This is a genomic window from Streptomyces sp. NPDC005931 (genome assembly GCF_042871235.1).
GTDB lineage: Bacteria > Actinomycetota > Actinomycetes > Streptomycetales > Streptomycetaceae > Streptomyces.
Window position 1 is genome coordinate 56,539 of sequence record NZ_JBIAIG010000002.1, and the last position, 113,633, is coordinate 170,171.

Annotated in this window: 104 protein-coding genes and 1 tRNA gene (1 of these 105 running past the window's edge); 42 read left to right on the forward strand and 63 right to left on the reverse strand. The window is 71.6% G+C overall.

Annotated features, from left to right (window positions below):
- From ACFYOV_RS04150 to ACFYOV_RS04160, 3 genes are all read right to left on the reverse strand, one after another.
- Positions 1-1,388, reverse strand: the 5' portion of a protein-coding gene (locus tag ACFYOV_RS04150; protein WP_389082574.1) for an ATP-binding protein. It extends 1,222 nt beyond the left edge of the window; only the first 1,388 of its 2,610 coding nucleotides appear in the window; it begins with the start codon at positions 1,386-1,388; its stop codon lies off the left edge, out of view.
- Between the two features lie 265 nt (positions 1,389-1,653).
- The gene (locus ACFYOV_RS04155; protein WP_389082577.1) at positions 1,654-1,977 is read right to left on the reverse strand and encodes an STAS domain-containing protein; all 324 of its coding nucleotides are present in this window, start codon (positions 1,975-1,977) and stop codon (positions 1,654-1,656) included.
- A gap of 151 nt (positions 1,978-2,128) precedes the next feature.
- The gene (locus ACFYOV_RS04160; protein WP_389082579.1) at positions 2,129-2,977 is read right to left on the reverse strand and encodes a 3-hydroxyacyl-CoA dehydrogenase family protein; all 849 of its coding nucleotides are present in this window, start codon (positions 2,975-2,977) and stop codon (positions 2,129-2,131) included.
- A 220-nt stretch (positions 2,978-3,197) separates the two neighbouring features.
- Between ACFYOV_RS04160 and ACFYOV_RS04165 the strand changes: the two genes are divergently transcribed.
- Positions 3,198-3,770: a cob(I)yrinic acid a,c-diamide adenosyltransferase gene (locus tag ACFYOV_RS04165; RefSeq protein WP_389082582.1), complete on the forward strand. Its 573-nt coding sequence runs from the start codon at positions 3,198-3,200 to the stop codon at positions 3,768-3,770.
- Positions 3,771-3,783: 13 nt separating this feature from the next.
- Here the strand turns inward: ACFYOV_RS04165 and ACFYOV_RS04170 are convergent, their stop codons facing one another.
- A complete protein-coding gene (locus tag ACFYOV_RS04170; RefSeq protein WP_389082584.1) occupies positions 3,784-4,368 on the reverse strand; it encodes a hypothetical protein in 585 nt (194 codons plus the stop codon).
- A 152-nt stretch (positions 4,369-4,520) separates the two neighbouring features.
- Here ACFYOV_RS04170 and ACFYOV_RS04175 point away from each other — a divergent pair, with 152 nt between their 5' ends.
- The 3 genes from ACFYOV_RS04175 (at position 4,521) to ACFYOV_RS04185 (ending at position 8,296) form a co-directional block, all read left to right on the forward strand.
- Complete coding sequence (locus ACFYOV_RS04175) at positions 4,521-5,705, forward strand: sensor histidine kinase (protein ID WP_389082587.1); 1,185 nt, start codon at positions 4,521-4,523, stop codon at positions 5,703-5,705.
- Complete coding sequence (locus tag ACFYOV_RS04180) at positions 5,702-6,343, forward strand: response regulator (protein WP_389082589.1); 642 nt, start codon at positions 5,702-5,704, stop codon at positions 6,341-6,343. The genes ACFYOV_RS04175 and ACFYOV_RS04180 overlap by 4 nt, the downstream gene beginning before the upstream one ends.
- A 126-nt stretch (positions 6,344-6,469) precedes the next feature.
- The gene (locus tag ACFYOV_RS04185; RefSeq protein WP_389082591.1) at positions 6,470-8,296 is read left to right on the forward strand and encodes a glycosyl hydrolase family 18 protein; all 1,827 of its coding nucleotides are present in this window, start codon (positions 6,470-6,472) and stop codon (positions 8,294-8,296) included.
- A 101-nt stretch (positions 8,297-8,397) separates the two neighbouring features.
- On the opposite strand, the gene ACFYOV_RS04190 is transcribed toward ACFYOV_RS04185, so the two are convergent.
- The 26 genes from ACFYOV_RS04190 to ACFYOV_RS04315 form a co-directional block, all read right to left on the reverse strand.
- The gene (locus ACFYOV_RS04190) at positions 8,398-8,844 is read right to left on the reverse strand and encodes a DUF2550 domain-containing protein (protein WP_389082594.1); all 447 of its coding nucleotides are present in this window, start codon (positions 8,842-8,844) and stop codon (positions 8,398-8,400) included.
- A 129-nt stretch (positions 8,845-8,973) separates the two neighbouring features.
- Entirely contained in the window at positions 8,974-9,351 is a 378-nt protein-coding gene (locus ACFYOV_RS04195) for a F0F1 ATP synthase subunit epsilon (protein WP_389082596.1), read from the reverse strand.
- Between the two features lie 130 nt (positions 9,352-9,481).
- Positions 9,482-10,918 (reverse strand): F0F1 ATP synthase subunit beta, encoded by a 1,437-nt coding sequence (gene atpD, locus ACFYOV_RS04200; protein ID WP_389082599.1) that lies wholly within the window; start codon positions 10,916-10,918, stop codon positions 9,482-9,484.
- Positions 10,918-11,835: a F0F1 ATP synthase subunit gamma gene (locus ACFYOV_RS04205; RefSeq protein WP_389082601.1), complete on the reverse strand. Its 918-nt coding sequence runs from the start codon at positions 11,833-11,835 to the stop codon at positions 10,918-10,920. The genes atpD and ACFYOV_RS04205 overlap by 1 nt, the downstream gene beginning before the upstream one ends.
- A gap of 21 nt (positions 11,836-11,856) precedes the next feature.
- Entirely contained in the window at positions 11,857-13,449 is a 1,593-nt protein-coding gene (atpA, locus tag ACFYOV_RS04210; RefSeq protein WP_389082605.1) for a F0F1 ATP synthase subunit alpha, read from the reverse strand.
- A gap of 132 nt (positions 13,450-13,581) precedes the next feature.
- Complete coding sequence (locus tag ACFYOV_RS04215; RefSeq protein WP_389082608.1) at positions 13,582-14,397, reverse strand: F0F1 ATP synthase subunit delta; 816 nt, start codon at positions 14,395-14,397, stop codon at positions 13,582-13,584.
- Positions 14,394-14,942 carry a F0F1 ATP synthase subunit B gene (locus ACFYOV_RS04220; RefSeq protein ID WP_389082610.1) on the reverse strand — a complete coding sequence of 183 codons (549 nt, stop codon included), beginning with the start codon at positions 14,940-14,942 and terminating at the stop codon, positions 14,394-14,396. The genes ACFYOV_RS04215 and ACFYOV_RS04220 overlap by 4 nt, the downstream gene beginning before the upstream one ends.
- Before the next feature lie 39 nt (positions 14,943-14,981).
- Complete coding sequence (atpE, locus tag ACFYOV_RS04225) at positions 14,982-15,218, reverse strand: ATP synthase F0 subunit C (protein ID WP_171118085.1); 237 nt, start codon at positions 15,216-15,218, stop codon at positions 14,982-14,984.
- A gap of 77 nt (positions 15,219-15,295) precedes the next feature.
- Positions 15,296-16,066, reverse strand: a complete 771-nt coding sequence (atpB, locus tag ACFYOV_RS04230; RefSeq protein ID WP_389084031.1) for a F0F1 ATP synthase subunit A — start codon at positions 16,064-16,066, stop codon at positions 15,296-15,298.
- Between the two features lie 273 nt (positions 16,067-16,339).
- Complete coding sequence (locus tag ACFYOV_RS04235; protein ID WP_389082613.1) at positions 16,340-16,777, reverse strand: hypothetical protein; 438 nt, start codon at positions 16,775-16,777, stop codon at positions 16,340-16,342.
- 309 nt (positions 16,778-17,086) lie between these two features.
- Positions 17,087-18,436: an MraY family glycosyltransferase gene (locus ACFYOV_RS04240; protein WP_389082616.1), complete on the reverse strand. Its 1,350-nt coding sequence runs from the start codon at positions 18,434-18,436 to the stop codon at positions 17,087-17,089.
- Between the two features lie 150 nt (positions 18,437-18,586).
- On the reverse strand, positions 18,587-19,825 hold the full coding sequence (gene glyA / locus ACFYOV_RS04245; RefSeq protein WP_389082620.1) for a serine hydroxymethyltransferase: 1,239 nt from the start codon (positions 19,823-19,825) through the stop codon (positions 18,587-18,589).
- A gap of 128 nt (positions 19,826-19,953) precedes the next feature.
- Positions 19,954-20,631 carry a protein-tyrosine-phosphatase gene (locus ACFYOV_RS04250; protein WP_389082622.1) on the reverse strand — a complete coding sequence of 226 codons (678 nt, stop codon included), beginning with the start codon at positions 20,629-20,631 and terminating at the stop codon, positions 19,954-19,956.
- Complete coding sequence (locus ACFYOV_RS04255) at positions 20,628-21,275, reverse strand: L-threonylcarbamoyladenylate synthase (protein ID WP_389082625.1); 648 nt, start codon at positions 21,273-21,275, stop codon at positions 20,628-20,630. Before ACFYOV_RS04255 ends, ACFYOV_RS04250 begins: the two co-directional genes overlap by 4 nt.
- A gap of 52 nt (positions 21,276-21,327) precedes the next feature.
- Positions 21,328-22,173 (reverse strand): peptide chain release factor N(5)-glutamine methyltransferase, encoded by an 846-nt coding sequence (prmC, locus tag ACFYOV_RS04260; protein ID WP_389082627.1) that lies wholly within the window; start codon positions 22,171-22,173, stop codon positions 21,328-21,330.
- 53 nt (positions 22,174-22,226) lie between these two features.
- The gene (gene prfA / locus ACFYOV_RS04265) at positions 22,227-23,294 is read right to left on the reverse strand and encodes a peptide chain release factor 1 (protein ID WP_389082630.1); all 1,068 of its coding nucleotides are present in this window, start codon (positions 23,292-23,294) and stop codon (positions 22,227-22,229) included.
- Positions 23,295-23,588: 294 nt separating this feature from the next.
- Complete coding sequence (rpmE, locus tag ACFYOV_RS04270; protein WP_142193142.1) at positions 23,589-23,810, reverse strand: 50S ribosomal protein L31; 222 nt, start codon at positions 23,808-23,810, stop codon at positions 23,589-23,591.
- Positions 23,811-23,944: 134 nt separating this feature from the next.
- The gene (locus ACFYOV_RS04275) at positions 23,945-25,084 is read right to left on the reverse strand and encodes an LCP family protein (protein ID WP_389082634.1); all 1,140 of its coding nucleotides are present in this window, start codon (positions 25,082-25,084) and stop codon (positions 23,945-23,947) included.
- Positions 25,085-25,307: 223 nt separating this feature from the next.
- The gene (locus tag ACFYOV_RS04280) at positions 25,308-27,062 is read right to left on the reverse strand and encodes a trypsin-like serine protease (RefSeq protein WP_389082636.1); all 1,755 of its coding nucleotides are present in this window, start codon (positions 27,060-27,062) and stop codon (positions 25,308-25,310) included.
- Positions 27,063-27,260: 198 nt separating this feature from the next.
- Positions 27,261-29,342, reverse strand: a complete 2,082-nt coding sequence (gene rho, locus ACFYOV_RS04285; RefSeq protein ID WP_389082639.1) for a transcription termination factor Rho — start codon at positions 29,340-29,342, stop codon at positions 27,261-27,263.
- Between the two features lie 402 nt (positions 29,343-29,744).
- A complete protein-coding gene (thrB, locus tag ACFYOV_RS04290) occupies positions 29,745-30,662 on the reverse strand; it encodes a homoserine kinase (RefSeq protein ID WP_389082641.1) in 918 nt (305 codons plus the stop codon).
- 488 nt (positions 30,663-31,150) lie between these two features.
- Positions 31,151-32,209: a threonine synthase gene (gene thrC / locus ACFYOV_RS04295; RefSeq protein ID WP_389082643.1), complete on the reverse strand. Its 1,059-nt coding sequence runs from the start codon at positions 32,207-32,209 to the stop codon at positions 31,151-31,153.
- 6 nt (positions 32,210-32,215) lie between these two features.
- Positions 32,216-33,508: a homoserine dehydrogenase gene (locus tag ACFYOV_RS04300; RefSeq protein ID WP_389082645.1), complete on the reverse strand. Its 1,293-nt coding sequence runs from the start codon at positions 33,506-33,508 to the stop codon at positions 32,216-32,218.
- 275 nt (positions 33,509-33,783) lie between these two features.
- Positions 33,784-35,184 carry a diaminopimelate decarboxylase gene (gene lysA / locus ACFYOV_RS04305; protein WP_389082649.1) on the reverse strand — a complete coding sequence of 467 codons (1,401 nt, stop codon included), beginning with the start codon at positions 35,182-35,184 and terminating at the stop codon, positions 33,784-33,786.
- A 28-nt stretch (positions 35,185-35,212) separates the two neighbouring features.
- Positions 35,213-36,487, reverse strand: a complete 1,275-nt coding sequence (nrtL, locus tag ACFYOV_RS04310) for an ArgS-related anticodon-binding protein NrtL (RefSeq protein WP_389082651.1) — start codon at positions 36,485-36,487, stop codon at positions 35,213-35,215.
- Positions 36,488-36,861: 374 nt separating this feature from the next.
- On the reverse strand, positions 36,862-37,365 hold the full coding sequence (locus ACFYOV_RS04315) for a response regulator (protein ID WP_389082654.1): 504 nt from the start codon (positions 37,363-37,365) through the stop codon (positions 36,862-36,864).
- Positions 37,366-37,521: 156 nt separating this feature from the next.
- On the opposite strand from ACFYOV_RS04315, the gene ACFYOV_RS04320 reads away from it, so the two are divergent.
- A tRNA-Arg gene (locus ACFYOV_RS04320) sits at positions 37,522-37,593 on the forward strand.
- 114 nt (positions 37,594-37,707) lie between these two features.
- On the opposite strand, the gene ACFYOV_RS04325 is transcribed toward ACFYOV_RS04320, so the two are convergent.
- Entirely contained in the window at positions 37,708-38,457 is a 750-nt protein-coding gene (locus ACFYOV_RS04325) for a transposase family protein (protein WP_389082656.1), read from the reverse strand.
- 1,491 nt (positions 38,458-39,948) lie between these two features.
- Between ACFYOV_RS04325 and ACFYOV_RS04330 the strand changes: the two genes are divergently transcribed.
- Entirely contained in the window at positions 39,949-40,665 is a 717-nt protein-coding gene (locus ACFYOV_RS04330; protein WP_389082659.1) for a hypothetical protein, read from the forward strand.
- Here the strand turns inward: ACFYOV_RS04330 and ACFYOV_RS04335 are convergent.
- The gene (locus ACFYOV_RS04335; protein ID WP_389082661.1) at positions 40,656-43,358 is read right to left on the reverse strand and encodes a CHAT domain-containing protein; all 2,703 of its coding nucleotides are present in this window, start codon (positions 43,356-43,358) and stop codon (positions 40,656-40,658) included. The genes ACFYOV_RS04330 and ACFYOV_RS04335 overlap by 10 nt on opposite strands.
- 91 nt (positions 43,359-43,449) lie before the next feature.
- Between ACFYOV_RS04335 and ACFYOV_RS04340 the strand changes: the two genes are divergently transcribed.
- Positions 43,450-44,154: an NUDIX hydrolase gene (locus ACFYOV_RS04340; protein WP_389082664.1), complete on the forward strand. Its 705-nt coding sequence runs from the start codon at positions 43,450-43,452 to the stop codon at positions 44,152-44,154.
- A 352-nt stretch (positions 44,155-44,506) separates the two neighbouring features.
- Here the strand turns inward: ACFYOV_RS04340 and ACFYOV_RS04345 are convergent, their stop codons facing one another.
- Positions 44,507-44,776, reverse strand: a complete 270-nt coding sequence (locus ACFYOV_RS04345) for a DUF6223 family protein (protein WP_389082666.1) — start codon at positions 44,774-44,776, stop codon at positions 44,507-44,509.
- 413 nt (positions 44,777-45,189) lie between these two features.
- Between ACFYOV_RS04345 and ACFYOV_RS04350 the strand changes: the two genes are divergently transcribed.
- On the forward strand, positions 45,190-46,317 hold the full coding sequence (locus tag ACFYOV_RS04350) for a sensor histidine kinase (protein ID WP_389082669.1): 1,128 nt from the start codon (positions 45,190-45,192) through the stop codon (positions 46,315-46,317).
- A complete protein-coding gene (locus ACFYOV_RS04355) occupies positions 46,314-47,000 on the forward strand; it encodes a response regulator (protein ID WP_389082672.1) in 687 nt (228 codons plus the stop codon). Before ACFYOV_RS04350 ends, ACFYOV_RS04355 begins: the two co-directional genes overlap by 4 nt.
- A gap of 45 nt (positions 47,001-47,045) precedes the next feature.
- Here the strand turns inward: ACFYOV_RS04355 and ACFYOV_RS04360 are convergent, their stop codons facing one another.
- Positions 47,046-47,648 (reverse strand): hypothetical protein, encoded by a 603-nt coding sequence (locus tag ACFYOV_RS04360; protein ID WP_389084033.1) that lies wholly within the window; start codon positions 47,646-47,648, stop codon positions 47,046-47,048.
- Between the two features lie 76 nt (positions 47,649-47,724).
- A complete protein-coding gene (locus ACFYOV_RS04365; RefSeq protein ID WP_389082674.1) occupies positions 47,725-48,231 on the reverse strand; it encodes a hemerythrin domain-containing protein in 507 nt (168 codons plus the stop codon).
- An 860-nt stretch (positions 48,232-49,091) separates the two neighbouring features.
- On the opposite strand from ACFYOV_RS04365, the gene ACFYOV_RS04370 reads away from it, so the two are divergent.
- Positions 49,092-49,586 carry a hypothetical protein gene (locus tag ACFYOV_RS04370; protein WP_389082677.1) on the forward strand — a complete coding sequence of 165 codons (495 nt, stop codon included), beginning with the start codon at positions 49,092-49,094 and terminating at the stop codon, positions 49,584-49,586.
- Between the two features lie 663 nt (positions 49,587-50,249).
- On the opposite strand, the gene ACFYOV_RS04375 is transcribed toward ACFYOV_RS04370, so the two are convergent.
- Positions 50,250-50,996, reverse strand: a complete 747-nt coding sequence (locus ACFYOV_RS04375) for a hypothetical protein (RefSeq protein ID WP_389082679.1) — start codon at positions 50,994-50,996, stop codon at positions 50,250-50,252.
- The gene (locus ACFYOV_RS04380; protein WP_389082682.1) at positions 50,986-51,501 is read right to left on the reverse strand and encodes a SigE family RNA polymerase sigma factor; all 516 of its coding nucleotides are present in this window, start codon (positions 51,499-51,501) and stop codon (positions 50,986-50,988) included. Before ACFYOV_RS04380 ends, ACFYOV_RS04375 begins: the two co-directional genes overlap by 11 nt.
- Positions 51,502-51,605: 104 nt before the next feature.
- Between ACFYOV_RS04380 and ACFYOV_RS04385 the strand changes: the two genes are divergently transcribed.
- Complete coding sequence (locus tag ACFYOV_RS04385) at positions 51,606-52,778, forward strand: sigma factor-like helix-turn-helix DNA-binding protein (protein WP_389082684.1); 1,173 nt, start codon at positions 51,606-51,608, stop codon at positions 52,776-52,778.
- Between the two features lie 2 nt (positions 52,779-52,780).
- Positions 52,781-54,634 carry a transglycosylase domain-containing protein gene (locus ACFYOV_RS04390; RefSeq protein WP_389084036.1) on the forward strand — a complete coding sequence of 618 codons (1,854 nt, stop codon included), beginning with the start codon at positions 52,781-52,783 and terminating at the stop codon, positions 54,632-54,634.
- Between the two features lie 58 nt (positions 54,635-54,692).
- Here the strand turns inward: ACFYOV_RS04390 and ACFYOV_RS04395 are convergent, their stop codons facing one another.
- The gene (locus tag ACFYOV_RS04395) at positions 54,693-55,766 is read right to left on the reverse strand and encodes a Ku protein (protein WP_389082687.1); all 1,074 of its coding nucleotides are present in this window, start codon (positions 55,764-55,766) and stop codon (positions 54,693-54,695) included.
- A gap of 106 nt (positions 55,767-55,872) precedes the next feature.
- Here ACFYOV_RS04395 and ligD point away from each other — a divergent pair, with 106 nt between their 5' ends.
- Positions 55,873-56,754: a non-homologous end-joining DNA ligase gene (gene ligD / locus ACFYOV_RS04400; RefSeq protein ID WP_389082689.1), complete on the forward strand. Its 882-nt coding sequence runs from the start codon at positions 55,873-55,875 to the stop codon at positions 56,752-56,754.
- A gap of 171 nt (positions 56,755-56,925) precedes the next feature.
- Here ligD and ACFYOV_RS04405 read toward each other — a convergent pair whose 3' ends face one another.
- Positions 56,926-57,729, reverse strand: a complete 804-nt coding sequence (locus tag ACFYOV_RS04405) for a nuclease-related domain-containing protein (RefSeq protein ID WP_389082692.1) — start codon at positions 57,727-57,729, stop codon at positions 56,926-56,928.
- A 99-nt stretch (positions 57,730-57,828) separates the two neighbouring features.
- Here ACFYOV_RS04405 and ACFYOV_RS04410 point away from each other — a divergent pair, with 99 nt between their 5' ends.
- Complete coding sequence (locus tag ACFYOV_RS04410) at positions 57,829-58,332, forward strand: protein phosphatase (RefSeq protein ID WP_389082694.1); 504 nt, start codon at positions 57,829-57,831, stop codon at positions 58,330-58,332.
- 347 nt (positions 58,333-58,679) lie between these two features.
- Here the strand turns inward: ACFYOV_RS04410 and ACFYOV_RS04415 are convergent, their stop codons facing one another.
- Entirely contained in the window at positions 58,680-59,213 is a 534-nt protein-coding gene (locus ACFYOV_RS04415; protein WP_389082696.1) for a 2'-5' RNA ligase family protein, read from the reverse strand.
- A 371-nt stretch (positions 59,214-59,584) separates the two neighbouring features.
- Here ACFYOV_RS04415 and ACFYOV_RS04420 point away from each other — a divergent pair, with 371 nt between their 5' ends.
- From ACFYOV_RS04420 to ACFYOV_RS04460, 9 genes are all read left to right on the forward strand, one after another.
- Positions 59,585-60,544 (forward strand): hypothetical protein, encoded by a 960-nt coding sequence (locus ACFYOV_RS04420; RefSeq protein ID WP_389082699.1) that lies wholly within the window; start codon positions 59,585-59,587, stop codon positions 60,542-60,544.
- Positions 60,541-61,836: an ATP-binding protein gene (locus ACFYOV_RS04425; RefSeq protein WP_389082701.1), complete on the forward strand. Its 1,296-nt coding sequence runs from the start codon at positions 60,541-60,543 to the stop codon at positions 61,834-61,836. The genes ACFYOV_RS04420 and ACFYOV_RS04425 overlap by 4 nt, the downstream gene beginning before the upstream one ends.
- Positions 61,837-61,916: 80 nt before the next feature.
- A complete protein-coding gene (locus ACFYOV_RS04430; protein WP_389082704.1) occupies positions 61,917-62,447 on the forward strand; it encodes an SH3 domain-containing protein in 531 nt (176 codons plus the stop codon).
- Positions 62,448-62,490: 43 nt separating this feature from the next.
- A complete protein-coding gene (locus ACFYOV_RS04435; RefSeq protein WP_389082706.1) occupies positions 62,491-63,864 on the forward strand; it encodes an FtsW/RodA/SpoVE family cell cycle protein in 1,374 nt (457 codons plus the stop codon).
- Positions 63,861-65,324, forward strand: a complete 1,464-nt coding sequence (locus ACFYOV_RS04440; protein WP_389082709.1) for a penicillin-binding transpeptidase domain-containing protein — start codon at positions 63,861-63,863, stop codon at positions 65,322-65,324. Before ACFYOV_RS04435 ends, ACFYOV_RS04440 begins: the two co-directional genes overlap by 4 nt.
- A 208-nt stretch (positions 65,325-65,532) precedes the next feature.
- On the forward strand, positions 65,533-66,471 hold the full coding sequence (locus ACFYOV_RS04445; protein ID WP_389082712.1) for a diiron oxygenase: 939 nt from the start codon (positions 65,533-65,535) through the stop codon (positions 66,469-66,471).
- Positions 66,472-66,506: 35 nt separating this feature from the next.
- Positions 66,507-67,160, forward strand: a complete 654-nt coding sequence (locus ACFYOV_RS04450) for a TetR/AcrR family transcriptional regulator (protein ID WP_389082714.1) — start codon at positions 66,507-66,509, stop codon at positions 67,158-67,160.
- Between the two features lie 525 nt (positions 67,161-67,685).
- On the forward strand, positions 67,686-68,009 hold the full coding sequence (locus tag ACFYOV_RS04455; protein ID WP_389082717.1) for a hypothetical protein: 324 nt from the start codon (positions 67,686-67,688) through the stop codon (positions 68,007-68,009).
- 103 nt (positions 68,010-68,112) lie between these two features.
- Positions 68,113-69,345: an NlpC/P60 family protein gene (locus ACFYOV_RS04460; RefSeq protein WP_389082720.1), complete on the forward strand. Its 1,233-nt coding sequence runs from the start codon at positions 68,113-68,115 to the stop codon at positions 69,343-69,345.
- A gap of 337 nt (positions 69,346-69,682) precedes the next feature.
- On the opposite strand, the gene ACFYOV_RS04465 is transcribed toward ACFYOV_RS04460, so the two are convergent.
- The 5 genes from ACFYOV_RS04465 to ACFYOV_RS04485 are packed head-to-tail and all read right to left on the reverse strand — an operon-like array spanning position 69,683 to position 75,976.
- Entirely contained in the window at positions 69,683-70,945 is a 1,263-nt protein-coding gene (locus tag ACFYOV_RS04465; RefSeq protein WP_389082722.1) for a styrene monooxygenase/indole monooxygenase family protein, read from the reverse strand.
- A 13-nt stretch (positions 70,946-70,958) separates the two neighbouring features.
- The gene (locus tag ACFYOV_RS04470; protein WP_389082725.1) at positions 70,959-71,600 is read right to left on the reverse strand and encodes an ATP/GTP-binding protein; all 642 of its coding nucleotides are present in this window, start codon (positions 71,598-71,600) and stop codon (positions 70,959-70,961) included.
- On the reverse strand, positions 71,581-72,003 hold the full coding sequence (locus ACFYOV_RS04475) for a DUF742 domain-containing protein (protein ID WP_389082727.1): 423 nt from the start codon (positions 72,001-72,003) through the stop codon (positions 71,581-71,583). Before ACFYOV_RS04475 ends, ACFYOV_RS04470 begins: the two co-directional genes overlap by 20 nt.
- Complete coding sequence (locus ACFYOV_RS04480) at positions 72,000-72,503, reverse strand: roadblock/LC7 domain-containing protein (RefSeq protein WP_389082729.1); 504 nt, start codon at positions 72,501-72,503, stop codon at positions 72,000-72,002. Before ACFYOV_RS04480 ends, ACFYOV_RS04475 begins: the two co-directional genes overlap by 4 nt.
- On the reverse strand, positions 72,500-75,976 hold the full coding sequence (locus tag ACFYOV_RS04485; RefSeq protein ID WP_389082732.1) for a nitrate- and nitrite sensing domain-containing protein: 3,477 nt from the start codon (positions 75,974-75,976) through the stop codon (positions 72,500-72,502). The genes ACFYOV_RS04480 and ACFYOV_RS04485 overlap by 4 nt, the downstream gene beginning before the upstream one ends.
- A 392-nt stretch (positions 75,977-76,368) precedes the next feature.
- Here ACFYOV_RS04485 and ACFYOV_RS04490 point away from each other — a divergent pair, with 392 nt between their 5' ends.
- Complete coding sequence (locus tag ACFYOV_RS04490; RefSeq protein WP_389082734.1) at positions 76,369-77,154, forward strand: hypothetical protein; 786 nt, start codon at positions 76,369-76,371, stop codon at positions 77,152-77,154.
- A 268-nt stretch (positions 77,155-77,422) separates the two neighbouring features.
- Here the strand turns inward: ACFYOV_RS04490 and ACFYOV_RS04495 are convergent, their stop codons facing one another.
- The gene (locus tag ACFYOV_RS04495) at positions 77,423-77,917 is read right to left on the reverse strand and encodes a MarR family winged helix-turn-helix transcriptional regulator (RefSeq protein ID WP_389082736.1); all 495 of its coding nucleotides are present in this window, start codon (positions 77,915-77,917) and stop codon (positions 77,423-77,425) included.
- 226 nt (positions 77,918-78,143) lie between these two features.
- Between ACFYOV_RS04495 and ACFYOV_RS04500 the strand changes: the two genes are divergently transcribed.
- Entirely contained in the window at positions 78,144-78,980 is an 837-nt protein-coding gene (locus ACFYOV_RS04500; protein WP_389082738.1) for a lysozyme, read from the forward strand.
- A 104-nt stretch (positions 78,981-79,084) separates the two neighbouring features.
- On the opposite strand, the gene lon is transcribed toward ACFYOV_RS04500, so the two are convergent.
- Positions 79,085-81,520 carry an endopeptidase La gene (gene lon / locus ACFYOV_RS04505; RefSeq protein WP_389082741.1) on the reverse strand — a complete coding sequence of 812 codons (2,436 nt, stop codon included), beginning with the start codon at positions 81,518-81,520 and terminating at the stop codon, positions 79,085-79,087.
- 160 nt (positions 81,521-81,680) lie between these two features.
- Between lon and ACFYOV_RS04510 the strand changes: the two genes are divergently transcribed.
- From ACFYOV_RS04510 to ACFYOV_RS04530, 5 genes are all read left to right on the forward strand, one after another.
- Positions 81,681-82,385, forward strand: a complete 705-nt coding sequence (locus tag ACFYOV_RS04510; RefSeq protein ID WP_389082742.1) for a spermidine synthase — start codon at positions 81,681-81,683, stop codon at positions 82,383-82,385.
- Positions 82,386-82,509: 124 nt separating this feature from the next.
- Positions 82,510-83,250 (forward strand): response regulator transcription factor, encoded by a 741-nt coding sequence (locus ACFYOV_RS04515; protein ID WP_389082745.1) that lies wholly within the window; start codon positions 82,510-82,512, stop codon positions 83,248-83,250.
- Positions 83,247-84,359, forward strand: a complete 1,113-nt coding sequence (locus tag ACFYOV_RS04520) for a sensor histidine kinase (protein ID WP_389082747.1) — start codon at positions 83,247-83,249, stop codon at positions 84,357-84,359. Before ACFYOV_RS04515 ends, ACFYOV_RS04520 begins: the two co-directional genes overlap by 4 nt.
- A 291-nt stretch (positions 84,360-84,650) precedes the next feature.
- Positions 84,651-88,466: a multifunctional oxoglutarate decarboxylase/oxoglutarate dehydrogenase thiamine pyrophosphate-binding subunit/dihydrolipoyllysine-residue succinyltransferase subunit gene (locus ACFYOV_RS04525; RefSeq protein WP_389082750.1), complete on the forward strand. Its 3,816-nt coding sequence runs from the start codon at positions 84,651-84,653 to the stop codon at positions 88,464-88,466.
- A gap of 97 nt (positions 88,467-88,563) precedes the next feature.
- Positions 88,564-88,743: a DUF6104 family protein gene (locus ACFYOV_RS04530; protein ID WP_028420339.1), complete on the forward strand. Its 180-nt coding sequence runs from the start codon at positions 88,564-88,566 to the stop codon at positions 88,741-88,743.
- A gap of 104 nt (positions 88,744-88,847) precedes the next feature.
- Here the strand turns inward: ACFYOV_RS04530 and ACFYOV_RS04535 are convergent, their stop codons facing one another.
- The gene (locus ACFYOV_RS04535) at positions 88,848-89,738 is read right to left on the reverse strand and encodes a hypothetical protein (protein WP_389082753.1); all 891 of its coding nucleotides are present in this window, start codon (positions 89,736-89,738) and stop codon (positions 88,848-88,850) included.
- A 164-nt stretch (positions 89,739-89,902) separates the two neighbouring features.
- On the opposite strand from ACFYOV_RS04535, the gene ACFYOV_RS04540 reads away from it, so the two are divergent.
- Positions 89,903-90,871, forward strand: a complete 969-nt coding sequence (locus ACFYOV_RS04540) for a DUF4097 domain-containing protein (RefSeq protein WP_389082755.1) — start codon at positions 89,903-89,905, stop codon at positions 90,869-90,871.
- A gap of 1 nt (position 90,872) precedes the next feature.
- Complete coding sequence (locus ACFYOV_RS04545) at positions 90,873-91,931, forward strand: helix-turn-helix transcriptional regulator (protein WP_389082757.1); 1,059 nt, start codon at positions 90,873-90,875, stop codon at positions 91,929-91,931.
- Positions 91,932-91,935: 4 nt separating this feature from the next.
- Here the strand turns inward: ACFYOV_RS04545 and ACFYOV_RS04550 are convergent, their stop codons facing one another.
- From ACFYOV_RS04550 to ACFYOV_RS04565, 4 genes are all read right to left on the reverse strand, one after another.
- Positions 91,936-92,499, reverse strand: a complete 564-nt coding sequence (locus ACFYOV_RS04550; RefSeq protein WP_389082759.1) for a Clp protease N-terminal domain-containing protein — start codon at positions 92,497-92,499, stop codon at positions 91,936-91,938.
- Positions 92,499-92,708 (reverse strand): helix-turn-helix domain-containing protein, encoded by a 210-nt coding sequence (locus tag ACFYOV_RS04555; protein ID WP_164336527.1) that lies wholly within the window; start codon positions 92,706-92,708, stop codon positions 92,499-92,501. Before ACFYOV_RS04555 ends, ACFYOV_RS04550 begins: the two co-directional genes overlap by 1 nt.
- Positions 92,709-92,810: 102 nt before the next feature.
- Entirely contained in the window at positions 92,811-93,776 is a 966-nt protein-coding gene (locus ACFYOV_RS04560; RefSeq protein ID WP_389082762.1) for a zinc-binding dehydrogenase, read from the reverse strand.
- Between the two features lie 439 nt (positions 93,777-94,215).
- The gene (locus tag ACFYOV_RS04565; RefSeq protein WP_389082765.1) at positions 94,216-95,463 is read right to left on the reverse strand and encodes an NADP-dependent malic enzyme; all 1,248 of its coding nucleotides are present in this window, start codon (positions 95,461-95,463) and stop codon (positions 94,216-94,218) included.
- A gap of 587 nt (positions 95,464-96,050) precedes the next feature.
- On the opposite strand from ACFYOV_RS04565, the gene ACFYOV_RS04570 reads away from it, so the two are divergent.
- The 3 genes from ACFYOV_RS04570 to ACFYOV_RS04580 are packed head-to-tail and all read left to right on the forward strand — an operon-like array spanning position 96,051 to position 98,787.
- Positions 96,051-97,013, forward strand: coding sequence for an ABC transporter substrate-binding protein (locus tag ACFYOV_RS04570; protein WP_389082767.1), 963 nt, complete (start codon positions 96,051-96,053; stop codon positions 97,011-97,013).
- Between the two features lie 32 nt (positions 97,014-97,045).
- Complete coding sequence (locus ACFYOV_RS04575; protein ID WP_389082770.1) at positions 97,046-97,984, forward strand: amino acid ABC transporter permease; 939 nt, start codon at positions 97,046-97,048, stop codon at positions 97,982-97,984.
- A 50-nt stretch (positions 97,985-98,034) separates the two neighbouring features.
- Positions 98,035-98,787: an amino acid ABC transporter ATP-binding protein gene (locus tag ACFYOV_RS04580; RefSeq protein ID WP_389084038.1), complete on the forward strand. Its 753-nt coding sequence runs from the start codon at positions 98,035-98,037 to the stop codon at positions 98,785-98,787.
- 83 nt (positions 98,788-98,870) lie between these two features.
- On the opposite strand, the gene ACFYOV_RS04585 is transcribed toward ACFYOV_RS04580, so the two are convergent.
- Positions 98,871-99,641 (reverse strand): class I SAM-dependent methyltransferase, encoded by a 771-nt coding sequence (locus ACFYOV_RS04585; protein ID WP_389082773.1) that lies wholly within the window; start codon positions 99,639-99,641, stop codon positions 98,871-98,873.
- A gap of 98 nt (positions 99,642-99,739) precedes the next feature.
- On the opposite strand from ACFYOV_RS04585, the gene ACFYOV_RS04590 reads away from it, so the two are divergent.
- Positions 99,740-100,390 (forward strand): CGNR zinc finger domain-containing protein, encoded by a 651-nt coding sequence (locus tag ACFYOV_RS04590; RefSeq protein WP_389082775.1) that lies wholly within the window; start codon positions 99,740-99,742, stop codon positions 100,388-100,390.
- On the opposite strand, the gene sodX is transcribed toward ACFYOV_RS04590, so the two are convergent.
- Complete coding sequence (gene sodX / locus ACFYOV_RS04595; RefSeq protein ID WP_389082778.1) at positions 100,273-100,707, reverse strand: nickel-type superoxide dismutase maturation protease; 435 nt, start codon at positions 100,705-100,707, stop codon at positions 100,273-100,275. The two genes, ACFYOV_RS04590 and sodX, sit on opposite strands and share 118 nt — an antisense overlap.
- Positions 100,708-100,853: 146 nt before the next feature.
- Here sodX and sodN point away from each other — a divergent pair, with 146 nt between their 5' ends.
- The 4 genes from sodN to ACFYOV_RS04615 all read left to right on the forward strand — a co-directional run bounded on the left by sodN (position 100,854) and on the right by ACFYOV_RS04615 (position 103,313).
- Positions 100,854-101,249: a superoxide dismutase, Ni gene (gene sodN / locus ACFYOV_RS04600; protein WP_389082779.1), complete on the forward strand. Its 396-nt coding sequence runs from the start codon at positions 100,854-100,856 to the stop codon at positions 101,247-101,249.
- Positions 101,250-101,698: 449 nt separating this feature from the next.
- Entirely contained in the window at positions 101,699-102,088 is a 390-nt protein-coding gene (locus tag ACFYOV_RS04605) for a helix-turn-helix domain-containing protein (protein ID WP_389082782.1), read from the forward strand.
- A 20-nt stretch (positions 102,089-102,108) separates the two neighbouring features.
- Positions 102,109-102,537, forward strand: a complete 429-nt coding sequence (locus ACFYOV_RS04610; RefSeq protein WP_389082784.1) for a VOC family protein — start codon at positions 102,109-102,111, stop codon at positions 102,535-102,537.
- Positions 102,538-102,572: 35 nt separating this feature from the next.
- Complete coding sequence (locus ACFYOV_RS04615) at positions 102,573-103,313, forward strand: VOC family protein (RefSeq protein WP_389082786.1); 741 nt, start codon at positions 102,573-102,575, stop codon at positions 103,311-103,313.
- Between the two features lie 178 nt (positions 103,314-103,491).
- Here the strand turns inward: ACFYOV_RS04615 and ACFYOV_RS04620 are convergent, their stop codons facing one another.
- Both ACFYOV_RS04620 and ACFYOV_RS04625 read right to left on the reverse strand, forming a co-directional pair.
- A complete protein-coding gene (locus ACFYOV_RS04620) occupies positions 103,492-103,785 on the reverse strand; it encodes a hypothetical protein (protein WP_389082789.1) in 294 nt (97 codons plus the stop codon).
- Positions 103,786-103,811: 26 nt separating this feature from the next.
- Positions 103,812-104,396 carry a dihydrofolate reductase family protein gene (locus tag ACFYOV_RS04625; RefSeq protein WP_389082792.1) on the reverse strand — a complete coding sequence of 195 codons (585 nt, stop codon included), beginning with the start codon at positions 104,394-104,396 and terminating at the stop codon, positions 103,812-103,814.
- A 111-nt stretch (positions 104,397-104,507) separates the two neighbouring features.
- Between ACFYOV_RS04625 and ACFYOV_RS04630 the strand changes: the two genes are divergently transcribed.
- Complete coding sequence (locus ACFYOV_RS04630) at positions 104,508-105,098, forward strand: TetR/AcrR family transcriptional regulator (RefSeq protein WP_389082794.1); 591 nt, start codon at positions 104,508-104,510, stop codon at positions 105,096-105,098.
- A 143-nt stretch (positions 105,099-105,241) separates the two neighbouring features.
- Here ACFYOV_RS04630 and ACFYOV_RS04635 read toward each other — a convergent pair whose 3' ends face one another.
- The 7 genes from ACFYOV_RS04635 to ACFYOV_RS04665 form a co-directional block, all read right to left on the reverse strand.
- Positions 105,242-105,820: a hypothetical protein gene (locus ACFYOV_RS04635; RefSeq protein WP_389082797.1), complete on the reverse strand. Its 579-nt coding sequence runs from the start codon at positions 105,818-105,820 to the stop codon at positions 105,242-105,244.
- Positions 105,821-105,823: 3 nt separating this feature from the next.
- On the reverse strand, positions 105,824-107,524 hold the full coding sequence (ctaD, locus tag ACFYOV_RS04640; RefSeq protein ID WP_389082799.1) for a cytochrome c oxidase subunit I: 1,701 nt from the start codon (positions 107,522-107,524) through the stop codon (positions 105,824-105,826).
- Between the two features lie 176 nt (positions 107,525-107,700).
- Entirely contained in the window at positions 107,701-108,369 is a 669-nt protein-coding gene (locus ACFYOV_RS04645) for a vitamin K epoxide reductase family protein (protein ID WP_389082802.1), read from the reverse strand.
- Entirely contained in the window at positions 108,366-108,914 is a 549-nt protein-coding gene (locus tag ACFYOV_RS04650; RefSeq protein ID WP_389082804.1) for a hypothetical protein, read from the reverse strand. The genes ACFYOV_RS04645 and ACFYOV_RS04650 overlap by 4 nt, the downstream gene beginning before the upstream one ends.
- A 159-nt stretch (positions 108,915-109,073) precedes the next feature.
- Complete coding sequence (locus ACFYOV_RS04655) at positions 109,074-109,682, reverse strand: GNAT family N-acetyltransferase (RefSeq protein WP_389082807.1); 609 nt, start codon at positions 109,680-109,682, stop codon at positions 109,074-109,076.
- Between the two features lie 367 nt (positions 109,683-110,049).
- Positions 110,050-111,168: a family 2 encapsulin nanocompartment cargo protein polyprenyl transferase gene (locus ACFYOV_RS04660; protein WP_389082809.1), complete on the reverse strand. Its 1,119-nt coding sequence runs from the start codon at positions 111,166-111,168 to the stop codon at positions 110,050-110,052.
- A gap of 135 nt (positions 111,169-111,303) precedes the next feature.
- On the reverse strand, positions 111,304-112,710 hold the full coding sequence (locus ACFYOV_RS04665) for a family 2B encapsulin nanocompartment shell protein (RefSeq protein WP_389082811.1): 1,407 nt from the start codon (positions 112,708-112,710) through the stop codon (positions 111,304-111,306).
- Positions 112,711-113,000: 290 nt separating this feature from the next.
- Between ACFYOV_RS04665 and ACFYOV_RS04670 the strand changes: the two genes are divergently transcribed.
- Entirely contained in the window at positions 113,001-113,591 is a 591-nt protein-coding gene (locus ACFYOV_RS04670; RefSeq protein ID WP_389082813.1) for an N-acetylmuramoyl-L-alanine amidase, read from the forward strand.
- Positions 113,592-113,633 lie beyond the last annotated feature (42 nt).

Sequence of the window (113,633 nt, forward strand, 5' to 3'; positions counted from 1 at the left end):
TCGGCGCACACCCGCTCCGGGGTGACCGAGGGGTGCCCGGCCCACCAGGCGTAGTGCCGGGCGGCGGTGAGGGCCTGCGCCTCGGTCTCGTCGCCGTATCCGACGGCCTCCAGCTGGGCCGGCACACCGGCGGCGAGGCGGTAGCGGGAGCCGACCGGGGTGGCCAGGCCGCAGCCCACCAGCTCACCCAGCGCGGCGTCGGCGTGGGTGTCGCCGACCAGCGCGGGCAGATGCGCCTGGTGGGGCACCTCGCCGCCGAGCGCGACGGCGAACCGCAGGGTGGCGCGGGCGGAGGCGCTGAGCCGGGAGGCGAGCAGCGGGGCGGGCGCGGCGGCCTCACCGAGCGAGGGCAACGGGATCTCGTCGCCGTCGCCGGTGTCGTACGCCAGGTCCTCGGGCCGCGCGTCCTCGAAGACGCCGAACTCGTCGACGGCGCTGGTGCCGGCCCGCAGCCGGTCGCGCTGCCGCAGCAGGGCACCGGCCTGGACGAAGCGCAGCGGCAGGCCCTCGGACTCGAACCACAGGTCCCCGGCCCAGTTGGCCTCCTCCTCGGTGAGGCGGCGGCCGACGGCGTGCTCCAGCAGGTCGAGGCCGGCCGCGCGGTCGAGTCCCTCGAGGACGACCTCCTCGACGCCCGCGTCGGCGGACGGTACGGGCACGTCCGGGGTGGCGCCGATCAGGAAGGCGCACTCGGGAGTGGCGTCCAGCAGCTCGTCGAGGGCCGCGCCGCCGAACTCGATGTCGTCGAGCACGACGACCGCGCCTATCTCGCGGGCGAGGTCGAGCAGCTCCTCCCGTTCCGGTCGGTACAGCGAGGCGCTGTAGACGGCGTAGAAGAGGTCGTACAGCAGTTCCTCGGCAGTGCGCCGGTGGCCGCTGAGGCGGATCACGCCGTCGGGGGCGAGATCGGCGCAGTCCTCGGCGACGACGTCGAGCAGCCGGGTGCGGCCGGATCCGGCCGGGCCGGTGAGGCGCACGGAGCGGCCGCGGGCGAGCAGCCGGACCAGTTGCTCGCGCTCGTCCTGGCGGGAGAGCAGCGGCAGCGCCGGGCGGGCGGGCCCCGGGGGGACGGGCGGCTTGGCGGCGCGCTCCACCTCGGCGCGCTCGGCCTCCGTCAGCTTTCCGGGGCGGGCGGGCCGTTCGGTGGGCGGGCAGCGCTCCATCTCGCTGCCGTCGACCGGGTTGACGGTGAGCAGGAAGTCGCCGGAGACGAGCTGCACGGTGCGGGCGAGTGCGGGCGGCGCGTGCTGCCCGAAGTCGGATACGAGGGCGTCCCTGGGAGGGCGCTGGCGCGGTGCGTTGCCCGGCCCGGTCTCGAATGTGCTCGACCGGGAGGTGCCTCCGTCGTCGTGGCCGTACTCCTCGGGTCCCCGGTTGTTCGGGTCCATAGGTCCTAGCCCCCCAAAAGCGTCGTGTGCCTGAAGCCCCTCCCGGCCTTACTGCACACCGCGCTGTCGCTTCTGGTCCGGGCCCGCTCGAGGGTTGCAAGGCAGCGGGCAGCCAGACCCTAAACCTTCGCTCAGTATCTACGACAGTCCGGGGTACCGCGCCGTCCGAGACGTCACAGTCTCGTGAGGATTGTGCGTGCGCCGCATGGTTCGCCGAGGTCGGCCCGGGTCTTCCAGACCCTTCCGGTTCCCACGGTTACCGGCCTCACACCCGGGGCAGTGTGTCCACCCCGATGCCCCCCTCGATCGCCAGGATGCGGTGCAGCCGGGTGGCCACCAGCAGGCGCTGCATCTGCGGCGGGACACCGCGCAGCACCAGGCGCCGGCCGCAGCGGCCGGCCCGCCGGTGGGCCCCCATGATCACCCCGAGGCCGGTGGCGTCCCAGGAGTCCAGTTCGGACAGGTCGAGCACCAGGTCGCCGACTCCGTCGTCGACGGCCGAGTGCAGGACCGTACGGGCGTCCGCCGCGCTGCGGACGTCGAGGCGGCCCCCGACGACCAGCTCGGCGTGGTCGCCCCTGATGTGCATATGCGCTCCCCGTGCGTGCGTCTCGTGCTCCGCGTTCGTGATGACAGTGATGCAACCTCTGACTGCGTGGAGTCGACAGAGGTTGCTCCTTGTAAGCGAACCGATACCGAATTCACCCTGGCGCGTGATGCTCGCCGGGGCACCTGCGGTGTCAGTGCTTGTAGAAGCCCTGCCGGCTCTTGCGGCCGATGTCACCGGCGTCAACCATCCGGCGCATCAGCTCGGGAGCCGCGAACTTCTCGTCCTGCGACTCCGTGTAGATGTTGTCGGTGGCGTGCAGCAGGATGTCGACGCCGGTGAGGTCCGCGGTGGCCAGCGGACCCATGGCGTGCCCGAAGCCCAGTTTGCAGGCCACGTCGATGTCCTCGGCACTCGCCACGCCCGACTCGTACAGCTTCGCGGCCTCGACGACGAGGGCGCAGATGAGACGGGTGGTCACGAAGCCGGCGACGTCCCGGTTGACGACGATGCAGGTCTTGCCGACCGACTCGGCGAACTCGCGCGCCCTGGCGAGGGTTTCGTCGCTGGTCTTGTGGCCGCGGACCAGCTCGCACAGCTGCATCATCGGCACCGGCGAGAAGAAGTGCGTGCCGACGACCCGCTCCGGATGCTCCGTCACAGCCGCGATCTTGGTGATCGGGATGGCGGAGGTGTTCGAGGCGAGCACCGCGTCCTCGCGGACGATCTTGTCGAGGGCGCGGAAGATCTCGTGCTTGACCTCGAGCTTCTCGAAGACGGCCTCGACGACGACGTCCGCGTCGCCGCAGGCGTCCAGGTCGGTGGTCGCCGTGATCCGGGCGAGGGCGGCCTCGGCGTCGTCCGCCGCCAGCTTGCCCTTGCTCACGAACCTGTCGTAGGACGCCTTGATCCCGTCGGTTCCCCGCGCGAGTGCCTCGTCGGTCACGTCGCGCAGGACGACGTCCCAGCCCGCCTGGGCGGAGACCTGGGCGATGCCGGATCCCATGAGACCGGCCCCGATGACGGCGAGCTTGCGTGCCACTGTGCGACTCCCCTGATACGCGCTGTCCATGTCCTCTCGGGCGGACACTAGCGGGCGAGAGGGTCCGTGTGACCGGTAAGTAATGCGCGTCACGTCTCACATGACGGACGTCACACCGGGGAGGGTCACGCGGCGCGCCGGACGGCTCAGTTGGCCGCGAGTGCCGTGACCGTGGGCACACGAGGGTTACGGACGGCCGGAGCGTAACTAGGCTGGCCGCATGGTCAATCTGACGCGCATCTACACCCGCACCGGCGACAAGGGCACCACGAACCTCGGTGACATGAGCCGGGTCCCGAAGACGGACCTGCGGATCGCCGCCTACGCCGACGCCAACGAGGCGAACGCGGTGATCGGCACGGCGATCGCGCTGGGCGGTCTGGAGGAGGACATGGTCGCGGTCCTCACGCGGGTGCAGAACGACCTGTTCGACGTGGGCGCGGACCTGTCGACCCCCGTCGTGGAGAACCCGGAGTTCCCGCCGCTGCGGGTGGAGCAGTTCTACATCGACAAGCTGGAGGCGGACTGCGACCGCTTCAACGAGCGCCTGGAGAAGCTGCGCTCCTTCATCCTGCCGGGCGGTACGGCGGGCGCGGCCCTGCTGCACCAGGCGTGCACCGTCGTGCGCCGGGCCGAGCGCTCCACCTGGGCCGCCATGGAGGTGCACGGCGAGACGATGAACCCCCTCACCGCCACCTACCTCAACCGCCTCTCGGACCTGCTGTTCATCCTGGCCCGTGTCGCGAACGGGGAGGCCGGCGACGTGCTGTGGGTGCCGGGCGGGGAGCGCTGATCCCCCGCCGGGTTCAGCGCCGGGCGCTCTCCCTCTCCTCGGCGCCGTGCTCCCGGGACGCGCCCGCCGGGGCCTTCTTCGGCCAGATCCAGTACGCCAGGGCCACCAGGCCGTGGATGCCGGCGGCACGCCAGGCGGCGTAGCGCCAGCTCTCCAGGGTGCCGGTGCGGCTCGCGTCGTCGACGTACCAGACGGCCAGCTGGAGCAGCACGGTGGCGACGGCCGCCCCGGTGAGGGTGCCCAGCCAGACCCTCGTCTCGTGCCGGGCCCGGGCGGTGCCGTAGCGCGGCGGCCCGACCGGCCTCGGGGCGCCGCCCAGCCGGTGCGCGGCGTGTCCGTCGAGCCACTTCACCGTGCGGTGGCCGTGCCCGACCGTGTAGCCGATGTAGAGCGCGGCCAGACCGTGCGTCCAGTCCGGCTCGGCGCCGTGCTTCAGGTCCAGTGCGGTGGCGACCAGCAGAACGACCTCCAGCAGCGGTTCGCACAGCAGCAGCGCCAGCCCCAGGCGCGGCATCCGGAACACGTACCGGCAGGCGAGGCCGGCGGCCAGCAGCACCCAGAAGCCGATCTCGCAGGCGGCGATCAAGGCGACGATCACGGTTCGCTCCTCTCGGTCACCCTCTCAGGCTCCCGTGCGGACCGGCCGGATTCGTCGTCGCCACCGACGAACCCGCGGTACATCGAAAGATGCAGTACGGGACCGTTCCGCAGCATCAGGCACCGCCTGGTCGCGCCGTGTTGGATGGTGCCATGGCGTCACGACTCCCCCGCCCCCACCGGATCGACGTGTGGGCCGCGCTCGCCGGACTGCTCGGCGGGCTGCTGCTGTGGGGGCTCGGGCTGGGCACCCGGCGGGCCGACGACCCGATCGTGCTGTTCGACGGCCGCTGGCCGCTGCTCGTCCCGCTCGCCGTGATGGCGGGCTGCGAGCTGCTGCGCCGCACCGCCCCGCGCACCGCCCTGCTGCTCGGCACCCTGGCCCTGGCCGTGGACCTCTTCACCCGGGGCAGCCTCGCCACGTACGCGATGTACACCGACCTGATGTACGCCGCCGTCCTGTACGGCCCGCCCTCCGCGGCCCGTCGCATCCCCCGGATCACCGGGCTGCTGACGATCGCCGGGACGCTGGTGCCGTACGCGGTGTGGCGGGTGCCCGAGGCGCTGCTGATCGGTGTGGGCGTCGGTGTCCTGGCGTTCGGGCCCGCGACGACCGGCCTCACCGTGCGCAACCACCGCGATGCCGCGGAGGCCGCCCGGCTGCGGGCCGAACAGACCGCGCTGCTCGCCGAGATGGACCGTGCCCAGGCGGTCGTCGCGGAGCGCGCCCGCATGGCGCGGGAGCTGCACGACATGGTGGCCAACCATCTCTCCGCGATCGCCATCCACTCCACGGCCGCGCTCTCCCTGGACGACCCGGCGACCTCCCGCGACGCGCTCGGCGTGATCCGGGAGAACAGCGTGGCGGGGCTCGACGAGATGCGCCGCCTGATCGGCATTTTGCGCGACGGCGCCGCCGACCGGGAACCGGCGGCCACCCCCACCCTGGAGGGGCTCGGCGCACTGGTGGCGGGCGCCCGGGCCAACGGCCTGGACGTGACGCTCCGGGCCGAGCACGGCACGGTTCCCGCGCCGGTCGAGCTGGCCGCGTACCGGATCGTGCAGGAGTCGCTGACCAACGCCCTCAAGCACGCCGCCCCGGGGCCCGTGCGCGTCCTGCTGCGGCAGGACGACGGCACGCTCGACGTCCGCGTCACGAGTCCGCACGGGGACCGGGACGGCCCGCGCGCCCCCGGTTCCGGTGCCGGTCTGGTGGGCATGCGGGAGCGGGCCGCCCTGCTGCGCGGCTCGTTCGAGGCGGGCCCCGAGGACTCGGCCGACGGCACGGTCTGGGCCGTACGCGCCGCCCTCCCCCTCACCGAAGGAGACCCCGAATGATCCGCGTCCTGGTCGCCGAGGACCAGTCCGCCGTCCGCGCCGGACTGGTCCTCATCCTGCGCAGCGCCCCCGACATCGAGGTGGCCGGCGAGGCGGCGGACGGCGAGCAGGCGGTGGCACTCGCCCGGGAGCTGCGCCCGGACCTGGTGCTGATGGATGTGCAGATGCCGCGCCTGGACGGGGTGTCGGCGACCCGGCAGGTGGTGGCGGAGGGGCTGGCCGACGTGCTGGTGCTGACCACCTTCGACCTGGACGAGTACGTGTTCGGGGCGCTGCGGGCCGGGGCCGCCGGGTTCCTGCTGAAGAACACGGAGGCCAAGGACCTGATCGCGGCGGTGCGCACGGTGGCGCGCGGGGAGGGCATCGTCGCCCCGGCCGTCACCCGGCGGCTCATCTCCGAGTTCGCGGCGGGGTCCACCCGCCGGGCGACGGCGGATCCGGCGGTGCTGGACTCGCTCACCCGGCGCGAGCGCGAGGTGCTGTCCTGCCTCGGCGAGGGGCTGTCCAACGCCGGCATCGCGGACCGGCTCGACATGGCCGAGGCGACGGTGAAGACGCACGTCAGCCGCCTGCTGGGCAAGCTGGGACTGCGCAGCAGGGTTCAAGCGGCCGTGCTGGCCCAGGAATTGGGGATCTAAGGGGAGCGCCGGGACACTGGTCCAGACCTATTGACCTGTGGTCCAGACCTTTCTATTCTCGCGGCACTGCGGGCGTGATGGCTCAGTCATGCCCACACCCCCCGTACACACAAGAGGAGGCGCAACATGCGCTTCAGACACAGAGCCGCGGCAGGGCTCGCGACCCTGGTGCTCCCCTTCACCGGGCTCGTCGCGCTCGCGGGCCCCGCCCAGGCCGCGACGTCCGCGACCGCCACCTACGCCAAGACCCAGGACTGGGGCTCCGGCTTCGAGGGCAAGTGGACGGTGAAGAACACCGGCACCACCACCCTCAGCAACTGGACCGTCGAGTGGAACTTCCCGGCCGGCACCAAGGTCACCTCCGCCTGGGACGCCACGGTCACCAACTCCGGTGACCACTGGACCGCCAAGAACCTCAGCTGGAACGGCACCCTCGCCCCCGGGGCGTCGGTCTCCTTCGGGTTCAACGGCACCGGCTCCGGCGCGCCCGCCGACTGCAAGCTGAACGGCGGCAGTTGCGACGGCGGCACGGACGTTCCCGGCGACAGCCCGCCCAGCGCTCCCGGCGCCCCCACCGCGTCGGGCGTCACCGACACCTCGGTGAAGCTGAGCTGGTCCGCCGCGACCGACGACAAGGGCGTCAAGAACTACGACGTGCTGCGCGACGGCGCCAAGGTCGCCACCGTGACGAGCACCTCGTACACGGACACCGGCCTGACCAAGGGCACGGACTACTCGTACTCCGTCCAGGCCCGCGACACCGCTGACCAGACCGGTCCGGTCAGCGGCTCGGTGAAGGTCCGCACCACGGGCGGCACCGAGGAACCACCGCCCACCGGCGACAAGGTCAAGCTGGGCTACTTCACCAACTGGGGCGTCTACGGACGCAACTACCACGTGAAGAACCTGGTCACCTCCGGCTCCGCCGCGAAGATCACGCACATCAACTACGCCTTCGGCAACGTCCAGGGCGGCAAGTGCACGATCGGTGACGCCTACGCCGACTACGACAAGGCCTACACGGCCGACCAGTCCGTCGACGGTGTCGCCGACACCTGGGACCAGCCGCTGCGCGGCAACTTCAACCAGCTGCGCAAGCTGAAGGCCAAGTACCCGCACATCAAGGTGCTGTGGTCGTTCGGCGGCTGGACCTGGTCCGGCGGCTTCCCCGACGCCGTGAAGAACCCGGCCGCCTTCGCCAAGTCCTGCCACGACCTGGTCGAGGACCCGCGCTGGGCCGACGTCTTCGACGGCATCGACCTGGACTGGGAGTACCCGAACTCCTGCGGTCTGAGCTGTGACACCACCAGCGCGAAGAACGCCTTCAGCAGCATGATGAAGGCCATGCGCGCCGAGTTCGGCAACGATCTGGTCACCGCGGCCACCACCGCGGACGCCTCCGACGGCGGCAAGATCGACGCCGCCGACTACGGCGAGGCCGCGAAGTACGTCGACTGGTACAACGTGATGACGTACGACTTCTTCGGCGCCTGGGCGAAGAACGGCCCGACCGCCCCGCACTCGCCGCTGACCTCGTACGCCGGCATCCCGCAGGCGGGCTTCAACTCCGCCGACGCGATCGCCAGGTTCAAGGCCAAGGGAGTCCCGGCGAGCAAGCTGCTCCTTGGCATCGGCTTCTACGGCCGCGGCTGGACCGGCGTCACCCAGTCCGCCCCCGGCGGCACCGCCACGGGGCCGGCGACCGGCACCTACGAGCAGGGCATCGAGGACTACAAGGTCCTCAAGACCTCCTGCCCGGCCACGGGAACCATCGCCGGGACGGCCTACGCCCACTGCGGCACCAACTGGTGGTCCTACGACACCCCGGCCACGATCAACACCAAGATGGCCTGGGCCAAGAACCAGGGCCTGGGCGGCGCCTTCTTCTGGGAGTTCAGCGGCGACACCACCAACGGTGAGCTGGTGGGCGCCATCGACAGCGGACTGAGGTGACCGCGGGACGGGGCTCGCCACGAGCTCCGTCGATCACCCGGGCGACATGAACACTCCCCCGGACCACGTCCGGGGGTACCCCACCCAGCGGGTGAACGAGGCTACGCCACGTTCACCCGCTGACCCGGTGGGGCCGCCTCGAGCCACGCGAGGAAACCGGTCAGCGCGTCCTCGCTCATGGCGAGCTCCAGGCGCGTGCCCCGGTGCAGACAGGCGAGGACCACCGCGTCGGACAGCAGCGCCAGCTCCTCCTCGCCCTCGGGAAGACGGCGGCCGGCCACCTCGATCGCGGAACGCTCCAGGATGCGGCGCGGACGGGGAGCGTAGGAGAAGACCCGGTACCACTCGACCCGGTCGCCGTTGTAGCGGGCCACCCCGTAGGCCCAGCCCTTGCCGCCGGGATCGCCCCCCTCGGGGACCTCCCAGCGCAGACTGCAGTCGAAGGTCCCGCCGGAGCGCTGGATCAGCCGGCGGCGCAGACCGAAGACGAACAGTGCCGCCACCACGAGCGCCACGACAATTCCGCACACAGTCAGAGCGAGGACCATCGGCACCGACCTCCTCGTCTCCTAGGTAACGGAACGGAAAAATCATCCAGATCTGCCTCAGCCGCGACCGGCTCCGGATTGCTCCGGTGCCGGCCGCGGCTGAGTGACGTCATCTACACGACGCTGGGTTCAGCGCGCCGCCGTCGCCGCGCGCAGTCGGACGCCCGCACGGCGCTGGGCCGAGGCGTCCGCCTCGGCCTTCGCGCGCTCGAGCGCCCGCTCGGCGCGCTGGACGTCGATCTCGTCCGACAGCTCGGCGATCTCGGCCAGCAGCGAGAGCTTGTTGTCCGCGAACGAGATGAAACCGCCGTGCACCGCGGCGACGACCGTCCCACCATCATTCGTACGGATGGTCACCGGGCCCGACTCCAGCACACCGAGCAGCGGCTGGTGACCGGGCATGACGCCGATGTCGCCGGACGTGGTGCGCGCGACGACCAGGGTGGCCTCGCCGGACCAGACCTCTCGGTCGGCCGCGACCAGCGCGACGTGCAGCTCAGCAGCCAAGGTGGCTCCTCGGGTCACCACCCGGCGGGTCTGCCGGGTGTTGGTTACAAGTCTAGTAGGCGTGGGAGAGGGGGCGGGACGCGCCCGCCCCCTCGGGTGTGAGCCCGGGGGCTCACGGCGAGCGCGAGGCTCAGGAGACGCCCAGCTCCTTCGCGTTCTTCTTCAGGTCCTCGATGCCACCGCACATGAAGAACGCCTGCTCCGGGAAGTGGTCGTACTCGCCGTCGCAGATCGCGTTGAAGGCCGCGATCGACTCTTCCAGCGGGACGTCCGACCCGTCGACGCCGGTGAACTGCTTGGCGACGTGGGTGTTCTGGGACAGGAAGCGCTCCACGCGACGGGCACGGTGGACGACGAGCTTGTCCTCCTCGCCGAGCTCGTCGATACCGAGGATCGCGATGATGTCCTGCAGGTCCTTGTACTTCTGCAGGATGTTCTTCACCCGCATGGCCGCGTCGTAGTGGTCCTGCGCGATGTAGCGCGGGTCCAGGATGCGGGACGTGGAGTCCAGCGGGTCCACGGCCGGGTAGATGCCCTTCTCGGAGATCGGACGGGACAGAACCGTCGTCGCGTCGAGGTGGGCGAAGGTGGTGGCCGGGGCCGGGTCGGTCAGGTCGTCCGCGGGGACGTAGATCGCCTGCATGGAGGTGATCGAGTGACCACGGGTCGAGGTGATGCGCTCCTGGAGGAGGCCCATCTCGTCGGCCAGGTTCGGCTGGTAGCCCACCGCGGAGGGCATGCGGCCGAGCAGGGTCGACACCTCGGAGCCCGCCTGGGTGAAGCGGAAGATGTTGTCGATGAAGAACAGCACGTCCTGCTTCTGGACGTCACGGAAGTACTCGGCCATGGTGAGGCCGGCCAGCGCGACGCGCAGACGGGTGCCCGGGGGCTCGTCCATCTGACCGAAGACCAGCGCGGTCTTGTCGATGACGCCCGACTCGCTCATCTCGTCGATGAGGTCGTTGCCCTCACGGGTGCGCTCACCGACACCGGCGAACACCGACACACCGTCGTGGTTGTTGGCAACGCGGTAGATCATCTCCTGGATGAGCACCGTCTTGCCGACGCCGGCACCACCGAACAGACCGATCTTGCCGCCCTTGACGTACGGGGTCAGCAGGTCGATGACCTTGACGCCGGTCTCGAACATCTCGGTCTTCGACTCGAGCTCGTCGAAGTTCGGCGCCTTGCGGTGGATCGGCCAGCGCTCACCGTCGTAGGACTCGTTGACGTTCAGCACCTCACCGAGGGTGTTGAACACCTTGCCCTTGGTGAAGTCGCCGACCGGCACGGAGATCGAGGCGCCGGTGTCCGACACCGGGGCCTGGCGGACCAGGCCGTCGGTGGGCTGCATGGAGATGGTGCGGACCAGGCCGTCACCCAGGTGCTGGGCGACCTCCAGGGTCAGCGTCTTGAGCTCGCCCTCGTTCGCCGGGTCGGCGACCTGAACGTGCAGGGCGTTGTAGATGTCCGGCATCGCGTCGACGGGGAACTCCACGTCGACGACCGGGCCGATGACCCGGGCGACGCGGCCCGTAGCCGTCGCGGTCTCAACAGTGGTGGTCATTAGCTGTCACTCCCCGCGGTCGCGTCGGCCAGGGCGCTCGCGCCACCGACGATCTCGCTGATTTCCTGGGTGATTTCGGCCTGGCGGGCCGCGTTGGCAAGACGGGAGAGCGTGTTGATCAGCTCGCCCGCGTTGTCGGTGGCCGACTTCATCGCACGCCGCGTGGCGGCGTGCTTGGAAGCGGCCGACTGGAGCAGCGCGTTGTAGATCCGGCTTTCGACATAGCGCGGCAGCAGGGCGTCGAGGACGTCCTCCGCCGAGGGCTCGAAGTCGTACAGCGGAAGGAGCTCGCCCTTGGTGGCGGTCTCCTCCGTGACCTCTTCGAGGCGCAGCGGAAGCAGCCGGGCATCCACCGCGGTCTGCGTCATCATCGAGACGAACTCGGTGTAGACGATGTGGAGTTCGTCCACGCCGCCGTCCGCCGTCTCCTTCTCGATGGCCTCGATCAGCGGAGCCGCGACCTTCTTGGCGTCCGCGTACGAGGGCTCGTCGGTGAAGCCCGTGAACGACTCCGCGACCTTGCGCTCACGGAAGTTGTAGTGGGCGACACCGCGGCGGCCGACGATGTACGCGTCGACCTGCTTGCCCTCGCGCTCGAGGCGCTCGGTCAGCTGCTCCGCCGCCTTGATCGCGTTGGCGTTGAAGGCGCCGGCCAGACCGCGGTCGCTCGTGAGGAGCAGGACCGCGGCACGGGTCGGGTTCTCCGCCTCGGTGGTCAGCGGGTGCTTGGTGTTCGAACCGGTACCGACCGCCGTGACCGCACGGGTCAGTTCCCGCGCGTAGGGCGTGGAGGCCGCCACCTTGCGCTGCGCCTTGACGACGCGCGAGGCGGCGATCATCTCCATCGCCTTGGTGATCTTCTTGGTCGCGGTGACGGATCGGATGCGACGCTTGTAGACCCGGAGCTGAGCTCCCATGAGTCAGGTCCCTTCCTTACGTCACTTGGCGGCAGCGGCCGGAGCGTCCTCGCCGAGCAGCTTGCCGTCGCTCGTCTCGAACTGCTTCTTGAAGTCCGCGATCGCCTCGGCCACGGCCTGGAGGGTGTCGTCGGACATCTTGCCGCCCTCGCGGATGGAGGTCATGAGGCCCTGCTCCTTGCGGTGCAGGTACTCGAGGAGCTCCTTCTCGAAGCGGCGGATGTCCGCGACGGGGACGTCGTCCATCTTGCCGGTGGTGCCGGCCCAGACGGAGACGACCTGGTCCTCGGTGGACATCGGCTGGTACTGGTTCTGCTTCAGCAGCTCGACCATGCGCTGACCGCGCTCCAGCTGCGCCTTCGACGCGGCGTCCAGGTCGGAACCGAAGGCGGCGAACGCCTCCAGCTCGCGGAACTGGGCGAGGTCCACGCGCAGACGGCCGGAGACCTGCTTCATCGCCTTGTGCTGGGCGGAGCCACCGACGCGGGACACGGAGATACCGACGTTCAGGGCCGGGCGCTGACCGGCGTTGAACAGGTCGGACTCCAGGAAGCACTGGCCGTCGGTGATGGAAATGACGTTGGTCGGGATGAACGCCGACACGTCGTTGGCCTTGGTCTCGACGATCGGCAGACCGGTCATCGAGCCGGCGCCCATGTCGTCGGAGAGCTTGGCGCAGCGCTCCAGCAGCCGGGAGTGCAGGTAGAAGACGTCACCCGGGTAGGCCTCGCGGCCCGGCGGGCGGCGCAGCAGCAGCGACACGGCGCGGTAGGCGTCGGCCTGCTTCGACAGGTCGTCGAAGATGATCAGGACGTGCTTGCCCTCGTACATCCACTGCTGACCGATGGCCGAGCCGGTGTACGGCGCCAGGTACTTGAAGCCGGCCGGGTCGGACGCCGGGGCGGCGACGATGGTCGTGTACTCCAGCGCGCCGTTCTCCTCCAGCGCGCGGCGGACCGACGCGATGGTCGAGCCCTTCTGGCCGATGGCGACGTAGATGCAGCGGACCTGCTTGTTCGGGTCGCCGGTGCGCCAGTTGTCACGCTGGTTGATGATCGTGTCGACGGCCAGGGCGGTCTTGCCGGTCTGACGGTCACCGATGATCAGCTGACGCTGACCACGGCCGATCGGGGTCATCGCGTCGACGGCCTTGTAGCCCGTCTCCATGGGCTCGTGCACCGACTTGCGCTGCATGACCGTGGGGGCCTGCAGCTCGAGGGCGCGGCGGCCCGAGGTCTCGATCTCGCCGAGGCCGTCGATCGGGTTGCCGAGCGGGTCGACGACGCGGCCGAGGTACCCCTCGCCCACTGCCACGGAGAGCACCTCGCCGGTACGGGTGACCGGCTGCCCCTCCTCGATGCCGCTGAACTCACCGAGGACGATGGCACCGATCTCGCGCTCCTCGAGGTTGAGGGCGAGGCCGAGGGTGCCGTCCTCGAACTTCAGCAGCTCGTTGGCCATGGCCGAGGGCAGGCCCTCGACCTTCGCGATGCCGTCGCCGGCAAGGGTGACCGTACCGACTTCCTCGCGCGAGGCCGCGTCCGGCTTGTACGACTGGACGAAGTTCTCCAGCGCGTCCCGGATCTCCTCCGGCCGGATCGTGAGCTCCGCCATCTGAGTTCCCTGCTCTCCTTGTTGGGCCCGAAGTTTCACTTTGGGGGGATGGGGACTCCCCCCAACAGGAGGTGAATCCTCTGCACGGCCCAACCAGGGCCGTAATTACGTACTGCCTTATGAATATTGCTGCTAGCTCGCCAGCCGGCGGCTCGCGTCTTCCAGCCGGTCCGCGAGGGAGCCGTTGATGACCTCGTCGCCGACCTGCACCCGGATCCCGCCGAGGACCTCGGGGTCCACGTCGAGGTTGAGGTGCATCGGGCGGCCGTAGAGCTTCGCGAGGGCGGCGCCCAGGCGCTGCTTCTGCGTGTCGCTCAGCGGTACCGCGGAGGTGACCACGGCGACCATGCGGTTGCGGCGGTCGGCGGCGAGCTTGGACAGGGACTCCAGTCCCGACTCCAGGCTACGTCCCCGCGGCGCCGTCACAAGACGCGTGACCAGACGCTCGGTGGCCGCGTTGGCCCTGCCCCCGAGGAGGCTGCGCAGCAGCTCGCCCTTGGCGGAGGTGGTGGCCTTGCGGTCGGTCAGCGCGGCGCGCAGCTCGGTGTTCGAGGCGACGATCCGGCCGAAGCGGAACAGCTCGTCCTCGACGTCGTCGAGCCCGCCGGCCTTCTGGGCGGCGGTGAGGTCGGCGAGGTTCGCCAGCTCCTCCAGCGCGTCCACCAGGTCGCGGGACTGCGACCAGCGGGAGCGCACCATGCCGGAGAGCAGATCCGCGGCCGGGCCGCTGACCTGGGTGCCGAACAGGCGCCGGGCCAGCTCGGCCTTGGCCTCACCGGCCTGCGCCGGGTCGGTGAGGACCCGACGCAGCGACACCTCGCGGTCGAGCAGCGCGGTGACGGCGGCCAGCTCGTCGGCGAGCGAGCCCGCGTCCACGGACGTGGAGTCCGTCAGGGCGTCGAGACGCTCACGTGCGGCTGCCAGGGCCTCGCGGCTCGCTCCGTTCATCGCGCGGCCTCGGCCTTCTGGTCGAGCTCGTCGAGGAAGCGGTCGATGACGCGGCTCTGCCGGGCGTGGTCCTCGAGGGACTCGCCGACGAGCTTGCCGGCCAGGTCGGTGGCGAGCTTGCCGACGTCCTGCCGCAGCGCGGACGCGGCGGCCTTGCGGTCGGCCTCGATCTGGGCGTGACCGGCGGCGACGATCTCCTCGCGCTGCCGCTGGCCCTCGGCCCGCATCTCGGCGATGAGCGCGGCACCCTGCTCCTGCGCCTCCTGGCGCAGACGCGCGGCCTCGTGCCGGGCCTCGGCGAGCTGTGCCTTGTACTGCTCAAGGACGCTCTGGGCCTCGACCTTCATGGCCTCGGCCTCTTCGATACCGCCTTCGATCGCCGCTCGGCGCTCCTCCAGAACCTTGTTGATGTTCGGAAGCAGCTTCTTCCAGAAGAAGAAGAACACGATGGCGAAGGCGATGGTGCCGACGAGCAGCTCGGGACCCGGAGGAACGAGCGGGCTCTGCTCCTCCTCGGCCGCCAGCTGTACCAGGTTGGCGATCACATCAGTGCCTTTCGTCGAAAGGTGTCAGGTGGCTAAGGCTTAGCGACCGAACACGAACGGCATGACGATGCCGATGAGGGCGAGCGCCTCACAGAAGGCGAAGCCGAGGATCTGGTTGGCACGGATCAGGCCGGCGGCCTCGGGCTGACGGGCGAGGGCCTGGGTGCCGTTACCGAAGATGATGCCGACGCCGATGCCGGGGCCGATGGCGGCGAGGCCGTAGCCGATGGAGCCGAGCGAACCGGTGACAGCGGCGAGGGTCTCAGTGGCAGCCATGCTGATTCTTCCTTCTCTTTCATGGACCGGCGGGGGTTGGCCACCGGACGTCTGGGGGGCTTGGGGTGCGGTGGGGCTCAGTGGTGCTCGGCGAGAGCGCCCTGGATGTACGAGCAGGCGAGGAGCACGAAGACGTACGCCTGGACGGCCTGCACGAAAAGCTCGAAGAGGATCATGGCGACGGTCATCATGAAGGAGACGCCGGCCGCCGGGATCATCCAGCTGTTCAGCAGGTACCAGGAGGCGACGGTGAACATCACCAGCATCAGGTGACCGGCGAACATGTTCGCGAACAGTCGCACCGCGTGCGTGAAGGGCCGGACGAGCGTGTTCGAGAAGAACTCGATGATCATGACGAGCGGCAGCACGCCGCCGAGCGACTTGTCGTAGCCGGTCAGGTTCTTGAACCCGCCCACGAAGCCGTGCCGCTTGAAGGTGAGCGACATCCACAGGACGTAGACGACGACCGCCAGGACGATCGGGTACGCGATGATCGACGAGACCGGGAACTGGGCCAGCGGAATCACGGACCAGATGTTCATGATCCAGATGAAGAAGAAGAGCGAGACCATGAGGGGGACGTACTTCTCCCCCTCCTTCTTCCCGAGGGTCTCGTAGACGATGCCGCGGCGGACGAAGTCGTAACCGGCCTCGCCGACCATCTGGAGCTTGCCCGGCACCACCTTGGCCTTGCCGAAGGCCGCGTAGAAGAAGCCGATGACGAGGATGGTGGTGATGATGGCGAGCAGCATCACCTTGTTGAACTCGAACCCTCCGACCGTGGCGATCGGCTGGAAGAGGAACGAGTGCAGGCCCGGAGCCGGAAAACCACACCCGTTGTCGGACATGATCCGACAGCTCCAGTCAAAGGCGAGCTGGGTCTGGTCAGCACTCACCGCGGGCTCCTTCGGCGTGACGCATGGGTACGGCAACCTCGTTGTGTCGGCGCGGCGCACAGCCGCGGGTCGGCACCGGACAGGTGTTACGGATGTGGGGGCGGCTGGGGGGCATCAAGCCTCGCGAATATGCAGGCGTCAGCTCGGATGCCCGCGCCCGCGATGCCGCAGTTGGCACCGGACGATAGCAGGAGTTCCGACTGGTCTTTATCCCGCCCCTACCCGTCACGACGACGGCCCCGTCTTCTCGGACTTCTCGCTCTTCTGGGGCTCGGGATCGACGTAGAAGATCTTGGCCTTCATGTGCGCACGGGCCTGCGCGCCCATCCACACGACCGTCGCGACGACGAGCGCGATCGCGAACGCCTGCGGGTTGAAGAGGGACGTGTCCTTGAAGAGGGCGACGAAGATCAGGAGCAGCAGGAGCTGGGCGACGTAGAGCATCAGCCCCATGGCCTGGAACAGCTGAGGGAGCGATTTCGCGGTCCATTGCAGGACGTACAGGCCGATCCCCATGAACAGGACGGCCAGCACCACCCCGACCGCCGCTCCGAGAGCGCCCTTGCCGCCGGCCACCGCACCACTGACGGCAACGGCGACCGCACCGGCAGCGGCTGTGGGCACAGCGCACTGCAGAAGGTTCCGGGCGTCATTGGACGGCATGGCGGCAGCTCCGCTTTTCACAGGGGGCAAGGGGTGTCGTCATGGACGAGCGTAGTCCCCCGGGAGGAGTGTGAAGACCTCACACCAATGGACCGTCGCACTACGGTCCTTCGGCTCTATCCGGGGTTCTCGTGAACCGTATCACAAACTATTTGATGCAGTCTTTACCTGAGCGGTGTGCTGACTGTCACACATGAGAGTGAATCTGCGCGTCTGAGCGAAAACTCGACCGCCTTGTCTGATATTGCGGCGGTTCGCACCCCCATCAGAGCCTCACGGTTTGGCAATGCTCTCGTCAGATTCTTACCTTCACCGTGAGCTTCCGGCCTTGCGCCGGCCCTCCGGACGGGACCGGTGGCCCACGGCGGTGGCGCCGTTGGCGCCGGCCACCCCCACCGCGACGGGAGCGCGGCGGTCCGGGTTCTGCGTGCCGTCGGCGGGCACGTCGCCGGTCGCGGGCGTGGACGCGTCGGGGGCGACCGCGGGCGCGCGGCGGCGCCGGTAGCGCGGGGGCACGAAGTGCTCCGCCCAGCGCGGGGCGCGGGGAGTGAAGCGCGGCAGCAGCAGGAGCCCCAGACCGATCGCGCTGAGGAACACCACGCTCAGGACGATCCACATCGACGCCGAGTTCACGGAGTAGGCGAGCGCGCCGAAGGCGATCAGCGCCGACCAGAAGTACATGATCAGCACGGCCCGGCTGTGCGAGTGACCGATCTCCAGCAGCCGGTGGTGCAGGTGCCCCCGGTCCGCCGCGAACGGCGACTGGCCGCGCCAGGTGCGCCGCACGATGGCCAGGATCAGGTCGGCGGCCGGCACCGCGATGATGGTCAGCGGCAGGATCAGCGGAATGTAGACCGGCACCGTCTGGTGCACGGCCTCCTTCTCCGAACCGACGTACAGGTTCAGCGCGTCCGGGTCGACCTGACCGGTGACCGAGATCGCGCCGGCGGCGAGGACCAGGCCGATGAGCATCGAGCCGGAGTCGCCCATGAAGATCCGCGCCGGGTGCATGTTGTGCGGCAGGAAACCCAGGCACATGCCCATCAGGACGGCCGAGAAGAGCGTCGCGGGGGCGGCGGCCTCGATGCCGTACGAGTACCAGATGCGGTAGGCGTACAGGAAGAACGCCGCGGCGGCGATGCACACCATGCCGGCCGCGAGACCGTCCAGGCCGTCGACGAAGTTGACGGCGTTGATGGTGATGACGACGAGCGCGACCGTGAGCAGAGTGCCCTGCCACTGGGTGAGCGCGACCGAGCCGACGCCCGGGACGGGCAGCCACAGAATGGTCAGGCCCTGCATGACCATCACGCCGGCGGCGATCATCTGGCCGCCCAGCTTGATCAGGGCGTCGATCTCGAACTTGTCGTCCAGGACCCCGATCAGCCAGATGAGCGCCGCTCCGGAGAGCAGCGCCCGTGGTTCGTTGGACTTCTCGAAGAGCTGACTGAGATTGGTGAGGTGGTCGGCGACGAGCAGGCCCGCGCACAGGCCGAAGAACATCGCGATGCCACCGAGCCGCGGTGTGGGTTCGCGGTGCACGTCACGCGCCCGGATCTCCGGCATCGCCCCCGCCACGATCGCGAACTTCCGCACCGGCCCGGTCAGCAGGTACGTCACCGCGGCCGTGATGCAGAGCGTCAGGAGGTATTCACGCACGGGCTTCCCCACAGGTCTCGCTGGCCATCTCAGCCCCACACCCTAGCGATGCGCGCATATGTGTGAGGACTGCCGGGTAGCGACGATGGTTGCACGAGTGGCTGTGCACGCACGTGCGCCTACCCCGGGACGCGGCGCTCAGTACGGCCGCTACCGCGGATACGGCGGGAACGCCGCGGCCAGTTCCCGTACCTCCGCCCGGGTCCGCGCGACGTCCGTCCCTCCCCGGAGGACCCCGGCGAGGAGCGCGGCGATGCGGGCCATCTCACGCTCCCCCATGCCCTGCGTGGTGACCGCCGCCGTGCCCAGGCGCAGGCCGCGGGCGTCCGCGTGCGGCAGCGCGCAGCAGTCCAGGACGATCCCGGCGGCGGCGACCCGGCCGCGGGCGGTGCGTCCGTCGACTCCGAGCGGGGCGGGGTCGGCGGTGATCAGGTGGGTGTCGGTGCCGCCGGTGGTGACGGCCATCCCCTCGGCGGCGAGCCCGGCGGCGAGCGCCCTGGCGTTGGCGACGGCCTGGTGGGCGTACGCGGCGAACGCGGGGGTGGCGGCCTCGCCGAAGGCGACCGCCTTGGCGGCGATGGTGTGCATCTGCGCGCCGCCCTGGGTGAACGGGAAGACGGCACGGTCGACGCGTTCGGCCAGTTCGGCGCCGCACAGGAGCATGCCGCCGCGGGGGCCGCGGAGCACCTTGTGGGTCGTGGCGCAGACGATGTCGGCGTAGGGCACCGGGCTGGGGGCCGCTCCCCCGGCCACCAGCCCGATGGGATGGGCCGCGTCGGCGATCAGATACGCGCCCACCTCGTCGGCGACCTCGCGGAAGAACGCGTAGTCGAGGTGGCGGGGGTAGGCGATGGAGCCGCACACGACGGCCTTGGGGCGGTGCGTACGGGCGAGGGCGCGCACCTGGTCGTGGTCGACGAGGCCGGACTCGGCGTCGACGCCGTAGCCGACGAAGTCGAACCAGCGGCCGGAGAAGTTCGCGGGCGAACCGTGGGTGAGGTGGCCGCCGTGCGGCAGGCCGAGGGCGAGCACCGTGTCACCGGGGCGCAGCAGGGCCGCGTAGGCGGCCAGCACGGCCGAAGAGCCGGAGTGCGCCTGCACGTTGGCGTGCTCGGCGCCGAACAGGGCCTTGGCCCGCTCGACGGCCAGGCGCTCGGCGACGTCGACGATCTCGCAGCCTCCGTGGTGCCGGGCGCCCGGGTATCCCTCGGCGTACTTGTTGGCCAGGGGCGAGCCGAGGGCGGCCAGCACGGCCGGCGAGGTGAAGTTCTCCGCGGCGATCAGCTGGAGGGTGGTCGCCTGGCGCTCGCGCTCTCCCAGCAGGACGTCGGCGAGCTCGGGGTCCTGCCGCCGCAGGACATCGGCCTCGAGGGCATGGGTGACCGTCATGGTGGGCTCCCGGGCGTCGGCACTGACGTACGACCAATGTAGGCCGCGCCCCCCTGCACCGCGCGGCCGTTGCACCTCTCGGAGGGGCCGGTTCCGGCCGCTCGCCCGGGCCGGTGCCGCCGCACCCCTCACGCCCGTGCCGGGACCCCCGTCAGGGCCGTGACGACGGGGTCCAGGGCCTCGTGTATCTCGTCGCCGATGGAGCGGAAGAACGTCAGGGGGGCACCGTAGGGGTCGTACACCTCGTCCGCCTCGGCCGTGGGGGCCAGCAGCCACCCGCGTAGAGCGGCGGCCGCGCGGACCAGGGCACGTGCCCGCATGACCAGGCCGTCCTCCAGGGGCGGCAGGGTCGCCGGGTCGATGGCGTCGACCAGGCGGGTGAACTCCTTGAGCGTGAAGGTGCGCAGGCCCGCGGAGTGGCCCATCGAGATGACCTGGGCCCGGTGGTCGCGCGTCGCGGTCAGCACCAGGTCGGCCCGGATGACGTGCTCGTCGAGGAGTTCGCGGCCCACGAAGCCGGAGGCGTCCGCGCCGAACTCCGCCAGCACGGTCTCCGCGTGGGCCTCCATGGGCGCACCCTCGTGCCCCCAGGTGCCCGCGCTCTCCACGATCAGCCCGCCGCCCAGGATGCCGAGCCGCTGGTGCACGAAATGCCGGGTCAGCCGCTCGGTGATGGGCGAGCGGCACACGTTGCCGGTACTGACGTGGAGGATGCGGAAGGTGTCGCGCGGGAAACCGAAGGTCGTCGTCTCCTCCGCGCCGAGTTCCCCGTTGCCTATGCCACGCCCCGCCCCAGGGGCCGTCAATTCGCCACCTCTAGGTCGGGTACCACCTTGCGCAGCTCGTCCGGCGAGATCGCGCCCTCGCGCAGCAGCACCGGCACGCGACGGGTGACGTCGACGATGGACGACGGGACGTTGCCGGGGGTCGGGCCGCCGTCGAGGTAGACGGAGACCGAGTCGCCCAGCATCTGCTGCGCGGCGTCGCAGTTCTCCGGCGCCGGGTGTCCGGTGAGGTTGGCCGAGGAGACGGCCATGGGACCGACGTCGGTGAGCAACTCGATGGCGACGGGGTGCAGCGGCATCCGCACGGCGACCGTGCCGCGGGTGTCCCCGAGGTCCCACTGGAGCGACGGCTGGTGCCTGGCGACCAGCGTCAGCGCGCCCGGCCAGAACGCGTCCACCAGCTCCCAGGCCAGCTCGGAGAAGTCGGTGACCAGCCCGTGCAGGGTGTTCGGGGAGCCGATGAGCACGGGGGTGGGCATGTTCCGGCCCCGTCCCTTGGCCGCCAGCAGGTCGGCGACGGCCTCCGCGCTGAACGCGTCCGCGCCGATGCCGTACACCGTGTCCGTCGGCAGCACCACGAGCTCGCCCCGGCGGACGGCGGAGGCGGCCTCGCGCAGACCGGTCACGCGGTCGGTCGCGTCGTTGGTGTCGTATCGCCGAGCCATCTGGCGGGCCTCCTCGTACACGTGCTGCTGGGGAATGGGGTCTGCGGGACGCTCACGGCAGCGCCTTGCGGGCGGTGGCGAACCGCGGGCGGTTGTTCAGGTCGGGGTGGTCGGCGGCGTCGGTCCAGCCGCGGTCCTCGGCGAAGATCCACGGCACCTGGCCGCCCTGGGTGTCGGCGTGCTCGACGACGACCACGCCCCCGGGCCGCAGCAGCCGGTGCGCGGTGCGCTCCAGGCCGCGGATCAGGTCCAGGCCGTCCTCACCGGAGAACAGCGCCAGGTCGGGGTCGTAGTCGCGGGCCTCGGGGGCGACGTACTCCCACTCGGTGAGAGGGATGTACGGCGGGTTGGAGATGACCAGGTCGACCTGGCCGTCGAGGTCCGGGAAGGCGGCCAGGGCGTCGCCCTGGCGCAGTTCGACCCGGGAGCCCTCCACGTTCCTCCGGGTCCACTTCAGGGCGTCCTCGGACAGCTCCACCGCGTACACGCGCGAGCGCGGCACCTCCTGGGCGAGGGCCAGCGCGATGGCGCCGGAGCCGGTGCACAGGTCCACGATGCACGGCTCGACCACGTCCATGGCCCGTACGGCGTCTATCGCCCAGCCGACGACCGACTCGGTCTCCGGACGGGGCACGAACACCCCCGGACCGACCTGGAGTTCCAGGTAGCGGAAGTACGCGCGCCCGGTGATGTGCTGGAGCGGTTCGCGGGCCTCGCGGCGGGCGATGACCTCCCAGTACCGGGCGTCGAAGTCGGAGTCCTTCACGCTGTGCAGCTCGCCGCGCTTGACGCCGTGCACGAACGCGGCGAGCTCCTCCGCGTCGGTGCGCGGCGAGGGCACGCCGGCGTCGGCGAGCCGCTGGGTGGCCTGGGCCACCTCGGCGAGCAGCAGGTTCACGCAAGTCCTCCGAACGTACTGGTACGTGCCTCGTGTTCCTACGCCTGCCCTGCCTAGGCGGCGGCGAGCCTGGCGGCCGAGTCCGCGTCGACGCAGGCCTGGATCACCGCGTCGAGGTCGCCGTCCAGCACCTGGTCCAGGTTGTACGCCTTGAAGCCGACGCGGTGGTCCGAGATGCGGTTCTCCGGGAAGTTGTACGTGCGGATCTTCTCGGAGCGGTCGACGGTGCGGACCTGGCTGCGGCGGGCGTCGGCGGCCTCCCTCTCCGCCTCCTCCTGCGCCATGGCGAGCAGCCTCGAACGCAGGATACGCAGGGCCTGCTCCTTGTTCTGGAGCTGGCTCTTCTCGTTCTGGCAGGAGGCGACGACTCCGGTCGGGATGTGCGTGATGCGCACGGCGGAGTCGGTGGTGTTGACCGACTGCCCGCCGGGGCCGGAGGAACGGTAGACGTCGATGCGCAGGTCGTTCGGGTTGATCTCGACGTCGACCTCCTCGGCCTCCGGGGTCACCAGCACGCCGGCGGCGGAGGTGTGGATGCGGCCCTGGGACTCGGTGGCCGGCACCCGCTGCACACGGTGCACGCCGCCCTCGTACTTCAGCCGGGCCCACACGCCCTGGCCGGGTTCGATCTGCCCGCGAGCCTTCACGGCGACCTGGACGTCCTTGTAGCCGCCGAGTTCGGACTCGGTGGCGTCGATGATCTCGGTCCTCCAGCCGACGCGCTCGGCGTAGCGCAGGTACATCCGCAGCAGGTCCCCGGCGAACAGGGCCGACTCGTCGCCGCCCGCGCCCGCCTTGATCTCGAGGATGACGTCCTTGTCGTCGCTGGGGTCGCGCGGTACGAGCAGCAGGCGCAGCTTCTCGGTGAGCTCCTCGCGCTGCTTCTCCATGTCCTTGACCTCGGCGGCGAAGTCGGGGTCGTCGGCGGCCAGTTCACGCGCGGTCTCGATGTCGTCGCCCGTCTGCCTCCAGGAGCGGTACGTGGCGACGATCGGGGTGAGCTCGGCGTAGCGCTTGTTCAGCCTGCGCGCGTTGGCCTGGTCGGAGTGGACCGACGGGTCGGCGAGCTTCTTCTCCAGGTCGGCGTGCTCGGCGACGAGTTCCTCGACGGCCTCGAACATCTTGGGCTCCTGCTACTGCGTGGGAAGGGGAAGGCGGGCGACCAAAAACGCCGGTCCCGGCGCGTGCCCCTGGACGGGGCACGGCCGTGGACCGGCGCTAGGGCCTGCCCGGCGGTCAGGTCGGAGGAGGTCCGCCGTACCTGTGAGTGCCGGTGCGCGGGGGCCTGGTGCCTGCTGCGAGGCGGAGGAAAGTGCCGACGCGGAGCGTCGGCGACTGACGACAACGCCGCAGAGGTGCGTGCCAGGCCCCGCCTCTCCGACAGGATCCGCCGGGCAGAGGCCCTAGGGGGCTCGCTACTTCTTGGAGCCGGCGGCCTTGCCGAAGCGGGCCTCGAAGCGGGCCACACGGCCACCGGTGTCGAGGATCTTCTGCTTGCCCGTGTAGAACGGGTGGCACTCGGAGCAGACCTCAGCGCGGATGGTGCCGGCGGAGATCGTGCTGCGGGTGGTGAACGACGCGCCACAGGTGCAGCTGACCTGCGTCTCGACGTACTCGGGGTGGATGTCGCGCTTCAAGGTGTCTCCTAGGTTCCGGGAGGGCGCCGGGTCGCCGCCGCGGGATGCGGGAGCGTGAACCGGAGCCGACGTACCAGTCTGCCAGGACTGGGGCCATCACCCAAAACCGGGGGGTGGGGCGATCTATTCCGGCGCTACGCCGCGCTCACCACGTCCTTGGCCTCACCGGTCGCCGTTCCCTCCGTGGCCGCGGCGGGGATCGGTCGGTCGTCCGCCAGGGCGTCCCACACCAGCTGTGCCTTGTTCTTCTCGAGCAGGACGCGGTTGGGGTCGGCCGGGTCGTAGCGGACCGGCAGAGTCACCATGTGCATGTTGCCGGGGCCGATGCCCTTCAGACCGTTGGCGAAGGACATCAGGGCGTTGACCGAGCCGAGGTCGGAGTCGGTGGTGACCGTCCTGGTCGCGGTGTCGGCAAGGTCGAGCAGCTTCTTGGGGCTGGTGAAGACGCCGACCTCCTTGACCTGCTGGACCAGGGCTTTGACGAACGCCTGCTGGAGCTGGATGCGGCCGAGGTCGGAGCCGTCGCCCACGCCGTGCCGGGTGCGCACCAGGCCGAGGGCCTGCTCGCCGTCGAGCCGGTGGGTTCCGGCCTCGAGCCGGAGGTGGCTGTCGGGGTCGTCGATGTCCGCGGTGGTGGTGATCTCCACGCCGCCGAGCTCGTCGATGAGCTTGTGGAAGCCGGCGAAGTCGACCTCCAGGTAGTGGTCCATGCGCAGGTCGGTGATCGACTCGACGGTCTTGACGGCGCAGGCGGCGCCCCCGGTGGTGTACGCGGAGTTGAACATCACGCCGTTCGCGGCGGGGTGCCCCTCGCCGTCGGGGCCGGTGCACTCGGGGCGGTCGACGAGGGTGTCGCGGGGGATGGAGACGACGCTGGCCCGCTTGTGGCCCTCGTGGACGTGCACGATCATCGCGGTGTCGGCGCGGGCGCTTCCGTCGTCGGTGCCGCCGCCGATCGTCCGGTTGCTGCCGGAGCGGGTGTCGGAGCCGAGGACGAGGATGTTCTCCGAGCCGTTGTCGGCCTTCTCCGGCCGGTCGGTGCCGAGCGCCTGGTCGATGTCGACGCTCTTGATGTTGCCGTTGAGCTTGAAGTAGAGGAATCCCGCACCGGTGCCGCCCAGCACGACGATGCCCGCGGCGGTCCACGCCAGGGCTCTCATGCCCTTGTGCCGCCCCTCACGGGGCTTCCGGCGCCGGCCGTCGGCCCGGCGGCGCGGACCCGCTGGTGCGGGCTCTCCCGGTATGCCGGGGCCCGGTGTGCTCTCGGCAGACATGTGCTCCTCAGCTCTCGTCCGTCGGTTACCCCCTGCGCTCGGTGCCAGGCATCAGCGGTGCGTCACCGCGTCGGTCGGTTTCCTCACCTGCACCCATCGTCGCTCCGTTGCTCAGACGGGGAAACCCGGCGCGGGGTTGCACGGACCCCCGGGCCCGGCCTGTGACGGGCCGGGCCCGGGGCGTTCCGGGCGGACGTGGTGAGAATGATCCTCACCTGCGGTTTCAGCCGAAGATGTCGTACTGCTTGAAGTCGGTGCCGACGGACACCCGTGTGGCGAAGATCTCGCTCGTGGCCTTTCCGGTGCCCTTGTACAGGTAGAGCGTGCCGCCGGGGGTGCGGGCCAGGAGGTCGGCCCTGCCGTCACCGCTGACGTCGCCCACGGCGTCGAAGGCGTTGTACGCCGTGCTGCTCCAGGTGCGCACCTTGATCCGGCCCGAGAAGGCGCCGGTACCGGTCTTCCCGGTGCCCTTGTACAGGTACACGTAGCCGTTGCTCGCGCCACGCGCGATCAGGTCGGTCTTCCCGTCGCCGGTGAAGTCGCCGTGACCGCGCACGGAGTTGTACTGGTTCCAGCCGGAGCCGACCTTCACGCGGGTGGCGAAGGAGCCGTTGCCCCTGCCCGGGTAGATCCACAGCACGCCGGCGGAGTCGACGGACAGCAGGTCGGGCAGGTAGTCGCCGGTGACGTCGCCCGGGGTGACGATGCGGGTGCGGGTCTTCCAGTTGTCGGCGAGCTGCTTGGTGGCCCAGGTGCCGGTGGAGATGACGTAGTGGGTCCAGAAGACGTCCCCGTCGCTGCTGCGCCGGTAGACCAGGTCCTCGTAGCCGTCCCGGTCGAGGTCGGTCTGCAGGACGAGGTTGACGCCGCTCCAGTTGCCCCAGGACTCGCGGGCCCCGAAGGAGGAGCCGCCGGAGTTCTTGGAGTAGCCGGTCTTCGTGGAGGCGTTGCGCACCCAGAGGTCGGCCCGGTGGTCGCCGCTGATGTTGGTGTCGTCGACGCGCGGGTAGACGGCGCCGACATAGCTTCTGACCTTGGCGAAGACGCTGTAGGCGCCCTTTTCGACGCAGTCCCGCACGCCCCAGGAGACGACGCCCACGATGCGGTTGTTGACCACCAGCGGGCCGCCGGAGTCGCCGTTGCAGGCGGTGGTGGTCCCGGTGTCGCTGCCGCTCGCGGGCAGGCCGGCGCACACCATGTGACCCTTGACGAAGTCGGCGCCGTAGTAGCCGGCGCAGGTGGCGTCCGACTGGATCGGCAGCGTGGCCGTCTTCAGCGTCTGGGAGACGCCGTCGGTGGTGGAGCTGGTGCGGCCCCAGCCGTAGACCTTGGCGCTGGTTCCGGCGGCGTACGAGGCGGTGTCGCCGGAGGTGGTCATCCTGATCGGGGTGGCCCGGACCGGCACCGGCAGGGTCAGCACCGCGACGTCGTTGTCGAGGGTGGTGGCGCTGTACGAGGGATGGTTCCACTGCCGCCAGACACCGGTGACGGTGCCGCCGTGCAGGTCGGTGCCGCCCGCTCCGTCGTCGGTGGGCATCTGCGAGGTGCCGGTGACGACGGCGCCGTTGGCGTGCCAGTTGTAGCCCTTGACGCAGTGCGCGGCGGTGAGGATCTTGGTGGGCGCCACGACGGCGCCGCCGCAGAAGAAGCCGATGTCGTCGGTGGTGGCGCTGGTGCCCCGGTCGTCGTAGTAGTGGAGCTGGGCCATCCACGGCGCGGAGGTGATGGTGGTCGTCGTGCCGCCGATGATCTTGGCGTCGACGGTGGGACCGTCACTGCTCGCGCTGAGCGACTCCTTGACCGTCGCTCCGGCGGTGTCGTCGCCGGCGAGGGCGCCGGCGACGCGCTGCTTCAGCTCCGCGGTGGACGGCGAGGTGATCGCCGGGTCGACGGTCGGCTGCGGCAGCGCGGTGGCCGCGCCCGCCGACGAGGTCAGAAGCGCGGCGGCGACGGCCGCGGCGACACCGGCCGCGGCCACGGGCAGAGCGAATCCGAGGCGTCGTCTGTGACGTCCGCCCCCGGACGTGGATGTACCCACGCAAGTCCCCCCTCGGGATCGATGGTTCGGGCGCGGCCGTGATCGCCGGTCCGAAGCAGCGTGATCGTACACCTGACCGAGGACACGCAAAGGGCCGCTCCCCTTGGCGGGAGCGGCCCTTTCGGGAAGACGGAGCGGTCAGTCGCCGTTGCCGGGCGCCGGGGTCGTCTTCTGGATCTGCATCAGGAACTCGACGTTCGACTTGGTCTGCTTCATCTTGTCGAGCAGCAGCTCGATCGCCTGCTGCTGGTCGAGCGCGTGCAGCACCCGGCGCAGCTTCCAGACGACCGCCAGTTCCTCGTTGCCGAGGAGGATCTCCTCCTTGCGGGTACCGGACGCGTCGACGTCCACCGCGGGGAAGATGCGCTTGTCGGCGAGCTTCCGGTCGAGCTTGAGCTCCATGTTGCCGGTGCCCTTGAACTCCTCGAAGATCACCTCGTCCATGCGGGACCCGGTGTCCACCAGGGCGGTGGCGAGGATGGTCAGCGAGCCGCCGTCCTCGATGTTGCGGGCCGCACCGAAGAAGCGCTTCGGCGGGTACAGGGCGGTCGAGTCGACACCACCGGACAGGATGCGGCCGGAGGCCGGGGCGGCGAGGTTGTACGCACGGCCCAGACGCGTGATCGAGTCGAGCAGCACGACGACGTCGTGACCCAGCTCCACCAGACGCTTGGCGCGCTCGATGGCGAGCTCGGCGACCGTGGTGTGGTCCTCGGCCGGACGGTCGAAGGTCGAGGAGATGACCTCGCCCTTGACCGACCGCTGCATGTCGGTGACCTCTTCCGGACGCTCGTCGACGAGGACGACCATCAGGTGGCACTCGGGGTTGTTGTGGGTGATCGCGTTGGCGATCGCCTGCATGATCATGGTCTTGCCGGTCTTCGGCGGGGCCACGATCAGACCGCGCTGGCCCTTGCCGATGGGCGAGACGAGGTCGATGATCCGCGTGGTCAGCACGCCCGGGTCGGTCTCCAGGCGGAGCCGGTCCTGCGGGTACAGCGGCGTCAGCTTGTTGAACTCCGGGCGGCCGCGGCCGTGTTCGGGCGCCATGCCGTTGACGGAGTCGAGACGCACCAGCGCGTTGAACTTCTCGCGCCGCTCGCCTTCCTTGGGCTGACGGACCGCGCCGGTGATGTGGTCGCCCTTGCGCAGGCCGTTCTTGCGGACCTGCGCGAGGGAGACGTACACGTCGTTCGGGCCCGGGAGGTAGCCCGAGGTGCGGATGAACGCGTAGTTGTCGAGGATGTCCAGGATGCCCGCGACCGGGATCAGGACGTCGTCCTCGGCGATCTGCGGCTCCTGCACCTCGTCGCGCCCGCGACGGCCGCGACGGTCGCGGTACCGGCCGCGACGGCCCCGGCGGCCGCCCGCCTCGTCGTCGTAGCCGTCGTCCTGCTGACGGTCCTGGCGGCCGCCGCCCTGCTGGTTCTGCTGGCGACCCTGGCCCTGGTCGTCGCCCTTGCCACGACGGTCGCCGCGGTCCCCGCGGTCGCGGTCGCCACGCTCACCGCGCTCGCCACGCTCGCCGCGGTCGCCACGCTCGCCGCGCTCACCGCGGTCACGGTCGCGGCCGCGCTCACGGCGGTCGCGGCGGCGGCCCTCGCCGCCCTCGCCGTCGGACTTGGCGTCGCCCTGCGACTGCTGCTGCGCCGGGGCCTCGGTCTTCTGCTCGGTCTTCGCCTCGACAGTGATCGTCTCGGTCGCGGCGGCCGGGGAACCCGCGTCGGCGGTGGCACGACGACGGCGGCGCTCGGCGGGGGCCTCGGCGGCGGACTGCTCGGCCGGGGCGGAGGCCTTCGGGGAGGGCTGGCCCGGAATCTCGATCTGCTGCTGGGCCGCGGCCTTGTCGGCGGGGGCCTCGGCGTCCGTCTTCTTCTCGGCGGCGTCGCCCGTACGGGTCCGCGAGGTGGTGCGGCGCTTGGGCTTGGTCTCGGCGGCGACCTCGGCCTCGGCCGGGGCGGCTCCCGCGGCGGGGGCACCGCCCCCGGCGGCCTGCGCCTCCTTGATGACCTCGATCAGCTGGCTCTTGCGCATACGCGCGGTGCCCCTGATGCCGAGGCCGGATGCGACCTGCTGCAGCTCGGCCAGCACCATGCCCTCGAGGCCGGTACCGCGGCGCCGCCGGGAGCCGGCACCGGTGGCAGGCGCGGAGGCGTCCGTGGCGGGCGCGGCAGCGGTCTCCTCGACACGTGCGCCCATCAGATCGGTGGTGTCGCTCACGAAGGGTCCTTCCCTGGAGCGGACGTCGGCCTGTCTGGCTCGGCGACCGGTTGTGCTGTCCGGCTTCGGTCCTTGCTGTGTGAACCGTGCCGGGGCGGTGGTCCGCCTGAACGGCGGAGGAAATATCTGGTGATGGCGCTTCCTCGAGCCGTGGCACCCAGTGTCACGTGGCGTGGTCGCACCGGTTCCGGAGCGTGCCCGGCGGGCCGTTCAGTGTCCGCGTACGACGTACCGCTCGCGTACGAGGTGCAAAACACAGTGCGGCTTGGGGGGCTCCCGGAAGAACGTCTGTCCCGGACGGGGACACGAGGCACCTCGCCATGGTGGGGTCGGGTGCAGACTTGAGATTAACACTACCGGATCCAACAAACATTCCCCCTCTCGAAATCCGGCAACCGTGTGTCAGGGAGCGAGCGGAAGCACGCTCGCTCCCTGCTTGTCGAGGCTGAGCCGGTTGGCGGCCCAGTCGGTGCCGGCGAGTGCTTCGACCTTGTCGGCGGTGTCCGCGTCGGCCAGCGCCATGACCGTGGGCCCGGCGCCGGAGATGACCGCGGGGATGCCGTCCGCCCGCAGCCGCTCCACCAGCGCCGCGCTCTCCGGCATGGCGGGGGCGCGGTACTCCTGGTGCAGCCGGTCCTCGGTGGCGGGCAGCAGCAGCTCGGGGCGCCTGGTCAGGGCCTCGACGAGCAGGGCGGCGCGGCCCGCGTTGGTGGCGGCGTCGACGTGCGGCACGGTGCGCGGGAGCAGGCCGCGCGCGGTCTCGGTGAGGACCGGCTTCCCGGGTACGAAAACCACCGGAACGATGGAATCGGCGGGTTCCATCCTGATGGCCCGGGCGGCGCCGGCCTCCATCCAGGACAGGGTGAATCCGCCCAGCAGACAGGCCGCGACGTTGTCGGGGTGGCCTTCGATCTCGGTGGCGAGCTCGAGCAGCGCGGTGTCGTCGAGCTTGGCCTCGGCGCCTATGGTCACGGCGCGGGCGGCGACGATACCGGCGCAGATGGCGGCCGAGGAGGAGCCCAGGCCCCGGCCGTGCGGGATGCGGTTGGCGCAGACGATCTCCAGCCCGCGCGGCTGCCCGCCCAGCAGGTCGAAGGCGGTGCGCAGGGAGCGTACGAGGAGATGGCTCTCGTCGCGCGGGAGGGTCTCACTGCCCTCACCGGCGATGTCGATGTGCAGCCCGGAGTCGGCCACCCGGACGACCACGTCGTCGTACAAGCCCAGCGCGAGGCCGAGGGCGTCGAAGCCCGGGCCGAGGTTGGCGCTGGTGGCGGGGACGCGCACCCGGACGGCGGCGGCGCGGAACGCGGGACCGGCCATCGCTCGATGACTCTCCTTGAGCTGCGGGACTGTCGAATGACATTCGATGGACATTCGATGACGTACGAAAACCCCTGGGCCGCAGCCGACCGGGGTGGCCGGCCGCTTTCCGAGCCGTTCCGAGCCACATTCCGGACCAACGGAGACGACGCGGTACCGCGGCATATGCGGCGGGCGGGTTCAGTACAGCCTATCGAAGGTAGGTTCTGTGGCGACATAGGGCGCACAGGAGGCGCACGATGCGTGTCGCAAGCCCTCTGTGCCCCCTCCTTAGGGAACTTCCCCAGGTGACGCCGTCTTACGCCCGGCCCCGGCGGACCGTGCCGGACGGGGCCGGACCGCCGGTGGCTGCCTTCCGGCACGGGCCGGGTGGCCTGCTTTGCGGACCGTGCCGGGGGTCTGCCCCCCCGGGTCCACGCCGGGGCCTTGCCCTGCTGCACGTGCCGGGGGCAGGCCCTGCGGCACGCGCCGGGGACCCGGCCGGGGCCCTAGACCAGGCCCAGCCGCTCCGCCGCGGTCGCGGCGTCGACGGGGACGGTGACCGGCTGCGGGGCGCCGGCGACGGCCCAGTCCGGGTCCTTCAGGCCGTTTCCGGTGACGGTGCACACGATGCGCTGGCCCGGGTCGACCTTGCCCTGCTCGGCGGCCTTCAGCAGACCGGCGACCGACGCGGCGGACGCGGGCTCGACGAAGACGCCCTCCCGCGAGGCCAACAGACGGTAGGCTCGCAGGATCTCACGGTCCGTCACCTCGTCGATGAGACCGCCCGACTCGTCCCGCGCGGCCAGGGCGTACTGCCACGAGGCCGGGTTGCCGATGCGGATGGCGGTGGCGATGGTCGAGGGGTCCTTGACGACCTCGCCGCGCACGATCGGGGCGCTGCCGGAGGCCTGGAAGCCCCACATGCGGGGGGTCCTCGTGGCCACGCCGTCGGCGGCGTACTCGCGGTACCCCTTCCAATAGGCCGTGATGTTGCCCGCGTTGCCCACCGGCAGGACATGGATGTCGGGCGCGTCACCCAGCATGTCCACAATCTCGAACGCCGCGGTCTTCTGCCCCTCGATACGCACCGGATTGACCGAATTGACCAGTGCCACGGGGTAGTTGTCGCTCAGTCCGCGGGCGAGCGTGAGGCAGTCGTCGAAGTTGCCGTCCACCTGGAGGATCTTCGCGCCGTGCACCAGCGCCTGGCCCATCTTGCCGAGCGCGATCTTGCCCTGGGGCACGAGCACCGCGGACACCATCCCCGCACGCACCCCGTACGCCGCTGCGGAGGCGGAGGTGTTGCCGGTGGAGGCGCAGATGACGGCCTTCGCCCCCTCCTCCTTGGCCTTGGAGATGGCCATGGTCATACCGCGGTCCTTGAAGGACCCCGTGGGGTTGGCCCCCTCGACCTTGAGGTGGACCTCGCAGCCCGTGCGCTCGGAGAGCACCTGCGCGGGCACGAGCGGCGTACCGCCCTCGCGGAGCGTCACGACCGGCGTGGTGTCGGATACCGGCAGCCGGTCCCGGTACTCCTCGATGATTCCGCGCCACTGGTGGGTCATTGCTGGTTACTCTCCTTCAACCCGCATGATGCTGGCGACACCACGCACGGTGTCGAGCTTGCGCAACGCCTCGACGGTCCCGCCGAGGGCCGCGTCGGACGCACGGTGAGTGACGACGACGAGCGACGCCTCGCCGTCCTTGCCCTGCTGCCGGACCGTGTCGATGGACACCCCGTGCTCGGCGAACACGGTGGCCACCTGGGCGAGCACACCCGGTTTGTCGGCCACGTCGAGGCTGATGTGGTAGCGCGTGACGACGTCGCCCATCGGCGAGACGGGCAGCGCGGCGTAGGCGGACTCGCCCGGTCCGGTGGTTTCGCTGAGCCGGTTGCGGCACACGGCCACCAGGTCGCCGAGCACCGCGGAGGCGGTGGGCGCGCCGCCGGCGCCGGGCCCGTAGAACATCAGCTGCCCGGAGGCGTCGGACTCCACGAACACGGCGTTGTAGGCGCCGCGCACGGAGGCGAGGGGGTGGGTGAGGGGGATCATCGCGGGGTGGACGCGCGCGGTGACGGAGCCGCCGTCCGCGGCCCGCTCGCAGATGGCGAGCAGCTTGATGGTGCAACCCATCTCCTTCGCCGAGGCGAAGTCGGCGGCGGTGACTTCGGTCATGCCCTCGCGGTAGACGTCGTCGAGCCGCACGCGCGTGTGGAAGGCGATCCCGGCGAGGATGGCGGCCTTGGCGGCGGCGTCGAAGCCCTCGACGTCGGCGGTGGGGTCGGCCTCGGCGTACCCGAGCGCGGTGGCCTCGTCGAGGGCTTCCTGGTAGCCCGCCCCCGTGCTGTCCATCTTGTCGAGGATGAAGTTGGTGGTGCCGTTCACGATGCCGAGCACCCGGTTGACCTTGTCGCCGGCCAGCGACTCGCGCAGCGGCCGGATCAACGGGATGGCGCCGGCGACGGCGGCCTCGTAGTAGAGGTCCTTGCCGTGCTCCTCGGCGGCGGCGTGCAGCGCGGCACCGTCCTGGGCGAGGAGCGCCTTGTTCGCGGAGACGACGGACGCGCCGTGCTCGAACGCGGTGGTGATCAGCGTGCGGGCGGGCTCGATGCCGCCGATGACCTCGACGACGACGTCGAGGTCGCCGCGTTTGACGAGGGCGGTGGCATCGGTGGTGACGAGATCGGCGGAGATGCCCTCGCGCACCTTGTCGGGCCGCCGCACGGCGACCCCGGCCAACTCCACCGGGGCCCCGATGCGTGCCGCGAGGTCGTCGGCGTGCGTCGTCATGATGCGCGCCACCTCTGAGCCGACCACTCCACAGCCCAGCAGCGCCACCTTCAGCGGACGCGTACGCATCATCCGACCTCGTTTCCTGATTACCGTCATTACCGTCGCGGTTGCACCAGTCTCACTCACCGGACGGGAGTTTCTGCCCTTTGTCCGGATCGTGAGACATCTATTTCATTTTCGTGACCGGCAGAACAGGAGATCTTCCACCGGCCACTCTGGCGGAAACTCTCCACCGGCCGGTCCGGCGAAGACCCTCCACCCCCCGATGTGGCGGGAACCCTCCACGCTCCGATCCGGCGAAGACCCTCCACCCTCCGATCCGGCGGGAACCCTCCGCCGCCGGACTACCCGACGTCGAGACGCAGGAGATCCTCCTCCGTCTCGCGCCGGACGATCACCCGCGCCTCGCCGTCGCCGTCGCCGCCGACGGCGACGACGGGCGGACGCAGGACGTGGTTGTAGTTGCTGGCCATCGACCGGCAGTACGCCCCGGTCGCGGGCACGGCAATGAGGTCACCCGGCGCCAGGTCCCCCGGCAGGAAGGCGTCCCGCACCACGATGTCCCCGCTCTCGCAGTGCTTGCCCACGACGCGGCAGAGCGTCGGCTCGGCGTCCGAGCGGCGCGAGACGAGGGCCACGCTGTACTCGGCGTCGTACAGCGCGGTGCGGATGTTGTCCGACATCCCGCCGTCGACGGACACGTAGGTGCGCAGCCCCTCCAGCGGCTTGACGGTGCCGACCTCGTACAGCGTGAAGGCGGTCGGCCCGACGATGGCGCGTCCCGGCTCCACGGAGATGCGGGGCGTGCTCAGGCGCGCGGCCTCGCACTCGCGGGTGACGATCTCGGTGAGCGCCTTGGCGATCTCGTGCGGCTCGCGGGGATCGTCGTCGCTGGTGTAGGCGATGCCGAGCCCACCGCCGAGGTCGATCTCGGGCAGCTCGATGCCGTGCTCGTCACGGATCTCCTTCAGCAGGCCGACCACCCGGTGTGCGGCGACCTCGAAGCCCGACATGTCGAAGATCTGCGACCCGATGTGCGAGTGGATCCCGATCAGCTCGAGCCCGTCGAGCTGGAGCGCCCGCCGCACGGCCTCCGCGGCCTGCCCGCCGGCCAGCGGGATGCCGAACTTCTGGTCCTCGTGGGCGGTGGCGATGAACTCGTGCGTGTGCGCCTCGACGCCGACGGTGATACGGATCTGCACGCGCTGCCGCTTGCCGAGCTCGCGGGCGATGTGGGCGACGCGGACGATCTCCTGGAAGGAGTCGAGCACGATCCGCCCCACGCCGACGCTGACGGCGCGCTCGATCTCGGCCACGGACTTGTTGTTGCCGTGGAAGGCGATGCGGTCGGCGCGCATGCCGGCGGAGAGGGCGGTGGTGAGCTCGCCACCGGAGCAGACGTCGAGGTTCAGCCCCTCCTCGTGCAGCCACCGCACGACGGCCCGGGACAGGAACGCCTTGCCCGCGTAGAACACGTCGGCCTCGGTCCCGAAGGCGGTGCGCCACGCCCGCGCCCGGGCCCGGAAGTCGGTCTCGTCGAGCACGTACGCGGGCGTCCCGAACTCCTCGGCGAGGCGGGTGACGGGAATCCCGCCGACGGTGACCACCCCGTCCTCGTCCCGGGCGACGGTCCGGGCCCACACCTTGGGGTCGAGGGCGTTGAGATCAGCGGGCGGGGCGGAGTAGTGCCCCTCGGGCAGGACGTCGGCGTGGCGGGGCCCGGCGGGGTGTGCGGAACGGCTCATTTCTTCGGTGGCTCTCTTCGCTGGCTCTTCAGAGGTGGTCGGGTGCGCCGATACCGAGCAGGGACAGGCCGCCGGCCAGCACCGCCCCGGCGGCGTCGGCGAGCGCGAGCCGGGCACGGTGGGCGGCCGTGGGTTTCTCCTCCCCGAGGGGCAGCACGGAGGGGAGCAGCGGCAGCACGGCATCGGCGACGGTGACGAGGTGCCGGGCGACGCGGTCGGGGGCGCGGTGGGTGGCGGCGCTTCCGACGACGCGGGGATGGTCGGCGAGCCCCTGAAGCAGCCGATGGGCCACGGCCCCCGTGAGGGGCCCCGGCTCGGGACCGAACCCGAGGTCGGCGGCATTGCGCAGCAGCGCCCGGGTGCGGGCGTGGGCGTAGCGGACGCGGAAGAGCGGGTTGCTCTCACGCTGGATCAGGTGCTCACCCGGGATGCGGGGCGGGTCGTGCGGGGCGGGGTGGAGCAGCGCCCAGCGGGCGGCGTCGCGGCCCAGGGGGAGCGGGCCGGCGGGGCTGGGACGGACGGTGATCGGGGGGCCGTCGGCGCCGATGGCTTCGGCGGTGATGCCGCCGGTGCCAGTGGCGTCTGCGGCAGTGCGGTCGGTGCCGGTGCTGCCGGTGGCGGTGCGGTCGGTGCCGGTGCTGCCGGTGCCGGTGCGGTCGGTGCCGGTGCGGTCGGTGCCGGTGCGGTCGGTGCCGATGCTGCCGGTGCCATAGCTGTCGGGGCCGGTCCTGTCGGTGCTGCCAGTGCCGTAGCTGTCGGTGTCGCTGGCGGCGATGACATCGACGGGGAGGAGGCCCAGGGTGGTGACCCACTCGGCCTCGGGCGTCCGTGCGCAGCTGGTGCGGACGAGGGCGCCCTGGGAGCGCAGGATGCGGGAGAGGGCGTCGAGGTGCACCAGGGCACGGATCTCGTGGGGCGCGTGCAGCCGGACGAGCTGCCCACCGAGTGCGTCACTGTCCCCGTACCGGACGCCGCGCCGCAGAATCTCCCGGACGAGGGAGACACCCGACGACGCCTCCAGGCTGATGTTGAGGAACCCCGGCCCGGTGACGACGACGTCGGTGATCCCGGCGGTGCGGAGAAGGTGGGGCCGGAGCACCTCGGCGACACGGAGGGGCGGCTGCTTGGCGGGCCGGGCCAGCTGGAGGGCCACGCTGGTGGCGTAGTCCCCGCACCCCCCGGGCCCCGGAGGCGCCACCACGACCCGCTCCGGAACCTCCCCGACGTCCACGCTCAGCTCCCCATCGTCGACAGCACGACGCACCGCGCGCAGCACGGTGCGGGAGAGCTCGACGGGGGTCACGGGACAAGCGTAGGGGAGGAGGGGGGTGGGTGGGCGAGCCGGTTTCGGGAGGTCCCGGGATGTGGACGGGGGCGGGGGCAGGGCGGCCGGGGCGACAGGGCGACAGGGCGACGGGGCGACGGGGCGACGGGGCGACGGGGCGACGACGGAGGGGACGACGCTCGTACGACGACCGTCGAGGTGGTGACGATATGCGGTGGCGACGATCCAGGTGGGGACGCCAACAATGCGACGACGACCGTCATGACCAGACCGATCGACGACGACCGACTGGAACCACGCAGACATGAGCGACGACCAAGGACGATGACTCACATGCGGCAACTCGGCGACTCGGCGACTCACCCATCGGTACCTGACCGCGGCCGCTGCTCTCACCCGCCGGCGTGACCCACGACACCGAACCCGGACCGACCACCTTCACCGTCGCCAGGCCCGTCCCGCACAAGGCGCCGCCGCTGCTCGATGAGCTGCTTCACGAGCCGTACGAGCTCCCCGGGCTCGAAGGGCTTCGCCAGAAAGGCGTCGATGCCGACATCGAGACCACTCTCGACCTCGTGCTCCGTGCAGGCACTGACGATAGCGACCGGAAGATCACGGGTCCGGGGATCGGAACGCAGCCGGGCAGCGGTCATGAGCCCGTCGAGCCGAGGCATCACGACATCGAGGGTGACGAGGTCGGGTCGCACGTGATGAACGACTTCCAGACACTCGGCACCGTCGGCCGCGGTCACGACCTCGATGCCCTCCAGCTCGAGGTTGACCCTGATCAACTGCCGGATGACCTTGTTGTCGTCCACAACAAGCACCCGGCCCGACGTGCCTGGCACAACTCGAGAGTAGGTCGGGACCGGCCACCGCGTCCGGGTTTTCCCCACTTCCGCCCCTCGAAGGGGGCGCAGGCACCCACAGGCCGACACCGCTGCCGTGGCCGGGCACGACCACCCCTCCCCCGACTCACGGAAACGGGTTCCTGACCACCCCACCGGAACTGGTAGTGTTCTACCCGTCGCCGCGATCACCGCGACCGACACGCCCCCGTAGCTCAGGGGATAGAGCAACGGCCTCCGGAGCCGTGTGCGCAGGTTCGAATCCTGCCGGGGGCACTCGCCAGTCAGGCAGCAAGAATCAAGCTCTGACCAGCGCGAATGCCGACTTAAAAGAGCGGGAGTCAGTCTCACTGACTCCCGCTCTTTCTCGTTGCCTCTCAGTGAGCCTCTTCAGCGTTGCCGCTCCAGGGTGAGAATGGCTTTGGCGATTGATGTCATGCGGTTGGGGCTGCAGCGGGACCTGCGGAAGATCCGCCAGGACTTCAGGCAGGCCACGCCGCGCTCAACCGGTGCCCGTGCCGCGGCCAGGGCCCGGTTGACGGTCTTCTCGGTAGGGGTGAGTTCCCGCAGGGGCCTGCGTTTGATGCCAGTGGTCAGCCAGGGGCCACCGCCCTGGTAGGCGAGATCGGCCAGGATGGGGACGCCCTGGCGCTCGCAGATGCGGATGATCCGGTGGGTGCGGGCGGCGGTCAGGTCGTGGGAGCGGCCCGGCAGCGCGGGCGAGAGCCACAGCAGCCGGCGGTCCGGATCGGTGACGACCTGCACGTTCACCCCGTGCCGGCGGTGCTTGTGGGAGTAGTCGGCCCGTCCGTTGCCGACCCGGTCGCACTCGGCGAGCGTGCCGTCCAGGAGGACGAAGTCCGGATCCTGCTCACGTAGGACCTTCAGCAGGCCCGGTGCACGGTCGGCGAGGAGGCCGATGACTGCGCTGGTGTAGGCGTGGGCGGTGGACTCGCTGATCCCGAACCCGGTAGCGACCTTTGCCAGGGTGGTGTGCTCGCGCAGGTATACCAGTGCCACCATCGCGCGCTGGGACGGGCGGAGCTTGCAGCGGCGGTCACCCTCACGGGTGACGATGAGCATGGTGACCCACTCCACGAGCGCATGTGGCAGGTCGAGTGCGGCAGGATAGATGACCAACGAGGCCCCTGAGCAGCGTGGTTGAGACGTCAGACATCTCGATCAACTGCCCGGGGGCCTCGCTCGTTGCGCTTCACGGACCGTCACCCGATCGGTGGCCCGCTCGAAGAAGCTCAGTGATCCCGACTGGCCGTCACGGAAGGGGCGGGCGGGCCAGCGGGCCTATCTCGAAGAGTGCGGCGCCATCGAAGCCGCCATGGACATGTTCGAAGACGCCTGGGTTCGATACGAGGCATACCGGGCGGCACTAGACGATGCCTGATCTAGAGGGCGGTCCGGGGGACTCGGGCCGCCCTCGCAGCTATGCCTCCGTCGTCCTCCAACGCCTTTGCGATCTTCGCGTTGGCCGCTTCCTCATGGCCGTCGATGCAGCCGTGGTAACAGCGGTGGGTCACCTCGGGAGAGTTGCCGACCCGCCGGGCAACCTCAGCGATCGGCACCTGGACGCCCGGCCAACGGCGAGTCATTGCGCTCCGGCGGGAGCGCGTACTCCCGCGCTTCCTCCCACACCCGCCAGTAGGTAGAAGAGCCGACCACTCCCCCGCGCTCGTTGCCGAGCAAGCGCCCTTCCTTGGCGGTCCCGAACTCCTTCAAGTGATCCCGGAAGATGGCGATCAAGGCTGGTGGGATGGGAACCGGACGGTCAGTGGACGCCTCACGCGCCTTCAAGCCCCGCCGGTCGTGGCCCTCCCCGGAATCGGTCCATTGCTTCCCAGCGACGGGGCGTGTCTCCCGCAGCGTCAGAGTGCCCCAGCCCTTGCCTGGCAGGTGGCAGTCCGACAGCCGTAGCCCGACCGCCTCAGCGGGCCGGAGCCCCGCGTAGTACAGGGCCGCCGCATAGAAGGCCACCAGGCGCCGCCCGCGGCGGCGGTTCCACGAACCGACGTAGGAGACGGGCTGAGCAACTGCCGGGCTGGTCTGCGTTCACTAGGACGCGCGGGGCCATGACGTCATTGGAGCCGACGCGCTTCCGGCGGGTCCGCTGAAGCGGGTTCTCTGGGAGCTCCCCGGTAGCCACAGCGTGTTCGAGAAGGTGTCTCCCGCAGCCGGGGTGCCGTGAGGGGCCGGCGGCATGAGCGCGCTGTGTGCGATTGCGTCATCGCCTCCGGCAGCGCGGTCGGCTACTGTGCCGTGCCCTCGGTACCGAGTCGTGTCGGACCGGCATCCTCGTCCTCCGCTTCGGGCGTCACAGCGGGACCGTGGGGTCCCTCAGTCCGGGGTGAGCAGTTCGCCCCGCCTCGCTGTCATCGTCCCCGTACGATGAGTAGTCGTTCGAGGGGCAGGGCTGTGTGTCTCGCCTCCATGCCGGGCCATGCGAGCCACACCGCGGGCCTCGGTGATCTGCCGGTCGCAGTCGACGCCGGTCGAACGAATGGTGCGGCTGGTTGCTGCCTGCCGGACGGACGATGCACGCCGGGCAGCCGACCGGGCCACGGCACGGCTGAGTTGATTGGGGGACCTATGCCGGTGCATACGCGCTACACAGGTGAGTTGCGTGACCACTTCGGATACTCGGCGACCTGGCTGCCGACGGTCGGTGTCCGCCTCGGAGACGTCGGCCGGCTCACCGGATACGTCTACGATCACCTGGGGTCGCTCCAGGACCACGGCATCGGCTTCCGGACCCGGAAAGAGATTACGGAGGGGTCCCTCAGTTACGTGTCGACGGAAGGGGTCCGCATTTCGTCCAGGGCTCATGCGGACGTGCAGGCACTCGGCTCTCCCGTCAGCGGCGGGATGCTGTCGGTGAGCTTCGCGAGCGAGGGTGCCGTCCTCTTTCAGGCGGAGGGATGCGTGAGCGAGGTGATCGATGGCCAGAGGGAAGTCGAACAAGAGGTCCTGAAGTTGCACGAGCGTGGTGCCTGGCCGAAACACGCGGTCGTCGTGACCGAGGTCGTGCATGCCGCTAGGGCCACCATTCTGATTGCCGGAGGTGCCGACGCCACGATCGAGCTGCGCGGCGCTGCCGATCTGGCCGGACTGGCCGCAGCGGGTTCCAGGTTGGAGGTGGCCAGCCAGCAGAACATTGCCACCCAGATCGTCGGAGAAGGCAACCTGACTCCGCTGTTCCGCGCGAAGGGAGTGCGCAAGCGCCTTCTCGGACGGGCTGACGTCGTTCGTCGCGGCAATGGGAGGGCACCGAATCCGAGTGTGCGGCTCAAGGAGATGGACTACGCGGACTTCGCGGATGTCGATGGTCAGAGGTAGAGACTGAGGGGCATGTGCTCCACCATCGTCTCGAAGTCGTCCCCGTGCTCACGAGCGACGTCACGGTAGGTGTCATGCAGGACTTGAACGACGTCGAAGGTCCGGGACGAGGTGGAGACAGCGGCGCGGCTGGCCGCGAGCACGGTGCGGCCGGTCTCGACCATCGCCGAGTTGAGCACACTCCACAGAGGAATGCAGACCGCTCCCGCACCCGCCGCGATGAACGTCCTGAGGAAGCCGACGACGTCGCCCCCTCCGGTGTGTTGTGCCTGACCCGCGAGGCATGCCCCCACGATGGAGAGCTTGTTGCGTGGCAGTCGGAGGCGCAGCGCCACGTCGTACTGTGTCAGCACATCGTCTCCGCCCAGCTCGAGGGAAGGTCCGAGCTGCCCGAAGGACCGGTGGTAGCGGCCGTGACCGGCGTAGACGAAGAACTCCGGTCGGGCCTCGGTGATCGCCGCTATTCCTGACCAGTCCGCCTGGTGCAGGCGGACGTGTCCGTTCAGCCGGGGTGGTCTGTCGCCGGCGATGAGCAGGCGCTCGGCCGGCCATCCCGTGCCCACCAGCTCGTCACCGAAGACGGGGTCCTCGTATCCCTGCTCGTTCTGGTCGACTGATGGCTGACCGGGGTCCGCGACAATGATCGCCGCAAGGTCGTCGTCCGGACCCACCGGCTGGCGCTTCAGCAGATGACGTCCCCTTCCCACGAACGCTGTCGCGCTGACCGACTGCGACATCGGCACCATGGCGGCGAGAGGAAGCGTGTTCGCTCCCGGGGGCGACGCAGTGTGCAGGGGGAGCGAGAAGAGTTCATCCACCGGAATGATGACAAGGTGGCTGAGCTGTCCGCTCGCGTTGATCATGTCCCATACGGGTGCCAGGAGCAGTCTCCAGATCCTCTCACTTTCCTCCTTGGTGGGTGGGTTGTGGATGTCCAGGCCCTGTGCGAAAGCCCGCACCTCTTCGTAGGGAATGCCCTTGACGCAACCCAGCGTGCCACCGTGAAAGACGAAGGCGCCCAGGTGTGCTGCTCTGCCCGGCCCGTAGGTGAAGTAGCGCACGATGCAGGTTCCCGGGTTGTTCACGGTGAACATCCGTACGCGGTGGGTGATTTCCGGGTCGTGGGGCGCGCTCTCCAGTGGTCGGTGCAGGAACTGCGTCTCGAACTCGGTCTCTCGAGCGGCGAGCGTCGCTCGGACCGCCGCCTCCTCCTCGGAGGAGGCGTCGCGGAGCCCGGCACGACGTAGGGGCAGCCGTCGTGCGCGGATGCCCGCGGGCTGCGGTTGGCTCGGTGGTGGGGAGACGTGTGCGGGCCGCGAGGCAGCTGGGCGCTCCACTGCTTGGGCCAACCGTGGGGGCCGGCCCAGTCGGGGAAGGTTCATATTCGACAGGAGGTCCAGGAGTTCCCGCGCCGAGGCCTCCTCGGTGAGGGCGAAGGTGCTTTCCAGCTTGTTGGAATCGGGGGTGTCGTCGGCCAGGAGGTTTGCCACGCGCTCGAGGAAGTTGGGCCTCACTGCCGTCGCGTAGGCACGCTTGTAGGCGGGTGTGGCCACGACGCGGCGCACGGTCCGTGCCATGTCGAGGCGTTGTGTGCCGGCTTCTTCGAGCAGGGCCCGGTACTGGTTGGGGTCGGTCCTGCCCAGAGTGCTCGCGAGGTTCCGCACGAGCTCGTCGAAGAATTGACAGGAGTAGTTTCGAAGGTCTATGTCGATTCCGGCGATCGCGCTGTCACCCGAGTCGTCACCGAGGACAGCGATCAGGTCGCGCAGCATCGTAACGCCCTCGATGCCACCCCGCAGTCTTGCCAGGTTCTGGCGCGCGATCAACTGACCGCGACGCCACTCGCCCTTCTCGAGTTGTTCGTAGAGTTGCACGGCCTTGTCCGGCTCGCAACGGGCCTGATGGTTGAGGGACTGACCGATTCGATAAGCGTCGCGCAGGCGTACAGAAATGGCCAGTGATTCCCGTGAGGCCGCGAGAGAATCGGCGACGTTGCCCAGTTCGCGGTGAGCGACCGCCAGGTTGTGCAAAACGCTGGAATGCCCTCGGAGGTACTCCTCGTCTCGGCCTTCTGCGTTTCCCTCGTTGCTTGCCGAGGGGCTCGGTAGCTCCTGCACAAGGCGGGCCTTGACGTCCTGCAACTCCTCGACCAGGTCGGCCAGGCCGTTCTCCGTGAAGACACCGCCATACGTCTGCTTCATCTCCTCGAAACGCGCCCGAATGAAATTGCTCTCAATGTCCGGCAGGCACCACCAGAGGTGATGACGTGCAGCGATCTCTCTGGCCGCCTCGAAAGACATACGAGCACGAGCGAAGCTACCCAGGCGGTAGAGGATTTTGCCCGCGCCGTCCAACCATCGCGCTGCCACGTAGGGGGGGAATGTGTCTGCCGGGTCGACCGACCCCGTCGCGCATTCTTGCGCCAGCCTCTCACTCATGCCGCGGGACAGGCTGACGAGTCTGAGGCCCTCCAGAAGGTCGTACTCCACATCCGCCTGGACGATGGCGCACCAATAGGCACCCACTCGCACGGACGCAGGCCATCGGGGACTGAATGCCTCCACCATCCGCAGGACACCGATGGCATAACGATGCCGCAGGGGTACGTCGAATTGAACGTCGTAGCGGGCGATGAGGTCAGGTACGTTCTTCTCCTGGGCGCCGGCCCAGCCTACGATGGCGTCACTGAACACGGAGCCCCCCCAGATCACGAGTATCCGCCAATCTAGCATTTTGCGGTACACGCAGGACGCCGTTTGTGAAGCTGACCGAAAAGGATCGTAAATGGACAGTCGGGCCAGGCTGACGCGCTACCAGCAGATCCGTGAGGCACTACCGGATCTCTTCGTCAACCCGCCCGACGCCCCCGTGGAGATCCTTACGGATACCGAAGAGATCGGTGAGGCCGAGACCGAAGCCATGCGGCGCAGTGCTGCGCACGGCCATCCGCCGGAGTGGGGTCATCTCGGGGTCGTCTTCGAGGATCCGTACGGCATCACGCTCCGTGACGCCGTGCGCGGTCCGAACGGGCAGAGAGGGACGTACATCCGTCGCATCAACCCCGGGAACGCGCCCGGGGTGGTGATTCTCCCCCAGCATCCGGACGGCATCATTCTCATCCGGCACTTCCGGCACAGTACTCGAGAGTGGCACCTCGAATTTCCGCGTGGCTTCGGAACCCCAGGCGGGCGTCCGGACGCCGATGCACGGCGTGAACTGCTGGAGGAAATCGGGGCCCGCGCCGACACACTGACCTCCCTCGGAGTTGTTCATCCCGACACGGGGCAGACGGCCACCAGCGTGCACCTGTACCACGCCGAGATCAGCGAATACCGCCTGGCCGACGAGGACGAGGGCATCGGAGCCGTCGAGCCGGTGAGCCCCGGGGAACTCACCGACCTGATCCGAACCGGCACCGTCACGGACGGCTTCACCATTGCCGCTTACACAAGGGCGCTCCTTCAGGGGCTGCTTCCCACGCCGGACTGAGGCGTGCGGCTCGCGACCCTGGGCGTCGAGCAGCAAGGCAAGTGGAGCCCGTGCTGCCGGTCCTACGGGGCTCGGCGCACCTCAGCCCTTGGATCGGAGCAAGGGCGTCGAAGGAGTTCCGTTCGCCTCAGGATCCGACCGCCACTCGGACCAGTTGGTGTGCAGGAACGCGGACAAGGGGTGCCCGGCCGGAGCGATGCGCCGCCGGCGCACAGGTGAACGACTTGGGTGATGAAGCCGTCCTCCGACTCCCGTGATGAGGTGGCCTGTTGGGCGTTCGCGCGCTTCACCCGGTCGCGCGGTGCCCGACCTGGCGTGGTGGTTGCGGCCCCCGGTGCCCTGCGCCGGGCGGTCAGCCGGTCGGGCCGGTGCGCCCGAGGCGGCGGGAACGGGTCAGGGCACGGCCGCCGAGGGCCGTCGCGATCAGGCCGAGGATCACGGCCACCACGCCGCCGCCCAGGCCGTTGCCCGTGCCGAGGCCGCCGTCGGCGGTGGTGACGACCAGGGTGCCGAGGGCGATGCCGATCAGGCCCGTGGTCAGGGGGACGACGGTTCCCGGGCGGCCGGGGCCCTGGCCGGGGCGGCCGGTGGGGCGGGTCAGGGACAGGGCGCCGACGATCACGCCGGCCAGGGCCAGGAGGGCGGCCGGTGGGGCGGGTCAGGGACAGGGCGCCGACGATCACGCCGGCCAGGGCCAGGAGGGCGGCCGTGCTGGAGATCAGGCGTCCGGAGGTCAGCTCGTAGGCGGCGAGGGGCAGGGTCGAGGCCTGCGCGGTCTGCGGTGCGGCGAGCAGAAGCAGTGGGGTCGGCATGGAGGGGTCCTTCGTCGTCGGACGGTTCTTCCGGGTACGTCCGATCATGGGGGCGGGCCGTTCCCCGGTCGTCCGGCGGACGCAGTCACTTTGCGCTGCCGCCGGTGCCGCATCCGGCTACCGCGGGCGGCGTAGACGTGGTGCGGGTACTGCGGGCGCGGTAGGCGGACGGTCGTTCGTGAGCGGGACTCGGGCCGCGGCGGGGGCGGGCTAGGGTGCGCGCATGGGCAAAGGACGCTCCGGTGTGCCGGCCGGGGTCATGGACTGGATGATCGCCGTCGGAGTGGCGGCGGCGCTGCTCGTCACCGGGTTGTCCGGGGAGCGGCCCGGGGGGCAACTCGGGTTGCTGGGTCATGCCTTGCTGGTGGGTGGTGGTCTGGCGCTGGTCGCACGTCGCCGGGCTCCGGTGGCCGTGCTGGTCGTGACCGGGCTGTGTGCGGCGGGGTATCAGGCGGTCGGTTTCGACGTGCCCGCCGTCGCCTACCTGTTCGCGGTGTACGCGGCCGTACGGGCCGGGCACCGTACCGTCGCGGTGGTGGCGTCCGTGGGGTTGCTGGCCCTGCTGCCGCCGGCCGCCCTGGCCTCGGGGCTGCATGACACGGGAGAGGCGTTCGCCCGGGCCCGGGGCGCGCTCGAGCTGGCCTGGCTGATCGCCGCCGGTGCCGCCGGGGAGGCGCTGCGGCAGGCGGAGCGGCGGGCGGACGAGGCCGAGCGTACCCGGGAGGAGACCGCCCGGCGCCGCGCGGACGAGGAACGGCTGCACATCGCGCGGGAGTTGCACGACTCGCTGACCCACCAGATCTCGATCATCAAGGTGCAGTCGGAGGTCGCCGTCCATGTGGCCCGCAAGCGGGGCGAGCGGGTGCCGGACGCCCTGCTGGCGATCCAGGAGGCCGGACGGGAGGCGAGCCGCGAGCTGCGCGCGACCCTGGAGGCGCTGCGCGACGACGACACCGCGCCGCCGCACGGGCTGGACCACATCCCGGAACTGGTGGAGCGTGCGGGGCGGGTCGGCCTTGCGGCGACGCTGACGGTCGAGGGGCCGCGGCACGACGTGTCGGCCGCGGTGGGCCGGACCGCGTATCGGATCGTGCAGGAGGCGCTGACCAACGTCGTGCGGCACGCGTCCGCCGCCACGGCCTCCGTGCGGATCGACTACCGGCCGGGGGCCCTCGCCGTCCGGGTCGACGACGACGGCGAGGCCACGCCGGGCACGGTGCCGGCGCCCGGCATCGGGCTGCTCGGCATGCGGGAGCGGGTCACCGCCCTCGGTGGGCGGCTGCGGGCCGGGCCGCGCGACGACCACGGTTTCACCGTCCAGGCGGAACTCCCCGTGGACGTGACCCCGTGATCCGGGTCCTGCTGGTGGACGACCAGCCGCTCATCCGCAGCGGGTTCCGCGCGCTGCTCGACCTCGAGGACGACATCGAGGTGGTGGCGGAGGCCGGTGACGGCGAGGAGGGGCTGGCGCTCGCGAGGGAGCGGCTGCCGGACGTCGCGCTCGTCGACATCAGGATGCCGGTGGTCGACGGCATCGAGGCGACCCGGCGGATGGCCGCGGATCCGGCGCTGGCCGGGGTGCACGTGGTCGTCCTCACCAACTACGGCATGGACGAGTACGTCTTCGAGGCGTTGCGGGCGGGCGCGGCCGGGTTCCTCGTCAAGGACATCGTGCCGGACGACCTCCTGCACGCGGTGCGGGTGGCGGCGCGCGGGGACGCCCTGCTCGCGCCGTCGATCACCCGGAAGCTGATCAACCGGTACGTCACCCAGCCGCTCGGCGCGGGCACGGGCTCCGGGGCCGGGTGTGGGGAACTGGAGGGGCTGACCGGCCGGGAACGCGAGGCCGTCGCCCTGGTGGCGCAGGGGTTGTCCAACGAGCAGATCGCCGACCGCATGGTGATCAGCCCGGTGACCGCGAAGACCCACGTCAACAGGGCGATGACCAAGCTGCACGCCCGTGACCGTGCACAGTTGGTGATCCTCGCCTACGAGTCCGGGCTGGTCACGCCGCGGACGCCGCCCACGCGGTGAGCGCGGCGGGGCCAGGCACCGGCTGCACCGGCTCGCCGGTCTGCGTCAGCCCGTCCGGTCCTGCTGCTGCCAGGCGCGGGGCCAGTTGCCGGACGGGGGCGGTGGCCCCGAGATGCCCAGGTCACGGCGGGCGAGGGCGTAGAAGGCGTCGCGCGCCCGGCTCATGCGGCGCACGGCCCGCTCCCAGCCGGCGGGGTCGTCCTCGAGGCCGCGGGCGTAGAGCTCGACGTTCCACACGGCCTCGTGCCACGTCCGCGCCGCTGCGATCGTCTCGGCGTCCCCGACCAGCAGCACGGACTCCCACTCGGCCGCGCGCCGTGCCTCGGCCTCTGCGAGTTGCGGCAGCCCTTGTTCGGGGTCCAGGGGGTCCACCGCGTGCTGGAAGCCCCGCGCGGCCCCGATCCGTTGCGCGATGTTGATCTGGTGCTTCAGGGCGCCGGCGTAGGCGGCGTAGGTGTCCAGACGTCTCTGGTCCCAGCGTTCGGCTCTGGTCCGCCGCCAACGGCTGCGCTCGGTGAGGCTGGTGGCCGCGTAGGAACCGATGGCCCCGACGATCACACCGGCCAGAGCGGGCAGTTGATCCCACAACGCCGATCTCCCCCTGTGATCGATGTGGACCGCGTTCTGGTGCAGCAGGGTCATGCCCATGCTCACGTGAGGCGCAAACCGCCTTCTGCCGCACGGTGGTCGGCCAGTGCCCCCGCCGGTGCCGGGGTACCGGGTGTCACTCGCGCCCCGGGTCCGTGGTCTCGGACAGGAGCTGGTGGAGGTGGGCGAGCAGGGCCGTCAGGGAGATGTCGGGCGCCGCAGCGAGGAGGGGGAGGACGAGACCGGTGTCCTTGGCCAGGTGTTCCTCGAAGAGGATCTCCAGCGCTCGGGCGTCGGCCGCCGCGCCGGTGGCGGTGGGCGCGGTGCGCAGCGCGTCGATGAGGGCGACGACGCAGCCGCGTTCCGCGATCAGGCTCTCGACGAGGAGCCGGGCCTCGGGCACGCGGTGTGCGGCGGGGTAGAGGACCGTCTCCTTGGCCGCGAGGTAGGGCAACAGCACGTCGTCGCAGTAGGCGAGCAGGCCGACGCGGACGTTCTCCGCGGCGCCGGGGTCGCGGTGCAGGGCGTTGTGCAGCATGGCGACGCGGCCGACCAGTTCACCGGCGAGATGGGCGTGGTGGTTCGCGGTGGCATCGAGGGCGGCGACGTCTTCGGCGGCCGATGCGAAGGTCAGGGTGCTCATCTTCGGTGTCTCCTGCGGTACGGCCGCCGGCCCGGCCGGCTGACGGCGATGGTGCGGTGCTCTCCCGGGCGGGGCGGCATGCGGTCGGACACCCGGGGGACGGGCCGGGGTGGGCGGGTGGTCGTCCGGCCGCCCGTGACGACTTGGCGGACGGCCGGAATGACCAGGACGGGGAGGACCCGCGCCCGGCCGTGACGAACGGGCCGGGAGCGGAGGTCCGTGGCTCCTCCCTGTCCATCCCTCGGGCCAGCATCACGTGCGGCGGCCGACGGGCGCGCGGGCCGGGCAGCACCCTGTGCACGGGCCGGTCAGACCCCGTGCGACGGCCATTGGGCCCCATGGCCCGGTCGCGTACCGGGGCCGGTCGGCCGTCGGGGAGGGGCGCTTCGGACCCGGCGGCGGCACCCTGGACCGATCTACCGTTCGGTGGTGTGGACAACGGCAGCGCCGTGGGGCTCTTTCCCACGGCGGGTGGTCGGGGTGGGTGGTCGCGGCGGATGTCCCCGCCGCGACCGGCCCCGGGCGCCTCTCCGTCGCCGTCACCACCGCTGTCGTCGTCGTCCGGCTCGGCTGGCCTCCACGTCACGTCACGTCACGTCACGTCACGTCACCAACGGCTTGTACGGCGAGTACGGCAGCGAGTGCGGCTCGTGCGGCGGAACGGCGGACACGGCGGATTCGGCATACACGGCTCGTACGCACCGTGTCGTCGCCGGGTACGGACGGCGGGCCGGCCGTGTCCCGGGAGTCCCCTCCGGCGTTCCGCCCGGGCCCGGGTGTGCTCCCCCACCGCCGACCGACACGCGCCCGACCCGGTGGACCACCGGGCAGAACCCCTCACCACGCAAGGAAGACGCCACATGAAGTGCACGTACCGCGGGGCGGACGTCCTGCTCAAGGCAGTTGGTACGGCGATGCTGGCCGCCGGGCCCGTCATGGTGTGGCGGGCGCTGAGCGGGAGGAAGGAGATCCGCGGCGAGCTGGCCTCGCAGAGGATCCGGTTCCCGGAGCGCGGGCTGCCCGAGCACCTCGCGGGCTTCGCCGGCAAGCCGGTGGAGACCGGCACCGAGGCGCACGCCTTCGCCCAGATGATCAAGGGCAACCTCGCCCTGGCCACCGGCGGTCGCACGTACTCCGAGATCAGCGCCGAGCTGCACGCCAGTGGGAACGACGACGAGAAGCTGGCCAAGCTCCGCGAGACCGCCTTCATGGGCGAGACCCTGCGCGCCTCCCTGATGTCCGCCTACCAGGCGTGGCAGCTCACCACGCTGGTCTCCGGTCTGGGCGCACTGCTGACCGGCCTGGGAACGGCGCTCGTCGCCGCCCCCACGGGTCGCCGGCCGCGACGCCCGTAGTCCGGCCTGCGCCCATGGCGGACGCAAGGGCAGACGGACGTACGGACATACGGGCGTCCGTGCCCTGGTGTCCTTGCTCAGCGCGAGGGCTCCGTCCTCGCCCACCCGCAGCAGCACCACGGTGAGACCGGCGCCCGCTCCCGCCACGGTGAGACCGCCCCCGCCCGCTCCCGCGACGACCGCGTCGAAGACGTGGCGGGTGGCCGGGGCCACCGATCATGTGCCCGGGGAGGTCATCGAGGCTCGTGCGCCAGGCGAGTCGGGGCGCAGGAGGCGCACGGCTCGCCCGACGGGCCCGGTGAGCGCGGTCTCGGTCACGGCGAGCGCGGTCTCGGTCACGGTGGGGCGGGCCGGGGTGCGGGAGATTGCACGGTCGCCGGCCGGGTCCGAAGTTCCCCGGCTCGTCGCCGGTTCACCGGCACGAGCGCGTCCACGATCTTCGCGACCGACGCCGGGCCGACGGCACCCGCCGCCGCGCGGGCCGACCGGGACGGCTCCGCTGCCGCGGCAGGCCGGTGGACGACGTCCCGGTGGGCGGCCGGGACGGTGCCGCGCCGGCCGGGACGTGGAAACCGGTTGGGCCGTCCGGCGCCCGAAGACGCCCGCGTCCCCTGGCAGGAATCCGACGAGCCTGCACGCGTCCCGCGCGGCGTCCTCGACGCGTCACCCCGGATCGCCGGTGACCGCGCGGTCCGGGGCGACCGTGCGGGCCGGGAGTGTCGTCGGGGTCGGGGTGACCGGCGTCCCGGCGTCCCAGGTGCCCGGGGGGACCGTGGACGTGACCCTGACGCGGTCGCCCTTGCGGGTGCGGCTGTAGAGCCACTCGGCGTCCCTCTCGGTGAGGCCGATCCAGTCGGTTGCCGGGGCGAGGGCGGCCAGGGCCTTGGTGTCGGAGCCGAGGGCGCCCGCGTAGACCGGCGACCGGTCGTCGGCGCGCAGTTCCACGACGTAGGGGATCTTCATGCCGTAGGGGTCCTTGGCCGCCTCCGCAGCCTCCGGCAGCACGAGCACCTGGTGTTTCACGGTCACCGTCAGCTCGCCGCCGGGCGGCATCGCCCCGAAGGAGTGCGTGTCGACGCGCATGACGCGGGCGCCGACGGTGAGGGTGTGGCGGCCCAGGTCGAGGACGCCGGGTGGGGTGAGGGCCGGGCGCGGGGTGGTCGCCGTCGGGGTCGGGGTGTCCGAGGCGGTGGCCGGAACCTGGCGGTCGTTGTCCGGGTCGTCGCCGGGCGGCGTCAGGGTGATCACCGCGAGGGTGCCCGCCACCGTGGCCAGGCCCACCACTGCGGTCGCCCGTCGGCGGCGGGAGCGGCGGGTGGCCCTGGCGCGGACCTCGGAGGCCGTCACGAGTGGCGGGGTCTCGTGCCTGGCGGCCAACTGGCGCAGCGCAGCGGTGAGTTCATCCGACACGGCGGCCCTCCTTCCAGGCCGGCTCCTCGGCCTCCTCCACCGACAGATGCTTGGCCAGTGCCGCCCGGCCCCGGGACAGCCGGGCCTTGACCGTCCCCACGGGGGCGCCGGTCTCGGAGGCTACCTGTTCGACGCTGAGGTCGCACAGGTGGTGCAGGACGATCGCCCTGCGCTGGGCCTCGGGGAGTTGGCGCAGTGCCGTCACCAGCGCGGCCCGTTCGGGGCCGGGGCCCGGGGTCGACTCCGGGGGCGGGGTGCGGCGCATCAGTTCCAGCCAGCGTCTGGCGCGCCGCCAGCGGCTGACGGCGAGCCGCATCGCGACGGTGCGGATCCACGCCTCGGGGGCTTCGTCGGCCAGGAGCCTGCCGCGCCGGTGCCAGGCCCGTACGAACGCCTCCTGGACCACGTCCTGGGCCTCGCCGAGGTCCCCCGTGAAGGCGTAGAGCTGCCCGGTCAGACGGGGGAACGCGGCCGCGTAGAAAGCGTCGAACTCTTCCTCGGTCATGCCCTCCACCGGTGTCTCGGTCTTCCCGTGCAACCCGGCCGTCCCCGCCGTGCGTACAGGTCCCGCAGGTCGCGCACATCGAAGCACACCCCTGGAGGAAGACGATGAACACGGGTGCCGGGATCCATCCGTCCGCCGTGCGGGTGCGGAGGGACCTCAGAGGGACACCCTCGGCGGCCTTCGACTCGGCTGCGGCGCCGGAGGACTTCGCGGCGTACGCCCGTGACCGCTGGCCCCAACTGCTCGCCACCGCGTGCCTGTTCACCCGGGATGCCCGCTCCGGCGAGGAGTTGGCGCGGCGCACCCTGGTCCGGGTGTGCGCCCGGTGGCGGCGCGTTCCGCGCAACGACGTCGACTTCCATGTGCGGCGCTGTCTCGTGCGAGGTCATCTTCGCGGCCGGGCGGGTCTGTTGGGCGGGGGCCGGGAGCGGGTCGTGCTCGTGCTGCGGTACTGGGACGGGCTGAGCGAGACGGAGATCGCCCAGGTGTTGGGATGTTCGGTGGGCGCGGTGCGGGCCCTCGTGCGGCGCGGGACGAAAAGGGCGTCCGCACGCCGGAAGGTGCCCGCGGGGAGGGGGCGGGCGGTCCTGCGGGCCGGTTTCGCCGCCGAGCTCGACGGGTCCGTGCCCCCGGAGCTGCCGCTCGACGGGATCCAGCGGGAGGGTGCGGCGCGGCGCCGCCGGCGGATGCGGGCCGTGGCCGCCGGGTGTGCCCTGCTCCTCGCTCCCCCGGCCGTCCTCGCGGCCGATCAGTTCGGGAGCGGCAGTGCGACGGGTTCCGCCGAGGCGGCGGACGGTGTGGTCCCCGGGCCCGTGCGGATCGTCGCCCCCGGTGAGCGGGTGGCGGCCGCCCCCGGTGTGGAGGTTTGGCTGACACCGGACGGCAAGCACTGGTCCTCTCCGCAGGCGCCGAACCAGTTCCGCGCGGCCGGTGACGCGAACCTCGCCCCCGGCGAGCCGGGCGTGTCCGCGCAGGTGGAGCCGGTGAGGGGCCGGTACTTCCTGTCCGGCCTGTACCACGGGCTCTCCGGCGATGCGGTCCGCGTCGAGGTCGGTGTGGGGGAACGGAGGATCACCGCCGACGTTCTCACGCTCGCGGGCGACCGGGACTGGGGTGTCTGGTACGCGAGTGCGCCGCTGACCGGTCCGGGGGGTGACGACCTCCTCGCCGGGGGCGGCAACCCGACGGTGACCGTGTACGACGCGGCGGGCGACGTCGTCGCGCGGTCGGACATCGGTGTGGGCGTCGGTGCGGACATCGGTGTGGTGCCCTCGTGACCATGCGTCGAGCGGCGTTCGGCCGGCTCCTGCGGAAGGCCCCCGGCGGCTCCACCTCCCGTTCCGTCCCCCGCTCCGTCTCCCACTTCGTGGCCCGCGGCGCTTCCCTGCTCGTCGCCCGCCGCCGTCCCCGCTCCCCGTCCCGGATCCCCCTCCGCGTCCGGCTGCGCCGCACGCGTGGGCGCCGGCTGCGGTGGTTGCTCGTCACGTTCCTCGTGCTCGTCGGTGCCCTCTGCGGTGCCGCCGTCGTCGCGTACAAGCTGACCGTGATTCCCGAGCCGCATCCGGAGACGGTCGTGCAGAGCACGGTGTTCCTCGACGCCGAGGGCTCCTACCTGGGCCGACGCGGTCCGGTGGACCGGCAGGAGGTGCCGCTGTCGCAGGTCCCCCGGCATGTGCAGGACGCCGTGATCGCGGCGGAGAACCGGTCCTTCCGCACCGACACCGGGATCTCGCCGCGCGCCATCACCCGTGCCCTGGTGGCCACGGTGACCGGCGACGGACAGCAGGGCGGATCCACGATCACGCAGCAGTACGTGAAGAACGCGCTGCTGAGCCCGGAGCGGTCACTGTCGCGCAAGGCGCGTGAGGCGCTGATCGCCATCAAGCTCGACCGCACTCGGAGCAAGGACGAGATCCTCGAGGGCTATCTGAACACGGTGTACTTCGGCCGGGGCGCGGCCGGTGTCCAGGCCGCCGCCCGCAACTACTTCGACGTGGCGCCGAAGGACCTGACCGTGTCGCAGGGGGCCGCCCTGGCGGCGATCGTGAACATCCCCTCGTACTACGAGAAGGCGGGCTCCGATCCGGAGGTGACCGTGAGGCTCCGGGACCGGTGGGAGTGGGTGCTCGACGCGATGGAGACCGCGGGTGACATCGCGAAGGAGGAGCGTGAGGCGGCGCGTTTCCCCGCCTTCCGGTTCTATCCGCCGGGTGCTACAGAGGGGCAGCGGCAGTATCTGATCGACGTGGCCGCGAAGGAGGCCGCCGATCGGCTCGACATCACGGCCGACCAGCTGGCGCGCGGGGGTTACACCGTGCACACCACCTTCGACCTGGCCCTTCAGGACGCCACCGCGGAGCTGGTCAAGGACGGCCCGGGCGGCTCGGCCTCCGGGGTTTCCTCGGGCTCCTCGGGTTCTTCGGGCGGCTCTGGCGGCTCTGGCGGCTCTGGCGGCTCTGGCGGCGAGGTGCGGGTGCACACCGCCGTGGTGGGGATCGAGCCCGGAGACGGTGCGGTACGGGTGCTGTACGGCGGGGCGGACTACGCTCGCCAGCCGTTCAACGACGCGGTGAGCGGGGCGGTGGAGGCGGGGTCGGCACTGGACCCCTTCGGCGGCGTACCGCTCGGTGGTCCGCTGGACGGGCTGCCGGAGTCCGCGGCGCCCACGCCGCTGCGGTTGGCCTCGGCGTACGCGGCGGTGGCGGCCGGCGGTGACCACGCGGCGCCCCACACGGTCGCGCGGATCACCCGCGAGGGACGGACCGTGCACACGGCACGGCCAGACGTCACCAGGCAAGTCGTCGACGGGGCGAGCGCGTTGGCCGTCACGGAGCGGGCACGGGCGCAGGGGGGCTACGGCGGGCCGGCCGGAAGCGGTGAGCCGGTCGCCGTGCAGCGTGAGGCGCCCGGCACGTTCTTCACGGCCGGGGCCGGGAGCGGGACCACCCGGCGCACCGTCTGGACCACCGGCTACGACGAGCGACTCGCCCTCACGGTAGCGCTGTTCGCCGACCGGCCGGGCGCGAAGAAGCACACGTCCGTACCGGCCCGGCTGCCCGCCGACCCGTCCCCGACGGCGTATGCCGAACAAACGGCGACGCGTGTGTGGGAGTTGGCGGCGGAACGGTCGTGAACGTTGCGGCGGAGTGGTGAGGGGTGGGCGAGGTGTCGGGGGCGGGCCGGCGGGGCGGTCAGGCCGAGCGCTTGCGGGAGGTCGTCTTCTTGGCGGGGGTCTTCTTCGCCGCCGTCTTCTTCTCGGTGGTCTTCCCCGTGCTCTTCGTGGTGCTCTTGGCCGTGGTCTTCTTCGCGGCGCCCTGAGCCGTCTTCGCCGTGGACTTCTTCGTCGAGGCGGCCGTCTTCTTGGCGGTGGTCTTCTTCGCCGTCGACGTGGACTTCTTGCCGCCGGTCTCCTTGGGGGCCGACCGGGACGCCCGGCGCTGAGGGAGGGCCTTGACGTCGGCCTCCTCCGCGGGCTCCCCGGTCTCCTCGCCGCGGGACTCGCGGGCCGCGCGGACGCTCTTCTCCAGGGCCGCCATCAGGTCCAGGACCTTGCCGCCGCGCTCCGGCTCGGGGGCCTCCGGCGGCACCTCGCCGGCCGCCTTCGCGGCGATGACCTCCTCCAGCGCCTCGCGGTACTCGTCGTGCAGGTCCTCCAGGTCCACCTCGCCGAGGGTGTCCATCAGGGCGTCGGCGAGGTCCAGCTCCTTGTCGCGGACGGTGACGTCCGTGTCGGGGGCGACCCCCTCGGGGGCGCGGACCTCGTCCGGCCAGAGCAGCCCGTGCATGGCGATCGCGTCGCCGACCACGCGGAGCATGCCCAGGCGCTCGCGGCCCCGCAGGGCGAACTTGGCGATCGCCACCTTGTTGCTGCGCTTGAGCGCCTCCCGCAGCAGCGTGTACGGCTTGGCGGCCGGTGCGCCGCTCGCCGCCAGGTAGTAGGCGGCGTCCATCTGGAGGGGATCGATCCGGTCGCCCGGCACGAAGGCGACGATCTCGATCGTCCTCGCCGTTGGGATCGGCAGGTGGGACAGGTCCTCGTCGGTGATCGGGATGATCGTGCCGTCCGCGTCCTCGTAGCCCTTGCCGATCTCCTGGCCGGTGACCTCGCGGTCCTCCAGTTCGCAGAACTTGCGGTAGCGGATCCGGCCGCCGTCCTCGCTGTGGATCTGGCGGAAGGAGATCGAGTGGCTCTCGGTGGCGTTCACGAGCTTGATCGGGATGCTGACCAGGCCGAACGAGATCGCGCCGTTCCAGATGGACCTCACGTGCGGGCACCTTTCCGGTCGTCTGCCGATCACTGGCGGGGGGTGTACGAGAGGCGTGGGGGTACTTATGGGGCATTTGCCCCGGTTTGCGTGGGATTCTCATCGTATGGCGCCAATCACTGAGGTGGAGGGGCGACGGCTCCCGCTCAGCAATCTGGAGAAGGTGCTGTATCCCGCCACCGGTTTCACCAAGGCGGAGGTACTGCACTACTACGCGACGGTCGCCGACGTGCTGCTCCCCCATCTGCGGGAACGGCCGGTGTCCTTCCTGCGGTATCCGGACGGGCCCGACGGCCAGGTGTTCTTCACCAAGAACGTGCCGCCGGGTACGCCCGACTGGGTCACCACCGCCGAGGTGCCGCGCAGCGAGGGGCCCGCGCGCATGGTGCTCCTCCAGGACCTGCCGAGCCTGATGTGGGCGGCGAACCTGGTCGCCGAGCTGCACACCCACCAGTGGCTCGTCACGGACCCGGGGCAGGCCGACCGGATCGTGTTCGACCTGGATCCGGGGCCGCCGGCGACCATCGTGCACTGCTGCGAGGTCGCGCTGTGGCTGCGGGAGCGGCTGACCGCCGACGGGATCGAGGCCTACGCCAAGACCTCCGGCTCGAAGGGGCTGCATCTGCTGGCGGCGGTGCGGGGGGCCTCGTCCGAGCGGGTGTCGGAGTACGCCAAGGGGCTGGCCGTCGAGGCGGAGAAGGCGATGCCCCGGCTCGTGCTGCACCGGATGACCCGCAGCCTGCGACCGGGAAAGGTCTTCGTCGACTGGAGCCAGAACGCCGCCCGCAAGACCACCGCCACCCCGTACACCCTGCGCGCCCGGGCCGAGCCCCTGGTGTCGGCGCCGGTGACCTGGGAGGAGGTCGAGGAGTGCCGGGCCCCGCACCGGCTGGCGCTGCGGGCACCGGACATCCCGCCGAGGGTGCAGGACTACGGGGACCTGCTCGCACCGCTGCTGGACGCGGGGCACGCGGGGACGCTGCCCTGAGGACACGCCGCTCGCCCCCGCGCCGGCGCGGGCCCACGGGGGCGCGACCCTTCGGGGGTGGGGCGGTGAATCCCCGGCCGGGTCGGCTCCCGCCCGCTCCGCTCGGACGGCCCGGGCCGGCTCGGACCCGCTCGGACCCGCTCGGACCCGCTCAGGCCGGCTCGGGACCGCTCAGACCCGTGCCCAGGTGTTCCGGTCCCGGGCCATGGCGTGCAGGGCCTCCACATCGGCCGGCTTCAGCACACCCCCGGTACGGGCCAGTCCCTCCACGTCGGCGTCCGTCAGGACCCGCACCGCGCGCGGCGGCACCGTCACCGTCACGTGCGACGCACCCACCGGCACGAGCACCGGCCGTACCTCGGCGGTCAGGGCGTACGAGGCGCGGTCGGCGTCGGCGCGGACGCGGTGCAGGAGGGGGAGCGGTTCGCGGCGGCCCAGGGCGACCCGGGGGTCGGTGACCGTCACCCGTTGCCGGTGGGCGGGCAGGGTGTGGACCGCGTACAGGCCGCCGGGGCCGATCAGCAGGTGGTGGATGCGGTCACCGCCGGGCAGCGTGATCGAGTGCAGGGCGTGCCAGCCCGCCGCTTCCATGCGGTCCAGGGCCTCGCCCACCGCCCGTTCCGCCTCGAGGGCCCTGCGGCGCGGGTCCGGACGCAGACGGCGGGCGGGGCCGGGATCGCGGTCCAGGGCGATCAGCAGGGCCTCGCCGGGACGGTTCGGGGCGAGGTCGTCGTCGGGGTGCAGGGAGAGGCGGGCGAGCTCGGCGGGGGTCGGGACCGGGGGCGGGCCGACCGTCACCGGTCCGGTGAGGAAGGGGCCCAGCGCTTCCAGGACGTCGGCCTCGTGGTCCGCGCCGAGGAGGCTGACCCGGGCCGCCTCACGGTCGTACCAGGCGAGGTTGGCACCGTCCGGGAGGCAGACGTAGAGCCGCTCCCGGCCGTGCCGCCAGGTCGGTATGACGCGCAGTCCGTTCATGCACCATCACCCCAGACCATGGGAACAGGCGGGGTGCTCCACGGCAAGAACCTGGCTACCTTTGAGAGGAGTTGGGTGGCGATGGTGGGGAGGCGCCCCTTGCGTACGCGCGGGAAGCCCGACGTGCCGGCTCCGGACAGGGCGTGGGACGAGATCGTGCCCGGCCTGTGGATGGGCGGGCACGAGTTCAGGGGGCGGTCCGGACAGCTGGAGTCCGCCGTCGTGCGGCAGGAGTTCGATCTCGTGCAGACGCTGCTGCGGCTGCCGGGGCACGGGCCCGACCCCGGCGTGGAGCACCAGGTGTGGCCGATCCCGGACGGCCCACTGGACGGGACACAGCTCGCCGGGGTGATCCGGCTGGCGGAGGCGGTGTGCGAGGCGCTGGACGCCGGACGCAAGGTGCTCGTGCGCTGTTACCACGGGTACAACCGCTCCGGGCTGGTCGTCGCCCACGCCCTGGTGCGCCGGGGCCGCCCCGCCGAAGCCGCCATCCGGCTGATCCGGGCCCGCCGCTCCACCTGGGCCCTGCACAACGACCTCTTCGTCGCCTACCTGCGCGCCGGGCTGCCCACGGCCCGGCTGCTGGAGGAGCTGACGGATTAGCGGCGGGGCGGGCGGGGGCGACGGGAAGGGGGCGCCCGCGGATCCTCGCCGGCGGCACCGAACGGGCCGCCGACCGCGCCACTCGCCGGAGGGGGAAGCCGGGGACCCGGTGGGAGGTGGGGCCAGGTCGATCAGGGCGGCGGTGACGGCGTCGTCGGCAGCCGGGCTGCCGGGCGAGCGGGTTCCGACCGAGGCCGGTGGGCGTCCTCCCCGCGCGTCCGCTCGATCGCGCGGATCAGCGGCACAAGGCAGCAGCCCCTGAAAGGCTGCGGGCTGCCGGGCGACGGCAGGACGCAAGGGCCGGCCCGCCGGTGATCGTCGACCCCCGCGCGGACGTCGGGGGCGTTTCACGCGCGGGGCGCCAGCATCTCCAGGGCGCCGGTCTCGGTGTCGTAGCTGCGCAGGGTGGTCAGCCGGACCGACAGTGGCGGCGCCGGCAACAGCTCAGGTATCCGCCGGTCGGCGAAGGCACCAGGGCGCCGGGTCCGGCCGAGGGTGACGTGCGGGTTCCAGCGCCCGGGTTCGTGCAACGGGTTGAGGGTCCCGGGCGGGCTGTCGGAGGTCACCGCTCCCCACACCCGGCGGTGCAGGCCGGCCAACGCGCAGGTGCGGTCCAAAGCCCAGGCCAGCACGGAGGTGGGCCGCTCGAACCGGACCACGCCGGTGAAGTGCACCGGCAGCGGCAGGGCGGCCGCCACCTCGGCGAGCTCCCAGCGAATCGGGGCGGTCAGCTCCGGGCAAGCAGCCAGGGTGAGGTGCGGGCGGTTCGTCGGTGAGCGGTGCCGCGCCTGGCTCGGCAACCCCGCATCCGCGAGCCGCCGCCAGGCCTCCCGGACCGCCAGCTCCGCCCCCTCGTCCAACAGAAGCTCCACCGTGCGCACCACCGCAGCCTACCGGCGGTGGCTTCCGGCCAGGCGTCAGGCGGAGGGGACTCGGCGGGGCCCGCGGCCGCCTCGACAGCGGTCGTCACCGCATGGCACCGGAGGCGCTGAGCCCGGCCCACGCCCGCGCCACCACCAGGTTGCCGACAGGTCGGTCGGGCGACGGCATCAGCCTCCGGCTCGCGGTACGGGACCAAGTTACGGGTGCTGAGGATCCCCGTCGGCGTCTTCGACAGCGATCCCCCTTCGGCCGGGAGGCGTGCCGCCGCCACCGTCGTGAGGCGCTCGCGGGAGTACCCCGTACGCAAAAAGGACTTCCTCACGAATAAGGTGTGCGGAACCGTCGGTGATTCCCGAGCCTCAGGAGCCCCGTGCCGCCCAGCCGCCGTTCGCGCACCGTCCGCCGCGCCGCCGCCGTCGCCCTGGTGCTGGCGGCCGCCGTCGGCTGCGGTGACACGGGCGGGCTGCGCAGCGCCGGGGCGACGCCGACCGCGATCAGCCCGGCGCGGCTGTGGCCGGAGATGCCGCCCGCGTCGAGTCCCGCCTTCGACCTCGGCGAGGTGGACACCGAGGTGGTCGAGGGCGTCGCCGTGCCCGGTGACGACATCCGCGCGGTGGATCCGGTCGCGATCGTCCGCGCGGAGATCACCGCCCACCCGGACGACTACACCGGCGACCGCGCCCCGTACCGCGCCACCGGACCCCGCCTGGCCGACTGCGCCGAGGGCGGGAGCTCCGAGGGCGGGAGCGCCGAGGGCGCGAGCGCGGAGGACGGGAGCGACGAGGGCCCGAGCGCGGAGGACGGGAGCGACGAGGGCCCGAGGGCCGGGGACGGGAGCGGCGAGCGGGCCGGGTGCCCGCTGCTCGAGCCGTACTACCGCGATCTGACCGGCGACGGTCGCGACGACATGACGCTGGGGTTCCGGCTGTTCCCCGGGGACCTGACCGCCGTGCGCGTCTACACCGTCGACAGGCACCGGCTGGTGAAGGTGATGGCGTACGACGACGCCGTGAGCGGGGTGGAGCTGGCCGGACGTTCGGTGATCATCCGCTCGCCCTCCGAGGTCGCCGGGTACGAGTACCGCCTCCAGTGGACCTGGGACCCGCAGCAGCGCGCGATGCTCCTCACCCATGACGAGATGCTGCGCACCGCGCACGAGAAGCCCGTGCACCCGAAGCCCGTGCCGTCCGAGCCCACACGGTCGAAGCCCGCACCGTCGAATCCGGAGCAGTCGAATCCCGCGGCCCCGGAGCTCACGCCGTCCGGGCAACCGCCGGCCTCCCCCCTCCCTCCAGCCTTCGCCTCCTCCCCGTCGGCGGGCGCCCCGTGAGGCTTCCGCTCCCCCGGTGGTCCGGCACGCTCGCCGTGCGGGCCGCCCTGTTCATCACCGTCATGTGCTGCGCGCTGGCCGCCCTGCTGGGCGTACTGGTGCACGTCCAGGTGGCCGACCGGACCGTCGGCCAGGCCCGCACCCTGGCCCTCCAGCGGCTGACGGAGGCGACCGAGGCGTTCGAGGCCGGGGACTCGCCGCGGTGGGGGGCTCGGGTGGACCCGCCGGGGCTGCCCGGCGCGCTGCGGGAGCTGGCCGTCGGCGGGGAGCGGGGCACGATGGTCGCCGAGTACCAGGGGCGGCCCACGATGTGGGCGGCCGGTCCGGTGGACGGCGGGCGGACCATCGCGGTGGGGGTCGACTACTCCCAGGGCCGCAGCACCATCGACGCACTCGACCGGGCCATCGTCTGGTCCGCGGCGGCAGCGATCGGGGCCACCCTGCTGGTCGGTGCCTTCTCGGTGACCCGGGTGACCCGGCGCCTGCACGCCACCGCGCGGGTGGCCCGGCGGATCAGCGCGGGCGACCTGGACGCGCGGGTCGACGACCCCCGCGCCGGGGACCGGACGCGCCCGCCGGACGAAGTGGCCGCGGTCGCCGCCGCGCTGGACTCGATGGCGGCCTCGCTCCAGGGCAAGCTGCTCGCCGAGCAGCGGTTCACCGCAGACGTGGCGCACGAGCTGCGCACCCCGCTGACCGGGCTGCACGCGGCGGCCGAGCTGCTCCCGCCGGGCCGCCCGACCGAACTGGTCCGAGACCGGGTGGCGGCGCTGCGCACGCTCACCGAGGACCTGCTGGAGATCTCCCGGCTGGACACCGGGCGGGAGCGGGTGGAGCCGGACACCGAGCGGCTCGGGCCGCTGGCCGAGCGGGTGGTGCGGGCGTCCGGAACCGGCACGGAGGTCAGGGTCGTACGGGACACGGCCGTGGAGACGGACCGGCGCCGGCTGGAGCGGGTGCTGGGCAATCTCGTCGCCAACGCGCACCGGCACGGCCGGGCGCCGGTCACGCTGACCGTCGACGGTCCGCAGGTCACGGTGCGGGACCACGGGAGCGGCTATCCGGAGTACCTGCTCGCGCACGGGCCCCAGCGCTTCCGCACGGAGGGCGGGACGAAGGGGCACGGGCTGGGGCTGACCATCGCGCTCGGTCAGGCGGAAGTGCTCGGCGCCCGGCTGGAGTTCGCGAACCACCCGGAGGGCGGAGCCGTGGCCCGGCTGACGCTCCCTCAGCATCCGGCCGTCACCGACGACGCCGGGCGGGGCGGGCCGCCGTCTCCGATGGCGCACTAGGGCGGGCGGGCGCCCGGGGTGTCTCCTAATGTGGCGATGAGTCACTTTCGACCGCTTCGCGCCCCTATGGAGGTACTGCCATGGCCCCGCGTCTCCCCCTCACCTGCCGTCTGCCCATAGCCCTGGCCGCCGGCGCACTCGCCGTCGCGACCGCCGCCTCTCCCGCCGTCGCGAGCGACGGCTGGGGTGGCCAGGGAGGCGGCGACCCGCAGAGCTGGAGCCAGCAGGGCGGCAACGGCAACCAGCCGGGTGGTGACCAGCAAGCCGGAGGCAATGGCAACGGTGACCAGCAGGGCGCCGGCGGGAACGGCGGCTGGAGCCAGTCCGGCGGCAGCGGCGGCAACGGCCACGACCCGTCCGGCGGCAACGGCGGCCAGGGCGAGTACAAGGGCGTGGTCACCGCGGACCGGCTGGCCCTGCGCAGCGCTCCGAACCGTGGCTCGCAGGTCATCCGGTACGCCCACAAGGGCGACGTCGTCTCGATCTTCTGCAAGGTCCCCGGCGACGACGTGCACGGCAACCCCCTGTGGTACCTCCTCACGGACGGCACCTGGGCCTGGGGTCCGGCCCGCCACATCGACAACATCGGGCCCGCGCCACGCTGGTGCTGACGACCGAAGCGCGCAATCCGCACCCTTTGGGTAGGTTCCGGGCATGAGCAAGGCCGGAATCATCCTGGCGACGGTGGATCCGCCCGAGCCCGCCGTCCACCTCCCCCGGCGCCGAGGCATCGAACTCTCCCTGATGATCCTGGCCGTCCTGCTGTCGGTGTACGGCTACTGCGCCGTCGGCCTGGCCCGCGAGGGCTCCGTCCCGCCCGGTGCCGCCGGTTACGGCGCCGGGCTCGGCGTGCTCGCGCTGCTGGCCCACCTGGCGGTGCGGCTGCGCGCCCCCTGGGCGGACCCGCTGCTGCTGCCCATCGCGGTGCTGCTCAACGGGCTGGGGCTGGTGCTGATCTACCGGCTCGACCTGGAGACGCCGGGTGACCGGGCGGCGCCGGCCCAACTGGTGTGGTCCACGCTGGGTGTCGGGCTGTTCATCGTGGTGGTGGTGCTGCTGCGCGACCACCGGGTGCTCCAGCGCTACACCTACGTCTGTGTCGTGGCGGCGCTGGTCCTGCTCACCGCGCCGATCCTGTTCCCGGCGGTGAACGGGGCCCGGATCTGGATCCGGGTGGCCGGGTTCTCCATCCAGCCGGGGGAGTTCGCCAAGGTGCTGCTGGCGGTGTTCTTCGCCGCGTACCTGGCCGTCAACCGCGGCGCCCTCACCTACGCCGGTCGCCGCGTGTGGGGGCTCCAGCTGCCCACCGGGCGGGTGCTCGGCCCGATCGTCGCGGTCTGGCTGGTGAGCGTGGGCGTGCTGGTGCTGGAGCGGGACCTCGGCACCTCGCTGCTGTTCTTCGGTCTGTTCGTCGTGCTGCTGTACGTCGCCACCGGCCGCACCGGCTGGCTCGCCGTCGGCCTGCTGCTGGCCTGCCTGGGGGCGGTGGCCGTGGGCCGGCTGGAGCCGCACGTGCACGGCAGGATCGAGACCTGGCTGCACCCCTTCGCATCGATCGAGGCCGGTGAGGGCCCGGGCCAGCTCGCGCAGTCCCTGTTCGCCTTCGCCGAGGGCGGACTGCTGGGCACCGGGCTCGGCCTCGGGCACTCGGTGCTCATCGGCTTCGCGGTCAAGTCCGACTTCATCCTGGCGACGGCCGGCGAGGAGCTGGGCCTGGCCGGACTGTCGGCGATCTTCCTGCTCTACGGGCTGCTGGTGGAGCGCGGCTACCGGGCGGGCCTCGCGCTGCGCGACGCCTTCGGCCGGCTGCTCGCGGTCGGCCTCGCCTCGATCGTGGCACTCCAGGTGTTCGTGATCGCCGGCGGGGTGACCGGGCTGATCCCGCTGACCGGCATGGCGATGCCGTTCCTGGCGCAGGGCGGCTCCTCGGTGGTGACCAACTGGGCGATCGTGGCGCTGCTGGTGCGGCTGAGCGACTCCGCGCGCCGGCCCCAGGACGGGGACGGGGACGGAGGTACCGGCCGGTGACGCGGCACATCCGGCGCGCCGCCGTCTTCTGCGCCCTGCTGCTGACCGCCCTGCTCGTCAACGCCGCCCGCGTCCAGGTGTTCCGGGCCGAGGAGTACGTCGGCAACCCGGCCAACCGCCGTGACGCCATCGCCCGTTACCACCAGCCGCGCGGCGACGTCCTGGTCGCCGGCCGGCCGGTCACCGGATCGCGGGACACCGGGGAGCACCTGCGCTACGAACGGACGTACCGTGAAGGGCCGTTGTACGCACCCGTCACCGGCTTCGCCTCACAGGAGTACGGGACGACGCTGCTGGAGCACACCGAGGACGGGCTGCTGTCGGGCACGGACCCCGCCCTCGCCCCGCTGCCGCTCTGGAACGACTTCACACGCTCCCGCAACGCGGGCGGGAACGTGGAGACGACCATCGACCCGGCGGCGCAGCGGGCGGCCTACGAGGGGCTGCGCTCACGCAAGGGGGCGGTGGCCGCGGTCGATCCGTCGACCGGGCGGATCCTGGCGCTGGTGTCGGTCCCGTCGTACGACCCAGGGGTGCTGTCCGGGAACGGACGGACGGCGCGGGACGCCTGGCAACGGCTGAACGCCGACCCGGACCGGCCGATGCTCAACCGGGCGGTGGCCCAGACCTATCCGCCGGGCTCGACGTTCAAGGTGGTCACCACGGCGGCGGCACTGGACGCGGGGGTGGTGACCGACCTGGACGAGCCGACCGGCACCCCCGATCCGTACACCCTGCCCGGGACGACGACCCGGCTGACCAACGGGTCGCGGGGGTGCGAGGACGCCTCGGTGCGGGAGGCGTTCACCTTCTCCTGCAACACGGTCTTCGCCAGGCTGGGAGTGGCGACGGGGGTGCGGGACATGACGGCCACGGCGCACGGCTTCGGCTTCAACGACGCCGACGTGCGCATCCCGTTCCCGGTGGCGCGCAGCACGTTCGACACGACCGTGGACCCGGCGCAGCTGGCGCTGTCGTCGATCGGGCAGTACAACACGCGGGCCACGCCGCTGCAGATGGCGATGGTCGCGGCGGCGGTGGCCAACGGGGGGCAGATCCGGGAGCCGTACCTGGTGGAGCGGACGACGCGGGCGGGCGGCGCCACGGTGTCGGCGGGCGGGCCGCGGGCGGTGCGGCGGGCCATGCACCCGTCGACGGCGGTGCGGATGCGGGAGCTGATGCGGGGAGTGGTGGAGAAGGGCACGGGCCGTAAGGCGGCGATCCGTGGGGCCGTCGTCGGTGGCAAGACCGGCACCGCGCAGCACGGACTGGGCAACTCCGGCACGCCGTACGCCTGGTTCGTCTCCTGGGCGCAGGGGGGCCGGGACGCGCAGCCGAAGGTGGCGGTGGCGGTCGTCGTGGAGGACGCGGCGGCCAGTCGCCGGGAGATCAGCGGGGGCGGGACGGCGGCACCGATCGCGCGGGCGGTGATGGAGGCGGTGCTGAGGTCGGGGCACTGACGCCCGACCGGCAGGGACGGGGACTCGCGTGCGGCGTTCGTGCACCGCACGACGCCCCCGCGTGACGCCCCGCTCGGCTGACCGGCCGTCAACAAGTCGCGCCCAGGGGATTGACGGGCTTGCTGACAGGCAGTCTCATAAGTGGAGTGAACCGCCGGTAACCCGGACACGTCCCCACGACGTCCCCGCACCACGAGGTGGAACCCCCATGACGACCCTGACGGAAGCCGACGCGCTCGACGGCCTGCGCGACGCGCTCGGCCTGCTCAAGGACCGGGAGCAGGTGGCCCAGCGGCTGCTCGACTCTTCCGCCAAGCACTCCTTCGACCCGGACAAGGAGCTCGACTGGGACGCGCCCTTCGAGGAGGGCAAGTGGTTCTGGCCGCCCGAGCTGGTCTCGCTGTACGACACCCCGATGTGGAAGAGGATGAGCGAGGAGCAGCGCATCCTGCTCTCCCAGCACGAGGCCGCCGCCCTCGCCTCGCTCGGCATCTGGTTCGAGATCATCCTCATGCAGCTCCTGGTCCGGCACATCTACGACAAGGCCGCCACGAGCGCCCACGTGCGCTACGCCCTCACCGAGATCGAGGACGAGTGCCGCCACTCCAAGATGTTCGCCCGCCTCATCACCCACGGCGACACCCCCTGGTACCCGGTGAGCCGGGTCCACCAGCACCTCGGCCGGTTGTTCAAGACGATCTCCACCACGCCGGGTTCCTTCACCGCGACCCTGCTCGGCGAGGAGGTCCTGGACTGGATGCAGCGGCTGACCTTCCCCGACGAGCGGGTCCAGACGCTGATCCGCGGCGTGACGCGCATCCACGTCGTCGAGGAGGCCCGGCACGTGCGCTACGCCCGTGAGGAGCTGCGGCGCCAGATGCTCACCGCGCCGAAGTGGTCGCAGGAGTTCACCCGGATCACCTCCGGCGAGTTCGCCCGGGTCTTCTCCGTGGCGTTCGTGAACCCCGACGTCTACACCAACGTCGGCCTGGACAGGCGCGAGGCCCTGGCCCAGGTCAGGGCGAGCGCGCACCGGCGGGACGTGATGCAGCAGGGGTCCAAGCGGCTGACGGACTTCCTGGACGACATCGGGGTGCTGCGCGGGGTCGGACGGCGGCTGTGGAAGTCGTCCGGGCTGCTCGCGTAGGCACCCACCGCGTGCGGGCGGTTACGCTGCGGGGCATGACCCCGCAGGCCCCCACCCCCGCCTACCGGCGCCTCAGCATCGAGGAGCGCCGCAGCCAGCTGCTCGACGCCGCGCTGTCCCTCTTCGCCCACCGTGCACCGGAGGACGTGTCCCTGGACGACGTGGCGGAGGCGGCCGGGGTGTCGCGGCCGCTGGTCTACCGGTACTTCCCGGGCGGCAAGCAGCAGCTGTACGAGGCCGCTCTCGGGTCGGCCGCCGAGGAACTGCGGCACTGCTTCGACGAGCCGCACGTGGGCCCGTTGCTGCTCCGGCTGTCCCGGGCCCTGGACCGCTACCTGGCCTTCGTCGAACAGCACGGCACCGGCTTCAGCGCGCTGCTCCAGGGCGGCAGCGTGGTGGAGACCTCCCGCACGACCGCGATCGTCGACGGGGTGCGCCGGGCCGCCGCGGAGCACATCCTCAGCCACCTCGGGGTCGTCGAGCCCGGCCCCCGGCTGCGGATGACCGTGCGGATGTGGATCACCGCCGTCGAGGCGGCGTCACTGATCTGGCTCGACGAGGGCCGGCAGCCGCCGGCCGATGAGCTGCGGGACTGGCTGGTGGAGCAACTGGTGGCGCTGCTGGAGGTGACGGCGCGACGCGACCCCCAGACGCAGACGCTGATCCAGGCGCTGGCCGGGGACGACTGAGCCCGGACCGCCGGGGACGACCGGCCCCGGGTGCGACCGGCCCTCGGGTGCGACCGGCCCCCGGGTGCGACCGGCCCCCGGGTGCGACGGGCACCGCCGGCTCGGGGCCGGGCGGCGACCGGCCCCGAGCCGGGCCCTGGTACCGACGGCCGGCTCCCGGAGGGGCGGGCGGGCGAAGACACCGCGCATGAGCCGCGGACCGGCCGAGACCGTCCGAGGCCGAACCGGACCTGGACGGCCGGCACCGAGTCCCGACGGGACAACCGACACCGAGTCCGGCCAAGAGCGCCGAGGCCGGACCGGGCCGGGACGCCGACACCCGGACCCGACGGGAACAGTCGGATCCGGCCCTGCGCGGACGGCACCGGCTCGGGGTGGCGCCGGCACCCCACGCCCAGCGGATCGGCTGAGGCGGCCCACGAACGACGGATGCGCCGAGGTCCCGCGCGGGGGGGGCACCTCGGCCCCGCGCGCGGGGGACGGCCGGAGGCGGCCCGTGCCGGTCGCATGGCGGACACTGGTGCCGTGAAGAGCCAAGACACCCCCTTCGAGGGCGGGCCCATGGACGGGCGCGTCCTGCCCGTGCTGCTGGGCATCACCGGGCACCCGCCCAAGACGTATCGCATCCCCGTCCCGGACGCCGCCGGCGGGCCGCCCACGGTTCTGGTCTACCGACGGGTGCCCCGGGGGCAGAGCAGCCGGACCGGGCTGACGCGGGGGTGGAAGTACCTCTACGACCCCGAGGGCGCGGCGGGCAGGCGGGGCGGCCGGCCGCGGTGGCCGTGGTCCGGACCCGCCGCCGATCCAGACGCCACGCCGGGCGGCAAGCCGGACGACGCGCACGGGTGACGGGCTTGCGCCGAACCGCGCACACCCGGCGCGCGGCCCCGGCGGACACGTCTGATGCTCACGATGCGGAGCGGAGGAGCCGCCCCGCGTCGGAGGTGATGACGTGTCAGGAGTGCTTCTGCGTCTGGTGTGTACGGCGGCGGTGGCGGCCGGGACCGTTCTCGCACCCGTGCCCGCGGCGGCCCAGCCCGGTTCGCCGGCTCCCCCGGAGCGGTCCGTTGCCGAGCTGCTGACGGAGCTTCAGACGTTGTACCGGGAGGCCGAGAAGGCCACGGAGACCTACAACGCCACCGAGGAACGGCTGAAGCGGCAGCGCGCCGAGACCGAGCGGCTGGACCGCGCCCTCGCCCGCGCACGGCTCTCCCTGCACGACAGCCGGGCTGCCGCCGGACGGCTGGCCCGGCAGCAGTACCAGAGCTCCACCGATCTCTCCCCGTACGTACGGCTGCTGCTCGCCCGTGACCCGCAGCGCGCGCTCGAACAGGGGCATGTGATCGGGCGGATGGCGCGGCGGCGGGCCGAGACGGTGGGGCGGCTGGCCGGCGACGAGGAGAGGACCCGGGCACTGGCCCGGCGGGCGCGCACGGCTCTCGACGGGCAACTCGCGCTGGCCGAGCGGCGGAAGAAGCAACGGGACGAGGTGCGCGAGCGGCTGGGCGACGTCGAGGAACTGCTGGCCTCGCTGAGCGGCGAACAGCTGGCGGCGCTCGCCGAGCTGGAGGAGGCCGGGGTGGCCGAGGCGCAGGAGGAGCTGCGGGCCTCCGGCGTGCCGGCCGACGACCACAAGCCGACCGCGGCGGGCGACCGGGCGGTGCGCTACGCCGTCGGGCAGCTCGGGAAGCCGTACGAGTGGGGTGCGGAGGGTCCGGAGGCGTACGACTGCTCGGGCCTGACGTCGCAGGCGTGGGCCGCTGCCGGGACGCCCGTCCCCCGGACCAGCCAGGAGCAGTGGGCGCGCCTGCGCCGCGTCCCCCTGCGGGACCTGCGCCCCGGCGACCTCGTCGTGTACTTCCCGGAGGCCACGCACGTCGCCCTGTACCTCGGCGACGGCATGGTCGTCCAGGCACCCCGCCCCGGCGCGCGGATCAAGGTTTCTCCCCTCGCGGCGAACCCGATCCTCGGCGCGGTACGCCCCGACCCGGACGGGCTGCCCCTGGAGCGGTACGCACCTCCGGAGCTCCCGGAGCACGCGACGCAGGGCCCCGACGAGGGCTATGCATCCCCCACGGCTCCCACACCGGACCTGCGGGACCCGACGGACACGACGGTCTCGACGGACTCGACGGACGGGACGGACTCGACGGAGCCCACGGATCAGGCCCTCACCACGGAGTGACCGGACCGGCTGTCGGGTCGGTGGGGCCGGGCCGGCGTACTCCGGCCGGGCGACCACCTCGGGCTCCCGAAGACCGGGACGGGCCTGCCCGCGGTGGCCTCCGCAGACCCGTCCGCAGTGGCCTCCGCAGAGGTGCGCCGGTTTTTCGGGGAGCCGGGCGGCCGGTCCCGGGGTGCCCGGCCCCGAGGCAGGCGCACCTGCGTGCCCGGACCCCTGGGGGCAGCAGCGGCCCGGGGCGCCCGGACGCCCCGCCCGGCCTTGTCCGCGTCCTACGCACAGCTGCCCGTCCACGGCCCCGGCCGGGACGCCCTCGTGGACTGCCGTCCGCCCGGAGGGACTACGCGACGGTGGCCCCCGATGCCTCCATCAGGTAGGCCTCGGTCTTCTGCGGGTCGTAGAAGAAGTTCTCGAAGTCCGCCGGGTTGTTGAAACCGTTGGCGAAGCGGTCGGCGACCGGTGGGAGTTGGCCGGCGGCGCCGATGAGGTTCAGGACGTGCTCCGGCGGCGGGGCGAGCATGGTGTTCGTCCACTTGGTGACGTGCCGTGCCGTCTCCCAGTAGCGGTCGAAGGTCTGCTGCATCCACTCCTCGTCGAACGGCTTGTCGCCGTGCTCGAGGATCGACGCGAGGTAGGAAGCGGCGCACTTGGACGCCGAGTTGGAGCCCTGACCGGTGATCGGGTCGTTGGCCACGACCACGTCGGCGACACCGAGGACCAGGCCGCCGCCGGGCAGCCGGCCGATGGGGTTGCGCACGGTGGGGGCGTAACGGCCGGACAGCGTGCCGCCGGCATCGGTCAGTTCGACCTTGGTGGCCCGCGCGTACTCCCAGGGGAGGAACTTCTCCATCAGCTCCAGCGTCAGGGCAAGGTGTTCGGCGGGATCCTTGACGTCCTTGAAGACGTCCAGCGGGCCGCCGGGGATGCCCTCCCAGAAGAGGATGTCGGCCCGGCCCGAGGTGGTGAGCGTCGGCATGATGAACATCTCGCCGACCCCGGGGACGAGGTTGCAGCGGACGGCCTCCGTGTCCGGGTGCTCCGGACGCGGGCCCAGTCCGTGCACGTAGGCCACCGCGAGGGCGCGCTGCGGCTCGCTGTAGGGGGAGCGCTCGGGGTCCCGGGCGAACATCTGCACGAGTTCGCCCTTGCCCGCCGAGACGAGCACGAGGTCGTACGTGCGCGAGAAGTAGTCGAGGTCGCCGACCGCCGCGCCGTGGATGACCAGTTGGCCGCCGCGCTGGGCGAACGTCTCCATCCAGCCGGCCATCTTCACCCGCTGGTCGACCGACTGCGCGAACCCGTCGAGCCGGCCCAGCCAGTCGATCGCCCGCTGCGTCGGGCCGGGGTCGTGCGAGCCGGGCGCCGCGACCGAGACGCCGAGTCCCTGGATCTTGGGGGCCTGGGACTCCCAGAAGTTCAGCTGGAGGTCCCGCTCGTGCTGTAGGGCCGTGTGGAACATGCACTGCGTCGACATCACCCGTCCGGTGCGGATCTCGTCCGCGGTCCGGTTGGACATCAGGGTGACCTCGTACCCGTGCGACTGGAGGCCGAGGGCGAGCTGGAGGCCGGACTGGCCGGCTCCGACGACGAGTATCTTCCGCATACGGGGGTGTCTCCTACTCGGGGGTTTCGTCGAGCGCGTGGCCCACCAGGGCCAGGAGGGTCTCGATCACGGAGATCCGGCGGCGCGCATCCATGATCATGACAGGTATGTGACGCGGGATGGTCAGTGCCTCCCGCACGTCCTCCGGCTCGAACCGCTCACTGCCGTCGAAGTGGTTGACCGCGACGACGTACGGCAGCCCACAGCTCTCGAAGTAGTCCAGCGCCGGGAAGCAGTCCTTCAGACGGCGGGTGTCGGCCAGGACGACCGCGCCGATCGCGCCGCGCACCAGGTCGTCCCACATGAACCAGAACCGCTGCTGACCGGGGGTGCCGAAGAGGTAGAGCACCAGGTCGTCGTCGAGCGTGATGCGGCCGAAGTCCATGGCCACGGTGGTGGTGAGCTTGCCCGGTGTGGCGGTGAGGTCGTCGGTCTCCTCGCTCGCCTCGGTCATCAGCGCTTCGGTCTGCAGCGGTGTGATCTCCGAGACCGAGGTGACCAGCGTGGTCTTCCCGACGCCGAAGCCGCCCGCCACCACGATCTTCGTGGCGATCGGGGCGCGGGTGCGGTCCGTCTGCCAGGACCTGAGATCCTCGTCGGGCTCGGCGACGAGGGAGGAGACGCCCCGAGCGGCGTCAGAGACGACGGAGTCCACTCAGCACCCTTTCCAGCAATGCGCGGTCCGGGCGGCCCGTGCCGTGGCCGGTTCCCGTTCCGTAGACACGGATCTTTCCCTGGTCCGCGAGGTCGCTGAGGAGCACGCGGACCACGCCGAGCGGCATCTTCAGCAGCGCGGCGATCTCGGCCACCGTACGCATACGGCGGCACAGTTCGACGATGGCCCGCATCTCCGGCATGATCGCCGACTTCAGCTGGCCGTTCGTCAGTTCCCTCCGCTCCTCGCCGGCTTCGATCGCGGCCGTGCTCGCGACGAAGGTCTCGACGAGCAGCACGTGCCCGAAGCGGGTCCGGCCGCCGGTGAGCGAGTAGGGGCGGACCCGGGCGGGTTTGCGGTCACCGCCGCGGACCGGGAGGTTCTTCCTGGACGTACTGCTCATCGGGAACTCCCGGTGGACTCGGTCTCCAGGGATGCGCGCAACTCACTGCGGAGTTCGGGGGTCAGGACGTGTCCGGCGCGGCCGACGAACAGGGCCATGTGGTACGCCACCACGCTCATGTCGCAGTCCGCGGAGCCGTGCACGCCGAGCAGTGAGCCGTCGCTGATCGACATCACGAACAGGCTGCCCTCGTCCATCGCGACCATGGTGTGCTTGACCGGGCCGGAGTCCATCAGCCGGGCGGCGCCGACGGTGAGGCTGCCGATGCCGGAGACGATGGTCGCCAGGTCGGCGGCGGAGCCGCGCGGGCCGGTGCGGGCACCGCTCCTCGGCTCGCGCGCCTCGGCGATGCGGGCGGCGTCCGAGGACAGGAGCAGCAGGCCGTCGGAGGAGACCACCGCGACCGATTGGATGCCGGGCACCTCCTCCACGAGGTTGGTCAGCAGCCAGTGCAGATTGCGGGCTTCACTGCTCAGTCCGAAGGTACTGGGCGCGGTCAACTGCTTGCCTCCTCGACTGTGCCCCCCGTGGCTTCTTCGGATGTGTCCGGTGTGGCTGGTGAGCCTGTGGTGCCGTTCGCGGCAGCGCCGGCGACGGACGGGGCGTACGGGGTCCGGTGGCGCCCTGTCTGCTCGGCGATCTCGGCCTCGACGTCCCGGTAACCGGCCTCCGCCCCCCGGCGGAAGCCGCCGAGGCGACGGCGCAGTGCTTCGGCGTCCACGGACCCGGCGCGGGGCCGCGGCGCCTGCGCGGGCGCGGTGATCTTCGGTGTCCGCTTGGGCAGCCCCTTGGACGTGACGGGCTCCTCGTCGGCCGGCCCGTCGGGCACCCGGGCGTGCTCGGTCTCCGGCCCGGTCTCGTGCTCCGCGCGGGCGCCGGGACGGCTCGGGAGCGCGGGCTCGGCGGGGGTGACGGGCCGGGTGGGCAGCGCCGGTTCGGCCGCGGCGCGGCTCTCGGACGCGGCGCCCCCGAGCACGCCTTCGGCGAACGCCGTCGGCCGGCTCGAGGAGCCGTCCTCCGGCGTGCCACCGGGGGTGTGCTCGGCCTCCGCGTCACGCGGAGCGCCCGGGGCGGACGCTTCGGTCCCGCCGGTGTGCCGCGGGGCGGCGGACGGCTCCGCCTCGCCGGTGCGTGCGGGGTGGGCGGCGGGCTCGGGGGCGCCGGGGGCGGTCCCGCTCGCGGGGATCGGCCCGGGAGAGGTGCGCGTCGGCTCGGCCGGTGCCTCGGGGCCGTTCTCCTCGTCGGACGCCGCGGCCGGGACCGGGACGAGGAGCTCCATCGTGGTCTCGGCGGGGCGTTCGGGGACCGCGTCGGTCCCGTCCCGGGTCCCGTCCGCCTCGGCCGTGTCCTGCGCCGGGCCCTCCGCGGGACGCGGGGCGCCCACGCGCTCGCCGGCACCCCGCGACGGCTGCGGCACGGTCGCGCCCCGGGGTGCCGAGCCGTCGTCCGGGTCACTCGGGCTCTGCGCCGCGCCTTCGGAGGAACGCGGTATCCCGATCCGTGCGCCGGCACCCTCCGACGCGTCGTCCGGCCCCGCGTCCTCGGGCCGCTGGGGCGTCGCGTGGGCGCCGGGGCCCTCAGCCGGCTCCGTCTCCGGACGCGACGGTGCCGAGGCCCTGTTCTCCGCGTCGCGCGGATTCGTCGCCCCGGTGTCCGGCGCGTGTCCCTCCCCCGTGGGCTCCTCCGGGGCGGCCGCCGGCTCCTCGGTCCCCGCCTCCCGCTGCCGTACCGTCCGCTCGGCCAGCGCGACCAGCGGGTCGCCGGACTCGGTGCGGCCGTGCAGGACGTTGGAGTTGGCCTCCGCGTCGGCGCCGGGGAGGGTGAAGCTCTGGGTGCCGCCGGAGACCGGGCCGGAGGCCGGCACCGCGGCGGGCGTGGCAGGTGCGAGGAGCGCCTTGGGCAGGACGACGACCGCGGCGACGCCGCCCTGCTTCTGCTCGCGCAGCTGGACCCGCACCCCGTGCCGCTGGGCGAGCCGGGCCACCACGTACAGGCCGAGACCCAGGCCGTCCTCGGCCTCCTGGTCGTAGGGGGCCTCCGGGTCGAGGTCCGCCAGGCGGGCGTTGAGCCGATCCAGCCGTTCCCCGGTCATGCCGATGCCCTCGTCCTGGACGGAGAGCATGACCTCGCCGTTCTCCAGCAGCCAGCCGGAGACCTCGACGGGCAGGTCGGGCGGGGAGAACGACGTGGCGTTCTCCATGAGTTCGGCGAGCAGGTGCGAGAGGTCGTCCGCGGCGAACCCGGCGATGTGCGCGTGCGGCGGCAGCGCGGCGATGCGGACCCGCTCGTACCGCTCGATCTCGCTGACCGCGGCCCGTACGACGTCCACCAGCGGGACGGGACCCGCCGTGTGCTGGACGTGCTCGGTGCCGGCGAGGACGAGGAGGTTCTCGCTGTGCCGGCGCATGACCGTGGCGAAGTGGTCGAGCTTGAACAGCGTGGCGAGGCGCTCGGGGTCGTCCTCGCGCTCCTCCAGTCCCTCGATGACGCCGAGCTGCCGCTCGACCAGGCCGAGGGTGCGCAGCGCCAGGTTGACGAACGTGCCGCCGATGCTGGTGCGCAGCCGCTCCAGGTGGGCCGTCGACCGTTCGAGCTCGGTGCGCAACTCCTCGCGGGCGTCCGCCATCTTCTGCCGCTGGCCGACGAGGTGCTTGCGGTCGGCCTCCAGCGTGGCGATCCGCTCGGAGAGGGCTGCCGCGTGCGCGTGGAGGGCGTTGACGGAGCGGACGACCTGGGCGAACTCGTCGTTGCGGCCGGTGAAGGTGACGGGTTCCTGCGTGGTGGGGTCCTCCGCCTCGGCGAGGCGGGCGGAGCCGCGGCGCAGCACGGAGAGCGGGCGCGTGAGGGTGCGGGCCATGGCGGTGGCGATGCCGATGGTGAGCAGCATGAGCGCGCCGAGGACGGCGACGCGGATCTCCAGCGCGGTGACGTCGTCGTCGCGCAGCTGGGCGAGTTCCTTGGTGCGCTTGTCGAACAGGGCGGACTCCACCCCGCGCATCATTTCGACGCGGGCGGTGAGCGCGGTCCGGAGCTTCTTGGCGCTGGTGCCGAGTTCGCCGTCGGAGAGCGCCGGCTCGTCGGTGAGCTGCGCCAGGTACTTCTCGGCGGAGTTGACCTCGGGCCCGGTGACGGTGGAGTCGTACGAGGCGCGGGCCGCCTTGGGCGCGGTGTCGCGGAAGTCGGCGAGGGCGGCGTCGGAGCGCAGCCGGGCCTGGAGGGCGGCGGCGGTGAGCGCGTCGCGGCGCTCGGTGTCGGCGTCCGAGGAGCCGGAGACGGTGGACGGCAGGCCGGTGACCGGGTCGATGACGGTCTGGGTGCTGCGCGGCACGTTGAGCGCGGCGAGGAGCAGGCCGCGGGTGGCGGCGGCCTGCTGGACGGCGGAGTCCAGCTCGGCGAGGGCGTAGGCGCCGGTGCCCGCGCGCGGCGGCGTCCGCTGGGCGAGCCGTTCGGCGAGCCGGTGCAGCTCGGTGATCGCCGCGGAGTACGCCTGATGCGCTTCGAGAGCGGTGCTCTTTCCGGTGAGCGCCGCTCTGCGCACGGCCGCGATCCCGTCGAGGTCGGCCCGCAGCTCGTCCGTGGTGTCGCTGTCGGAGCGCAGTTCCTCGACCTGCCGGTCGACCCGGGCGCTGTGCTCCTCGGAGGGCGCCTTGGACTTGGGCCGTCCGGCCGCCACGTAGGAGGTGACCTCGTCCCGTTCGTCGGCGAGGGAGTGGGCGAGGGTGAGCGCGTCCTGGGTCTGCTCGGCGAGCGTCACCAGCTCCTGCGAGTCACCGAGCTGACCGGAGGCGGCGAGCAGCGACGGCGCTCCGGCCCCGGCGATCGCCGCGGCCACCACCGCCACCGCCACGATGAGCCGGTTGCGCACATGGGTGGGGCGGCCCCTGCCGACGGTGGGCGTCTGCTCCGCGCCCCCCACGGGGGCCGACTGCTTGCCTGTGCGACGAGGCCGCGTCTTCTGCACCGGTGCTCGCATTCCTGACTCGTGTACCCGTGGGCCCGGGTGACGCTCCGTCACGGGCGCGTGGCCCTTCCCGAGCTATCGACTGCGCTCGGGCAGGAAGGCGCCCCCATCGCTGCCCGACCCTCCCAGTGCCAGTGGGCAGTGGATGCGCATCACCTGACCCGCCACTCGAAGGAGTGAACATCGGACGTGAGTTGGGGGGCAAGTTCCGCTGTCCCTTGCAGCGGCCTTGCGCGGCACGCCGGTTGGACGTCTGCGACGGGCGGTGGCAGTATTCGCCGCCACGCGTTCCCCCGGGGCAGCATTCCTCCCAAATCCGGCGCCTGACCTGCGCGGCTGCGTCGATTCGGCGACCGTTGCCAGCCTTTCGGGGTCCTTGTGAAGGGGTCGTGCAGACTGGCCGGATGCGCACGGAACTTGTTTCGGAGCCCGGCGACCCGGGCCGGCCCAACGAGGACTTCGCGAGCGTCGGGCTTCCGGCCTCCGGGCAGGGCGGTTCGCTCGTCGTGCTGGACGGCGTCACGCCGCCGCAGGACGGCGGGGGCTGTCTGCATTCGGTGCCCTGGTACACCGCGCGCCTGGGCGGAGGGCTGACCGAACTGACCGTTTCGCTTCCGGATGTACCCCTGGCCGACCTGCTGTCCCGGGCACTCGCCCGGACCGCCGACGCACATGCCTCGACCTGTGACCTTTCTCACCCTCGCACCCCGCAGGCAACGGTGGTGCTGGCCCGCTGGTCACCGCTCGCCGTCGAGTACCTGGTGCTGTCCGACTCGGCCCTGCTGGTGGAGTCCCCCGGTGGCGCGGTCACCCCGGTACTGGACGACCGGCTGTCCCTGCTGCCGCGTTCGGCACTGGCCACCGATGCCCTGGTGGACGCCACGCTGCGCAACCGGGAGGGCGGTTTCTTCACGGCCGCCGCCGACCCGTCGGTTGCGGCCCGCGCGGTGACCGGCACCCTGCCGCGCGCCGAGGTGCGCGCCCTGGCGGCGCTGACCGACGGGGCCGCGCGCTGGGTCGAGCGGTTCGCGGAGGGCGGCTGGGCGGACTGCCTCACCCTCGTGCGCAAGGAGGGGCCGCAGGCCCTGGTGGACCGCGTACGGGCGCTGGAGCGCGCTGAGGCGGAGCGGTCGCCGGGCGCCCGGGGCAAGAGGCACGACGACGCGACGGTGGTCTACGTGGAGCTGTGACCCCCAGGTGCTGCCAGGCGGTCGCTCCTGTCGGGGGAGCCGTCACCCGACGATGCGTCCGAGGCGCGTCCCGCCACGGGAACCGCTCCCCGGCAGCCACCACCGGAGCGGCCACGTCCTGTGCGGGAAGCCGCACCACGGCAGCCCCACCGGACCGTCTCGCCCTCCCCCTCGTCCGCAAGGCACGTCCTCCGCGGGAAGCCGCCCCATCACGGCCGCCGGACGGTCACCGCCGGCCCCGGGACGCCACCCGGCGGCCCGGCGGGGGTCACTTCTCCATCCCCCGGTTGAGCTGGTTCAGAAGGCGGGCGAGTTCCGAGACCTCGCCGGGGTCCCAGTCGGCGAGGCGGCGGGCGTACCGCTCGCGGCGGGCCTCGCGCACCCGGCGCACCCGGTCGCGGCCCTCCTCGGTGAGGGCGACGAGCCAGGCCCGGCCGTCCGCGGGGTCCGGCTCGCGGGCCACCAGGCCGAGCTCCTCCAGGGCGCGCAGCTGACGGGACATCGTGGCCTTGCCGACCCCGATGTAGCCGGCCAGCTCGGTGGCCCGCTGCCGGCCGCACTCATCCAGACGGACCAGCAGCCCGTACGCGGAGGACTCCAGGTCGGGATGGACCTCGCGGGCCATCTCCCCCTGGTTGGCCCGTGCCCGGCGCAGCAGTACCGTCAACTCCCGCTCCAGAGCGAGGAATCCGGGCTGGTCCATACCACTCCCGGACACCCCGGAGGTGACGTGGCCCCCGTCGCCGTTTCCGCCTTCGTGCACGTCAGCCCCTGCCTCGGTTTTCCCGGTCCTGAAAGTTTTCGCCAAGTGGCGACGCCGCCGCAGCTCCGCCAGTATTTCGCAGGCGTAGACCAAGGGCAGCTTTCGGAGCCCTTCCCCCGTCGCGGTCTACGTGCGTAGCTTCTCTACCAGGCGATTGCGTGGCATGCCCACTACATGCGATGTGGGTCACATATCGGGTTCCCCCACCACCCCTTGGAGGCACGTCATGCCCGTGCACAGACCCTTTTCCACCCGTATACGCGCATGGGTGACCGCCGCGGCGGTCCTGCTCGCCCTGTTCTCCCTCCCCCGCACGGCCGACGCGGCCGACGGTCCGTCGGACTCCCCCCGCCCCACCCCGCCCCGCGGCTCCGCCCACATGGGCATGGGCGTCGTCACCCATGACGGCCGCGGCGGCCTGCCCACCACGCGCGTCGTCCAGACCGAAGGCGTGGACGTCTCCAGCCACCAGGGCAACGTCGCCTGGACGACGCTGTGGAACAGCGGGGTCAAGTGGGCCTATGTGAAGGCCACGGAGGGGACCTACTACACCAACCCCTACTTCGCGCAGCAGTACAACGGCTCGTACAACGTCGGCATGATCCGCGGCGCGTACCACTTCGCCACCCCCGACACCGCCGGCGGCGCCGCACAGGCGGACTACTTCGTCGACCACGGTGGGGGCTGGTCCGCGGACGGCAGGACGCTGCCGGGCGCCCTCGACATGGAGTGGAACCCCTACGGGAACGCCTGCTACGGCAAGTCGCCGACCGCCATGGTGAGCTGGATCCGCGACTTCCTGGACCGCTACCGGGCGCGCACCGGCCGGCACGCCGTCATCTACACCGCCACCAGTTGGTGGAAGCAGTGCACCGGGAACTACGGCGGCTTCGCCTCCGCCAACCCGCTGTGGATCGCCCGGTACGCCTCCACCGTGGGCGAGCTGCCCGCGGGCTGGGCCTACTACACGATGTGGCAGTACACCTCGACGGGACCGACGGTCGGGGACCACGACCGTTTCAACGGCACCATCGACCGCGTCAGGGCCCTCGCCCTGGGCTGACCGGGAAGCGGTGCGCGGGAGCGGACCCGCACGCCGGAGAAGGCCCGGGCCTCCCTCACGGGACCCGGGCCTCCCCTCTTTCCGGCCGCGTCCTCCCCCCGTGCCTAAGACCTGGGGGGTACCCCCATCGCCGCGACCGGGACCTCCGGCGCCGCGCCGCTGGTGGCCGGCGACAGCGCCAGCTCGAGCACCTGGCGGACGTCGGTGACGGTGTGGACGTCGAGCTTGTCCAGCACCTCCGCCGGGACGTCGTCCAGGTCGGGCTCGTTCCGCCGGGGGATGATCACGGTCCTGACACCCGCCCGGTGCGCCGCGAGCAGCTTCTGCTTCACCCCGCCGATCGGCAGCACCCGCCCGGTCAGCGAGACCTCGCCGGTCATCGCCACATCGGTGCGGACCAGCCGGCCGGAGAGCAGCGAGGCCAGCGCGGTGGTCATGGTGATGCCCGCACTGGGGCCGTCCTTGGGCACCGCGCCCGCCGGGAAGTGAATGTGCACGCCCCGGTCCTTCAGGTCGCCCACCGGCAGCTCCAGCTCGGCCCCGCGGCTGCGCAGGAAGCTCAGCGCGATCTGCGCCGACTCCTTCATCACGTCGCCCAGCTGCCCGGTCAGGGTGAGCCCCGCCGCACCCGTCTCCGGGTCGGCCAGCGACGCCTCCACGTAGAGGACGTCACCCCCCGCACCGGTCACCGCGAGCCCGGTGGCCACACCGGGGACGGAGGTGCGGCGCTCGGCCGGGTCCTGGGCGGACTCCGGCACGTGGTGCGGCCGGCCGATCAGGTCCCGCAGGTCGCCTTCCGTCACCGTGAACGGCAGCTCCCGCTCGCCGAGTTCGTGCTGGGCCGCCACCTTGCGCAGCAGCCGTGCGACGGACCGCTCCAGGTTGCGCACGCCTGCCTCGCGCGTGTACTCGCCCGCGAGCCTGCGCAGCGCGCCCTCGTCGATGGTGACCTCGTCCTTGCCGAGACCGGCCCGCTCCAGCTGGCGCGGGAGCAGGTGGTCGCGGGCGATGACGATCTTCTCGTCCTCGGTGTAGCCGTCCAGGCGGACGATCTCCATGCGGTCCGCCAGTGCCTCCGGGACGGCCTCCAAGACGTTGGCGGTGGCGAGGAAGACCACGTCCGACAGGTCCAGCTCGACCTCGAGGTAGTGGTCGCGGAAGGTGTGGTTCTGGGCGGGGTCCAGCACCTCGAGGAGGGCGGCGGCCGGGTCGCCCCGGAAGTCCGATCCCACCTTGTCGATCTCGTCGAGCAGCACCACCGGGTTCATCGACCCGGCCTCCTTGACGGCCCGCACGATCCGGCCCGGCAGCGCGCCGACGTACGTGCGCCGGTGGCCGCGGATCTCCGCCTCGTCGCGGACGCCGCCGAGGGCGACGCGGACGAACTTGCGGCCCATCGCGTGGGCGACGGACTCGCCGAGGCTCGTCTTGCCGACACCGGGCGGTCCCACGAGGGCCAGCACGGCACCGCCGCGCCGTCCCCCGACGACCCCGAGGCCGCGCTCGGTGCGCCGCTTGCGCACCGCCAGATACTCGGTGATCCGCTCCTTCACGTCCTCCAGGCCCGCGTGCTCGGCGTCCAGCACGGTCTTGGCGCCCTGGATGTCGTAGGCGTCCTCGGTGCGCTCGTTCCACGGCATCTCCAGCACCGTGTCCAGCCAGGTCCGGATCCAGGAGCCCTCGGGCGACTGGTCGGAGGCGCGCTCCAGCTTGTCGACCTCCTTGAGCGCGGCCTCGCGGACCTTCTCCGGCAGGTCGGCGGCCTCCACCCGGGAGCGATAGTCGTCGGACTCCTCGCCGTCCTTCTCGCCGTTCAGCTCGCGCAGCTCCTTGCGGACCGCTTCGAGCTGGCGCCGCAGCAGGAACTCGCGCTGCTGCCGATCGACGCCCTCCTGGACGTCCTTGGCGATGGACTCGGCGACGTCCTGCTCGGCGAGGTGGTCGCGCAGCTGCTGGGTCGCAAGCTTCAGCCGGGCCACCGGATCGGCGGTCTCCAGCAGCGCCACCTTCTGCTCGGTGGTGAGGAAGGGCGAGTAGCCCGAGTTGTCGGCGAGGGCGGAGACGTCGTCGATGGCCTGGACGCGGTCCACGACCTGCCAGGCACCGCGCTTGCGCAGCCAGGCGGTGGCGAGCGCCTTGTACTCCTTGACCAGCTCGGACACCTGTCCGGGCAGCGGGTCGGGCACGCTCTCGTCGATCCGGGTGCCCTCCACCCACAGCGCCGCCCCCGGGCCGGTGGTCCCGGCGCCGATCCTGATCCGGCTCCGGCCGCGGATCAGGGCGCCCGGGTCACCGTCGGCCAACCGGCCGACCTGCTCGACGGTGCCGAGGACGCCGGTCCCGGCGTAGGTCCCGTCGACGCGTGGCACCAGGAGCACCCTGGGCTTGCCCCCCTCGGACTTGGCGGCGGCCTGCGCGGCCTCCACCGCGGCCCGCACCTCGGAGTCGCTCAGGTCCAGCGGGACCACCATCCCGGGCAGCACGACCTCGTCGTCGAGCGGCAGCACAGGCAGGGCGAGCGGTGTGGACTCAGCAGCCATGATCTCCCCTTCGGCAGTCAAGTTGAGCTATGCCGACTCAATGCTCGGGAGCGAGCGGATGTTCCCAGGGGCGCGTTCGCTCTGAGCGATCACCACGCTCGGGCGGGGGACCTTTCCGGGACCGGACCCCCGCCGAGGAGCCCTCTGCCAAGATGAACGGATGTCCACCCCCTACGACATTCCCGAAGTCCTGGACCGTCGCGAGGGCCCGTACGGCGAGGTCGTGCTGCGCAGCCACGGCGGTCTGCTGCAGATCATCGCGAACGGCTGCTTCCTGATGGACACCTCCGACGGGCGCTCGGAACGCCGGCTCGTCGACGCGGCCCTGGCCGCCCTGGAGGACGCCGACGCGCGCGCGGGGCTCGCGCCGCGCCGCGGACCGCACCTCCTGATCGGCGGACTGGGCGTCGGCTTCTCGCTCGCACACGCCGCCGCGGACCCGCGATGGGGGCGGATCACCGTCGTGGAGCGCGAACCGGCCGTCATCGACTGGCACTGCTCCGGCCCGCTCGCCGTCCTCTCCGCCGAGGCGCTCGCCGACTCCCGCACACGCATCGTGGAGGCGGATCTGGTGGCGTACGTCAATGAGACATCGGACACGTTCGACGCGCTGTGCCTCGACATCGACAACGGGCCGGACTGGACCGTCACGGACGGCAACGGCGGCTTGTACTCGCCGGCCGGACTGGCAAGCTGCGCAAGGGTGTTGAGGTCACGCGGGGTCTTGGCGGTGTGGTCGGCCAAGCCGTCCCCGGAATTCGAGGGAACCATGCGGAATGCCGGGTTCCAACGGGTGCGTACCGAAGAGATCCCCGTTGCCCGGGGCGTTCCGGACGTCGTGCACCTCGGCATCGGCCCTGGATAGAAATGGCGTGGTGACTCCCCGTACGCTGCTGCCCTGACGCCGATCATTCAAGCGTCAATCGCAAGCATGCGCAGATGACGGATCACCCCACGGATTCCGGAAAAGCACACTTCAGGGGCGGGCGATGGAGCAGACACACACCTCCCACAACGGCACGGCGGCGGCCACCCCCGGCGCACAGCGCCGGATCCTGGTGGTCGAGGACGACGCGACGATCGTGGACGCCATCGCGACCCGCCTTCGTGCCGAGGGATTCCTGGTGCAAACGGCGGGCGACGGCCCGTCCGCGGTCGACACGGCCGAGGCGTGGCAGCCCGACCTGTTGATCCTCGACATCATGCTGCCCGGCTTCGACGGCCTGGAGGTCTGCCGCCGCGTGCAGGCGCAGCGGCCGGTGCCGGTGCTGATGCTCACCGCGCGGGACGACGAGACCGACATGCTGGTGGGGCTCGGCGTGGGCGCCGACGACTACATGACCAAGCCGTTCTCCATGCGGGAACTCGCCGCGCGGGTGCACGTGCTGCTGCGCCGGGTGGAGCGGGCGGCCCTCGCGGCCACCACTCCGCGCAGCGGCATCCTGCGGCTGGGCGAGCTGGAGATCGACCACGCGCAGCGCCGGGTGCGCGTGCGCAGCGAGGACGTCCACCTGACGCCCACCGAGTTCGACCTGCTGGTGTGCCTGGCGAACACGCCCCGCGCGGTGCTGTCCCGCGAGCAGCTGCTCGCCGAGGTGTGGGACTGGGCGGACGCCTCCGGCACCCGGACCGTCGACAGCCACATCAAGGCGCTGCGCCGGAAGATCGGCGCCGAGCGCATCCGCACCGTGCACGGCGTGGGCTACGCCCTGGAGACGCCGACGCCATGAGCGACGGGCCGGCCGCGCGGAGAGGCTCCGGGGCGCCAGGTCCCTGGGGCGGCGTACGCCCGTTCTCCATCAAGACCAAGCTGGGGGCACTGGTCGTCGTCTCGGTCCTGATCACCACGGGGCTGTCGGTGATCGCCGTGCACACCAAGACGGAGCTGCGCTTCATCACGGTCTTCTCAATGATCGCCACACTGCTGATCACGCAGTTCGTGGCCCACTCGCTCACCGCCCCGCTGGACGACATGAACACGGTGGCCCGGTCCATCTCGCAGGGCGACTACACCCGCCGGGTGCGGGAGAACCGCCGGGACGAGCTGGGCGACCTGGCCCAGACGATCAACGTCATGGCCGACGAGCTGGAGGCACAGGACCGCCAGCGCAAGGAGCTGGTGGCCAACGTCTCGCACGAGCTGCGCACCCCGATCGCGGGTCTGCGCGCGGTGCTGGAGAACATCGTCGACGGCGTCACCGAGGCCGACCCCGAGACCATGCGCACGGCGTTGAAACAGACCGAGCGCCTCGGGCGCCTGGTGGAGACCCTCCTGGACCTCTCCCGCCTGGACAACGGCGTCGTCCCGCTGCGCAAGCGGCGGTTCGAGGTGTGGCCGTATCTCTCCGGCGTCCTGAAGGAGGCCAACATGGTGGCCTCCGCGCGGGCGGGCATGGCCACCGGGTCCGGCAGCCACACACGCACGGACGTCCATCTGCACCTGGACGTCACGCCCCTGGACCTCACCGCGCACGCCGACCCCGAGCGCATCCACCAGGTCGTCGCCAACCTCATCGACAACGCGGTCAAGCACAGCCCGCCGCACGGCCGCGTCACCGTGAAGGCGCGGCGCGGGCCGCAGCCGGAGTCGCTGGAACTGGAGGTCCTGGACGAGGGGCCCGGCATCCCGCGCACCGAGTGGCACCGCGTCTTCGAGCGGTTCAACCGGGGCCGCGCCGACCGCCCGCACGGCCCCGGCAGCGACGGCGGGACGGGCCTGGGCCTGGCGATCGCCCGCTGGGCCGTCGAACTCCACGGCGGCCGGATCGGAGTGGCCGAATCCGAGCGTGGTTGCCGGATCCTTGTCACTCTTCCGGGAGCGCCATCCGTGTCGAGTTGACGTACAGTTCGAAGCGGAGCCACAAGATCCTTGCGCGTCGTCCCTGGCGGACACGTGTGATCAGGCACAGGCCCGCGCCCCTCGGGCGACGGGTCGGGCTCGCCCCTTCCCCCATACGGCCGACCGAGGCGAAACCCCGGTTGTTTCCCGCCATTTCCAGCGCCGAAACACCCTTGAAGATGTGACTTACGCGACGATGAACGGGCCCGACCTGACCATCCCGCTCTTGGGGGCGTAGCCTTTATTTCCGCTGTCCATCACCTTGTGAAGCGGAAGAGGGCGGTTGCCGCCGTGTCGCCACAGTCCCCCAGTAACTCGAGCTCCCCCAGCCTCCGGCCGGGCGGTGCCCCCACGACCGACACCGACCAAGCGGGCAAGAACCCCGCTGCGGCGTTCGGTGCCAATGAGTGGCTCGTCGACGAGATCTATCAGCAGTACCTCCAGGACCCGAACTCGGTGGACCGAGCCTGGTGGGACTTCTTCGCCGACTACAAGCCGGGGGCGCCTGCGACCTCGGCCCCGGCGGGTACCGCGGCCGCGGGGGCCGCGGGGACCTCCCCGTCCACCTCGCAGCAGACCGCTCCGGCCCAGCCCGCCGCCGCGGCGCCCGCGCAGCCCGCGCCGGCGAAGCCCGCCGCCCAGGCCCCGACCCCGGCGCCCGCCCCGGCGAAGCCCGCCGCGCCCGCCGCCCGGCCGACCGCCGCGAAGCCCAAGGCCGAACCGGCCACCGAGGCCAAGGAAGGCCCGGAGCAGGTGACCCTGCGCGGCCCGTCCGCCGCCGTGGCGAAGAACATGGACGCCTCGCTGGAGCTGCCCACGGCCACGTCCGTGCGCGCGGTCCCGGTGAAGCTGCTGTTCGACAACCGCATCGTCATCAACAACCACCTCAAGCGCGCCCGCGGCGGGAAGATCTCCTTCACGCACATCATCGGCTACGCCATGGTCCAGGCCATCAAGGCGATGCCGTCGATGAACTGGCACTACGCGAAGGTGGACGGCAAGCCCACCCTGGTCAAGCCGGAGCACGTCAACCTCGGTCTCGCCATCGACCTGGTCAAGCCCAACGGCGACCGCCAGCTGGTCGTCGCGGCGATCAAGAAGGCCGAGACGCTGAACTTCTTCGAGTTCTGGCAGGCCTACGAGGACATCGTCCGTCGCGCCCGCGACAACAAGCTGACGATGGACGACTTCACCGGTGTCACGGTCTCCCTGACCAACCCCGGCGGCCTCGGCACCGTCCACTCCGTGCCGCGGCTGATGCCCGGCCAGTCGGTCATCATGGGCGTCGGCTCCATGGACTACCCGGCCGAGTTCCAGGGCACCAGCCAGGACACGCTGAACAAGCTCGGCGTCTCGAAGGTCATGACCCTCACGTCGACCTACGACCACCGGGTCATCCAGGGCGCCGCCTCCGGCGAGTTCCTGCGCGGCGTCGCCAATCTCCTGCTCGGCGAGAACGGCTTCTACGACGACGTCTTCGAGGCGCTGCGCATCCCCTACGAGCCGGTCCGCTGGCTCAAGGACATCGACGCGTCCCACGACGACGACGTCACCAAGGCCGCCCGCGTCTTCGAGCTGATCCACTCCTACCGGGTCCGCGGCCACGTCATGGCCGACACCGACCCGCTGGAGTACCGCCAGCGCAAGCACCCCGACCTGGACATCGTCGAGCACGGCCTCACCCTGTGGGACCTGGAGCGCGAGTTCGCCGTCGGCGGCTTCGCCGGCAAGTCGATGATGAAGCTGCGCGACATCCTCGGCGTGCTGCGCGACTCGTACTGCCGCACCACCGGCATCGAGTTCATGCACATCCAGGACCCCAAGCAGCGCAAGTGGATCCAGGACCGGGTGGAGCGCCCGCACACCAAGCCCGAGCGCGAGGAGCAGCTGCGCATCCTGCGCCGGCTGAACGCGGCGGAGGCGTTCGAGACCTTCCTGCAGACCAAGTACGTCGGCCAGAAGCGCTTCTCGCTGGAGGGCGGCGAGTCCGTCATCCCGCTGCTCGACGCGGTGCTGGACTCGGCCGCCGAGTCCCGTCTGGACGAGGTCGTCATCGGCATGGCCCACCGCGGCCGCCTGAACGTGCTCGCCAACATCGTCGGCAAGTCGTACGCACAGATCTTCCGCGAGTTCGAGGGGAACCTCGACCCGAAGTCGATGCACGGCTCCGGCGACGTGAAGTACCACCTGGGCGCCGAGGGCACCTTCACCGGCCTGGACGGCGAGCAGATCAAGGTCTCCCTGGTCGCCAACCCCTCCCACCTGGAGGCCGTCGACCCGGTCCTGGAGGGCGTCGCCCGCGCCAAGCAGGACATCATCGGCAAGGGTGGCACGGACTTCACCGTCCTGCCGGTGGCGATCCACGGCGACGCGGCCTTCGCGGGCCAGGGCGTGGTGGCCGAGACCCTGAACATGTCGCAGCTGCGCGGCTACCGCACCGGCGGCACGGTCCACATCGTCATCAACAACCAGGTCGGCTTCACGGCCGCTCCGGAATCGTCCCGCTCGTCGATGTACGCGACGGACGTGGCGAGGATGATCGAGGCCCCGATCTTCCACGTGAACGGCGACGACCCCGAGGCGGTCGTCCGCGTCGCCCGCCTGGCCTTCGAGTTCCGCCAGGCGTTCAACAAGGACGTCGTGATCGACCTCATCTGCTACCGCCGCCGCGGTCACAACGAGTCGGACAACCCGGCCTTCACCCAGCCGCTGATGTACGACCTGATCGACAAGAAGCGCTCGGTTCGCAAGCTGTACACCGAGTCCCTGATCGGTCGCGGCGACATCACCCTGGAAGAGGCGGAGCAGGCGCTCCAGGACTACCAGGGCCAGCTCGAGAAGGTCTTCACGGAGGTCCGCGAGGCCACCTCGCAGCCGTCCGCCGTGGCGCCGTCCGACCCGCAGGCCGAGTTCCCTGTCGCCGTGAACACCGCGGTGACCACGGAGGTCGTCAAGCGGATCGCCGAGTCGCAGGTCAACATCCCCGACCACATCACCGTCCACCCGCGTCTGCTGCCGCAGCTCCAGCGCCGGGCCGCCATGGTCGAGGACGGCACCATCGACTGGGGCATGGGCGAGACCCTCGCCTTCGGCTCGCTGCTCCTGGAGGGCGTCCCGGTCCGCCTCGCGGGCCAGGACTCCCAGCGAGGCACCTTCGGCCAGCGCCACGCGGTGATCATCGACCGCAGCACGGGCGAGGAGTACACGCCGCTGCAGTACCTCTCCGAGGACCAGGCGCGGCTGAACGTCTACAACTCCCTGCTGTCCGAGTACGCGGCGATGGGCTTCGAGTACGGCTACTCGCTGGCCCGCCCCGACGCGCTCGTGCTGTGGGAGGCGCAGTTCGGCGACTTCGTCAACGGCGCGCAGACGGTCGTGGACGAGTTCATCTCGTCGGCCGAGCAGAAGTGGGCCCAGACGTCCGGCGTCGTCCTGCTCCTGCCGCACGGCTACGAGGGCCAGGGCCCGGACCACTCGTCCGCCCGCCCGGAGCGCTTCCTCCAGCTGTGCGCGCAGAAGAACATGACGGTCGCGATGCCGACGTCCCCGTCGAACTACTTCCACCTCCTGCGGTGGCAGGTGCACAACCCGCACCACAAGCCGCTGGTCGTCTTCACCCCGAAGTCGATGCTGCGCCTGAAGGCGGCGGCCTCGAGGGCGGAGGAGTTCACCACGGGCCAGTTCCGCCCGGTCATCGGCGACGCGACGGTCGACCCGGCCGCGGTCCGCAAGGTCGTCTTCTGCGCCGGCAAGGTCTACTACGACCTCGAGGCCGAGCGCCGGAAGCGCGGCGCGACGGACACGGCGATCATCCGCATCGAGCGCCTGTACCCGCTGCCGGGTGCCGAGCTCCAGGCGGAGATCAAGAAGTACCCGAACGCCGAGAAGTACCTGTGGGCCCAGGAGGAGCCGGCGAACCAGGGCGCGTGGCCCTTCATCGCTCTCAACCTGATCGACCACCTGGACCTGGCGGTCGGCGCCGACCTCCCGCACGACGAGCGCCTGCGCCGCATCTCGCGCCCGCACGGCTCGTCCCCGGCGGTCGGCTCCGCGAAGCGCCACCAGGCCGAGCAGGAACAGCTGGTGCGTGAGGTCTTCGAGGCGTAACCGACGCCTGCGAAGCGCCCCGGGCGGTGCCCGACCGGGCCGCACCCCCGCTCCGGGGGTGCGGCCCGGTCGCTTTTTCCCCACCTATCCTTGACCCATGTACTTCACGGACCGTGGCATCGAGGAACTGGAGAAGCGGCGCGGGGAGGAGGAGATCACCTTCGAGTGGCTCGCCGAGCAGCTGCGCACGTTCGTCGATCTCAACCCCGACTTCGAGGTCCCGGTGGAACGCCTGGCGACGTGGCTGGCGCGGCTGGACGACGAGGACGACGAGTAGCACCGGGCTGCCGACGAACAGAGGCGGACAGCGCCGAAGGGCGGCGAGCCGGGGCGGCAGGCTCGGGCCGTCGCGGGGTCGGCGCCGCACCGGCCGGGGTGACGTCAGTCGCGCGGGTGGGTCACGGAGTACGCCACCAGGGCCAGCGTGCCGTGGGCCAGGAGGAGGGCGCCCGCGGTGATCCAGCCGGCGCTGCGGTGCCGTAGGCCCCAGAGAGCCATCGGCAGTCCCGCCGCCAGCTGGGCGACGGCCGGGGCGGGGGTCGTGGCCCAGGACAGCCGCGCGAGGTGCCGGGCGGCGGGCGGGGTGGCGCGTTCCGCGGCCGCCGGCCGCACCTCCCCCTGTTCCGCCGGGCCCCCCTGACCCACGGCCGGAAGCTCCTCGGCGCCCGGCCGCCCGTCGACCTCCCGGACGCCGGGGAGCGGACCGGCGGCCTCGTGCAGACGGGCGGCCGGTGCACCGGGCGTGAGTTCCGGGGGAAGGGACACGCCCGCGCGGCCGAGGACGGCGAGCAGGCCGCTCAGACGGGCGACCGCGTCGGCGGCGGCATCGGGCTCGGTCAGCCGGTCCAGCTCCTGCACGTCCAGCACGGGATCCAGGCCGAGCCGGCCGGCGAACGTGCGCATGGCCTCGTCCATGCCCGCCGGTGTGCCGTTGGCGAGCCACACATAACCGACGGGGCGGCGGAAACCGGAGGCCAGGGTGTAACCGGCCCGGTCGGGGTCCCACCACAGGGCGAGCACGGGCCAGGACGCGCCGACGGCGAGCGCCGAGGCCCAGCCGGCCACCACCCGGTCCACCGGCTCCGCACCCTCCAGCCACGGCCTGCCCTCGGGAACCAGCACGCTCCATCCCTCACCGGCCCCTCCCAGCAGCATCCGCTCACGGAGGAGCCGGGCGACGGGAGCGACGTCCACCGGTTCGACACGGCACAGCAGCAGGGCACCCGGTTCGACGCGGCCCCCACGTCCGGCCTGGGATTTTTCCGTCGGCATGCTCACACGCTAGGGCACTTTGCCCGTTTCGCGCGCCGTCAGCCGATCACCGAAACGTGTGTCTTGACTTTCACCGGCCGCGATATATCGTGAATCACGGAAGACGCGATATGGCGTGATCTGTACGTCCATCCGGCTCCGTTCGTCCGGTCTAGGAGGCCCCCATGTCCGAATGGTCCGTCGCGGAGCCCACGAAGCTCACCTTCGAGGAGCCCGTCACCGATCTCCACGTACGCATCGCCAGTGGCACGGTGAACGTGGTGGGCACGGACGAAGGTTCCGCCCGCCTGGAGGTCTCCGAGATCGAGGGGCCACCCCTGGTCGTGACCCAGCGGGGCGGCACCCTCACGGTCGCCTACGAGGACCTGCCCTGGAAGGGCTTCCTCACCTGGCTGGACCGCAAGGGCTGGCGCCGCAGGGCGGTGGTCTCCCTGGCCGTTCCCGCGCCGACCCGCGTCGAGGTCGGGGTGGTCGGCGCCGGCGCCGTCGTCTCCGGCGTCCGGGGACCGGCGGTGGTGAAGGGCGTCACCGGCGACACGACCCTGGTCGGCCTCTCCGGGCCGGTCCGCGCGGACACCGTCTCGGGGAACCTGGAGGCCCAGGCCGTCACCGGTGACCTGCGGTTCAATTCGGTGTCCGGTGACCTGACGGTGGTCGAGGGCTCCGGCTCCTCCGTCCGGGCCGACTCCGTCAGCGGCTCCATGATCGTGGACCTCGACCCCGACGGCCCCACCGATGTCCGCCTGACCAGCGTCTCGGGCGAGATCGCCATCCGGCTGCCCTGTCCGGCGGACGCGGAGGTGGAGGCCAACACCGCGAGCGGCGCCATCTCCAACGCCTTCGACGGCCTCAGGGTGCACGGCCAGTGGGGCGCCCACAAGATCACCGGCCGTCTCGGCGCAGGCAACGGCAAGCTGCGGGCGACCACCGTCTCCGGTTCCATCGCCCTGCTGCGCCGCCCGCCCGGGGAGGACGAGGACGAGCCGTGGGACGCGCCACCCGCCGGCACCCGCAGCGCAGGCGCCCCGGAGGACGAGGCGCGCACCGGCTCGGGGGAGAATTCCGTCTCCGGCCCGGGCGACGGCACCGCCGACACCCCGGCCGACGGCACGACCGACAAGAAGGTGCTCTGACATGCCCCCCGTCTTCGCCCACGGACGCCTCCGCCTGTATCTGCTCAAGCTGCTCGACGAGGCCCCGCGCCACGGCTACGAGGTGATCCGCCTCCTCGAGGAGCGCTTCCAGGGCCTGTACGCACCGTCGGCGGGCACGGTCTACCCGCGGCTGGCCAAGCTGGAGACCGAGGGACTGGTCACCCACACCACCGAGGGCGGCCGCAAGGTGTACTCGATCACGGACGCCGGGCGCGCCGAACTGTCCGACCGCAGCGGGGAGCTGGACGACCTGGAGCTGGAGATCCGCGAGTCGGTCGCCGAACTGGCGGCCGAGATCCGGGCCGACGTGCGCGGCGCGGCGGGAGATCTGCGCCGGGAGATGCGGGCCGCCGCGAGCCAGGCCCGTCAGGGCAAGGACACGCCGCAGGGCGAAGCGGGCGACGTGTTCGGGACCTTCACGGGACTCGGCGACAAGGACGCCTGGCGCGCCGCCAAGGAGGAAATGCGCCGCGCCCGGCAGGAGTGGAAGGAACAGGCCCGCCGAGCCAAGGACGAGAGCCGCCGCGCCCGCGAGGAGGCCCAGCGCGCTCGTCACCAGGCCAAGGAGGCCCAGGACCGGGCCCAGGAGCAGGTGCAGCGCATGGCCCGCCGGGTCCAGGAGCAGGTGCAGGACCACTTCGCCCGCGGCGACTGGCCGACCGGTTTGAGCGAAGGCCTGACCGAACTGCTCAAGGAGGTGGGCGAGTTCGGCAGGGGCACCTTCGGCCGCCCGGCACCCGACCCTGCCTCCGCCGAGGCGGGTTCCCCCCGGTCGGCCTCCTCCCAGCCGTCGTACTCATACCCCCCGGAGGACTTCCCCGCCGACTACGTCCCGGCCTGGGCCGCGGAGGGTGCCGCCGATTCCACCGGCGACCCGGCCCGCGACCTGGACCGTCTGCTCGACCGCTTCCGGGACGACATCCGTGATCTGGCCCGCGACCACGGCGTAACGCCGGACCAGCTGCGCGATGCCCGGCGTCACCTGTCCACGGCGGCGGCGCACCTCGCGGCCCTCCTGAGCATTCCGAAGGGAACCTGACGCCTCACCCCGCAGCCGCCTCGCCCGCCCCGTACAGCACCCGGCTCAGGGACTCGTAGGTCACCCCGTGATCGGCCAGCACCTCGGCGGGAACACCGGGGCGGGCGGTGAGGGCCATCAGGATGTGCTCGTCCCCGATGCGCCGGTCTCGGTGCCCCATGGCCGCGCGCAGGGCGCCGACCAGCACGTCCTTCGCCTCCTTCCCGAAGGGCCGCCGCCCGGACCACGACGCCGCACTCTGCCGGCCACCGGACAGGGCCCCGATCCCGTGCAGCTCCTCCACCCGGGCGACGATCTCCGAAACGTCGATGCCCAGCCCGGCCAGCGCGTCGGCCTCTGCCCTGGACAGCCCGACGCGTCGGCGCGCCTCCTCGACGGCCGCCCGCACCGACTCCCTGCGCTCCCCGAGCCCGAGCGCGGTCAGCGCGAAGGAGGCCCGGCTGCCCTCCCGCTCCAGCAGGGCGAGCAGCAGATGCTCGGCGTCGACGCGCGGCGCCCCCGCCCGCTCCGCCTGCTCGACCGCCCCCTTCACGACCGCACGGGCGTCCTTCGTGAACCGTTCGAACATCAATGCCTCCCGTACTTCTTGTGCACGGCCTGCCTGCTCACCCCGAGCTCACCGGCGATCTCCTGCCACGACCACCCTTGATTGCGCGCGTTGCGCACCTGCACGGCCTCCAACTGCTCCAGCAGCCTGCGCAGCGCGGCGACGGCCCGCAGGCCGACCCGCGGATCACGATCACCGGCCCGCGCGGCAAGGTCTGTTGCCTCACTCATACTGTCAACCTAGATTGACAATCGGCGCCCGTCAACCCCGGTTGACACAGTGAACGGCCGGCCCGGAAACCCGGACCGGCCGAACGGAGCCGGACACACCCCTCAGGGATTGGTCAGCACGATCTTCCCGAACTGCTCACCCGACGCCATCCGCTCGAAGCCCTCGCGCGCCCGGTCCATCGGCAGCACCTCGTCGATGACGGGCCGCACACCGGTGGCGGCACAGAAGGAGAGCAGATCCTCCAACTCGTCCTTGGTACCCATCGTCGACCCGACGACCTTGAGCTCGAGGAAGAAGATCCGGGTGAGCTCGGCGTGCGAGGGCCGGTCACCACTGGTGGCACCGGAGATCACCAGCGTCCCACCGGGCCGCAGCGACTTCACCGAGTGGGACCAGGTGGCGGCCCCGACGGTCTCGATCACCGCGTCCACCCGCTGCGGCAGCCGTGCGCCGGACTCCAGGGCCTCCACGGCCCCGAGTTCCAGCGCCCGCTTCCGCTTGGCCTCGTCCCTGCTGGTGGCGAACACCCGCAGGCCCGCGGCCCTGCCCAGCACGATCGCCGCGGTCGCCACGCCTCCGCCGGCGCCCTGCACCAGTACGGAGTCACCGGGCCGGACGCCGGCGTTGGTGAACAGCATCCGGTAGGCGGTCAGCCAGGCCGTGGGCAGACAGGCCGCCTCCTCGAAGGACAGCTCCTTCGGCTTGGGCAGCACGTTCCAGGTGGGTACGGCGACCTGCTCGGCGAAGGTGCCCTGGTAGCGCTCGGTCAGGATCGACCGGGGCTCGTCGGGGCCCACCCCGTGACCGCTCTGGCCGATCACGGAGTGCAGGACGACCTCGTTGCCGTCCTCGTCGATCCCGGCGGCGTCACAGCCGAGGATCATCGGCAACTTGTCCTCGGCGAGGCCGACGCCCCGCAGGGACCACAGGTCGTGATGGTTGAGGGAGGCGGCCTTGACCGTGACGGTACTCCAGCCGGGACGGGCCTCGGGAGCCGGACGCTCTCCCAACTCCAGACCGGAGAGCGGCTGGTCGCGGTCGATTCGGGCGGCGTAGACAGCGAACATGACCTTGACGATAGGTTCCTCGCCCCACCGAAGGAACAGCACGGCGCTGTGACACACACCCTCTTGCGGCAGCCGCGCGGGGCGCCCGGCACGCGGCCACGGCGGGGCGCGGGACGGCCGTGTACCCGGGAAGGGGCCCGGACGACCCCCTGAGCACCTGCCCGAGGGTTCCCAGCGAATCCGCACGCGCGCGGTGGGGACAGGACGCGGACCCCGACACCCGCACAGGCCCCGCGCCGCCGTCCCCGCACGCCGCTCCTCCGCCGCAGGCACCCGCACGCGCGCCCGTGCCCGCGCCCGCGCCCGCTCCGACCCATGCGGCCCCACCCACCCGGCCGAACCCCCAGGTAAAGAATCGGCACGGGAATCGGCGCAAGAAAATCGGCCCCGTCCACAAGGGGACGGGGCCGACCAGGGTTCCGCAGGCCGCGGCGGCGACTCAGCGCCGCGCGACACCCTCCGCCCGAGCGGCCGCGGCCACCGCCGCCGTCACCGCCGGAGCGACCCTCTCGTCGAACGGCGACGGGATGACGTAGTCCGCGGCGAGGTCGTCACCCACCACGGCAGCCAGCGCCTCGGCGGCCGCCAGCTTCATCCCTTCGGTGATCCGCGACGCACGCACCTGAAGCGCACCGGCGAAGATCCCCGGGAACGCCAGGACGTTGTTGATCTGGTTCGGGAAGTCCGACCGCCCGGTCGCGACGACCGCCGCGTACTTGTGCGCCACGTCCGGGTGCACCTCGGGATTCGGGTTGGCCATGGCGAAGACGAACGCGCCCTCGGCCATCGACGCCACCGCCGGCTCGGGCACCGTACCGCCGGAGACGCCGATGAAGACGTCGGCACCGGCCAGCGCCTCCTCCAGCGATCCGGACAGCCCCGCCTTGTTGGTGAAGGACGCCAGCTCCTGCTTGATCGGCGTGAGGTCCGCGCGGTCCCGCGACACGACCCCCTTGCGGTCGGCCACCGCGACGTCCCCGATCCCGGCCTCGACCAGCATCTTGGCGATCGCCACGCCCGCCGCGCCCGCCCCGGAGATCACCGCACGCAGATCTCCGAGCGGCCGCCCGCTCAGCCGCGCCGCGTTGCGCAGCGCCGCCAGCGTCACGACCGCCGTACCGTGCTGGTCGTCGTGGAAGACCGGGATGTCCAGCCGCTCCTGGAGCCGCCGCTCGATCTCGAAGCACCGGGGCGCGGAGATGTCCTCCAGGTTCACCCCGCCGAAGGACGGGGCGAGCCGGACCACGGTCTCGATGATCTCGTCCACGTCGGTGCAGCTCAGCGCCAGCGGAACCGCGTCCACGCCGCCGAACTGCTTGAAGAGGATGGCCTTGCCCTCCATGACCGGGAGGGAGGCCTCGGGCCCGATGTCCCCGAGCCCGAGCACGGCCGTACCGTCCGTCACGACGGCGACGACCGAGGACTTCCAGGTGTAGTCGTGGACGAGGTCCGGCTGCTCGGCGATCGCGCTGCACACCTTCGCGACGCCGGGCGTGTACGCCAGGGACAGGTCGTCCTTGTCACGGATCGGCACGGTGGCCTGCACAGCCATCTTGCCGCCGCGGTGCAGCGCGAACGCCGGGTCGAAGGAGTCGAGGGATTCGAGGGGCTCGGCCCCGCTCTCCTGGTCCGTATGACCGTTCCGGCTTTCGCTGTCGCTGCGAGGATTGACAATCTCCGCTGCCACTTGGTTTTACCCCTTAAGTGTTCATGGTTTGAGGGTTTGCCACTCCTGGTGAGGGGTGGGCGGGACCGCGCCGAGCCCGATGAATGGTTACGTACAGGCACAGACGCGACGGGCGCGCCGCACACGCGCCCTGAGCCCCGGATGAGGGGTGTAAAGAACCTTCATACCGGACGGACGGTGCCGACGACGAGTCCATAACGCGAAGGTCACATGACGGTGCACGGACTCATCGACCAATTTCAGGACAAGGCCTGGACAAACGCTCGGCAAGCGCTCGAGGCGTGGCAAAGTTTGCGGCAGCGCCTCCCCTAGCACATGATCTGCCGAAAATCTTCCTGCCGGAACGGCGAATCTCACCAGACTGTCCGTCCTTGAGGTACCGAACTGGAGCAAGTCACACGGCACCCGTTATCCGATTTTGACATTGCTCACCTCCTGAATGGCTCAGTCCGAATGGCAAGATGCCGTAATCACACGAGGTCGCGACACTCGAAGACGTGTGTTCTCGTCGACCTGCGGCACTGTCGACGCCATCGGCAGCTGCCGACCCCATCGGCAACTCCACCCATCCGCCGGAGGAACCCACCATGACCGCAAGCACCACCCGTCGTACCACCGCCGCGCAGTCCCGGCTAGCAGCGGTCGGCGCGATCGCGGTCGCAGGCGCACTGCTTCTCACCGGCTGCGGTGACCAGACCAAGGACAACGGCTCGGGCAACGGCGACGCCACGTCCGCCGCCGCCGCGCCGCTGGCCGACAAGCTGCCCCAGGCGATCCGCGACAAGGGCACCATCAAGGTCGGTTCGGACATCGCCTACGCCCCGGTCGAGTTCAAGGACAGCTCCGGCAAGACGGTCGGCATCGACCCCGACCTCGCCGACGCCATGGGCAAGCAGCTCGGAGTGAAGTTCGAGTTCGAGAACGGCACCTTCGACACCCTGATCACGGGCCTGCGCTCCAAGCGCTACGACATCGCCATGTCCGCGATGACCGACACCAAGGACCGCCAGGAGGGCATCGACTCCGACACCGGCAAGAAGGTCGGCGAGGGCGTCGACTTCGTCGACTACTTCACCGCCGGTGTGTCGGTCTACACCAAGAAGGGTGACGACCAGGGCATCAAGACCTGGTCGGACCTGTGCGGCAAGAAGATCGTGCTCCAGCGCGGCACGGTCTCCGAGGACCTCGCCAAGGCCGAGAACAAGAAGTGCCCGTCCGGCAAGAAGATCACCATCGAGGCCTTCGACAACGACCAGCAGGCCCAGACCCGTCTGCGCGCGGGCGGCGCCGACGCCGGCTCCTCCGACTTCCCGGTCGCCGCGTACGCCGTGAAGACCTCCGGTGGGGGCAAGGACTTCCAGCTGGTCGGCGAGCAGGTCGAGGCCGCCCCGTACGGCATCGCGGTCGCCAAGGACAACGCCCAGCTGCGCGACGCACTCAAGGCCGCCATGGACGCGATCATCCAGAACGGCGAGTACCAGAAGATCCTCGACAAGTGGGGCGTCGCCGAGGGCGCCGTCAAGGAAGCCACCATCAACGGCGGCAAGTGACCGCGCGCGAGCGGCACTGAAAGGCAACACCCGTGACTGTTGACATCGACAAGACGACGGGGCCGGCCGGCACCCCCCCGGCCGGGCCGGAGGCCATCAAGGCCATTCCGGTCCGGCACTACGGGCGGTACGTCTCCGCCGTCGTGGCCCTCGCCCTGCTGGCCGGCGTCATCTACGCCTTCTCCCAGGGCAGGATCAACTGGGACGCGATCCCGGACTACTTCTTCAACGACCGCGTCCTCAGCGGTATGGGCAAGACGCTCCTGCTGACCTTCCTGTCCATGCTGATCGGCATCGTCGGCGGCATCCTGCTCGCCGTGATGCGCCTGTCGAAGAACCCGGTGACCTCGTCGATCGCGTGGTTCTACATCTGGTTCTTCCGCGGCACGCCGGTCCTGGTCCAGCTCATCGTCTGGTTCAACCTGGGCCTGGTCTTCGAGTACATCAACCTCGGGCCGTTCTACAAGGACGAGTGGTCGGACTTCATGACCCCGTTCCTGACGGCACTGCTCGGCCTCGGCCTGAACGAGGCCGCGTACATGGCCGAGATCTGCCGCGCCGGTCTGCTCTCGGTCGACGAGGGGCAGACCGAGGCGGCGCACGCCCTGGGCATGAGCCACTCCAAGACGCTGCGCCGGATCGTGGTCCCGCAGGCGATGCGCGTGATCGTGCCGCCCACGGGCAACGAGGTCATCAACATGCTGAAGACGACCTCGCTGGTCTCGGTCGTCCAGTACTCCGAACTGCTGCGCGTCGCCCAGGACATCGGCCAGACCTCCGGCGCCCCGGCAGAGATGCTGTTCCTGGCCGCGGCCTGGTACCTGGTGCTGACCTCGGTGTTCAGCGTCGGTCAGTACTACCTGGAGCGCTACTACGCCAAGGGCTCGACCCGCCAGCTGCCGCCCACGCCGTGGCAGAAGGTAAAGGCGAACATGCTCTCCCTCGGCCGCCCGAAGGGAGGCGCGGCATGACCAAGAAGGCCAGTACGACGGACTCCGCCCCCGAGCGGACCACCGTCCCCATGGTCAAGGCGGAGGGCGTCCACAAGTCCTTCGGCCCCGTGGAGGTGCTCAAGGGCATCGACCTGGAGGTGAAGTCCGGCGAGGTGTTCTGCCTCATCGGCCCCTCCGGCTCCGGCAAGTCGACCTTCCTCAGGTGCATCAACCACCTGGAGAAGATCAACGCCGGCCGTCTGTACGTGGACGGCGAGCTTGTCGGCTACCGCCAGAAGGGCGACAAGCTGTACGAGCTCAAGGACAGCGAGGTCGCACTGAAGCGCCGGGACATCGGCATGGTGTTCCAGCGGTTCAACCTGTTCCCGCACATGACGGCGCTGGAGAACGTCATCGAGGCGCCGGTGCAGGTCAAGGGCGTGAGCAAGGCCAGGGCCAGGGAGCGCGCCACCGAGCTCCTGGAGCGCGTGGGGCTCGGCGACAAGGCCGGGAACTACCCCTCGCAGCTCTCCGGCGGCCAGCAGCAGCGTGTGGCGATCGCCCGCGCGCTGGCCATGGAGCCGAAGCTGATGCTGTTCGACGAGCCGACGTCCGCCCTGGACCCGGAGCTGGTCGGTGACGTCCTCGACGTCATGCGCGACCTGGCCGAGTCCGGCATGACGATGGTCGTGGTCACCCACGAGATGGGCTTCGCCCGCGAGGTGGGCGACAGCCTGGTCTTCATGGACGGCGGCGTGGTGGTCGAATCCGGACACCCGCGCGAGGTCCTGACCAACCCGCAGCACGAGCGCACCAAGTCGTTCCTGTCCAAGGTGCTCTGACACCGGGGACGCCGGGCGCGGTCCACGCAGGGCGAAGGGCGGTACGGGAAGGCCCGTACCGCCCTTCGCGTTGCGGTCGACGCTCACCTCAGCGCGAGCAGCAGGGTGTCCGAGGGCGAGCACCACACCGGCCTGACCTCGGTGAATCCCTTGTCGCGCAGGACGTTGGCATGCCAGGCCGGGGACGGCATGTCACCGTCGGCGTGTTCGCCGTAGATCTCGAAGCGGCGGGCCGTGGGCCCGGCGAGGACGGGGTCCTCCGCGGCGAGCCGCCACCACGCGGTCCAGTCGAGGGCGCCGTCCCGCTGGGCCTGATTCATGCGGGCATGGCGCCGGGCGCGCTCGGCCGCGTTGATCCGGGGCGTGCTCTCGTCGATCATGTGGTCCGCGTTCATGAAGACGCCGCCGTCGCGGACCAGCCCCGCGACCTGTCCGTAGAGGTCCGCGAGGGGTTCCCGGTGCAGCCAGTGGAGTGCCGTCGCGGTCAGCACGGCGTCGTAGGAGCCGTGCGGCAGCTTCGTGGGCCAGTCGGGGTCCTTCAGGTCGGCCGTCACGAAGGTGACCCGGTCGTCTCCGGCGAACGTGCCCTCGGCGATGGCGAGCAGCGCCGGGTCCAGGTCGACGCCGGTGCTGGTGGCGTCCGGGAAGCGGGCGAGCAGCCGGGCGGTGATGCTGCCCGTGCCGCACGCCAGGTCCAGCACGCGCGGCGCGGTGCCGACGAGGTCCTCGACCATGTCGAGCATGACCCGGAACCGTTCCTCGCGGTCGGGCAGGTACCACTCCTGCTGCCGGTCCCAGCTCTCCTGCCAGGCGTGCCAGTCGGCGGTGGCCGCGGTGGCCTGCGTGTCCGTCATCGAGCCCCTCCCTCGCGCATGACGTAATACCCTGGAAGCACGATCGTCTGTTACCCGACCGCAGGCACGACCATAGAGCCCCTCCGTAAGGACTACAAGTGGAACTGGCCTATTACTCGGATTATGCCGTCCGTCTCGTCAACACCGAGGAACCGGCCCGGGGCAAGGACGTCCTGACCTCGATCGAGGCCGTCCGCGATCTGTTCGGCGGCAACCAGTCGGCCGCGCGCCGGGCGACCGAGGCCGACGTGACCCGGTTCCGTTCGGTACGGGCCCGGCTGCGCGCGGTCTTCGAGGCGGCGGACGGCGACGACGAGACACTCGCCGTCGACCTGCTGAACTCACTGCTGCTGGAGTTCCCGGTGAGCCCGCAGATCTCCGGGCACGACTTCCGCGACGACGACGGCCGCCCGCTGTGGCACATGCACCTGGCCGACCACCCGTCCAACGCGACCGCGGGCTATGCCGCCATCGCCGCGATGGGCCTCGCCTTCCACCTCACCGAGTACGGCGTGGACCGCCTCGGGCTGTGCCAGGCGCCGCCGTGCCGCAACGCCTACCTGGACACCTCCACCAACCGCTCCCGGCGCTACTGCTCCGACCGCTGCGCCACCCGCGCGAACGTGGCCGCCTACCGCGCCCGCAAGCGCCTGGAGGCCGACCGGTCGGAGAGCACGGGCCGGGCAGCGGACAGCGCCCAGCCCACCACGGCCAGCGGGGAGCGCCGGTCGGACCTGCGGGGCCGGTAGCGGAAGCGGACCCGGCCGAGCACCAACTCGTCGGGCACCACTCCGTAGTCGGTGCTGTCACCGCCGGCGTACATGTTGTCCCCCAGCACCCACCAGCCGCCCTCGCGCCGTTCGGCGGCACGCTTCACGACGAGCAGGTCCTGCTGGAAGGGGTGCCGCAGCACGATCACGTCACCCGGTTTGATCCGGGCGCCGTAGTGCACCAGGAGCCGGTCCCCGTGGTACAGCGTGGGCACCATGGACGGCCCCGTGACCTCGGCCACCCCGAAGGGCAGCGGCGCACCCGACCGCTCGGCGTCCTGCGACAGCTCCGGCATGACCCGGCACCTCCCCGGTTCTTTCCTCCACCAGTCTCAGTCTCGCCCCGGACTTTTGTCCTAAGCCCAAGGGGGCACTCGCGAAAACCGCTCCCCCACGGAGTAATGTCCCCTGTGAGAAGACGATCACGAGGAAGGAATGCTCCATGCTTTCCCGCCTGTTCGCCCCCAAGGTCAAGGTCAGCGCGCACTGCGACCTGCCCTGCGGCGTGTACGACCCGGCCCAGGCCCGCATCGAGGCGGAGTCGGTCAAGGCCATCCAGGAGAAGATGGCCGGAAACGACGACCCGCACTTCCAGGCGCGTGCCACCACCATCAAGGAGCAGCGCGCCGAGCTGGCCAAGCACCACGTCTCCGTGCTGTGGAGCGACTACTTCAAGCCCCCGCACTTCGAGAAGTACCCGGAGCTGCACCAGCTGGTCAACGACGCCCTGAAGGCCCTTTCGGCCGCCAAGGCGTCGACCGACCCGGCCACGGGCCAGAAGGCACTGGACTACATCGCCCAGATCGACAAGATCTTCTGGGAGACCAAGAAGGCCTGATCCATGGCCAGGCCGCCTGACCTGCGGTTTCGCGGGTCGCATCGCCTACCTGTCCGCACCCGGTCCGCAGTGCGCCGAGCACGGCGCCCCTGACGGTCCGGGTGCGGTCCGCTTCGCCCGGCCATTGGTGGGCGCGGATCCGCAGCGTGATCACGGCGGACGCGGGCCGAGGACCGGCTGGACCCGCTCGGCGCTCGCGCCGCGGCGGGACGGGCGCGGAGGCCAGGAGTGCCGCAGGCCGCGGGGCCCCGTGTGCGGCGGCCCGGCGACCTCACGGCCCCGCGACCTCACGGTCCCGCAACCTCACGGCCCCGCGACCATTACCACCGCAGGCCACCATCCCGGATCCATACCAGGAGACGGTTCGGCGCCGGTCCGCCGCACACCGGCCGTTCGGGACGTCCGCGGTACGGCCGCCCGCCGTGCCGGGGCCGTGGGATGCTGGCCGGGTGGAGACGGAGGACCTGGTGCGGTTGCGGCGGGCGCGGGACCGGATGGACCGGGAGTACGCGGAACCGCTCGACATCGCGGCGCTCGCGCGCACCGCGCTGATGTCCCCCGGGCACTTCCAGCGCAGCTTCCGCCAGGCGTACGGGGAGACCCCCTACGGCTACCTCATGACCCGCCGGGTCGAACGGGCCAAGGCCCTGCTGCGCCGCGGTGACCTCACGGTGACGGAGGTGTGCCTGGCGGTGGGCTGCACCTCGCTGGGCTCCTTCAGCTCGCGGTTCACCCGGCTGGTCGGCGAGACGCCGAGCGCGTACCGGGCCCGGTCGCACGAGGAGAGCGCGGCGATCCCGCCGTGCGTCGTGCGGGCGCTCACGCGTCCGCGGCGCTGAGGGCGCCTACCGTGGGGGGCATGGAGACAGCAACCGATGTCAGGCTCGCCCAGTGCTTCATCGCCGTAGACGACCACGACAAGGCGCTGGCCTTCTACCGGGACGTCCTGGGCCTGGAGGTCCGGGGCGACGTGGGCTACGAGGGGATGCGGTGGGTGACGGTCGGCTCGCCGCTCCAGCCGGATGTGGAGATCGTGCTGGAGCCGCCCGCCGCACATCCGGACATCTCGCCCGCCGACAAGGAGGCGATGGCCCGGCTGCTGGCCAAGGGGGTGCTGCGCGGGGTCATCTTCACCACCGCCGACTGCGACGCCCTGTTCGCCCGGGTCCGGGACGCCGGTGCGGAGGTGGTCCAGGAGCCGGAGGACCAGCCGTACGGGGTGCGCGACTGCGCGTTCCGGGACCCGGCCGGGAACATGCTGCGGTTCCTCGAGCGACGCCCGGGGTGATCCGCGCTGGTGACGGTCCGGTCTACGATCCTGCGATGGGTATTCGCTGGGCCTACGTCTTCGTCGACCGGCCGGTCGCCCGCCTCGGCGCCGTCCGGGAGTTCTGGACGGCCGCCACCGGTACGCGGCCGTCCGAACCCCGGGGCGACCACGGGGAGTTCGTGACACTCCTGGCGGACGGCACCGACGCGTGCGTCAAGCTCCAGGGTGTCGGCGAGGGCGGGGGCGGCGCCCACCTGGACCTGTGCGTGGACGACGTGCCGGAGTTCACCGCCTCGGCGCTGCGCCTGGGCGGGGAGGTGGCGGCCCGGCACGAGGGGTGGGCCGCGCTGCGTTCGCCCGCGGGCCAGTTGTTCTGTGCGGTGCCCTGGCAGGGGGAGTCGGTCCGGCCGCCCGTCGTGCACGGCACCCGGCTCGACCAGGTGTGCCTCGACATCCCGCCCTCCGCCTACGACCGCGAGGTCGCCTTCTGGGAAGGGCTGTTGGACGGCTGGCAGGGAACGGCGGGCGCGCTGCCGGAGTTCCGTGTGATCAGGCCGCCGGCCGGGCTGCCCGTACGCGTGCTGCTGCAGCGGCTCGGTGAGGAGCGGCCCATCTCGGCCCACCCCGATCTGGCCTGTGCCGACATCGGGGCCGCCCGGGCGCTGCACGAGGGGCTCGGCGCCGTGTGCGTGTCCGGGTTCGCTCACTGGACGGTGATGCGGGACCCGGCGGGCGGCACGTACTGCCTGACGGGACGCGACCCCGAGACGGGCGGGCTGCCCAGCGGAGCCTGATCGGACACAGGTGCCGTGCCCCCGTTCCCGCCCGTGCGCTCCAGGGGGGGGCTCGGGCGCGCGTGTTCCCCCGTGCCGCGGCTGCGGTGCGTCGGTGCCGCGGCGGCCGCCGTCCGGGACCGGCCTCAGCACCGCGGGCGGCTTGCGTGCGTCCTGCGGGACCGGGCGGCGCCCTCGGTCACCGGTCGTGGCCGGCTCCCGGTCCGGGCTCCGTGGTGTGCTCCGTGTCGCCGGGCCGCCCGGCGTCCACGGTCTGCTTGTCGTCTCCGGTCTGCGTGACGGTCCCGCCGCGCCCGCGACCCGTGCCCGGTACGGCCTCCGGGGCGCCGCGGGGAACGTACTCCTCGCACCTGGGGTTGTGGCAGGGTCCGCGCACCCACACCGGAACCCACGCGCCCAGCGTCTTGTGGCGCCGGACGACCATCTCCACCGGCTGTCCGCAGGAGGGACAGACGTGTCGGTCGCTGTCCATGCCCCAAGGGTAGGTCCGCCGGTCGCTCAACGCTCCCTGCTGTACGTACGCACCACCACCCCGTTCCCGAACGTGCGCAGCGACTCCAGGGCGAACGGCATGACCGATGAGCCCGACGCGAACATCGGCATGCCGCTGCCCATCATGATCGGGTACGTCTTGACGATCAGCTCGTCGATCTCGTCGGCGAGTTCGCCGGCGACCGCGGCACCGCCGCACAGATAGATGCCGAGCGGGCCGTCCTCGGCCTTCAGCGCGCGGACGCGCCCTACCAGGTCCTCCGCGACGATCTCCACGTTCGGGTCGGGCGACTCGTCCAGCGTGCGGGAGGCGACGTATTCGCGCAGGTGGGCGTACGGACTGGTGACGCCCTCCTTCAGGGCCAGGTCGTAGCTGGCCCGGCCCTGGACGATGGTGTCGAACCGCCTGTTCGGCAGGTCGTCGATGCCCAGGGCCCTGCGGAACCGGGTGGGCAGGGCCTCCGGGTATTCCGATTTGAGGAACTCGAGGAACTCCTCGTCGACGTACGAGACCATGGCCGAAGCGTCGCCGTCCGGGTCCCCGATGAAGCCGTCGATGGAGCAGGCGATGTAGTAGGTCAGCTTTCGCATCGCGGTCTCTTTCCGTAGGCTGCGTTCCGAACCACTCCAGTTGTAGTACTGCGTCTGTAGTGGTTGCAACCCCATTCCGGATCCGGCGACAAGTGAAGAAGAGGATTCCGCATGGCCGCCAACCCCGAGCGCCGTACGGCGCTGGTCGACGCCGGGATCGAGGTGCTCGCCCGCGAGGGCGCGCGCGGGCTGACGTTCCGCGCGGTGGACGCGCGGGCCGGGGTGCCCGTGGGCACCGCCTCCAACTACTTCACCGGGCGCGACGACCTGCTGCGCCAGATCGACGCCCGGCTGCACGTACGACTCGCGCCCGACCCCGCGGTGGTGGCCGACCTGCTGACCCGGCCGCGGGACCGGTCCCTCGTCACCGCGTTCATGCACGACCTGATGGACCGCGCGACCGGTGACCGCGACGGCTGGCTGGCCCTGCTCGAGATGCGTCTCGAGGCCACCCGGCGCCCCGAGCTGCGCGCCTCGTACACCACGTCGGTGCGGGCCGACCTGGAGGAGGGGATGGAGTTCCAGCGCACGTCCGGGCTTCCGGGCGGGGACGAGACGGTGGCGGTGCTCTATCTGGCGATGCTCGGGCTGATCATGGAGCACCTGACCCTGCCGGGCGTCCTGGACGGCGCGCTGCCCGGGGTGAGCGTGCCGGACGGGCTGGTGGAGCGGATCGTCGCGGCGATCGTGCCGGAGGCGTAGCGAAGGGTCCGGCGGTCGCGGCGCGGGAAGGGCGCGGTGCCGGCGGCCGTCCCCGGGGGGAAGCACCAGGGAGGTCGCCGGCACCGTGCCGAGGGGGCCCGGTCACCCGGGATGCCGCCCGCGCTCCGCCGCCGGGTGGCGGGTCACCCCGCCTCGTGGCGGGCGCTCCGGGCCGCGCGTGCGGGGCGTTCCGGTCGCCGCAGCCGTGCGGTGTGCCTGACGGCGATCATGAGGAACAGGGCAACGACGACCAGCGGGACGACGGCCGTCACCGGCCGGTCGGGGCCGTCCCCGGGACCGGCCGCGGGCAGCAGGGCCGCGACCGCCGCGGCTGCGAGCGGGCCGCACACGACGAGGGCGGCGACCGCTCCCCGGGAGCGGTGCCCGCCCGCCGGAAGGGGATCGTGGCCCAACTGCGCCCACTGCCGGGCCACCTCCCGCCGCTCGACGGCACGTCGAGCGACGGCGTGGATCCGCAGGCCGACGGTGCTCAGCGCGCCCACCACAGCCGCCGTGCCCGGCACCCACCAGGCCGGGGCCACGAGCAGCAGCAGGCCGACGACCCCGAGGGTTCCCCAGCCGCTCAGGCAGGCGATCGCCGCGGCGCGGCGGGACGGCGGCCGGTCGGCTCCGGCGCGCAGGTCGGCGAGGGCCGGCAGGTACCAGACGGAACCGGAGGCCGTCAGCACCGCACATCCCATGGCCAGGACGGGCTGGACCATGGCTCACCGCACCGCTTCGGCGGCGGCGACCTCCGGGTGGCGCAGGTCGAACGCCGGGGACTCGCTGCGGATCTGCGGCAGCTTCACGAAGTTGTGCCGCGGCGGCGGGCAGGAGGTCGCCCACTCCAGCGAGCGGCCGTAGCCCCACGGGTCGTCGGTCCCGACCTTCTCGCCGTACTTGGCCGTCTTCCAGACGTTGTAGAAGAACGGCAGGATCGACAGGCCGAGCAGGAACGAGCCGATCGAGGACAGCGTGTTCAGGGCGGTGAAGCCGTCGGCGGCGAGGTAGTCGGCGTAGCGGCGCGGCATGCCCTCGGTGCCCAGCCAGTGCTGGACCAGGAACGTCAGGTGGAAGCCGGCGGTCAGCGTCCAGAAGGTGATCTTGCCGAGGCGCTCGTCGAGCATCTTGCCGGTGAACTTCGGCCACCAGAAGTGGAAGCCGGCGAACATCGCGTACACGACCGTGCCGAACACCGTGTAGTGGAAATGGGCCACGACGAAGTACGAGTCGGACAGGTGGAAGTCCATCGGCGGCGAGGCCAGGATGACACCGGTCAGACCACCGAAGACGAACGTGATCAGGAAGCCGGTGGTCCACAGCATCGGGGTCTCGAAGCTGAGCGAGCCCTTCCACATGGTGCCGATCCAGTTGAAGAACTTCACACCGGTCGGGACGGCGATCAGGAACGTCATGAAGGAGAAGAACGGCAGCAGGACACCGCCGGTGACGTACATGTGGTGCGCCCACACCGTGATCGACAGACCCGCGATGGCGATGGTCGCGCCGATCAGGCCCATGTAGCCGAACATCGGCTTGCGGGAGAAGACCGGGATGACCTCACTGACGATGCCGAAGAACGGCAGCGCCAGGATGTACACCTCGGGATGGCCGAAGAACCAGAACAGGTGCTGCCACAGCAGCGCGCCGCCGTTGGCCGAGTCGAAGATGTGGCTGCCGAACTTGCGGTCGCACTCCAGGGCGAACAGCGCCGCCGCGAGCACCGGGAACACGATCAACACCAGCAGGGCGGTCAGCAGCACGTTCCAGGTGAAGATCGGCATGCGGAACATCGTCATGCCGGGGGCGCGCATGCAGATGATCGTGGTGATGAAGTTGACCGCGCCCAGGATCGAGCCGAACCCGGACAGGGCCACGCCCATGATCCACAGGTCGGCGCCGATCCCCGGCGAGTAGACGGCGTTCGACAGCGGGGCGTACAGGAACCATCCGAAGTCGGCCGCTCCGCCCGGGGTGAGGAACCCGGCGGCCGCGATCGTGGAGCCGAACAGGAAGAGCCAGAAGGCGAGCATGTTCAGCCGCGGGAACGCGACGTCCGGAGCGCCGATCTGGAGCGGCATGATCCAGTTGGCGAACCCGGTGAACAGCGGCATGGCGAACAACAGCAGCATGACCGAGCCGTGCATCGTGAACGCCTGGTTGAACTGCTCGTTCGACATCAGCTGCAGGCCCGGCCGGGCCAGCTCGGCCCGCATCACCAGCGCCATCACGCCACCGACGATGAAGAACACGAAGGCGCTGACCAGGTACAGGGTCCCGATCTTCTTGTGATCGGTGGTCGTCAGCCAGTCCACCCATGCCGCCCGGCGCGCCACGCCCGGTCCGCCAGGGGTTCCCGTGGGCGTCGCGAGGGTCCTCCCGTCGTCCGTCGCGACCACCGCGGTGTCTATTCGTGCCTCGTCCACTGGTTGTCGTCCTCCCCATCCGGTCACAGCGCGCCCCATGATCGGGGGCGGGGCACGGGATCCGGATGGGTCGAACAGTCCCCATGGTGGGCCCGGACAGGGACCATTGGTCCCTGTCCGGGGGCGGCCGATGGTCCCGGTCCGGGGGCGGCCGATGGTCCCGGTCCGGCCGCGGGTCAGAGCAGGGTCTGCCAGTGCGTCCACCAGCGGGTCGCAATCAGCATCAGGATGGTCAGGTACCAGGCGACCGGCACGGCCCAGTGGAACTCCCGCACGGCGGCCACCAGTCCGCGCGGCGCACGGACGATGCCGTGCCGCAGGTTGTGCACGGTGGTGTACCAGAACATCGCGATGGTGGCCGCCCAGGTCAGGGAGCACCACAGGCACAGCGAGCCGATCTCGTACAGCGCCTGGGTCATCAGCCACATGCAGAAGCCGGTGCCGAGCAGCGTGCCGAGGTTCAGGGTCAGCCAGAACCAGCGGCGGTAGCGGGCACCCGCGAGCAGACCGAAACCGATGGCGACCACCGCCGCGTAGGCCGCCACGCCGAGGAGGGGGTTGGAGACACCGAACACGGACGCCTGGTCGCTCGTCATCACGTCGGTGCACGACACGACCGGGTCGATCGAGCAGGAGGGACGGAAGCCGGGGTTCTCGGCCAGACGGATCCGGTCGACCGTGAGCACCAGCGAGGCGAGCACGCCCAGCGCCCCGGTGACGACCAGCAGCCAGGCGTAGGCCCGCCCGGAACCGATCGTGCCGTCCCCGGGCGTCTTCCGCCCCGCTCCCCCGTCGTCGCCGGTGCCGGGGGCGTGCCCCGGCATCCGGATGACACCGGCCGTCATCGCACCCGGCCCTCGGCCGCGGTGACGGGGACCGCCTCCCGGGCGGCCCCCGCAGGCCAGACGATCTCCACGGGAACGCCGTTGGCCCGCGCGTAGGCCACCAGGTGGGCGGTGGCGTCGCGCCCGTTGGACACGGATCCGTCCCATACGGCCAGCAGATGGCCGCCGGCGGCGACCATCCGCTCGTCCGCGCCCACGCAGGAGTCGCGGTCGGCGGGGTCGTACTCCACCAGACGCACCTGGTCGGCGATGCTCAGCAACTCCCCGGTCGCCACCCGGTCGGGCTGGTGCGGTACCGCGGGGACCCCGTTCGTGGTGGGGATCACGACGACCAGTGGCCGCCCCGTCGCCCGTGCCGCGCGGCCGAACACCAGCGGCACGCCGGTGCCGGAGCGCACCATCACCGGTCTGCCCTCGACGTGTTCCTCCAGCCGCGCCCGCAGCTCCGACTCCACCAGGGCGAGGGTGTCCGGGGTCAGATCGGCGTGTCCGACCACCGTGATCTCCGTGTTCGCCGCCTCGCCGACCCGTGCACCTGCGCTCATCAGCCCCTGGCCGTCCTCGTCGTCCGTTGCCCGCCGGCCTCCTCGGGGTCGTCGGCGGACGGTTCCCGCCAGCCAAGTGAAGCCAGGGCGGCGACCGGGCTCTAGGGCCGAACGTCCCTCGCGCGTCGCCGAGCGGCGTTCGAGTGGGGCGGCGGTCGGCTACGCGGTGCCGCCGGGCCGGGGTTCGCGCCACATCGGCCACATGGACGGGCCGTCGGGGAGGGCGAGGGGCAGGCCCGCCGGTGCGAAACCGAGGCGGTGGTAGAGCCGGCGGCTGCGCTCGCTGCTCGCCTCCAGGTAGGCCGGTAGCCCTTCCCGGTCGCAGCGGTCGAGGACGGAGCCGATGAGCGCGGTGCCCAGTCCCTTCCCCTGGCGGCCGGGTGCGACGCCGATCATCCACAGGTACTCGTGGTCGCGGCCCGTGGGGTGGACGTCCGCCGTGAGCCGGCCGATCAGCTCCACGCGTTCGTTCGCCGGGTCGACGGCCCGGCGGACCTGGGCCGGACCGTCGTCCTCGCCCTCGCCGTGGTCGCCGGCGGGCACCGACATCCACAGGGCGCACGCCGAACCGTCCTCGGTGAGGTCGATGCGCCCCTCCGCCAGCACGATGTCGGTGAACGCGGCCATGAGCCGGTGGTGGGTGCTGCGGCGGTACTCCTCGCCGGGGAACACCCAGCCGCTGACCGGGTCGTCCCGGAACGCCGTGTCCAGGAGCCGGACCACCCGCTCGCGGTCGCCCTCGCCAGCCCTCCGGATCACCACACCCATGTCCGCCCCTTCACGCCAACCGTCCTCGCCCGTACGGGGGTTGAGAGTAACCGGACGCGACGGCGCTGATCGCCCCGAGGGGCGCGAACCAGCCTGTGTACCGGGCTGCGGTCCGGTCGGCGGTCCGGTCGGCGGTCCGGTCGGCAAGTCCGCCGGCCGGAGCCCAGCCTCACCGGAGGGTCGAAGGGCGGGCCCCGCACACCGTGGGGAAGTGCGGGACCCGCCGGGCCGGAGCCACGGGGCGCGCGGGGTCAGGAGCCGCACGGCCCCGGTGGTTCCGGGGTCCTCGTCGACGGGCGCCCGGGACCGGCCCGTGGTGCCCGGTACGTGGCACCGGCCCCCGGGCCCGGTGTCCCGGGCCGGCCCGTCAGGTCTCGCGCCTGGTCACGAACTCGGCGAGGGCCAGCAGGCCGCCCGCCCCCTCCGGGTCGGGTACCGCGCGGGCCAGTTCCTGCATCGCCCGCGCCATCCGGTCCGCGGCCTCCGCCTGCGCCCAGTCACGACCCCCGGCCCGCTCCACGGTCCTGGCCAGACGCTCCAGTTCCTCCTTGTCCTCCTTCTCGCGCGGCGCCGTGTACAACTCGGCGAGTTCCGCTGCCGCCGGGGTGCCCGAGGTGAGCGCGGCGACCACCGGCAGGGACTTCTTGCGGGACGCCAGATCCGCGCCGGCGGGCTTGCCGGTGCGCCGCGGGTCGCCCCATATGCCGATCACGTCGTCGATCAACTGGAAGGCCAGGCCCGCCTGTCTGCCGAACGCGTCCAGCGCGGCCACCTCCGCCTCCCCGGCCCCCGCGTACAGCCCGCCGAGCGCACAGGCGCAGCCGAGGAGCGCCCCCGTCTTGGCCTCCGCCATGGCGAGCGTCTCGTCGAGGCCGACGTCGGCGGGCCCGCGCCGCTCCATGGCCGTGTCCGCGTGCTGTCCCGCGCACAACTGGACGACACAGTCCGCTAGTCGCGCCGCCGCCGGTGAGGCCGCCGGGTGCGGGTCCTCGGCGAGCAACCGCAGGGCGAGTGCCTGGAGTGCGTCCCCGGCGAGGATCGCGTCGACGTCGCCGAAGACGGCCCAGGCGGTGGGCCGGTGGCGGCGGGTGCTGTCACGGTCCATCACGTCGTCGTGCAACAGCGTGAAATTGTGGACCAGTTCGACTGCCGCCGCCGCCCGTACGGCCCTCGCGCGGGCCGCCGGACCGCCGAGGGCGGAGGCGGCCGCGAGCACCAGCGCGGGGCGCATCGCCTTGCCGGAACCAGCGGCGGCAGGGCGGCCGTCCGCCTGTTCCCAGCCGAAGTGGTAGAAGGCGATCCGGCGCATCGGACCGGGCAGCGACCCGATCGCGGCCCGCAGCTCCGGATCCACCGCGGCCCGCGCCCGCTCCAGCAGCACGGCCGCCTCGTGCCCCTCGGCGGACCGCGGACCGGCCCGCCCCCTCGACCGCGTTGCGCGTTCCGTCCCGCGTCCTGTTCCCGGCTCGGTTTCGAGCTCCGTCATCGACTCACCCCTGGAACCGCCTCGGAGTATGAGGGAGGATCGCGCCACCGCCGCCGCGGCCTCCAGCGCGTACCCCGAGGTGTACCCGCCCGGAAGGGCGGGGACACGGCGCGGCGTCGGGCGGTCGGTGGAAGGTCACCGCCAGCGACCGATCTCGACGTTCTCCAGGACGCCGAGCGCGTCCGGTACCAGCACCGCAGCCGAGTAGTAGGCCGTGACCAGGTACTTGATGATGGCTTGTTCGTTGATGCCCATGAACCGCACGGACAGGCTCGGCTCGATCTCGTCCGGGATGCCGGTGGCCCGCAGACCGATGACGCCCTGCTCCTCCTCGCCGGTGCGCAGCGCGATGATCGAGGTCGTGCGCGCCTCGGTCACCGGGATCTTGCTGCACGGGAAGAGGGGCACGCCGCGCCAGGTGGGGATGCGGTTGCCGCCGATGTCGATGGTCTCCGGGACGAGTCCCCTCCTGTTGAGCTCCCGGCCGAAGGCGGCGATGGTCCGCGGATGGGCGAGGAACAGCTTGGTCCCGCGCCGCCTGCTGAGCAGTTCGTCCATGTCGTCGGGGCCGGGCACGCCGTCGTGCGGCTGGATCCGCTGGTCGTACTCGCAGTTGTGGAGCAGACCGAAGTCGCGGTTGTTGACGAGTTCGTGCTCCTGGCGCTCCTTCAGGGCCTCGACGGTCAGCCTGAGCTGCTGTTCCGTCTGGTTCATGGGCTGGTTGTAGAGGTCGGCGACGCGTGTGTGGATGCGCAGTACCGTCTGGGCGACGCTCAGTTCGTACTCGCGGGGCCTGGCCTCGTAGTCGACGAAGGTGTGCGGGATGTCCGGCTCACCGCTGTGGCCGGCCGCGAGGTCGATCGCCTTCTCGCCGTACTTGTTGGTCCGCTGCCCGGGGATCGAGCGGCGGCGTCGCAGGTGCTCGCGCAGGGTCTCGGAGCGCTCGGCGACCTGCCGGACGGCCTCGCGCGGCAGGACCAGCACGGTGCAGGCGGTGAGCGTCCGGGCAGTGTACTCCCAGATGGCGCCTTCGTCCAGCAGTGCCTGGTCGCCGAAGTAGGCACCGTCGGCTAGGACTCCGAGCGATTCGTCGTCGCCGTACGGGCCGGTGCCGATCTTCTCCACCCTGCCGTGCGCCAGCAGGTAGACCTCGTCGGTCGGGGAGCCGAACGACGCGATCACCTGCCCGGCTTCGACCTCCCGCTGCCGGCAGCGGGCGGCGAGCTCCGTCAGCACCTCCTCGTCCTCGTACCTGCGCAGGGCCGGCAGTTCACCGAGCTCCGCGGGGATGACCTCGACGCGGTCGCCGGTCTTCACGAACGTCATCCGCCCGTCGCCGACGGCGTAGGTCAGCCGCCGGTTGACCCGGTACGTGCCCCCCTGGACGTCCACCCAGGGCAGCATGCGCAGCAGCCAGCGCGAGCTGATCTCCTGCATCTGCGGCACGGACTTGGTCGTGGTGGCCAGGTTCCGCGCGGCCGCCGTGCCGAGGCTCTGCTGGGGCCTCGTCTCCTCCGCGCGGACCGCTTCGCCTGCCGACATAGAGAAATGCCCTCCCGTTGGTGGTCCACGCCCGTCTGTGCGGGCATCGATCTTCGACACCAAGCCTTCCTCACGGAGGGTGCCGGTGCTATTACACAAAAGAGCGGGAATGGATCTTCGGCCCGGTGGGCACACATGGGGTTCCTCGACGGCCGCGGACCGGAAGGACATTGTCCGGATCGGCTCGCACAGTGTCCGAACGATTAGTTCCGCTCGTTCCACGGAGGTATAGGCACCGGTACTAGGCGGCTGCGACGGGTGGCCGTCGCGCGGCACGAAGGAGGGCGGTCATGGCCCCACCCATGTCCGCGAGCGCGTTCCTGAGCGCTCTGAAGGCGGAAGGTCTCACGGTCGTCGAGGTCGGCGACTGGCGCCACCACAACCGCAACCACAAGGGCCCCTGGGGCCCGGTCCACGGCGTGATGATCCACCACACGGTGACCAGGGGCAGCGCGCGGACGGTCGAGCTGTGCCGCAAGGGTTACGCGGACCTCCCGGGCCCGCTGTGCCACGGCGTCGTCACCAAGGACGGCCGGGTCCATCTCGTGGGCTACGGCCGGGCCAACCACGCCGGGCTGGGCGACGACGAGGTGCTGCGCGCGGTGATCGCGGAGAAGCGGCTGCCGCCGGACAACGAGCGGAACACCGACGGCAACCGGCACTTCTACGGGTTCGAGTGCGAGAACCTGGGCGACGGCGAGGACCCCTGGCCGGCGGCGCAACTGGAGGCCATCGAGAAGGCCGCGGCCGCGGTGTGCCGGCGCCACGGATGGACGGAGCGATCGGTGATCGGCCACCTGGAGTGGCAGCCGGGCAAGGTCGACCCGCGCGGCTTCACGATGGCGTCGATGAGGCAGCGCATCCGCGAACGCCTCAAGTGACCCCTCCGCCCCGGCGGCCCCGGCCGGGCATGACCCGGGCGA

Bases quoted from the DNA above. Each gene is read 5' to 3' on its own strand.
- ACFYOV_RS04155 (WP_389082577.1), bottom strand. From the start codon at position 1,977: ATGCACATCAGGGGCGACCACGCCGAGCTGGTCGTCGGGGGCCGCCTC.
- ACFYOV_RS04485 (WP_389082732.1), bottom strand. From the start codon at position 75,976: ATGCGAGCACCGGTGCAGAAGACGCGGCCTCGTCGCACAGGCAAGCAG.
- ACFYOV_RS04540 (WP_389082755.1), top strand. From the start codon at position 89,903: ATGTCCGAATGGTCCGTCGCGGAGCCCACGAAGCTCACCTTCGAGGAG.
- atpA (WP_389082605.1), bottom strand. From the start codon at position 13,449: ATGGCGGAGCTCACGATCCGGCCGGAGGAGATCCGGGACGCGCTGGAG.
- ACFYOV_RS04360 (WP_389084033.1), bottom strand. From the start codon at position 47,648: ATGGGCATGACCCTGCTGCACCAGAACGCGGTCCACATCGATCACAGG.
- ACFYOV_RS04545 (WP_389082757.1), top strand. From the start codon at position 90,873: ATGCCCCCCGTCTTCGCCCACGGACGCCTCCGCCTGTATCTGCTCAAG.
- ACFYOV_RS04490 (WP_389082734.1), top strand. From the start codon at position 76,369: ATGCGCACGGAACTTGTTTCGGAGCCCGGCGACCCGGGCCGGCCCAAC.
- ACFYOV_RS04175 (WP_389082587.1), top strand. From the start codon at position 4,521: ATGGCGTCACGACTCCCCCGCCCCCACCGGATCGACGTGTGGGCCGCG.
- ACFYOV_RS04430 (WP_389082704.1), top strand. From the start codon at position 61,917: ATGGCCCCGCGTCTCCCCCTCACCTGCCGTCTGCCCATAGCCCTGGCC.
- ACFYOV_RS04370 (WP_389082677.1), top strand. From the start codon at position 49,092: ATGAAGTGCACGTACCGCGGGGCGGACGTCCTGCTCAAGGCAGTTGGT.
- atpB (WP_389084031.1), bottom strand. From the start codon at position 16,066: ATGTCCGACAACGGGTGTGGTTTTCCGGCTCCGGGCCTGCACTCGTTC.
- sodX (WP_389082778.1), bottom strand. From the start codon at position 100,707: ATGCCGGAGCTGTCGCAGGACGCCGAGCGGTCGGGTGCGCCGCTGCCC.
- ACFYOV_RS04435 (WP_389082706.1), top strand. From the start codon at position 62,491: ATGAGCAAGGCCGGAATCATCCTGGCGACGGTGGATCCGCCCGAGCCC.
- ACFYOV_RS04635 (WP_389082797.1), bottom strand. From the start codon at position 105,820: ATGGTCCAGCCCGTCCTGGCCATGGGATGTGCGGTGCTGACGGCCTCC.
- thrB (WP_389082641.1), bottom strand. From the start codon at position 30,662: ATGGCCGGTCCCGCGTTCCGCGCCGCCGCCGTCCGGGTGCGCGTCCCC.
- ACFYOV_RS04500 (WP_389082738.1), top strand. From the start codon at position 78,144: ATGCCCGTGCACAGACCCTTTTCCACCCGTATACGCGCATGGGTGACC.
- ACFYOV_RS04180 (WP_389082589.1), top strand. From the start codon at position 5,702: ATGATCCGCGTCCTGGTCGCCGAGGACCAGTCCGCCGTCCGCGCCGGA.
- ACFYOV_RS04665 (WP_389082811.1), bottom strand. From the start codon at position 112,710: ATGTCGGCAGGCGAAGCGGTCCGCGCGGAGGAGACGAGGCCCCAGCAG.
- prfA (WP_389082630.1), bottom strand. From the start codon at position 23,294: ATGTTCGAGGCCGTCGAGGAACTCGTCGCCGAGCACGCCGACCTGGAG.
- ACFYOV_RS04535 (WP_389082753.1), bottom strand. From the start codon at position 89,738: ATGCCGACGGAAAAATCCCAGGCCGGACGTGGGGGCCGCGTCGAACCG.
- ACFYOV_RS04465 (WP_389082722.1), bottom strand. From the start codon at position 70,945: ATGCGGAAGATACTCGTCGTCGGAGCCGGCCAGTCCGGCCTCCAGCTC.
- ACFYOV_RS04185 (WP_389082591.1), top strand. From the start codon at position 6,470: ATGCGCTTCAGACACAGAGCCGCGGCAGGGCTCGCGACCCTGGTGCTC.
- ACFYOV_RS04445 (WP_389082712.1), top strand. From the start codon at position 65,533: ATGACGACCCTGACGGAAGCCGACGCGCTCGACGGCCTGCGCGACGCG.
- ligD (WP_389082689.1), top strand. From the start codon at position 55,873: ATGGCGCCAATCACTGAGGTGGAGGGGCGACGGCTCCCGCTCAGCAAT.
- sodN (WP_389082779.1), top strand. From the start codon at position 100,854: ATGCTTTCCCGCCTGTTCGCCCCCAAGGTCAAGGTCAGCGCGCACTGC.
- ACFYOV_RS04390 (WP_389084036.1), top strand. From the start codon at position 52,781: ATGCGTCGAGCGGCGTTCGGCCGGCTCCTGCGGAAGGCCCCCGGCGGC.
- lysA (WP_389082649.1), bottom strand. From the start codon at position 35,184: ATGAGCCGTTCCGCACACCCCGCCGGGCCCCGCCACGCCGACGTCCTG.
- ACFYOV_RS04550 (WP_389082759.1), bottom strand. From the start codon at position 92,499: ATGTTCGAACGGTTCACGAAGGACGCCCGTGCGGTCGTGAAGGGGGCG.
- ACFYOV_RS04585 (WP_389082773.1), bottom strand. From the start codon at position 99,641: ATGACGGACACGCAGGCCACCGCGGCCACCGCCGACTGGCACGCCTGG.
- ACFYOV_RS04205 (WP_389082601.1), bottom strand. From the start codon at position 11,835: ATGGGAGCTCAGCTCCGGGTCTACAAGCGTCGCATCCGATCCGTCACC.
- ACFYOV_RS04620 (WP_389082789.1), bottom strand. From the start codon at position 103,785: ATGGACAGCGACCGACACGTCTGTCCCTCCTGCGGACAGCCGGTGGAG.
- ACFYOV_RS04275 (WP_389082634.1), bottom strand. From the start codon at position 25,084: ATGTCTGCCGAGAGCACACCGGGCCCCGGCATACCGGGAGAGCCCGCA.
- lon (WP_389082741.1), bottom strand. From the start codon at position 81,520: ATGGCTGCTGAGTCCACACCGCTCGCCCTGCCTGTGCTGCCGCTCGAC.
- ACFYOV_RS04450 (WP_389082714.1), top strand. From the start codon at position 66,507: ATGACCCCGCAGGCCCCCACCCCCGCCTACCGGCGCCTCAGCATCGAG.
- ACFYOV_RS04655 (WP_389082807.1), bottom strand. From the start codon at position 109,682: ATGGGTGTGGTGATCCGGAGGGCTGGCGAGGGCGACCGCGAGCGGGTG.
- ACFYOV_RS04190 (WP_389082594.1), bottom strand. From the start codon at position 8,844: ATGGTCCTCGCTCTGACTGTGTGCGGAATTGTCGTGGCGCTCGTGGTG.
- ACFYOV_RS04340 (WP_389082664.1), top strand. From the start codon at position 43,450: ATGGACAGTCGGGCCAGGCTGACGCGCTACCAGCAGATCCGTGAGGCA.
- ACFYOV_RS04530 (WP_028420339.1), top strand. From the start codon at position 88,564: ATGTACTTCACGGACCGTGGCATCGAGGAACTGGAGAAGCGGCGCGGG.
- ACFYOV_RS04510 (WP_389082742.1), top strand. From the start codon at position 81,681: ATGTCCACCCCCTACGACATTCCCGAAGTCCTGGACCGTCGCGAGGGC.
- ACFYOV_RS04385 (WP_389082684.1), top strand. From the start codon at position 51,606: ATGAACACGGGTGCCGGGATCCATCCGTCCGCCGTGCGGGTGCGGAGG.
- atpE (WP_171118085.1), bottom strand. From the start codon at position 15,218: ATGGCTGCCACTGAGACCCTCGCCGCTGTCACCGGTTCGCTCGGCTCC.
- ACFYOV_RS04615 (WP_389082786.1), top strand. From the start codon at position 102,573: ATGGGTATTCGCTGGGCCTACGTCTTCGTCGACCGGCCGGTCGCCCGC.
- ACFYOV_RS04235 (WP_389082613.1), bottom strand. From the start codon at position 16,777: ATGCCGTCCAATGACGCCCGGAACCTTCTGCAGTGCGCTGTGCCCACA.
- ACFYOV_RS04365 (WP_389082674.1), bottom strand. From the start codon at position 48,231: ATGAGCACCCTGACCTTCGCATCGGCCGCCGAAGACGTCGCCGCCCTC.
- ACFYOV_RS04650 (WP_389082804.1), bottom strand. From the start codon at position 108,914: ATGAGCGCAGGTGCACGGGTCGGCGAGGCGGCGAACACGGAGATCACG.
- ACFYOV_RS04670 (WP_389082813.1), top strand. From the start codon at position 113,001: ATGGCCCCACCCATGTCCGCGAGCGCGTTCCTGAGCGCTCTGAAGGCG.
- ACFYOV_RS04255 (WP_389082625.1), bottom strand. From the start codon at position 21,275: ATGGCTCGGCGATACGACACCAACGACGCGACCGACCGCGTGACCGGT.
- ACFYOV_RS04625 (WP_389082792.1), bottom strand. From the start codon at position 104,396: ATGCGAAAGCTGACCTACTACATCGCCTGCTCCATCGACGGCTTCATC.
- ACFYOV_RS04475 (WP_389082727.1), bottom strand. From the start codon at position 72,003: ATGAGCAGTACGTCCAGGAAGAACCTCCCGGTCCGCGGCGGTGACCGC.
- ACFYOV_RS04350 (WP_389082669.1), top strand. From the start codon at position 45,190: ATGGGCAAAGGACGCTCCGGTGTGCCGGCCGGGGTCATGGACTGGATG.
- ACFYOV_RS04570 (WP_389082767.1), top strand. From the start codon at position 96,051: ATGACCGCAAGCACCACCCGTCGTACCACCGCCGCGCAGTCCCGGCTA.
- thrC (WP_389082643.1), bottom strand. From the start codon at position 32,209: ATGACCCACCAGTGGCGCGGAATCATCGAGGAGTACCGGGACCGGCTG.
- ACFYOV_RS04630 (WP_389082794.1), top strand. From the start codon at position 104,508: ATGGCCGCCAACCCCGAGCGCCGTACGGCGCTGGTCGACGCCGGGATC.
- ACFYOV_RS04660 (WP_389082809.1), bottom strand. From the start codon at position 111,168: ATGACGGAGCTCGAAACCGAGCCGGGAACAGGACGCGGGACGGAACGC.
- atpD (WP_389082599.1), bottom strand. From the start codon at position 10,918: ATGACCACCACTGTTGAGACCGCGACGGCTACGGGCCGCGTCGCCCGG.
- glyA (WP_389082620.1), bottom strand. From the start codon at position 19,825: ATGACGGTCACCCATGCCCTCGAGGCCGATGTCCTGCGGCGGCAGGAC.
- ACFYOV_RS04380 (WP_389082682.1), bottom strand. From the start codon at position 51,501: ATGACCGAGGAAGAGTTCGACGCTTTCTACGCGGCCGCGTTCCCCCGT.
- ACFYOV_RS04215 (WP_389082608.1), bottom strand. From the start codon at position 14,397: ATGAACGGAGCGAGCCGCGAGGCCCTGGCAGCCGCACGTGAGCGTCTC.
- ACFYOV_RS04165 (WP_389082582.1), top strand. From the start codon at position 3,198: ATGGTCAATCTGACGCGCATCTACACCCGCACCGGCGACAAGGGCACC.
- ACFYOV_RS04405 (WP_389082692.1), bottom strand. From the start codon at position 57,729: ATGAACGGACTGCGCGTCATACCGACCTGGCGGCACGGCCGGGAGCGG.
- ACFYOV_RS04560 (WP_389082762.1), bottom strand. From the start codon at position 93,776: ATGTTCGCTGTCTACGCCGCCCGAATCGACCGCGACCAGCCGCTCTCC.
- ACFYOV_RS04300 (WP_389082645.1), bottom strand. From the start codon at position 33,508: ATGATGCGTACGCGTCCGCTGAAGGTGGCGCTGCTGGGCTGTGGAGTG.
- ACFYOV_RS04580 (WP_389084038.1), top strand. From the start codon at position 98,035: ATGGTCAAGGCGGAGGGCGTCCACAAGTCCTTCGGCCCCGTGGAGGTG.
- ACFYOV_RS04515 (WP_389082745.1), top strand. From the start codon at position 82,510: ATGGAGCAGACACACACCTCCCACAACGGCACGGCGGCGGCCACCCCC.
- ACFYOV_RS04555 (WP_164336527.1), bottom strand. From the start codon at position 92,708: ATGAGTGAGGCAACAGACCTTGCCGCGCGGGCCGGTGATCGTGATCCG.
- ACFYOV_RS04645 (WP_389082802.1), bottom strand. From the start codon at position 108,369: ATGACGGCCGGTGTCATCCGGATGCCGGGGCACGCCCCCGGCACCGGC.
- ACFYOV_RS04520 (WP_389082747.1), top strand. From the start codon at position 83,247: ATGAGCGACGGGCCGGCCGCGCGGAGAGGCTCCGGGGCGCCAGGTCCC.
- ACFYOV_RS04610 (WP_389082784.1), top strand. From the start codon at position 102,109: ATGGAGACAGCAACCGATGTCAGGCTCGCCCAGTGCTTCATCGCCGTA.